This is a genomic window from Parabacteroides sp. AM08-6 (genome assembly GCF_003473295.1).
Lineage (GTDB): Bacteria > Bacteroidota > Bacteroidia > Bacteroidales > Tannerellaceae > Parabacteroides.
Window position 1 is genome coordinate 1 of record NZ_QRMP01000005.1, and the last position, 89,543, is coordinate 89,543.

General features: G+C 42.7%; 76 protein-coding genes, 5 tRNA genes and 1 rRNA gene. 44 read left to right on the forward strand and 38 right to left on the reverse strand.

Translation table 11 applies throughout. The features are described from left to right. Nucleotides 1-305: 305 nt before the first annotated feature. The 21 genes from mtnA to DW103_RS05580 all read left to right on the forward strand — a co-directional run bounded on the left by mtnA (nucleotide 306) and on the right by DW103_RS05580 (nucleotide 19,258). The gene (gene mtnA, locus DW103_RS05480) at nucleotides 306-1,358 is read left to right on the forward strand and encodes an S-methyl-5-thioribose-1-phosphate isomerase (RefSeq protein ID WP_122274667.1); all 1,053 of its coding nucleotides are present in this window, start codon (nucleotides 306-308) and stop codon (nucleotides 1,356-1,358) included. A gap of 122 nt (nucleotides 1,359-1,480) precedes the next feature. Then, complete coding sequence (gene rpsU / locus DW103_RS05485) at nucleotides 1,481-1,672, forward strand: 30S ribosomal protein S21 (protein WP_122274668.1); 192 nt, start codon at nucleotides 1,481-1,483, stop codon at nucleotides 1,670-1,672. A gap of 82 nt (nucleotides 1,673-1,754) precedes the next feature. After that, nucleotides 1,755-2,651 (forward strand): tyrosine-type recombinase/integrase, encoded by an 897-nt coding sequence (locus DW103_RS05490; RefSeq protein ID WP_122274669.1) that lies wholly within the window; start codon nucleotides 1,755-1,757, stop codon nucleotides 2,649-2,651. Between the two features lie 2 nt (nucleotides 2,652-2,653). Beyond that, the gene (hpf, locus tag DW103_RS05495; protein ID WP_122274670.1) at nucleotides 2,654-2,953 is read left to right on the forward strand and encodes a ribosome hibernation-promoting factor, HPF/YfiA family; all 300 of its coding nucleotides are present in this window, start codon (nucleotides 2,654-2,656) and stop codon (nucleotides 2,951-2,953) included. A gap of 96 nt (nucleotides 2,954-3,049) precedes the next feature. Next, nucleotides 3,050-3,123: transfer RNA gene (locus DW103_RS05500), tRNA-Thr, on the forward strand. A gap of 40 nt (nucleotides 3,124-3,163) precedes the next feature. Further along, nucleotides 3,164-3,246: transfer RNA gene (locus DW103_RS05505), tRNA-Tyr, on the forward strand. Nucleotides 3,247-3,288: 42 nt separating this feature from the next. Then, nucleotides 3,289-3,361: transfer RNA gene (locus DW103_RS05510), tRNA-Gly, on the forward strand. Between the two features lie 8 nt (nucleotides 3,362-3,369). Then, a tRNA-Thr gene (locus DW103_RS05515) sits at nucleotides 3,370-3,441 on the forward strand. A 52-nt stretch (nucleotides 3,442-3,493) separates the two neighbouring features. Then, entirely contained in the window at nucleotides 3,494-4,681 is a 1,188-nt protein-coding gene (gene tuf / locus DW103_RS05520) for an elongation factor Tu (RefSeq protein WP_122274671.1), read from the forward strand. A gap of 45 nt (nucleotides 4,682-4,726) precedes the next feature. Further along, a tRNA-Trp gene (locus DW103_RS05525) sits at nucleotides 4,727-4,799 on the forward strand. Between the two features lie 21 nt (nucleotides 4,800-4,820). Further along, a complete protein-coding gene (secE, locus tag DW103_RS05530; protein WP_122274672.1) occupies nucleotides 4,821-5,015 on the forward strand; it encodes a preprotein translocase subunit SecE in 195 nt (64 codons plus the stop codon). Between the two features lie 12 nt (nucleotides 5,016-5,027). Beyond that, nucleotides 5,028-5,570, forward strand: coding sequence for a transcription termination/antitermination protein NusG (gene nusG, locus DW103_RS05535; RefSeq protein WP_122274673.1), 543 nt, complete (start codon nucleotides 5,028-5,030; stop codon nucleotides 5,568-5,570). A 68-nt stretch (nucleotides 5,571-5,638) separates the two neighbouring features. After that, on the forward strand, nucleotides 5,639-6,082 hold the full coding sequence (gene rplK / locus DW103_RS05540; RefSeq protein ID WP_122274674.1) for a 50S ribosomal protein L11: 444 nt from the start codon (nucleotides 5,639-5,641) through the stop codon (nucleotides 6,080-6,082). 15 nt (nucleotides 6,083-6,097) lie between these two features. After that, nucleotides 6,098-6,796 (forward strand): 50S ribosomal protein L1, encoded by a 699-nt coding sequence (rplA, locus tag DW103_RS05545; protein WP_122274675.1) that lies wholly within the window; start codon nucleotides 6,098-6,100, stop codon nucleotides 6,794-6,796. Between the two features lie 16 nt (nucleotides 6,797-6,812). Beyond that, on the forward strand, nucleotides 6,813-7,343 hold the full coding sequence (gene rplJ / locus DW103_RS05550; protein WP_122274676.1) for a 50S ribosomal protein L10: 531 nt from the start codon (nucleotides 6,813-6,815) through the stop codon (nucleotides 7,341-7,343). 45 nt (nucleotides 7,344-7,388) lie between these two features. Further along, complete coding sequence (gene rplL / locus DW103_RS05555; protein ID WP_122274677.1) at nucleotides 7,389-7,766, forward strand: 50S ribosomal protein L7/L12; 378 nt, start codon at nucleotides 7,389-7,391, stop codon at nucleotides 7,764-7,766. Between the two features lie 107 nt (nucleotides 7,767-7,873). Next, nucleotides 7,874-11,686, forward strand: coding sequence for a DNA-directed RNA polymerase subunit beta (rpoB, locus tag DW103_RS05560; RefSeq protein WP_122274678.1), 3,813 nt, complete (start codon nucleotides 7,874-7,876; stop codon nucleotides 11,684-11,686). A gap of 75 nt (nucleotides 11,687-11,761) precedes the next feature. Beyond that, nucleotides 11,762-16,054: a DNA-directed RNA polymerase subunit beta' gene (rpoC, locus tag DW103_RS05565; RefSeq protein WP_122274679.1), complete on the forward strand. Its 4,293-nt coding sequence runs from the start codon at nucleotides 11,762-11,764 to the stop codon at nucleotides 16,052-16,054. A gap of 119 nt (nucleotides 16,055-16,173) precedes the next feature. After that, nucleotides 16,174-17,037 (forward strand): endonuclease/exonuclease/phosphatase family protein, encoded by an 864-nt coding sequence (locus DW103_RS05570; RefSeq protein ID WP_122274680.1) that lies wholly within the window; start codon nucleotides 16,174-16,176, stop codon nucleotides 17,035-17,037. 6 nt (nucleotides 17,038-17,043) lie between these two features. Then, on the forward strand, nucleotides 17,044-17,925 hold the full coding sequence (locus tag DW103_RS05575; protein ID WP_122274681.1) for an AraC family transcriptional regulator: 882 nt from the start codon (nucleotides 17,044-17,046) through the stop codon (nucleotides 17,923-17,925). Between the two features lie 412 nt (nucleotides 17,926-18,337). Further along, nucleotides 18,338-19,258, forward strand: a complete 921-nt coding sequence (locus DW103_RS05580) for a hypothetical protein (RefSeq protein ID WP_122274803.1) — start codon at nucleotides 18,338-18,340, stop codon at nucleotides 19,256-19,258. A 161-nt stretch (nucleotides 19,259-19,419) separates the two neighbouring features. Here the strand turns inward: DW103_RS05580 and DW103_RS05585 are convergent, their stop codons facing one another. Both DW103_RS05585 and DW103_RS18400 read right to left on the reverse strand, forming a co-directional pair. After that, on the reverse strand, nucleotides 19,420-20,160 hold the full coding sequence (locus DW103_RS05585) for a transposase (RefSeq protein ID WP_233545618.1): 741 nt from the start codon (nucleotides 20,158-20,160) through the stop codon (nucleotides 19,420-19,422). After that, on the reverse strand, nucleotides 20,142-20,300 hold the full coding sequence (locus DW103_RS18400) for an IS110 family transposase (protein WP_233545619.1): 159 nt from the start codon (nucleotides 20,298-20,300) through the stop codon (nucleotides 20,142-20,144). Before DW103_RS18400 ends, DW103_RS05585 begins: the two co-directional genes overlap by 19 nt. Before the next feature lie 172 nt (nucleotides 20,301-20,472). Between DW103_RS18400 and DW103_RS05590 the strand changes: the two genes are divergently transcribed. Then, nucleotides 20,473-20,781 carry a DUF3467 domain-containing protein gene (locus DW103_RS05590; RefSeq protein ID WP_122274682.1) on the forward strand — a complete coding sequence of 103 codons (309 nt, stop codon included), beginning with the start codon at nucleotides 20,473-20,475 and terminating at the stop codon, nucleotides 20,779-20,781. A gap of 74 nt (nucleotides 20,782-20,855) precedes the next feature. Here DW103_RS05590 and DW103_RS18235 read toward each other — a convergent pair whose 3' ends face one another. Continuing rightward, nucleotides 20,856-21,026: a hypothetical protein gene (locus DW103_RS18235; RefSeq protein ID WP_199652971.1), complete on the reverse strand. Its 171-nt coding sequence runs from the start codon at nucleotides 21,024-21,026 to the stop codon at nucleotides 20,856-20,858. A 136-nt stretch (nucleotides 21,027-21,162) separates the two neighbouring features. Here DW103_RS18235 and DW103_RS05595 point away from each other — a divergent pair, with 136 nt between their 5' ends. Then, on the forward strand, nucleotides 21,163-21,900 hold the full coding sequence (locus DW103_RS05595; protein WP_122274804.1) for a 1-acyl-sn-glycerol-3-phosphate acyltransferase: 738 nt from the start codon (nucleotides 21,163-21,165) through the stop codon (nucleotides 21,898-21,900). Between the two features lies 1 nt (nucleotide 21,901). Here the strand turns inward: DW103_RS05595 and DW103_RS05600 are convergent, their stop codons facing one another. The 7 genes from DW103_RS05600 to DW103_RS05630 all read right to left on the reverse strand — a co-directional run bounded on the left by DW103_RS05600 (nucleotide 21,902) and on the right by DW103_RS05630 (nucleotide 30,676). After that, entirely contained in the window at nucleotides 21,902-23,383 is a 1,482-nt protein-coding gene (locus tag DW103_RS05600; protein WP_122274683.1) for a capsule assembly Wzi family protein, read from the reverse strand. 109 nt (nucleotides 23,384-23,492) lie between these two features. After that, on the reverse strand, nucleotides 23,493-24,494 hold the full coding sequence (locus DW103_RS05605) for an alpha/beta hydrolase (protein ID WP_122274684.1): 1,002 nt from the start codon (nucleotides 24,492-24,494) through the stop codon (nucleotides 23,493-23,495). 93 nt (nucleotides 24,495-24,587) lie between these two features. Further along, entirely contained in the window at nucleotides 24,588-25,559 is a 972-nt protein-coding gene (locus tag DW103_RS05610) for a DUF4249 domain-containing protein (protein WP_122274685.1), read from the reverse strand. Nucleotides 25,560-25,570: 11 nt separating this feature from the next. Continuing rightward, the gene (locus tag DW103_RS05615; protein WP_370453463.1) at nucleotides 25,571-28,288 is read right to left on the reverse strand and encodes a carboxypeptidase-like regulatory domain-containing protein; all 2,718 of its coding nucleotides are present in this window, start codon (nucleotides 28,286-28,288) and stop codon (nucleotides 25,571-25,573) included. A 3-nt stretch (nucleotides 28,289-28,291) separates the two neighbouring features. Then, nucleotides 28,292-29,164: a FecR family protein gene (locus DW103_RS05620; protein ID WP_122274687.1), complete on the reverse strand. Its 873-nt coding sequence runs from the start codon at nucleotides 29,162-29,164 to the stop codon at nucleotides 28,292-28,294. A gap of 15 nt (nucleotides 29,165-29,179) precedes the next feature. Next, nucleotides 29,180-29,917, reverse strand: a complete 738-nt coding sequence (locus tag DW103_RS05625; protein ID WP_122274688.1) for a DUF5036 family protein — start codon at nucleotides 29,915-29,917, stop codon at nucleotides 29,180-29,182. A 207-nt stretch (nucleotides 29,918-30,124) separates the two neighbouring features. Beyond that, nucleotides 30,125-30,676, reverse strand: a complete 552-nt coding sequence (locus DW103_RS05630) for an RNA polymerase sigma-70 factor (protein ID WP_122274805.1) — start codon at nucleotides 30,674-30,676, stop codon at nucleotides 30,125-30,127. A 203-nt stretch (nucleotides 30,677-30,879) separates the two neighbouring features. Here DW103_RS05630 and DW103_RS05635 point away from each other — a divergent pair, with 203 nt between their 5' ends. The 9 genes from DW103_RS05635 (at nucleotide 30,880) to DW103_RS05675 (ending at nucleotide 43,206) form a co-directional block, all read left to right on the forward strand. Next, nucleotides 30,880-32,100 (forward strand): alkaline phosphatase family protein, encoded by a 1,221-nt coding sequence (locus tag DW103_RS05635; RefSeq protein WP_122274689.1) that lies wholly within the window; start codon nucleotides 30,880-30,882, stop codon nucleotides 32,098-32,100. A 370-nt stretch (nucleotides 32,101-32,470) separates the two neighbouring features. Further along, nucleotides 32,471-32,824 carry a 30S ribosomal protein S6 gene (rpsF, locus tag DW103_RS05640; RefSeq protein WP_122274690.1) on the forward strand — a complete coding sequence of 118 codons (354 nt, stop codon included), beginning with the start codon at nucleotides 32,471-32,473 and terminating at the stop codon, nucleotides 32,822-32,824. 2 nt (nucleotides 32,825-32,826) lie between these two features. Beyond that, nucleotides 32,827-33,096, forward strand: a complete 270-nt coding sequence (gene rpsR / locus DW103_RS05645) for a 30S ribosomal protein S18 (protein WP_005637107.1) — start codon at nucleotides 32,827-32,829, stop codon at nucleotides 33,094-33,096. Between the two features lie 21 nt (nucleotides 33,097-33,117). Then, nucleotides 33,118-33,561 (forward strand): 50S ribosomal protein L9, encoded by a 444-nt coding sequence (rplI, locus tag DW103_RS05650; RefSeq protein ID WP_122274691.1) that lies wholly within the window; start codon nucleotides 33,118-33,120, stop codon nucleotides 33,559-33,561. A 123-nt stretch (nucleotides 33,562-33,684) separates the two neighbouring features. Then, nucleotides 33,685-34,911 carry an N-acetylmuramoyl-L-alanine amidase gene (locus tag DW103_RS05655; protein WP_122274692.1) on the forward strand — a complete coding sequence of 409 codons (1,227 nt, stop codon included), beginning with the start codon at nucleotides 33,685-33,687 and terminating at the stop codon, nucleotides 34,909-34,911. Nucleotides 34,912-34,939: 28 nt separating this feature from the next. Then, the gene (locus tag DW103_RS05660; protein ID WP_122274693.1) at nucleotides 34,940-35,824 is read left to right on the forward strand and encodes an MlaD family protein; all 885 of its coding nucleotides are present in this window, start codon (nucleotides 34,940-34,942) and stop codon (nucleotides 35,822-35,824) included. Between the two features lie 378 nt (nucleotides 35,825-36,202). Next, nucleotides 36,203-37,600, forward strand: coding sequence for a chromosomal replication initiator protein DnaA (gene dnaA / locus DW103_RS05665; RefSeq protein ID WP_122274806.1), 1,398 nt, complete (start codon nucleotides 36,203-36,205; stop codon nucleotides 37,598-37,600). A gap of 256 nt (nucleotides 37,601-37,856) precedes the next feature. Beyond that, the gene (locus DW103_RS05670) at nucleotides 37,857-40,400 is read left to right on the forward strand and encodes an adenosylcobalamin-dependent ribonucleoside-diphosphate reductase (protein WP_122274694.1); all 2,544 of its coding nucleotides are present in this window, start codon (nucleotides 37,857-37,859) and stop codon (nucleotides 40,398-40,400) included. Nucleotides 40,401-40,521: 121 nt separating this feature from the next. Continuing rightward, entirely contained in the window at nucleotides 40,522-43,206 is a 2,685-nt protein-coding gene (locus tag DW103_RS05675; protein WP_122274695.1) for a 4-alpha-glucanotransferase, read from the forward strand. Between the two features lie 74 nt (nucleotides 43,207-43,280). Here the strand turns inward: DW103_RS05675 and DW103_RS05680 are convergent, their stop codons facing one another. Continuing rightward, nucleotides 43,281-43,658 (reverse strand): polymer-forming cytoskeletal protein, encoded by a 378-nt coding sequence (locus tag DW103_RS05680; RefSeq protein WP_122274696.1) that lies wholly within the window; start codon nucleotides 43,656-43,658, stop codon nucleotides 43,281-43,283. Nucleotides 43,659-43,748: 90 nt separating this feature from the next. Here DW103_RS05680 and folB point away from each other — a divergent pair, with 90 nt between their 5' ends. Continuing rightward, a complete protein-coding gene (folB, locus tag DW103_RS05685; RefSeq protein ID WP_122274697.1) occupies nucleotides 43,749-44,111 on the forward strand; it encodes a dihydroneopterin aldolase in 363 nt (120 codons plus the stop codon). Between the two features lie 61 nt (nucleotides 44,112-44,172). Next, nucleotides 44,173-45,636 (forward strand): monomeric [FeFe] hydrogenase, encoded by a 1,464-nt coding sequence (locus DW103_RS05690; protein ID WP_122274698.1) that lies wholly within the window; start codon nucleotides 44,173-44,175, stop codon nucleotides 45,634-45,636. Between the two features lie 49 nt (nucleotides 45,637-45,685). Here DW103_RS05690 and DW103_RS05695 read toward each other — a convergent pair whose 3' ends face one another. The 4 genes from DW103_RS05695 to mtaB are packed head-to-tail and all read right to left on the reverse strand — an operon-like array spanning nucleotide 45,686 to nucleotide 49,567. Next, nucleotides 45,686-46,279, reverse strand: coding sequence for a hypothetical protein (locus DW103_RS05695; protein ID WP_122274699.1), 594 nt, complete (start codon nucleotides 46,277-46,279; stop codon nucleotides 45,686-45,688). 22 nt (nucleotides 46,280-46,301) lie between these two features. Further along, on the reverse strand, nucleotides 46,302-47,324 hold the full coding sequence (locus DW103_RS05700; RefSeq protein ID WP_122274700.1) for a glycosyltransferase family 2 protein: 1,023 nt from the start codon (nucleotides 47,322-47,324) through the stop codon (nucleotides 46,302-46,304). Beyond that, on the reverse strand, nucleotides 47,314-48,246 hold the full coding sequence (locus DW103_RS05705) for a lysophospholipid acyltransferase family protein (protein WP_122274701.1): 933 nt from the start codon (nucleotides 48,244-48,246) through the stop codon (nucleotides 47,314-47,316). Before DW103_RS05705 ends, DW103_RS05700 begins: the two co-directional genes overlap by 11 nt. Then, the gene (gene mtaB / locus DW103_RS05710; protein ID WP_122274702.1) at nucleotides 48,236-49,567 is read right to left on the reverse strand and encodes a tRNA (N(6)-L-threonylcarbamoyladenosine(37)-C(2))-methylthiotransferase MtaB; all 1,332 of its coding nucleotides are present in this window, start codon (nucleotides 49,565-49,567) and stop codon (nucleotides 48,236-48,238) included. The genes DW103_RS05705 and mtaB overlap by 11 nt, the downstream gene beginning before the upstream one ends. Nucleotides 49,568-49,952: 385 nt before the next feature. On the opposite strand from mtaB, the gene DW103_RS05715 reads away from it, so the two are divergent. From DW103_RS05715 to DW103_RS05725, 3 genes are all read left to right on the forward strand, one after another. Next, entirely contained in the window at nucleotides 49,953-51,617 is a 1,665-nt protein-coding gene (locus DW103_RS05715; protein WP_122274703.1) for an AMP-binding protein, read from the forward strand. A 156-nt stretch (nucleotides 51,618-51,773) separates the two neighbouring features. Continuing rightward, nucleotides 51,774-52,004 carry a hypothetical protein gene (locus DW103_RS05720; protein WP_122274704.1) on the forward strand — a complete coding sequence of 77 codons (231 nt, stop codon included), beginning with the start codon at nucleotides 51,774-51,776 and terminating at the stop codon, nucleotides 52,002-52,004. Between the two features lie 87 nt (nucleotides 52,005-52,091). After that, nucleotides 52,092-54,155, forward strand: coding sequence for an outer membrane beta-barrel family protein (locus DW103_RS05725; RefSeq protein ID WP_122274705.1), 2,064 nt, complete (start codon nucleotides 52,092-52,094; stop codon nucleotides 54,153-54,155). A 1-nt stretch (nucleotide 54,156) separates the two neighbouring features. Here DW103_RS05725 and DW103_RS05730 read toward each other — a convergent pair whose 3' ends face one another. From DW103_RS05730 to DW103_RS05760, 7 genes are all read right to left on the reverse strand, one after another. Then, nucleotides 54,157-55,113: an acetylornithine carbamoyltransferase gene (locus DW103_RS05730; RefSeq protein WP_122274706.1), complete on the reverse strand. Its 957-nt coding sequence runs from the start codon at nucleotides 55,111-55,113 to the stop codon at nucleotides 54,157-54,159. Between the two features lie 92 nt (nucleotides 55,114-55,205). Further along, complete coding sequence (locus tag DW103_RS05735; protein WP_122274707.1) at nucleotides 55,206-56,450, reverse strand: glutamate-5-semialdehyde dehydrogenase; 1,245 nt, start codon at nucleotides 56,448-56,450, stop codon at nucleotides 55,206-55,208. Nucleotides 56,451-56,452: 2 nt separating this feature from the next. Beyond that, nucleotides 56,453-56,659: a hypothetical protein gene (locus DW103_RS05740; protein WP_122274708.1), complete on the reverse strand. Its 207-nt coding sequence runs from the start codon at nucleotides 56,657-56,659 to the stop codon at nucleotides 56,453-56,455. A gap of 18 nt (nucleotides 56,660-56,677) precedes the next feature. Then, nucleotides 56,678-57,751 (reverse strand): glutamate 5-kinase, encoded by a 1,074-nt coding sequence (proB, locus tag DW103_RS05745; protein WP_122274709.1) that lies wholly within the window; start codon nucleotides 57,749-57,751, stop codon nucleotides 56,678-56,680. Beyond that, complete coding sequence (locus tag DW103_RS05750) at nucleotides 57,748-59,403, reverse strand: AMP-binding protein (protein ID WP_122274710.1); 1,656 nt, start codon at nucleotides 59,401-59,403, stop codon at nucleotides 57,748-57,750. The genes proB and DW103_RS05750 overlap by 4 nt, the downstream gene beginning before the upstream one ends. Before the next feature lie 22 nt (nucleotides 59,404-59,425). After that, nucleotides 59,426-59,980 carry a helix-turn-helix domain-containing protein gene (locus DW103_RS05755; RefSeq protein WP_122274711.1) on the reverse strand — a complete coding sequence of 185 codons (555 nt, stop codon included), beginning with the start codon at nucleotides 59,978-59,980 and terminating at the stop codon, nucleotides 59,426-59,428. A gap of 311 nt (nucleotides 59,981-60,291) precedes the next feature. After that, on the reverse strand, nucleotides 60,292-62,469 hold the full coding sequence (locus DW103_RS05760; protein ID WP_122274712.1) for a trehalase family glycosidase: 2,178 nt from the start codon (nucleotides 62,467-62,469) through the stop codon (nucleotides 60,292-60,294). Between the two features lie 255 nt (nucleotides 62,470-62,724). Here DW103_RS05760 and mscL point away from each other — a divergent pair, with 255 nt between their 5' ends. Beyond that, nucleotides 62,725-63,153 (forward strand): large-conductance mechanosensitive channel protein MscL, encoded by a 429-nt coding sequence (gene mscL / locus DW103_RS05765; protein WP_122274713.1) that lies wholly within the window; start codon nucleotides 62,725-62,727, stop codon nucleotides 63,151-63,153. Between the two features lie 28 nt (nucleotides 63,154-63,181). Here mscL and DW103_RS05770 read toward each other — a convergent pair whose 3' ends face one another. The 3 genes from DW103_RS05770 to proC all read right to left on the reverse strand — a co-directional run bounded on the left by DW103_RS05770 (nucleotide 63,182) and on the right by proC (nucleotide 66,263). Next, on the reverse strand, nucleotides 63,182-64,189 hold the full coding sequence (locus tag DW103_RS05770) for an AI-2E family transporter (protein ID WP_122274714.1): 1,008 nt from the start codon (nucleotides 64,187-64,189) through the stop codon (nucleotides 63,182-63,184). Nucleotides 64,190-64,270: 81 nt separating this feature from the next. Further along, a complete protein-coding gene (locus DW103_RS05775; protein WP_122274715.1) occupies nucleotides 64,271-65,422 on the reverse strand; it encodes a hypothetical protein in 1,152 nt (383 codons plus the stop codon). Between the two features lie 34 nt (nucleotides 65,423-65,456). After that, nucleotides 65,457-66,263 carry a pyrroline-5-carboxylate reductase gene (gene proC, locus DW103_RS05780; protein WP_122274716.1) on the reverse strand — a complete coding sequence of 269 codons (807 nt, stop codon included), beginning with the start codon at nucleotides 66,261-66,263 and terminating at the stop codon, nucleotides 65,457-65,459. Between the two features lie 137 nt (nucleotides 66,264-66,400). On the opposite strand from proC, the gene DW103_RS05785 reads away from it, so the two are divergent. Next, complete coding sequence (locus DW103_RS05785; RefSeq protein ID WP_122274717.1) at nucleotides 66,401-67,588, forward strand: aminopeptidase C; 1,188 nt, start codon at nucleotides 66,401-66,403, stop codon at nucleotides 67,586-67,588. Between the two features lie 98 nt (nucleotides 67,589-67,686). Here DW103_RS05785 and DW103_RS05790 read toward each other — a convergent pair whose 3' ends face one another. The 7 genes from DW103_RS05790 to argR form a co-directional block, all read right to left on the reverse strand. Then, a complete protein-coding gene (locus tag DW103_RS05790) occupies nucleotides 67,687-68,253 on the reverse strand; it encodes a copper resistance protein NlpE (protein WP_122274718.1) in 567 nt (188 codons plus the stop codon). Nucleotides 68,254-68,388: 135 nt separating this feature from the next. Then, nucleotides 68,389-70,623, reverse strand: a complete 2,235-nt coding sequence (locus tag DW103_RS05795; RefSeq protein WP_122274719.1) for a S9 family peptidase — start codon at nucleotides 70,621-70,623, stop codon at nucleotides 68,389-68,391. Nucleotides 70,624-70,779: 156 nt separating this feature from the next. After that, the gene (locus DW103_RS05800; RefSeq protein ID WP_122274720.1) at nucleotides 70,780-71,907 is read right to left on the reverse strand and encodes an aspartate aminotransferase family protein; all 1,128 of its coding nucleotides are present in this window, start codon (nucleotides 71,905-71,907) and stop codon (nucleotides 70,780-70,782) included. Nucleotides 71,908-71,930: 23 nt separating this feature from the next. After that, nucleotides 71,931-72,899, reverse strand: a complete 969-nt coding sequence (argC, locus tag DW103_RS05805; RefSeq protein WP_122274721.1) for an N-acetyl-gamma-glutamyl-phosphate reductase — start codon at nucleotides 72,897-72,899, stop codon at nucleotides 71,931-71,933. A 5-nt stretch (nucleotides 72,900-72,904) separates the two neighbouring features. After that, a complete protein-coding gene (locus tag DW103_RS05810) occupies nucleotides 72,905-74,104 on the reverse strand; it encodes an argininosuccinate synthase (RefSeq protein WP_122274722.1) in 1,200 nt (399 codons plus the stop codon). Nucleotides 74,105-74,151: 47 nt separating this feature from the next. Further along, nucleotides 74,152-74,736 carry a GNAT family N-acetyltransferase gene (locus DW103_RS05815; protein ID WP_122274723.1) on the reverse strand — a complete coding sequence of 195 codons (585 nt, stop codon included), beginning with the start codon at nucleotides 74,734-74,736 and terminating at the stop codon, nucleotides 74,152-74,154. 57 nt (nucleotides 74,737-74,793) lie between these two features. Next, nucleotides 74,794-75,237, reverse strand: a complete 444-nt coding sequence (gene argR, locus DW103_RS05820) for an arginine repressor (RefSeq protein ID WP_122274724.1) — start codon at nucleotides 75,235-75,237, stop codon at nucleotides 74,794-74,796. Nucleotides 75,238-75,417: 180 nt separating this feature from the next. Between argR and DW103_RS05825 the strand changes: the two genes are divergently transcribed. Next, nucleotides 75,418-76,212 carry a M48 family metallopeptidase gene (locus DW103_RS05825; RefSeq protein WP_122274725.1) on the forward strand — a complete coding sequence of 265 codons (795 nt, stop codon included), beginning with the start codon at nucleotides 75,418-75,420 and terminating at the stop codon, nucleotides 76,210-76,212. A 268-nt stretch (nucleotides 76,213-76,480) separates the two neighbouring features. On the opposite strand, the gene DW103_RS05830 is transcribed toward DW103_RS05825, so the two are convergent. Then, the gene (locus DW103_RS05830) at nucleotides 76,481-78,274 is read right to left on the reverse strand and encodes a MutS family DNA mismatch repair protein (protein ID WP_122274726.1); all 1,794 of its coding nucleotides are present in this window, start codon (nucleotides 78,272-78,274) and stop codon (nucleotides 76,481-76,483) included. Between the two features lie 184 nt (nucleotides 78,275-78,458). Here DW103_RS05830 and DW103_RS05835 point away from each other — a divergent pair, with 184 nt between their 5' ends. Together DW103_RS05835 and DW103_RS05840 are read left to right on the forward strand one after the other, a co-directional pair. Further along, nucleotides 78,459-79,298 (forward strand): phospholipase A, encoded by an 840-nt coding sequence (locus tag DW103_RS05835; RefSeq protein ID WP_370453464.1) that lies wholly within the window; start codon nucleotides 78,459-78,461, stop codon nucleotides 79,296-79,298. A gap of 64 nt (nucleotides 79,299-79,362) precedes the next feature. After that, entirely contained in the window at nucleotides 79,363-80,142 is a 780-nt protein-coding gene (locus tag DW103_RS05840) for a transporter substrate-binding domain-containing protein (RefSeq protein WP_122274728.1), read from the forward strand. A 100-nt stretch (nucleotides 80,143-80,242) separates the two neighbouring features. On the opposite strand, the gene DW103_RS05845 is transcribed toward DW103_RS05840, so the two are convergent. The 3 genes from DW103_RS05845 to pruA all read right to left on the reverse strand — a co-directional run bounded on the left by DW103_RS05845 (nucleotide 80,243) and on the right by pruA (nucleotide 85,030). Further along, on the reverse strand, nucleotides 80,243-82,063 hold the full coding sequence (locus DW103_RS05845) for a thiol protease/hemagglutinin PrtT (RefSeq protein WP_122274729.1): 1,821 nt from the start codon (nucleotides 82,061-82,063) through the stop codon (nucleotides 80,243-80,245). Nucleotides 82,064-82,123: 60 nt separating this feature from the next. Then, nucleotides 82,124-83,293: a proline dehydrogenase family protein gene (locus DW103_RS05850; RefSeq protein ID WP_122274730.1), complete on the reverse strand. Its 1,170-nt coding sequence runs from the start codon at nucleotides 83,291-83,293 to the stop codon at nucleotides 82,124-82,126. A gap of 105 nt (nucleotides 83,294-83,398) precedes the next feature. Continuing rightward, on the reverse strand, nucleotides 83,399-85,030 hold the full coding sequence (gene pruA, locus DW103_RS05855) for an L-glutamate gamma-semialdehyde dehydrogenase (RefSeq protein ID WP_122274731.1): 1,632 nt from the start codon (nucleotides 85,028-85,030) through the stop codon (nucleotides 83,399-83,401). Nucleotides 85,031-85,216: 186 nt separating this feature from the next. Here pruA and DW103_RS05860 point away from each other — a divergent pair, with 186 nt between their 5' ends. Further along, nucleotides 85,217-85,405, forward strand: a complete 189-nt coding sequence (locus DW103_RS05860; RefSeq protein ID WP_122274732.1) for a ferredoxin — start codon at nucleotides 85,217-85,219, stop codon at nucleotides 85,403-85,405. 50 nt (nucleotides 85,406-85,455) lie between these two features. Here the strand turns inward: DW103_RS05860 and DW103_RS05865 are convergent, their stop codons facing one another. Together DW103_RS05865 and fucO are read right to left on the reverse strand one after the other, a co-directional pair. Then, entirely contained in the window at nucleotides 85,456-85,968 is a 513-nt protein-coding gene (locus tag DW103_RS05865; RefSeq protein WP_122274733.1) for a ferritin-like domain-containing protein, read from the reverse strand. A gap of 112 nt (nucleotides 85,969-86,080) precedes the next feature. Beyond that, a complete protein-coding gene (fucO, locus tag DW103_RS05870) occupies nucleotides 86,081-87,241 on the reverse strand; it encodes a lactaldehyde reductase (protein ID WP_122274734.1) in 1,161 nt (386 codons plus the stop codon). A gap of 619 nt (nucleotides 87,242-87,860) precedes the next feature. Here fucO and DW103_RS05875 point away from each other — a divergent pair. Further along, nucleotides 87,861-89,389: ribosomal RNA gene (locus DW103_RS05875) — 16S ribosomal RNA — on the forward strand. The last annotated feature ends 154 nt before the right edge of the window (nucleotides 89,390-89,543 follow it).

The following is an 89,543-nucleotide window of genomic DNA, read 5'->3' on the forward strand; positions in this document are numbered from 1 at the left end:
GAAGGGGCTTTTGATTTTTATTCCTAATGCGTTTGCCCTGTCGGTTGCTTTTCATTTTTGCAAAGTAGTAAATTGAAAAAAGGATGTAATGAACTTTTTTGTCGGATATAATAGGTTTTTGTGGAATGAACGGTTAAAACAGTTTGTTTGAATGAATTTATGCTTACATTTGCGGGTATAACAAATTCGTTTACCATGGAGAGGAGGATGATGTTTTTAGCAACAAGCTTGCTTTTATTGCTATTCCTATCGCTGTAGGAGCTTCACAATCGGATTTAGATCTCTCTTTTTGATTGATAAGAATAATGAACAATATAATTACAGATTTAAAAACAGTCCGTTTGAGTCCGGATACGAATGCGGTCGTCATTCTCGACCAGACCCGGTTGCCGGGAAAGGAAGAATATGTTTCTCTTTTTACTGCCGAAGAGATTTGGGAAGCTATATATAAATTAAAGGTACGCGGGGCGCCCGCCATCGGTATCGCTGCCGCTTATGGTATTTATGTCTGTAGCAAACAGATTCAGGCGGAAACCTACGATACGTTTTATCGGGAATTTGACAGGGTTAAGCAATATTTGGCCGGAGCACGTCCTACTGCGGTCAATTTGACCGCGGCATTGAACCGGATGGAAGATGTTGTCTGTGCTAACAGGGAAAAGTCACTTTCGGAAATTATCCGCTTGTTGCACGATGAGGCAAATGCTATCTGGAAAGAAGATGCGGTTGCCTGCCGTCAGATAGGTGAGAATTGTTTAACTCTTTTGCAGCCGGGAATGGGCATTTTGACGCATTGCAACGCCGGACACCTGGCTGTTTCCGAATATGGGACGGCGCTGGCTCCTGTTTATTTGGGGGAAGAACGGGGATATAAATTTAAGGTATTTGCCGATGAAACACGTCCGTTGTTGCAAGGTGCCCGTCTGACAGCTTATGAATTGTGTAAAGCAGGAGTCGATGTTACGCTGATTTGCGACAATATGGCATCGGCCGTGATGAAGAAAGGCTGGGTGCAGGCCGTTGTGGTAGGATGTGATCGCGTGGCGGCCAACGGGGATGTAGCCAATAAAATCGGAACCTCCGGTGTAGCTGTTTTGGCCCGTCATTATGGTATTCCTTTTTATGTATTGGGTCCCACCTCTACCATCGACTGCCAATGTTCGGATGGTGACGCCATAGAAATAGAAGAACGCAGTCCGGATGAAATTACCGAGATGTGGTATGCCCGGCGAATGGCTCCCGAAGGAATAAAAGCCTATAATCCGGCTTTCGATGTGACTTCGCATGAGCTTGTCACAGCTATTATTACGGAGAGAGGAATTTTTTATCCTCCCTTTCACTTTACAGCGGAAAGTTGAGTAATTTGTTGGTCCTCCATTAAAAAAATATTCCCCGAAAGTTTTGCCAATATCAAAACAATCAGTAATTTTGCTGCCCAATTTGTGGATATAGTAATTAAACAATATAATAAAATTAAATTATGATCGTAGTTCCATTAAAAGAAGGCGAAAACATTGAAAAAGCGCTGAAAAAATTTAAAAGAAAGTTTGAAAAGACAGGTATCGTAAAAGAATTGAGAAGTCGTCAGGCTTTTGAAAAACCGTCTATAACAAAGAGAAAACAGACTATGCGTGCTGTTTACGTTCAGCAATTGCAGCAGATAGAAGAATAAAAATACAAATTCTGTCTACCGGGCTTGTTTTATTGGATTCTTATTCCTATTTTCGTTGCATAAAAGTTGATGCAGCGTGAGTATGTTGATAGATTCGTTTTTAGAATATCTTCGGTATGAGAGGAACTATTCCGATTATACGGTCTGTGCTTATTCGAAAGATTTGAGCCAGTTTGAAGATTTTGTGAAAGAACGGAAGGAAGGCATATTTATTCCGGCTGAAATAGATACGGACATTGTGCGAAGTTGGATTGTGTCCCTGTTGGATGCTAAGGTTTCGCCGGTATCGGTCAATCGGAAATTAAGTTCTTTGAAATCTTTTTTTAAATTCCTTGTAAAGCAGGGACTCGTTCCTGTAAACCCATTACGGTTTGTAACCGGGCCGAAAACAAAAAAGCCGTTGCCTTATTTTGTAAAAGATAAGGATATGGAAGGTTTGTTGGACGGGGACGGGTTTGATGAGGATTTTGAAGGTGTGAGGAATCGTTTGATACTTGAAGTGCTTTATGACACAGGTATGCGGCGTTCGGAGTTGATAGGATTGCGAGATGCGGATATTGATTACGAGGCTATGCAGATGAAAGTGACAGGTAAGCGCAATAAGCAGCGGTTGATTCCTTTTGCGGAAAGATTAAAAAACTTGATGCTTGCATACACTGAAGTCCGAAATCGTGAAGTCGGTGCAGGAAGCGGGTGGTTCTTTGTCAGGCAAAACGGAGAACAGATGTCGGTAGGCATTCTTTATACGGTAGTAAAGAAGAAATTGTCGGATATTCCCACATTGGCAAAATGCAGCCCTCACGTATTAAGGCATTCGTTTGCGACAAGTATGTTGAATAACGGGGCGGAGTTGAACGCTGTGAAAGAATTACTCGGACATAGCAGTCTGGCTTCAACCAGTATTTACACACATACGACCTTTGAGGAATTAAAAAAAGTGTATCATGCTCATCCTAGAGCACAAAAAGAAGGAGGTTAATTATGGACATTAGAATTCAAGCAATCCATTTTGATGCAACAGCACAGTTAGAAGCATTCGTTCAAAAGAAAGTATCTAAGTTGGAGCAATATTTCGATGGAATTTTAACGGCAGAGGTATCGTTGAAGGTGATTAAACCGGAAACTGCAAAAAATAAAGAAGCCAGTATTCGTTTGTTGATAAAAAATGGTGACTGTTTTGCCGCAAAGGTGAATGATACGTTTGAAGAGGCAGTGGATGACTGTGTAGAAGCTCTGGAAAAACAATTAATTAAATTCAAGGAAAAAATCAGAGCCAAATAAAAAAAACGGTAGATAAATTTGGTATGTAAGAAATAATGCCTAAATTTGCAGCCGTTTCGCCTTGGTGACGAAACGGCTGCTTTTTAGAGTAGATATGCCTCTTTAGCTCAGTTGGCCAGAGCACGTGATTTGTAATCTCGGGGTCGTTGGTTCGAATCCGACAAGAGGCTCAAGGATGGGCAGAGGTCAATCCGATTTGAAATGAAATATGGGCAGTTACCAGAGTGGCCAAATGGGGCTGACTGTAACTCAGCTGGCTTTCGCCTTCGGTGGTTCGAATCCATCACTGCCCACGAAAATGAAGCAATACATGGCAAATTGGTTCATTTGAAATTGCGGAAGTAGCTCAGTCGATAGAGCATTAGCCTTCCAAGCTGAGGGTCGCGGGTTTGAGCCCCGTCTTCCGCTCTATTATTGCCTGTGTAGCTCAGCGGTAGAGCACTTCCTTGGTAAGGAAGAGGTCCCGAGTTCAAGTCTCGGCACCGGCTCAAGATGATATTTTAGAACATGATCATTAATCAAATAAAGAACAATTAAGTTATGGCAAAAGAGAAATTTGACAGATCGAAACCACATGTTAACATTGGTACGATTGGTCACGTAGACCACGGTAAAACTACTTTGACAGCTGCTATTACAACAGTATTGGCAAAGAGAGGTCTTTCAGAATTGCGTTCATTCGACTCTATCGATAACGCTCCTGAAGAAAAAGAAAGAGGTATCACTATCAACACTTCTCATGTTGAGTATCAGACTGCAAATCGTCACTATGCTCACGTAGACTGTCCGGGTCACGCCGACTACGTAAAGAACATGGTAACTGGTGCTGCTCAGATGGACGGTGCTATCATCGTAGTTGCTGCTACTGATGGTCCTATGCCTCAGACTCGTGAGCACATCTTGTTGGCTCGTCAGGTAAATGTTCCGAGATTGGTTGTTTTTATGAACAAATGTGACATGGTAGACGACGAAGAAATGTTGGAACTGGTAGAAATGGAAATGAGAGAATTGCTTTCTTTCTATGATTTCGATGGCGACAACACACCGATTATCCGTGGTTCTGCTCTGGGTGCTTTGAACGGCGACGCTAAATGGGAAGAAAAAGTAATGGAATTGATGGAAGCTTGTGATACATGGATTCCGCTGCCTCCGCGTGAGGTTGACAAACCTTTCTTGATGCCGGTTGAAGACGTGTTCTCTATCACAGGTCGCGGTACTGTAGCTACAGGTCGTATCGAAACTGGTATCATCCATGTAGGTGATGAAGTTCAGATTATCGGTTTAGGTGCAGAAGGTAAGAAATCTGTTGTAACAGGTGTTGAAATGTTCCGTAAGCTTTTGGACGAAGGTCAGGCTGGTGATAACGTTGGTTTGTTGTTGCGTGGTATCGACAAAAACGAAATCAAACGTGGTATGGTAATTTGCCATCCGGGACAGGTTAAACCTCACTCTCATTTCAAGGCTGAAGTTTATATCTTGAAAAAAGAAGAAGGTGGTCGTCACACTCCGTTCCACAACAAATACCGTCCTCAGTTCTATATCCGTACATTGGACGTAACAGGTGAAATCACTCTCCCGGAAGGAACTGAAATGGTAATGCCTGGTGATAACGTAACAATCGACGTTGAACTGATTTACCCGGTAGCTTGTAGCGTAGGTCTTCGTTTCGCTATCCGTGAAGGTGGACGTACAGTAGGTGCTGGTCAGATTACAGAATTAGAAAACTAATTCGAAATACAAACATAGCCAGTCTTTTATAGGACTGGCTATTTTACGGAACTAGCTCAGTTGGTAGAGCACTGGTCTCCAAAACCAGGTGTCGGGAGTTCGAGCCTCTCGTTCCGTGCTAAAAAAATCTATAGATTCGATGAAAAAGATAATTGCTTATATTAAGGAATCTTATAACGAACTTGTTTATAAAGTTTCTTGGCCTACTAGAACAGAGCTTTCCAATAGTGCTGTGGTTGTTATGTTTGCTTCCCTTATAATCGCAGCATTGATTTTTGTTATTGACTTAGGCTTTGAAGGTGTGATGCGTTTCTTCTACGAGAAAGTCTTTTAATCAGTTTAGAGTATGTCTGATATTCAAAAGAAATTTTATGTTCTACGCGCCATCAGTGGCAAGGAGAATAAGGTCAGAGAGTATCTCGAGGCTGAGCTGAAGAATACGGACTTGGGTGAGTATGTCAACCAGGTACTGATTCCTACAGAGAAGACTTTCACGGTACGTAATGGTAAGAAGGTGATGAAAGAAAGAGCTTACTTGCCGGGTTACGTATTAGTGGAGGCTGCATTGGTCGGAGAAGTCGCTCATCGATTAAGAAACATTCCTAACGTAATCGGATTTTTAGGCGGTTCGGATAATCCCGTACCTTTGCGTCCGGCAGAAGTTAGTCGTATCTTAGGTACGGTTGACGAACTGCAAGAGCAGCAAGAAGACCTGGATATCCAGTTTTATGTTGGTGAGAATGTGAAAATCACTTTTGGACCGTTCAGCGGTTTCACGGGTGTAATCGAAGAGGTCAACGCCGAGAAAAAGAAACTCAAAGTGATGGTAAAGGTCTTCGGACGTAAAACACCGCTTGAGTTGGGTTATATGCAAGTAGAGAAAGAATAGTGCTCTTGTTACGAAAAGTACTGTCTTTCTTGTTATCGATGTTATATATCTAAAAAAATTTAGAAACAATGGCTAAAGAAGTTGCTGGACAAATCAAATTGCAGATTAAAGGAGGAGCAGCAAACCCTTCTCCCCCAGTAGGACCTGCTTTAGGTTCTAAGGGTATTAATATTATGGAGTTTTGCAAGCAATTTAATGCCAAGACCCAAGACAAGGCCGGTAAGGTATTACCTGTTGTAATTACTTACTATGCCGATAAGTCTTTCGACTTTGTTGTAAAAACTCCTCCTGTTGCTATCCAGTTATTGGAAGCTACTAAACAAAAAGGTGGATCTGCTGAACCGAATCGTAAGAAGATTGCAGAAATCTCTTGGGAGCAGGTTAAAACTATAGCAGAAGACAAACTAGTCGACTTGAACTGCTTTACTGTTGAGTCTGCCATGAAAATGGTTGCCGGAACAGCTAGAAGTATGGGTATCACTGTTAAAGGGACATTCCCGGGTAATAATTAATAAACTTCAATTGAGATGAGTAAACTTACAAAAAATCAAAAGTTGGCTTTGGGCAAGATTGAAGCTGGGAAAGCATATACATTAAAAGAAGCTTCAGCTTTAGTAAAGGAAATTACTACTACTAAGTTTGATGCATCTGTAGATGTGGATGTCCGTTTAGGTGTTGACCCCCGTAAAGCTAATCAAATGGTAAGAGGCGTGGTTTCATTGCCTCACGGAACAGGTAAGCAAGTTAGGGTTCTCGCATTATGTACACCTGACAAGGAAGCTGAAGCTACTGCTGCTGGAGCTGACTATGTTGGATTGGATGAGTATATTGATAAGATTAAAGGCGGTTGGACTGATATTGACGTAATTATCACAATGCCTTCTATCATGGGTAAAATCGGTGCTCTGGGTCGTGTTTTAGGTCCGCGTGGCTTAATGCCTAACCCAAAGAGTGGTACGGTTACCAATGAAATAGGTAATGCTGTAAAAGAAGTTAAGCAAGGTAAAATCGACTTTAAGGTAGACAAATCCGGTATTGTTCACACATCAATCGGCAAGGTTTCTTTCAATGCCGAACAGATTCGCGACAATGCCAAGGAATTTATTTCAACTCTTCTGAAGTTGAAACCGTCTGCAGCTAAAGGTACATATATAAAGAGCATTTATCTTTCAAGTACAATGAGCGCGGGTATTAAAATTGACCCCAAATCAGTTGAAGAAAACTAATTAAAATTATTGGACAATGAAAAAGGAAGATAAAAGCGTAATTATAGGTCAACTGACAGAAATCGTTAAGGAATATCCTAACTTTTATTTGACTGATATCGAAGCATTGGATGCTGAGAAAACCAGCAAATTGAGACGGGAGTGTTTCAAACAGGAAATTAAGTTGGTTGTTGTAAAGAATAACTTGCTTAAGAAAGCATTGGAAAATGTGGAAGGTGATTTTTCTCCTCTGCATGTGGCAATGAAAGGTAATACAGCTGTGATGTTCTCACAGACTGCTAATGCTCCTGCTCGTCTGATTAAAGAATTTACCAAGGATGCTAAGAAGGATGTTGTAGCAAAACCTCAGTTGAAAGCTGCCTATGTACAGGAAAGCTTCTATGTAGGTGCTGAAAACCTCGAAGCATTGGTAAATATCAAGAGCAAAAACGAACTTATCGGGGATGTTATCATGTTGTTGCAATCTCCGGCGAAGAACGTTATCTCTGCTCTTCAGTCTTCAGGACAAACTATCCATGGTCTGTTGAAGACTTTGGAAGAAAGATAATTTTTTTAATTTACACAGATAAACAAACATTTAAATCATACAAAAATGGCAGATTTGAAAGCTTTTGCAGAACAATTAGTAAACCTGACCGTAAAAGAAGTTAGCGAATTGGCTACAATCCTGAAAGAAGAATATGGTATTGAACCTGCTGCTGCAGCTGTTGCTGTTGCTGGTCCTGCTGCTGGTGGCGCTGCCGCTGCTGCAGAAGAAAAAACTTCTTTTGATGTAGTATTGAAAGCAGCTGGTGCAAACAAACTGGCTATCGTTAAGTTAGTAAAAGAATTAACTGGTCTTGGCTTGAAAGAAGCAAAAGATTTAGTTGACGGTGCTCCTAGCAACGTTAAAGAAGGAATCGCTAAAGCTGACGCTGAAGCATTGAAGAAACAGTTGGAAGAAGCTGGAGCTGAAGTTGAGCTTAAATAGTATTTATAACCTGGTAATCAGGTGATTTGGTTAAGAGTCTCCCTCAAAGGAGATTCTTAACCTTTTTGTGTCTATAATTTCAATAAGTTCAATAAATTCCTTACTAGATGTCTTCAACAGCTGAAAACCAAAGAGTTAATTTTGCTTCGATTAAAAATCAGTTTCCGTATCCGGACTTTCTCGAAGTACAATTGAAGTCATTCCAAGACTTTCTTCAACTTGACACACCTCCTGAAAAGAGAAAGAAGGAGGGATTGTACAAGGTGTTTGCAGAGAATTTTCCGATAGCAGATACCCGCAACAATTTTGTGTTGGAGTTCTTAGATTACTATATCGATCCGCCCCGTTATACGATTGATGAATGTATTGCCCGCGGATTAACCTATAGTGTGCCTTTAAAAGCGAAGTTAAAACTGTATTGTACAGACCCGGATCACGAAGATTTCGACACCGTGATACAGGATGTGTACCTGGGGCCGATTCCGTATATGACGGAAAGAGGAACGTTCGTGATAAATGGTGCGGAGCGTGTTGTCGTTTCCCAGTTGCATCGTTCGCCCGGCGTATTCTTCGGGCAGAGCATACATGCTAATGGTACGAAATTGTATTCTGCACGTATCATTCCTTTTAAAGGTTCCTGGATCGAGTTTGCAACCGACATCAACAATGTGATGTATGCTTACATCGACCGTAAAAAGAAATTGCCCGTAACGACCCTTTTAAGAGCTATTGGTTTCGAAAGCGATAAAGATATTCTTGAAATCTTTAATCTGGCTGAGGAAGTAAAAGTTTCGAAAACAAACCTGAAGAAACTTGTTGGCCGTAAGCTGGCTGCCCGCGTGTTGAAAACCTGGGTGGAAGATTTCGTGGATGAAGATACCGGTGAGGTTGTTTCTATTGAACGTAACGATGTTATCATTGACCGTGAATCGGTTCTTGATAGCGATAATATAGAGGCTATACTCGAATCGGGAACGCAGAATGTATTGCTGCACCGTGAAGACCAGAATCTTTCGGATTATGCTATCATCTATAATACGCTTCAGAAAGACCCTAGTAACTCTGAAAAGGAAGCTGTATTGTATATTTATCGTCAGTTGCGTAACGCAGAACCTGCGGATGAAGCAAGTGCCCGTGAAGTTATACAGAACCTGTTCTTTTCTGAAAAACGTTATGATTTAGGTGAAGTAGGCCGTTACAGAATTAATAAAAAGTTAGGCCTTACCACGAGTGAAGATGTTAAGGTATTAACGAAAGAAGATATAATCGAAATCATCAAATATCTGATTGAGTTGATTAACTCGAAAGCGATAGTGGATGATATCGACCACTTGAGTAATCGTCGTGTACGTACGGTTGGCGAACAACTTTACAACCAGTTCGGTATCGGTCTGGCACGTATGTCACGTACCGTACGTGAGCGTATGAATGTACGCGATAATGAAGTGTTTACTCCGATTGATTTGATTAATGCAAAGACTATTTCGTCTGTTGTTAATTCTTTCTTCGGGACAAATGCTTTGTCTCAATTTATGGATCAGACAAACCCGTTGGCTGAAATTACGCATAAACGTCGTCTGTCTGCTCTTGGACCGGGTGGTTTGTCAAGAGAACGTGCCGGATTTGAGGTTCGTGACGTTCACTATACACATTATGGCCGTCTTTGTCCGATTGAAACGCCTGAAGGTCCGAATATCGGTTTGATTTCGTCTCTGTGTGTATATGCTAAAATCAATGAATTAGGTTTTATCTCTACCCCGTATCGTAAGGTTACGGATGGCGTGGTGGATATGTCTAATGATAATATGCAATATTATACGGCGGAGGAAGAGGAAGAATTGACGATTGCACAGGGAAATGCTTTGCTCGATGATAACGGCAAATTCGTCCGCGATCGGATTAAAGCCCGTTTCGAAGCCGATTTCCCGGTAGTACCGCCTTCTGAAATCGACCTGATGGACGTAGCTCCGCAACAGATTGCCTCTATTGCTGCCTCTTTGATTCCATTTTTGGAACATGACGATGCTAACCGTGCATTGATGGGATCTAACATGATGCGTCAGGCCGTTCCTTTGTTGCGTACGGATGCTCCTATCGTAGGTACAGGTATCGAGGCACAGGTTGCCCGTGACTCCCGTACGCAGATTATGGCTGAACGTGCCGGTGAAGTAATATTTGTGGATGCGACTTGTATCAAGATTAAATATGACCGTACAGAAGATGAAGAATTTGTCAGCTTCGAAGATGCGGTTGTTACTTATAACATACCGAAATGGCGTAAAACCAACCAAAGTACAACAGTCGATTTACGGCCGATTTGTCACCGTGGTCAGCGGGTTGTAGCAGGAGATATTCTGACTGAGGGTTATTCCACTCAGGATGGTGAACTGGCTTTGGGACGCAATGTGAAAGTGGCGTATATGCCGTGGAAAGGGTATAACTATGAGGATGCTATCGTGTTGAACGAACGTATGGTTCGTGAAGACTTCTTTACTTCGGTTCACGTGGATGAATATATCCTTGAAGTTCGTGAAACAAAACGCGGTATGGAAGAATTGACATCCGATATACCTAATGTAAGTGAAGAAGCAACCAAGGATTTGGATGAAAGGGGTATTGTTCGTGTAGGTGCACGCATCGAACCGGGCGACATCCTGATTGGTAAGATTACTCCGAAAGGAGAGTCTGATCCGTCTCCTGAAGAAAAGTTGCTTCGTGCAATCTTTGGCGATAAGGCCGGTGATGTAAAGGATGCCTCTTTGAAAGCGACTCCTTCACTCCGTGGTGTTGTTGTCGAAACTGCTTTATTCTCTAAGGCTGTCAAGAAACGTAAATCCAGACTTACCGACAAGGCTATTCTGCCTAAGTTGGATGAAGAATACGAAACGAAGATGGCTGACTTGAAAAATTTGCTGGTTGAAAAGTTATTGACTTTGACGGAAGGCAAGATTTCTCAGGGTGTTAAGGACTATATGAATACGGAGATTATTGCGAAAGGATCGAAATTCGTACGCGAAGCTCTGGAAGGATTGGATTATAATGCTATCCAGGTTAGTAAGTGGACTGCTGATGCTGATAAGAATGAACTTATCAAGCAGGTAATCCTGAACTATTTGAAGAAATATAAAGAACTGGATGCTGAATTGAGACGTAAGAAGTTCGATTTGACAATCGGTGATGAACTGCCTACAGGCATCGTTCAGATGGCTAAGGTTTATATCGCCAAGAAACGTAAGATACAGGTGGGTGATAAGATGGCCGGTCGTCACGGTAATAAAGGTATTGTCTCCAAGATTGTCCGTCAGGAAGATATGCCGTTCCTGGAAGATGGTACGCCGGTCGATATCTGTTTGAACCCGCTGGGTGTGCCTTCCCGTATGAACTTGGGACAGATTTTCGAAGCTGTTTTGGGTTGGGCAGGTCGTACAATGGGCGTTAAGTTTGCTACTCCGATTTTCGATGGTGCAACTATCGATAACTTGAATGAGTGGACTGATAAAGCAGGTCTTCCGCGTTATGGTAAATCTTACTTGTACGACGGTGGTACTGGCGAACGTTTTGACCAGCCGGCTACAGTGGGAGTGACTTACTTCCTGAAGCTGGGGCACATGGTCGATGATAAGATGCATGCACGTTCCATCGGTCCGTATTCTCTGATTACGCAACAGCCTCTGGGTGGTAAAGCACAGTTTGGTGGTCAGCGTTTCGGAGAAATGGAAGTTTGGGCACTGGAAGCTTTCGGTGCTGCGCATGTTCTGCAGGAAATCCTTACAATTAAGTCGGACGACGTTGTTGGACGTTCTAAAGCTTATGAAGCGATTGTGAAGGGTGATCCGATGCCACAGCCTGGTATTCCTGAGTCTCTGAATGTATTGCTCCACGAGCTGAGAGGTCTTGGTTTGAGCTTTACTCTGGATTAATTCAAAAAAACAATATAAGTAGATGAGCTTCGGCTCGTCTGCTTACTCATTGATAACTCTTTATAAATAAACAATATGGCTTTTAGAAAAGAAAACAAGATAAAGAGTAACTTTTCAAAAATAACTATCGGTCTGGCTTCACCTGAAGAAATCCTTGAGAACTCCAGTGGTGAAGTGCTGAAACCGGAAACGATTAACTATCGTACATACAAACCTGAACGTGACGGTCTTTTCTGTGAACGCATTTTCGGTCCTATCAAGGATTATGAATGCCATTGCGGAAAATATAAACGTATCCGTTACAAAGGGATTGTCTGCGACCGTTGTGGGGTGGAAGTTACGGAAAAGAAAGTGCGTCGCGAACGAATGGGACACATTCATTTGGTGGTTCCTGTTGCCCATATTTGGTACTTCCGTTCTCTTCCCAACAAAATCGGCTACTTGTTAGGCTTACCGACCAAGAAACTGGATTCTATCATTTATTACGAACGTTATGTCGTTGTTCAGCCGGGTTGTGTAGATACTGTTGCTGAATTAGACTTGCTTTCGGAAGAAGAATATCTGCAAATCCTGGATAACCTGCCAAAGGAAAATCAGATGCTGGAAGATACAGACCCGAACAAGTTTATTGCGAAAATCGGTGCTGAAGCTATCTATGATTTGCTGGCTCGCCTGGATTTGGATTCTTTGTCTTATGAATTGCGCCACCGTGCAAGTACTGACGGTTCGCAACAGCGTAAGAACGAAGCACTGAAACGCCTTCAGGTTGTAGAATCTTTCCGTGCGTCCAGAGGTCGTAATAAGCCGGAATGGATGATTGTAAAGGTTGTCCCTGTAATTCCTCCAGAACTGCGTCCGTTGGTTCCGCTGGATGGTGGACGTTTTGCTACATCCGATTTAAATGATTTGTATCGTCGTGTTATTATCCGTAATAACCGTTTGAAACGATTAATTGATATCAAGGCTCCCGAAGTAATTTTACGTAATGAAAAACGTATGCTTCAGGAAGCGGTGGACTCTCTGTTTGACAACTCTCGTAAATCGAGTGCGGTTAAAACAGATGCTAACCGTCCGTTGAAGTCACTTTCCGACAGTTTGAAGGGGAAACAAGGTCGTTTCCGTCAGAACTTGTTGGGTAAACGTGTTGACTATTCAGCTCGTTCGGTTATCGTGGTTGGTCCGGAATTGAAAATGCACGAATGTGGTCTGCCGAAGAATATGGCGGCCGAACTTTATAAGCCTTTCGTTATTCGTAAATTGATTGAACGCGGTATTGTAAAAACGGTTAAGTCTGCGAAGAAGATTGTTGACCGTAAGGAACCGGTTGTTTGGGATATTTTGGAATATGTAATGAAAGGTCATCCAGTATTGCTGAACCGTGCACCGACACTGCACCGTTTGGGTATCCAGGCATTCCAGCCGAAATTGATTGAAGGTAAAGCTATCCAGTTGCATCCGTTGGCTTGTACGGCATTCAACGCCGACTTCGACGGTGACCAGATGGCTGTTCACTTGCCTTTAGGAAACGAGGCTGTTCTGGAAGCGCAAATGCTGATGCTTGCTTCTCATAACATTCTGAATCCGGCTAATGGTGCGCCTATTACTGTTCCTTCTCAGGATATGGTTCTTGGTTTATATTATATCACTAAAATGCGTAAAGGAACTTTGGGTGAAGGTCTGAAGTTCTATGGTCCGGAAGAAGCAACGATTGCATATAATGAAAAGAAAGTGGATATCCATGCCCCGATTCATGTATATGTGAAAGATTTGGATGAGAATGGCAATACTGTTAGGAAAATGCTCGAAACATCTGTTGGCCGTTTGATGGTAAATGAATACGTTCCAGCAGAAGTGGGTTATATTAATGAAGTACTTGGTAAAAAGTCTCTTCGTGATATTATCGGTAAGGTTATTAAAACTTGCGGTGTAGCTCGTACAGCTCAGTTCCTTGATGATATCAAGAACTTGGGTTATTACATGGCCTTCAAAGGCGGTTTGTCTTTCAACTTGGCCGATGTGCTTATTCCGCCTGAAAAAGATGATTTGGTTAAGGAAGGTTACGATGAAGTGGAACAAATTCTGGCTAACTATAGCATGGGTTTCATTACCTACAACGAACGCTACAACCAGATTATCGATACTTGGACACACGTCAACAGCAAGTTGTCTAATATTTTGATGAAACAGTTGACTGAAGACAATGACGGTTTCAACTCAGTGTTCATGATGATGGATTCCGGAGCTCGTGGTTCCAAGGAACAGATTCGTCAGTTGTCCGGTATGCGTGGTTTGATGGCAAAACCGCAGAAGAGTGGTGCTGAAGGTGGTCAGATTATTGAAAACCCGATTCTTTCAAACTTTAAAGAAGGTTTGTCTGTGTTGGAGTACTTTATTTCTACTCACGGTGCTCGTAAAGGTTTGGCCGATACTGCTTTGAAGACTGCTGATGCAGGTTATTTGACCCGTCGTCTTGTTGACGTATCGCACGATGTGATTGTTAACGAAGAAGACTGTGGAACATTACGTGGTTTGATTTGTACGGAATTGAAGAATAATGAAGAAGTTATCGCTTCTCTGTATGAACGTATTCTGGGACGTGTTTCTGTGCATGATATCATTCACCCGATAACAGGCGAAGTTCTTGTGAAGTCCGGTGAAGAAATTCGTGAAGATGCCGCTCAGAAAATTCAGGAATCTCCGATTGAAAGCGTTGAAATCCGTTCTGTTTTGACCTGTGAATCCAAGAAAGGTGTTTGTGCTAAATGTTACGGTCGTAACTTGGCTACAAACCAGATGGTTCAGAAAGGTGAAGTTGTCGGGGTTATCGCGGCACAGTCTATCGGTGAGCCGGGTACACAGTTGACATTGCGTACATTCCACGTTGGTGGTATCGCTTCCAATATAGCAACGGAAAACAGTATTGTTTCTAAATATGACGGTATTTTGGAAATTGACGAACTACGCGCTGTAGACGCTGATGATGCTACTTCTGATAAGAAATATCAGGTTGTAGTAAGTCGTTTGGCTGAAATGCGTATCGTTGATCCGAATACGAAAATTGTATTGTTGACTCATAATATACCTTACGGTTCTAAATTGTTCTTTAGCAATGGCGACAAGATTTCGAAAGGTGATGTGATTATCGAATGGGACCCGTTCAATGCCGTTATTGTATCTGAAGTTTCCGGTAAGATTGAATTTGAAAGCTTGGTAGAAAACGTAACTTACAAAGTTGAAAGTGACGAAACTACAGGTTTGAAGGAAAAGATTATCGTGGAATCCAAAGATAAGACAAAGGCTCCGGCTGCTCATATCGTAGATAAGAACGGTAATTATCTGAAAAATTACTCTTTACCTTTAGGTGCCCATGTTGTTAAAGATAATGGGGACACTATTAAGGCGGGTGAAGTTTTGGTTAAGATACCGCGTGCGGTAGGTAAAGCCGGTGATATTACCGGTGGTCTTCCTCGTGTTACCGAATTGTTCGAAGCACGTAATCCGTCTAATCCGGCTGTCGTTTCTGAAATCGACGGTGAAGTTGGATTTGGAAAGATTAAACGTGGTAACCGTGAAATCACAGTAACCTCCAAACTGGGAGAAGTGAAGAAATATATGGTGCCTCTGTCCAAACAGTTATTGGTACAGGAAAATGACTATATTCGTGCCGGTATGCCATTATCCGATGGTGCTATTACTCCTTCTGATATTTTGGCTATCAAAGGTCCGACGGCTGTTCAGGAATATATCGTGAATGAAGTTCAAGACGTTTATCGTCTGCAGGGTGTGAAGATTAATGATAAACACTTTGAAGTAATTGTCCGTCAGATGATGCGTAAGGTTGAAGTGGTTGATCCGGGAGATACTCGCTTCCTTGAACAACAAGTTGTTGATAAACTGGAAGTAATGGATGAGAATGATCGTGTTTGGGGCAAGAAAGTTGTTACAGACCCGGGAGATTCCCAGACATTGCAGGCTGGTCAGATTGTAACTGCCCGTAAGTTGAGAGACGAAAACAGTATGTTGAAACGTCGCGACATGAAACTTGTAGAAGTTCGTGATGCTGTTCCGGCTACTGCAAACCAGATACTTCAGGGTATTACGCGTGCGGCTTTGCAGACAAATAGCTTTATGTCTGCCGCATCTTTCCAGGAAACGACGAAGGTGTTGAACGAAGCAGCTATCAATGGGAAAGTAGACCGTCTGGAAGGCTTGAAAGAAAATGTTATCTGCGGTCACTTGATACCAGCTGGTACGGGACAACGCGATTTTGATAAATTGGTTGTCGGTGCGAAAGATGAATTCGAACGTATTTTTGCCAATCGTAGAACTGTTGTAGATTTTAATGCTATGGACAAGGACGACGAATAAAAAATATGTTGCTTGAAATAAATAAAGGGCTATCGGATAAAATCCGGTGGCCCTTTTTGTTGTTTTGTCAATCAGAGTATTTATATTTGTATGCCTCTTGAATTTAAAAAAATACGGATATGAAAAAAGTTTTATTTTGTTTAATGGCAATATTGTTGTCTGTAAATGTGCTTTTTGCAAAACAAGGTGATAAAGAGATGAATGTTGTATCGTTCAACATTCGTTTGAATACGCCGGTCGACGGTGATAATCAATGGACGCACCGGAAAGACTTGGCTGCGAATGTCATTAAATTTTATGATGTGGATATTTTTGGCTCTCAGGAAGTATTGCATCTTCAGCTGACAGACTTACTGGAGCGTTTGCCCGGATACGATTATATCGGTGTAGGTCGTGAAGACGGGAAGACAAAAGGGGAATATACTCCGATTTTTTATAAGAAAGATCGATTCAAGGTTCTGAAATCCGGTAATTTCTGGCTTGCAGAGGATCTAAATGCAGTGGGGAAGAAAGGCTGGGATGCTGCTTGCGAACGAGTTGCTACCTGGGGTATCTTTTTGGATAAAACGTCTGGCAAGAAGTTTTTCTTCCTGAATACACATTTGGACCACATGGGGAAAGTTGCCCGCCATCAAGGAGCTTCACTGGTTCTTGAACAAGTTAAATTATTGTCCGAGGGATTACCGGTTATTGTTACCGGTGATTTTAATGCGACACCGGACGACGATCCTATCCAGGTATTAACAAATCCGAGTGATCCTCGTCATCTGACTCATACTCGTGAAATTGCTCCGTTGAAATATGGTCCGGAATGGACATTCCATAATTTCGGGCGTATTCCGAATGATGAACGCGCGTGGATTGATTATATTTTTGTGAAAGGGAAAATGAAAGTTTTTCGTCATGGTGTATTGGCCGAATATTTGAATTCTCTTTATCCTTCTGACCATTGTCCGGTTATATCCACTTTGCTTATCCAATAGGGGTTTATGGCGGTGACGAATGTATTAAGAGAACGCACTTCGCTATCGGAAGAAGATTGTTTCCTCGTTATGCAACGACCGAAACAGGGATTTTCTTTTCCTCTTCATATGCACCCGGAATTTGAATTGAATTATTTGGAGAACGCGGGTGGAGCAATACGCATAGTAGGGGATTCTGTTGAAGAAATGACCGATTTGGAACTGATATTGGTGGCTGGTGGTACTCCGCATGCTTATACGAATCATAAGTGCTCTTGTACTAATATTCTGGAGATTACAATACAATTCCATGCCTCTTTATTCGACAGCCTGATAAATAAATGGCATTTTAAGACGATTAAGGAGATGTTTAATAAAGCCTCATGCGGTCTTGTGTTCAGCAGGGAAATGGTAGAGCAGGTTCAACCGGAATTGAAGAAGTTGTCTAAAGAGGAGCCAGGCTCGTTTCAAAATTTGCTGCGTTTGATTGATATTCTGAAAACGTTATCGTTGGACGAGAAAGTACGTAAATTGAGTGCCGTTAATACTGTAGAAAATTTTAATGACAGCGATAATGACAGACTGGATAAAATCATGTTGTTTTTGCATGAAAATTATCAGCGGCAAATATCGTTGGAAGAACTTGCTTCGTTAATAAATATGAGTGAAGCTTCACTTACCCGCTTTCTGAAAAAATGGACAGGAAAAACATTTATTGACAATTTGAATGACATTCGTATAGCGGAAGCCGTTTACCGGTTAATTGATACAAGCGATACAATAGCAGAAATCTGCTATAAATCCGGTTTTAATAACTTATCTAATTTTAATCGGGCATTTAAGCGACGAAAAGACACTACTCCGACCGAATATCGTCAAAAATATGCGCGTTCCAGATTTAGGGTTTAAAACATGAATTTAAACTATTTTGCAGAATGCGGTTTTTATAACTGACGAAATAGTATCATATAATGATAAAATAGTATTTGGTGGTTTATTGTCAGGAGCATATCTTTGTGATGTTGAAATAACAACAAGATTGCTAAGACAACAGCCTTAGTTTAAGCGTTAAAAAAGAAGATTTAAAATATAAAACACAATAAGGTATTTTTTTTACATTGGTCTAAAGAATTGAGAATTAAAAACACAACTGAAAAAGGGCTGCCTGTGAAGGTAGCCCTTTTTATTTCTATTAATGTTGGAGCCCTTAGTCAATAGAGTATGGAAAGAATGCTCTCCCTGAAAAAATGTAACAAAAGATTTGAAAGGATGATTATTTGTTTTATATTTGTTATATAGTAATAGTACAATGTTTATTAATATGAATATACATAAACAAAGAATATCTTTTATCCTTCTTCTTCTTCTTTGTATGAGTTGTTCGCGAAAGCAGTCATTGAATTGGATTCCATTCGAGTGGGAAGGAGATACTATTTCCGGTAGATATGTGGAAAAGGCATATCTCAATATTCCTGTGAAAATAAAAGGTTTGCCGCATGACTTTACGATGCAATTTGATTTGGGGACACAAAAAACTGTTTTTTACGGGAATTCTATCAAACCTTATCTGGAGGAATATGTGTCATTGGCGAGTAAATTGGATTCAACTAAATCAATATTTGATAATGTCAGTTTGCAGATGGGTTCTGTTATGTTTCCAGCCATTGAGATGGTATATTATAAGGATTTTGGAGATGTAATTCCCAAGGATTCGATTCATACTAAAACACCGAAGCATATCGGAACAATTGCACCTGATATGTTCCGGGATAAAATTTTAGTAATTGATTATAAATTAAACAGGATGGCGGTTGCAGATAACTTACCAGCCGAATATGAGGGGTTGCCGGCTGAAAAATTTGAATTAAAAACTGGCAATATAATACTTCCGTTTCATATCGATGGTGAAACATGCAAATTAATGTTCGATACCGGCTCAAGTCCTTTCCAATTAATAACGTCGAAAGAGAGAGCATTGAATATATCCGATTCAGTGGTTATAGACTCTTTGAGTGGTCCTTTATGGTGGGGGCGGGAGATAACCTTTTATGGGCTTGAGGTAAACAAGCCTATAGAATTTGGAGGAAAAGTTCTTAAAAGTTCAAAAGTTTACTATGACAAAGAGATGCTTTGGAATGGAATTTATAATTCTTTCGATATCTGGGGAATAACAGGAAATGCTTATTTCTTCGATAACGTCGTGATTATTGATTATAAAAATAAATTATTTCGCATAGAGTAAACTTTTTATGAACAAGAATAAAAAATGTGTGAAGTGCATGTTTTTCAAAATACCTATGTCCCGGATTGTTAACGCGTAGGCTTTGCAAGCGTACCTTCCGGATAGAATGAATCGATATCTTCTTAAGATAATTAATCTCGTTTTTTTATTATATCTTTCCTCTAAAAAGTAAATCCACACCACCCCACAAGGTTTGCAGCTTTTTCAAATGGTTTCATGTCTGCCCCGGTTTCCGCAATTATAGCCGAAGCTGCGCGTTCATTAACACCGGGTATGCTCTGTAGCCGTTCGAATTGTTTAGGGAAATGTTCCTGACACATTGCAGTGAGGGCATTCTTGCATTCTTCGATTTGTCGCTCAATTACGCCTATAAGCTCTGCGTATTGCCTTAGTAAACAGATGTCAGCCTGTTGAAAATCACCCGTTACAGCATCCATTATGATATTATGTCCGAACTTTCGTAGAGTTCTTCCATGGATGAGTTTCACCAACTTCTCAGGATCTGTCACCCCGTCTATTATTGCTTTGATGCACTTCTGATAGCTTTTCCCCTTGACTCGTGAAACATAGTTACTTAAACGAAAGCCACAACGCTGTAAGGCAGCGTCAAGTTTATTGGTATTGTATGTCATGTCTTCATTCAGGTCGAAGATGCGACGGTTATACTTGCGCATATCCTGCACTGTCTTATCCTGCACAAAACTCCCTCGAATCAGATTTTTCAATAGGCATTCCGCTATCCATTGGGCATCTTTCACATCACTTTTGTGACCGGGTAATTGCTTTATAAAATAAGGATTTTCCAATTTGAGCGACATGCTGTCGCACAAGGCATTCCACACCGGAATCCAATAGGTCGCAGTGCTTTCCATTGCAGCTTCTGTCACTCCGTGAAAAACCATATCGAGCACATAAGTTGCAAATTAGGAGTCAATGTGCCATAAACATTTGCAAAAATAACGGTCTCGGTATTGTCCATCACACATAGATAAATCGTATCTTTGTGAACGTCGAGGCCAGCCACAATTCTGTCTTTGTCCATATTTGAGATTTTTTAGTTGCACTCCTTAAATATAGGACATTGGTACCAATTACACGAGGTATGAGGCGGGGTTTTAGTGCTGGTCTTGGCTTTTTATTCCGCCGGTGTAGAAAAACTCGATTTTTCTATATAATTTTGTTTAGAGAATTCAAATCATCAAAATAAAGATAATATGGAAAACAACAAACCGACAAATGAGATTCAGGTAGAGCTGACGGAAGAGATGGCTCAGGGTACTTATGCCAATCTGGCTATTATCTCTCACTCTTCTTCCGAATTTATTTTGGATTTCATTCGTGTAGTTCCCGGGGCTCCGAAAGCAAAGGTAAAGAGTCGCGTGATTTTAACTCCCGATAATGCCAAGCGTCTATTGTTTGCGTTGCAGGATAACTTGGCGAAGTTTGAAGAACAAGCCGGAGGCAAGACTGCTAAATTTGAAGACTTTGTTCCCCCTATAGGAGGTGTGAAAGGCGAAGCATAAAAATTATACAGCCGCTTGGAATAAAAAAGAGCTGTTTCCGTGAGGGAACAGCTCTTTTTTATTCTGTAGTGTAATCACTGGAGTTTCTTGTTAATTACGATATGACCGATATAACCAAGAATAATGACTATTAGGCCAGTCAACAAGACCGTATTGGAGACGCTTCCGCTGATGGCTGGTACAGCCAAAATGACCACACCGATAAGGAGTACGATTACCCCAAGATTTTTCAATAATTCGTTCATGGTGATAGATATTTTATATATTATTCTTTTCTACCGCAAATAAAGTAATAATAACCCGATTGCAAAAATATTTTGGAATAAAAATAATGAAACCATCAAATTTAGCTCCTATATTTGTAAAATAATGCAGTTATATATGGTACGAATATTTTACTTACTTTATTTATGGTTGTTTATGGTGCCCGTTTTTGTTGTGCTGACCATCCTTACGGCTGTCACAGTTATAGTAGGCTGTCTTTTAGGCGGAGAAAGAATATTTGCCTATTATCCCGGAAAGATATGGTCATGGTTAACCTGTTACCTTGCTCTATGTCCGGTGACTGTCAAGGGAAGGGAAAATATAGACAAGGAAAAATCTTACGTATTTGTTTCCAATCATCAAGGTGCTTTTGATATTTTTCTGATATATGGTTTTTTGGGTGTTCCTATTAAATGGGTGATGAAAGCCGGGATTGCTAAAATCCCCTTTGTTGGTGCGGCTTGCCGGGCAGCCGGTTTTATTTTTGTCGATAATTCAACGCCCAAAGCAGCCGCCCGCAGTGTGCGAGAAGCTGAACATTGCTTGAAAAACGGGGTTTCGGTTATTGTTTTTCCCGAAGGTTCCCGCACGTATGATGGGAAAATGATTCGTTTTAAAAAAGGAGCTTTTCAGATGGCAGTCGACCAACATTTGCCTATTGTTCCAATCACCTTGAACGGCCCGTTTGATGTCCTTCCGATAGGTTCCCTGAATATTCATCGTCATCGGATGGAAATGGTTATACATCCTCCGATACCAACCGAAGGGGTGGATGTTTCCCATAAAGGATTACAACAGATGGCAAATAAAACTCAAGAGATTATAGCGTCTGCCTTATGGGATAAATATAAATAGTTTATTTCCAGGATTTCAAGATACCCCGTTTGCAGACACTCAGGCTGAAACCTACATTCTTACTATACAATGAACCTGCATCAGCGGCAAGCGAACCGGTAAATTCCCATCCCTTCAGTTTGGGATGTTGGTATTTGATATCGACCAAACCGGTAGCCCCTTGTTTGTTCTTCAGGAACGGTTTGTATGCAGTTCCCCAGCTATTCGTCAAGGTAAACAATAGGCGATAAGAAACCTGTGTAGACAAATCTCCTTCGGCAGCAAAATGCCAACCACGTACGCGATTATTTTTGAAACCTAAGTCCCCATTTTCATTGTATTCCGGCGAAAAGATAAGCGGAGAACCCAAACCACGGTTGAAATAGGAGGAACCGGTGGTATATTCCCCGTTATTATAATAATTGTCGGCACCTCCCCCGGGACCTTTATATTTATCATGGTCGAAATCGATAAAATGGAACGGACCGCTTTGATTGCGGGTGACAAGATATTCCGATACCACTTTCCGTAACCAGGGAAATTTCGGCAAATCCAACTGTACTCCCCACAGTCCGTCTGTCCCGTTTCCGAACACCATTCCGGATTTATCTTCGAAGTAACGCTGATGGTAAGCTGCAACTGTCCACCCCGGTTGTGTATATTCGAGTTTGAAATCATACGAACCGAAATGGTTTCCCAATACATTGATTTGGTCGGACTGGCTGGCATCGCCTCCTCCTTCGCTACCGCAAACTACACGGATGAAGTCCTTTAATGAGTGAGGTTGCACTCCTATATCGGGATTACTGGATGTTCCTCCCCATTGGGCCCAGTGCTGCACGCCTATTATTCCGGAAAGCGGAGAACTGCTTTGTGTATCTTTGATTCGTACATAAAGCGATTTATGATGCCAGAGTGTATTTTTGACGTATGTCTGCTTTTCGTTTGTAAACTTTTCCAGATATTTTGTATCGAATGAGCGTCCGGCGGCAAAGTCTCCTTTTACCTGCATCCAACCTTTTGTAAGCGGTACAACTGTAAATTCCGGCATACTTAAATTAATTTCCGGAATGGGACGCGCATTGGCGGATAATACCATATCGCCGGAACTAAGCGAACGATCCCACAAAGATTTGTAGTTCTCCTTACTTCCGATACTCAGCAACAAACTTTTATATCCCAGCTCGGCATAAATCTGTTGTATATATATATTGCGATAACGAGGTACTGCGCCTGCCAGTTCCAATCCTGCATTCCAGCGGAATCCCTTTCCGAAATGCTGTTGATGAAATACGCCTGCACTCAGATAGCCGTTGTCCGCATCCAGCGGGACTATGCCGTACCGGTTGCTTACCATCCAGAAAGGTGTATTCGAACCACTGGCAACAGAACCGAATAAGTTCGTTTTGTAGGTTGTTGCATTCTGTATTTCGTCCGTTTGTGCATGGAGTATGTCGGTATATAAGAATGCAACGACTGTTAGGATTATATGTAAGATTTTCATTCAACTGTTATTTTTGCCGGACAAAGGTAAGGATTATAATTGTCATCCGGTCAGACTGCTTGGAAAAGAAGTCTTAACCATCTATAAAAATACAAAGTTTATACTTGCTTTATTTATCAATCAACCAGTCGAAAACAGTGTGATATACATGGTCGCGAGATGGTTTTTCCGATAGAATCAGGTCGTGGATTCCGTTTTGTATTGTATCGCGGGTCACCAGATTTCCCAGTTTTATGCCATATTTTTGTATATCCTGTACATTTAACACGATATCGGAAGTCAGATACTCATTATTCCACTTATTGGTTTCCGGAAAAGATTTGTCGGACGACATGACCAGAACCGGACAATCCAGTTGTACACCCTTTTGGACCGTCCGTTGTGCTTCTTGGATAGCCCGTATCCAACCAGCCTTTTTCGGATGGCCGTTTATCATTTTCCAGTCTGTATTATACTCCCATTCCCCTTTAAACTGTTTCAGTAAACTATGCGCGTACGAAGCATCTCCATATCCTTGAACTGTCAGATTCGGGAAAAATCTGCCGATGAAAGAGACTGTAGGTATGAGCACTTTCTCCATCAGCCAGCCGAAATTCCAATCCAAGAAAGGACTGTTCAGGATTAAGCCGTCGACGGGCAATCTCCCTTTTTTGCTGTTCAGGTAATAAGGTGTTATCAGTCCTCCTGTAGAATGGGCCATCAATACAATCTTCTCATTTCCCTCCTGGCGGATAATCGCTAATGCCGTATCGAGGTCAGCAAAATATTCCGTCAAACTTTTACAAAAGAAAGGGTTTTGGTTTGGTAGAATGGAACGGCCGTATTTCCGGAGATCCATCGCATAAAAATTGTATCCATGTGCATTTATGCTATCACCCAATTGCTTTTGGAAGAAATAATCGTTGTAGCCGTGAATATAGAGGACAGCCTGCCGGGTATCCGGCAATTGGGGCTTTTTGACAAGTGTACAAACCACTTTCCCTTCATAATCGTCCGGCATCCGGATAGTACGACGTAAATAGTCGTCTCCCAGAACGTCGGGAACATATTGGGCATACATTCCCGAAACAAGTAGGCAAAACAGACAAATAGCAAAAAATTTCCGCATCATACTCTTTTTCCACTTATAACCATTTTATGCAATAGATAGTTTGATGATGCAAATGTATGGAATACTTTCCTGCATAACAACGGTGTACCGTTTTTAGTGTCGCTTGTCTATGATTCTGATGATGATTTTACTGTCGGCACTGGCACCTACAAAACCCAGTCCTCCTTCTACATTATCGGGTATGATGACCGGTTCCATGAACGTTTCATCATAATCTTCCGATTGCAGGCAATTGAGGGCACGCAGGTATCGATACATCGGTTCGCTGATACTAAGTATACGGATGGCGTAATCCATCACGTATACATCCGGTTCGTAATACCGGGTATATACTTTTAACGTATAAGAGGCATCAGGGAAACGCCTGTCGGTAAATACGTTGTTGACATTCCGGATAGCCATGTCCATAAAATTATATTCGTCGTCGTCCGATGTTGTCATATGCCCGTCGGTGAGTACAACATCCTCCTGGTTGATAATCTCCACATAATTTGTAGGTTCCCAGTCGTCTGGCAATTCTTCACCGAAATAGATACCTTCTTGGATAACAAGCTGGTAGTAATTCTTCTCTCCGGGACGGTCGTTGATTTTGATTTTATACTGCATACATTCCGTCATGCCGTAATCTATCTTGAACAATGTGCGGCAAGTGTCGACTTCTATTTGGCTTACAGGGTAAGGCATTTCCGTTTCGGCCGAAGCGTGGAACTTCCCATTTTCTGCAGTTGCTTCCAGCCGGATATGGTCGCCCGGATTTAATGGAGTCTCTAATACACATGCTTTAAGAGAGTCCTTTAGACCGCTGTTTATCCAAAGAATTTTAGCTTCGGCCGTCTCTTTTTCTTCCCCGTTGATAAAAAGTTTGACAGAGCCATTGCCTACTTGCACCATTTCTGCATCCTTTGCGATACGGAGATATACTTTGTTCTCTTTTTTTCCGGCTTCCAAAAAAGCATTCATCAGTAATTGCGGTTCCTGATGCTCTTGTTGGAAAAAAATTTCATTCTCACAGGAAATCAGCGTAGTGAGGCAAAGTACGAATATATATAAGAATTGCTTTTTCATGCCAATGGTGTTTAAAATTTGAATGTATAGGTGATAGACGGAATACAAGGTAAAAGCGTTTGCTTGATTAGCTTTGTCTTTGTTTTCGTTTTGTATTGCATGGCTCCGCTTTCATCCGGATAACCGTTGTAATAGATTTTTTCCCGTTCCAGATGAATCAGGTTCGGATTCATTTCGTTGTATACATTATAGATGGAAATATTCCAGGTCTGTATGCCTCGTCGTACTTTTTTGTGGAAGTTTATACCGAAATTCAGCCGATGGCTACTGGGAAGGCGATAATTATTCCGTCGAGAAATGTAATTCTGTTCATCTATATAGCCTTCGTTACCGGGTAACATAATACCGGTCAGTCGTTCGGAAATGGTAGCTGTCCCACCGGTATTAAATATCCAAGTGGCGGCTATGTCTACCTTTTCGTTAAATGTGTGGTTCAGGCAAAGACTGATACTGTGGCGACGGTCGTATTTATAAGGAAAACGCTTGCCGTTGTTGATGCTCCCATCCTTGAATATACGGTCGCTTTTGGATAAGGTGTAAGCTAGCCATCCGGTTGTTTTTCCTAATGTCCTTTGTGCCAGTATCTCTATCCCCATGGAACGTCCCCGGCCCATTTCAACTTTTTCCTGCCAGCTGTTGGATGTACCGAAAAATGAAGCACCATCCTGATATTCCAATACATTGTGCATCTGCTTATAATAACTTTCAAGCGAGAATTCCCACCCTTTGAGTCCGGTGTAGTAACCGCCAAGTGCATACTGTTCGGAACGCATTGGACGGATGTTTTTGGTGACGGGGACCCAAAGGTCGGTGGGTAAAGAGATGGGCGAAGAAGACAACAGGTGAACATATTGTGCCATTTGCGTAAAAGAAGCTTTTACGGCAAACCCTTTATTCATACAGTAACGAGCCGACAAGCGGGGTTGTGCAGAAAGATAACTTTTTCCTTGCGTATGAAACAGGGCTAAATGGAGACCGGCATTTATACTTAAACGGCTGCCTATATTCAAATTGTCTTCCACATAGGCTGTTAATTCATGCCCGTAAATATTATCGTCATCCGCTATGCGATAGACAGTATCTTGTCCGGCAGTTCCGGTTTCCTGCTCTGATACGCGAGAGGTGGTGATTTCCGGATGGAAAGTATGAAATAGATAAGCCGCTCCGAATTTGAGGTGGTGGGAAGGAACGGGAGTATAGTCAAAGTCTGTCTGGAAACTCCAGTCTTGTATGCCGGAACGGTAGTTGGAGTTGTAAGTGTAAGATTGATTGGTATCTATTCCGTAGTTTTCTTTTCGATAGCCACCGGCCATTAGCATTTTATATTGATTGAATGCTACGGTTGTATTGCTGAATAATTTATTATTGAATACATAATTCCAGCGTGCTGCTGTAATCGTGTTTCCCCAGTCGAGTTTTATTTTGTTGTTATAGAAATAAGTATGAGGCTTCCCACTTTCCGTTCCGTCATACTCCTTTTCCTGGTCGAAATGATAATGGTCTTTTCCTTTATAAAAGCTGACGAACAACCTGCTGCGGTCCGAGAATTTATGGTTTACTTTCGCATTGATATCGTAGAAATAATAACTATATTTCTCATCATCGTCCATAAACGGTTTCGCCAGCAAATCCAGATAAGTACGCCGGGCTGTAAAACAGAATGAAGTGCGGTCTTTCAGGATTGGCCCTTCCAGATGCAGCTTGCTGGTTAGAAGACCGACGCTGATTGTTCCGTGAAACTTTTTCATATCTCCGTCGTTTGTCCGTATGTCGACAATAGAAGAGAGGCGACCTCCAAAACGGGCAGGGAAAGATCCTTTGAACAAGGTGACCTTTTTCACGGCTTCCGGCGTAAAGACGGAAAATACACCCAGCAAATGGTCGGCATTGTATATCGGTATTCCATCCAGTAAAATCAAATTCTGGTCGGGTCCTCCTCCGCGCACATATAGCCCGCTAAAGCCCTCCACACCGGCTTGTACACCGGGTAATAGTTGGATGGTCTTTAGTAAATCGGCCTCTCCGAGTACTGTCGGAGTATTACGTATTTGAGTGATAGGTACTTCGAGCGCTCCCATTGCCGTCGAGTGGATACCGGCTTCTCTACGGTCGGATAATACAATTACTTCTTCCAGTTGATTGTTTGCTTTTAACCGGATATTGAGTACCGTATCCCGACTTAATTGAAATTTGTATTGTTTTGTATCGTATCCGAGGTAAGAGAATGATAAATTTGTATCTCCTTCGGGCAGCGTAAGTGTATAGAACCCGAATGAGTTCGTGGATGTTCCGGTATGTCGCCGGTGTTCGAGGATATTAGCTCCAATCAGTGTTTCGGATGAGATGCTATCGTTGATATACCCGCTGATAGTATATTTTTGTCCGGAGCTTTTCCGAAGTTCCGGACGTTTCTGCAATAGGATGTGTTTTCCTGAAATTTCGAATGTTATCGCTTCATCTTTGAATGCTTTATCCAGTATTTGGCTGACAGTGAGCCGGCGGGCATCTATGGTGATTGGCGTTTTGAGTTTTACTTTTTCCCCATAGATGAAAGAGAAGCCGGATACAACCTCCATTTGTTTCACGAATTTATCTAAAGTCGCTTGTTGAATGCTGAAATCCAATTGTGCCTCTTTATCCTGTGCATAAAGGGATGTTACACAGAGAATCATCCACAACAACGTCGTCAGACAGGTGTGGAAAGGTGAACTGTACAAGAAATGCCTCATAATTTATTTAGAGCTGATGATTATCGTATCGTTTGTTTTTGTATAATTGAAGTTGCCTGCTTCTTGTAGCAGATGAAGTATTTCTTCCAAGCCCTCATTATGGGTGAAGTGGGCTCTTATCCGGAAACTTCTCAAATAGGTATTTGTTATTTTAATTTTTACTTGAAAAGCATGTGAAAGTTGCCGGGCAATTTCCTGTAGCGGAAGATTGTCGAAAATGAAATTACCGCCACACCAGTTTATTTCGGCTGAGCTTTCCGGTGTCATTTCGCGTTGAAGCTTTTTCTCCGTTCGGTTGTAGACGGCACTCTCATTGGGAGATAATACAACTTGCCGGCTTTCATCCCGGAGACTGACAGCTACAGAGCCTTCGAGAAGAGTTGTTTTCACTTCCGTATCACCGGGATAAGCTTCCACATTGAAATGAGTCCCTAAAACCCGGATATTGACCGGGTTTGTTTTTACGATAAAAGGATGCAGGGTATCTTTCTCTACCTCGAAATAGGCTTCTCCTTTTAGTTCGACAATTCTTTTTCTTCCTTTGAAACGGCTAGGATAGTATAATGTCGAGTATCGGTTCAGGGTTACCTGAGTCTGGTCTGGTAAAGTCACTGTGCGTATCTCAGCCAGCGTAGAGGCTGTCTGCATGGGAGCTGGCCATAGTTTGTCGTATGTATACCAACCTGCCAGACATAATAATATTGAAGCGGCGATACTACTGGCAATACGCCATAGTTGTCGCTTTTTATTTGAAGGATTAATCCGCTTTTCCAAAAGCTTCCAACTATTTGAGGCTGAAAAGCGTCCACGTGGCGAGCGGGTGGAACTTGTAAGTTCATCCAGTATTTTATCAATATCATCGTGTGTTGGTTCCATAATCTAGCGGATTTATTATTGTTGCATGCCTGCTTGGAATTTTATGTGAGTAAACGTAGTACCCGAACGGGCATATATCGTATAATCTCCATAAGGGCCATAAATTCGGTTAATACTTTTCAATAGTGTGACCTTTAATACCCCATCTTTGATTTGTATGTCAAAGGCATCTTTATCATCATCCAGATATGCACTAAAATATAATTCTGTATTTTTCGGCAATCTATATTCTATACAATCTCCTATATAGTCTATATTTCCTATGTTTTCCCCACATCCCGGCAAATCGTTTGTCTCCGGATAAGCTAATACATATTTCACAACGGTCCCGGTTGTGATACCCTCTTGGGTTATCGGAGCTACAACATAGGCCTTATAATAACCGGAACCAATCATTATAGCTCTAGTCCCTGAAGGAAAGTCTTGAATAACATCTTCGTCATAAATATGATATAAATGGTTGGAAATGACCGCTGTCTCTCGACTGAGATTGTTCAATAACATTTTTGTGGGGGTACCTAATCCTGACGTTTTTCCCATATCTGCAATAAAACAAGAAGATGTTTTGAAGTTGTTGGCTGTATTGATATATACATCGGATGAGCCTAATAAGGTTTTTCCGTTTTGTTCGTTTTTCATATTCAATGTTATATAACCCTCCGGCTCTTTGTTTTCTTCATTGTCACTACAGCTTACACAGTTGATTGTACAAAGGAATGAGAAGAGTATTCCAAATAAATGTTTTGTTTTCATTTTAACCTTTTGCTTAATTAATTCTTTTTAAATAAAGACAGGCTAAGAGAAAGAATTCACTACGCTTGTTTGGTTAATAAGTATTAATTCGTGGCGTTTGTTCGAGTAGATGTCAAATAGCTGTTTTTTTAGAAGATAAATTCCGGATTAGTGATTTTGAACTTTGAGAATGAAAATCTTTGTTTTTAAGTATCCTTTTGTCAGGATTTATTTGTTTATAAACCGGCTTAACATTTCACGTAACCGTTTGACTGCTTTCTGAAGCTGGACATCTACTGTATTAACGCTGGTGTTTAATTCTTTTGCGACCTGGGCATACGATTGCTTTTCTTCGCGTATGCGGATAAATACTTCCCGGCAACGTTCCGGCAGACGGTCGAGGGCCTTGACATAGTGGGCGAAAAGTTCTTCGCCAATTAAGATTTCTTCGGGAGATTTATCTGTTTTAACAACAGTGTCTTTTTCTATCGTCAACTCTTTTCGGTGCTGTTCCTTTTCGAGATAATTTAAAGCAGCATTTTTAATAGTAATAAAGAAATAATCTTCCGGATTGGCGATTTGATGTAAAGAAGCCCGGTGTTCCCATATTTTCAGGAATACGTCTAAAACAACTTCCTGAGCCCATTCTTCAGTGTGTAGATAGTAGTAAGCAATACGAAAGAAACGATCAAAATATAGAGCGTACAATTTACGTAGGGCTGTCTGGGAGTTTTCCTCCTGTATTTGCCGTAAATATTTTCTAACCTCCTGCTCTTCCATCGTCAATCTTTCATTTACAGCCATTTATCCTTGGGCTTATGTCTTTGATAACTTCAAATAAGTGCGCTAAGATAGTCAAATAAATATCCGGAGCAAATCAATTAAAATAATTTAGGTGGTCAAATTTGTATTATATGAAGAATAAACTGTAGTTTTACAATGTTTTCTCTTTTATTTAATGCGAATTTTAATATTGATTGAATATGAGATTATTATGGGTGTCTTTTTTCTTTTGTTTTTGTAGTATAAATTTGTTGGCTAAGACTCATAAAGCCTTATACATAATTATAGATGGAGTTCCGGCTGATCAGATAGAACGTTTGCATACGCCGGCTATTTTCGAAATTGCTTCTAAAGGTGCTTATGCTCGTGCCTATACCGGTGGAGAAGTAGGAGGTTATTCACAGACTCCGACTATTTCGGCAATCGGATATACCAGTCTGTTGACTTCTACGTGGATGAATAAACATAATGTAGGGGGTAATTCCGATTTGAAACCGAATTATAATTATTGGACGTTGTTCCGTATAGCAAAGGAACAGACTAAACCTTGTCGGACAGCAATCTATTCGAGTTGGACGGACAATCGTACGGTCCTTCTTGGTGAAGGCAAACCGGAGACTGGCTATTTGAAAATAGATTATGTAAAGGACGGGTATGACTTGGATACCCTTCATTTCCCGAAGAAAGAAAAAGAGTTGCATATTTTTGATATTGACGAACAGGTTTCCAAAGATGCAGCTGAAGGTATACGGAAGGACGCACCTGATTTGAGTTGGGTTTATTTGTGGTACACCGACGATGCCGGGCATATCGCTGGAAACGGAGCTTTCTTTGATGAATATGTCCGGAAAGCGGATGCTCAGGTTGCCCGTATATGGGAGGCTGTGAAATATCGTGAAGCTAATTTTGATGAAGAATGGATGGTGGTTGTGACTACCGACCACGGACGTACGGAAAGTGGCCATGGACATGGCGGCCAATCTCTTCGTGAACGAACTACGTGGATTTCGACGAATATCCCAGTCAACAAATACTTTAATGCCGGACAATTAGCGATAATCGACATCGCTCCGTCTATTTGTCGTTTTATGAATTTCGAAGTTCCGCAATCTGTCTTATGGGAACAGGATGGTATATCTTTTGTCGGCCAAACTGATATTTTCAATTTGCAGACATTGCCCTATGACGATACGGTCGAGTTGACTTGGGAATATTGCTCGAAAGGGACGCCTGTTACCATTTATGCTGCAGTCAGCAATCATTTTAAGGAAGGAGGAACGGACGAATGGATAAAATTGGCGACTGTACGCTCCGGTGAAGGAAAGTACCGGGTAGATTTGAGTTCATTGCCGGTTAGTAAGTTTTATAAATTTGTTTTGGTAACAATGAATAATCATTTGAACCGCTGGGTAATAAGGTGAAAAAGTTTATCTCCGCAGATTGACAGGATGTTCTCTATTTTGGAGTTTTGCTATCGGATTGATACGTTAAAAAGAGTTACATGTGCGGGTAATTTATTTTACTCGCTCTATTAATCCGATTTAGTCGCTATAGTGGTGACATTTTGATAATCAGGAAAACCCATCCCAAGCATAAGATTTGAATTTTTTAGCCCGAATTGGAGTTATAGTATAAACTCTTAATAAATCCTGGCATATCTGAATTCTTTATTTAATGCGTTGAAGATTTTAATTAACACATAAAAAATATGCGTATGGGTTTGTCGTTTAGAGAAAACTTTATACCTTTGCCCCGCAAATTTAATTATTAACAAATATAAAACAGTGTTTTATGAACAATTATGAAACCGTTTTCATTTTAACTCCCGTTTTGTCTGACGCACAGATGAAGGAAGCGGTAGAAAAATTCACGAACCTCCTGAAAGCGGAAGGTGCAGAAATCGTGAACGAAGAAAATTGGGGCTTGCGCAAGTTGGCTTATCCTATCGACAAGAAAACAACAGGCTTCTATCAGTTGGTTGAATTCAAGGCGAATCCGGAAACAATCGCAACGTTGGAAGTTAACTTCCGTCGTGACGAACGTGTTATCCGTTTCCTGACTTTCCGCCAGGACAAGTATGCAGCAGAATATGCAGCAAAGAGAAGAAATCTGAAATCATCTAAAGAAACAGTAAAGGAGAATTAATCATGGCAGCAACTCAATCAGAAATCAGATATTTAACTCCGCCTTCAGTAGACGTTAAAAAGAAAAAGTATTGCCGTTTCAAAAAGAACGGTATCAAGTATATCGATTACAAAGATCCTGAATTCTTGAAGAAATTCCTGAACGAACAGGGTAAAATTCTTCCGCGTCGTATCACCGGTACTTCTTTGAAGTTCCAACGTCGTGTCGCTCAGGCTGTTAAAAGAGCTCGTCACCTGGCGTTGCTTCCTTACGTAACCGATTTAATGAAATAATAAAAAGAGAGGAGACAGAATATGCAAGTTATTTTGAAAGAAGACGTAATCAATTTAGGTTACAAAGACGATATCGTAACAGTTAAAGACGGTTACGGACGTAACTTTCTAATCCCCAAGGGTAAAGCAGTTATCGCATCTGAATCTGCAAAGAAAGTATTAGCTGAAAACTTGAAACAACGTGCTCACAAGTTGGCTAAGGTGAAAGAAGATGCTCAGGCTTTGGCTGCTAAATTGGAAGGCGTTGCGCTGACAATCGGTGCAAAAACAAGTTCTACCGGAACTATTTTCGGTTCTGTTACGAATATTCAGGTGGCTGATGCTTTGGCTAAGGCTGGCTTTGAAGTTGAACGTAAGCTTATCTACATTAAGGAAGCAGTTAAGGAAGTTGGTAGTTATAAAGCTACTCTGAAACTTCATAAAGAAGTGTCAGTAGAGATTCCTTTTGAAGTAGTTTCTGAATAATTCAGGATATAGATAAAGTTAAAAGGGTGGTTCCTATCGGAATCACCCTTTTTTTGTTCGAAAAAAACTCTTTAGAGTCGGTAAAAAGCATTACATTTGCCCTAAATTTGCAGAAAATTTGAAGTGGCAAAAAGAACTTTTCTATATATAAATTTAATAATGGCTTTGTTTTTTGTTTTGCCTGTACTTCAGGCGAAGGAAAAAACATTTACGGTTGTCATTGATGCAGGTCACGGAGGTAAAGATCCTGGAGCTCGGGGTACGATTATTAATGAAAAGGTTATAAATTTGGCTGTCGCTCTTAAGCTGGGAAGTTTGATTTCGGAAAAACATCCCGACGTGAAGGTCGTGTACACACGCAAGACTGATGTGTTTATCGAACTGGACGAACGGGCAAATATCGCAAATCGAAATAAAGCGGACCTTTTTATATCCATCCATACAAATGCAGTGAAGAGAGGAAGTGCCGTAACCGGTACGGAGACTTATACGCTGGGATTGGCTCGTACGGATGAAAATCTGGAAGTCGCAATGCGTGAAAATTCGGCTATTTTGTTGGAGGATAATTATCTGCAAAAGTATGAAGGGTTCGATCCTAATTCATCGGAATCGTATATTATTTTTGAGTTTATGCAGAATAAGCATATGGAGCAAAGTATAAGCTTGGCTTCGGAAGTTCAAAAGAGCTTTTCGGCTGCAAAACGTGTCAACAGGGGGGTGCGCCAAGCTGGTTTTTTGGTGCTTCGTAAAACGAGTATGCCGAGTATTCTTGTGGAACTGGGATATATCTCGAATAGTACGGAAGAACGTTTTTTGGCTTCTTCGGCCGGGCAACAAAAATTAGCGACATCCATTTATAACGCTTTTACAAAATATAAATGGGAATATGACCGGAAGCGTGGTGCGCTTGCTAATTCGGGTACTGTAGCTCCGGGGTTGATGCCGGTTGATGATGGCGGAATATCTGTTTCGAAGCCCAAAGTCGAGCACCTGTCTGCTCCCGCCGGAAGTGAAGAGGATATCCGGCAACGTCGTGCTGCTGCAACAGAATCGGCAAGTCCGAAGCAAGCTGTTGCTGCGGAAAAAACAACTTCGGTTAGACAGCCTGCGAAAGGGCAAAGAATCTTTAAAGTTCAAATACTAACCTCTGATAAAAAACTTTCTCCGGGTTCAAAACTGTTTAAGGGATATAAGGATGTTGATTTCTATGTGGAAAAAGGAATTTATAAATATACATACGGCGAAACAACAAGTTTTGATGAAATAAAAAAAATACGTCGTAAGGTTGCAAAAGACTTTAAGGATGCATTTATTGTTGCATTTAGAGATGGCAAGAAAGTAAAATATTAATTGTAACAGAAAAAAATATTATAAAGAGATGAAAAGTATATTCACCAAAGAAGCGAAAATAGGACTTGTTTCTGTCATTAGTTTGGCTTTACTATATTTAGGAATTAATTACTTGAAAGGAATTAATTTGTTTCAACCTTCCAACCATTATATGGTAGCCTGTACAAATGTGAAAGGAGTGACCATTTCCAGTCCGGTCTTTGTAGAGGGTTTTAAGGTAGGGCTGGTCCGGGATATTATCTACGACTATAATGCAACGGATAAGATAACGGTTGAAATTAGCTTGGAAGACAATATGAAGATAAACAAAGGAAGCTATATTACGATTGTTAATAGCTTTCTAGGAGGTGGTGAGTTGCACATTCATCTGAATAAATATGTGTCCGATTATTTGAAGCCCGGTGCTACTATCGAAGGACGTATGGAATCGGACATGATGCAGTCTGTCCAGGAAAAGATACTTCCGCAGGTGGAGTTGTTATTGCCTAAAATTGATTCTATTTTAGGAGGATTGCAAACATTGGTGAATCATCCGGCTCTTGCGCAATCTTTGGATAATATAGAAAAAACAACCCAGAGTTTGGCAGCTTCGTCACGTCAGTTAAATCAGATGCTAAGTAAAGATGTCCCAGGTATTATGACAGATTTGAAAGTGATTACCGGTAACTTCTCGGACGTAAGTTCTGGTTTGAAAAAGCTGGATTTGGCTACGACAGTCAATACCGTAAATGCTACATTGGATAATATGGAAAAGATAACCTTGAAGCTGAACTCGAAGGATAATAGTATGGGGCTTTTACTTAATGATCGTGCATTGTACGACAATTTAAACAGTACAACGGAAAACGCATCTAAGCTTTTGTTGGATTTGAGACAAAACCCGAAAAGATATGTGCATTTTTCAGTGTTTTGATATAATGTAGTAAAATCTTTTACGTCTGGTTTATTTAGAATTGTTCCAATTAAACGAAAAAGAATATAACACTGTTTACTAACAAGTGTAAGGCCTTTAGATAGAGGCCTCTAAGTAAATATAGGGTACTTTTTTGAGGATATATTACGGTTGAAACAAGTCTGTAGAAATACCCGTAAATAAAGGCTTTTTGTTGACGGCTGTTTGTAATATTCAGCAAATCAGATTGTTACAATTAACTGTCTGACACTAAATGGAATATTAAACAATCAAAAGTTCCAAACAAAATCACACTTTTTTTTTCGGAATTAATTTCTAAACTTTGTAGTCACAAAAAAATATTGAAAGTTATAAGTATAGTTGGGAGAGAAAAAAATCATGCATATGGAATATCAAACTTTGTGGAATAAATGCCTCGCAGTCATTAAGGATATTGTACCTGAGGCCGCTTTTAACACATGGTTCATGCCTATTATACCATTATCATATGAAGACAACAAGTTTACCATTCAGGTACCGAGTCAGTTTTTTTATGAATATTTGGAAGAAAAATACGTAAATGTATTAAAGGTTACCTTATATCGTGTAATAGGGCAAGGTACGGTGCTGAACTACCGTATAATGGTCGATAAGACGACTGGTGGTACCGTTGATTATCCGGCGGAGAATGGCTCGGTTGCTGTTAAAAAGATTACTCCCAAAGATGCAAACAAAGCTCCGAATCCATTTTCCCAGGTTGCTCCCCAGGATTTGGACCCTCAGCTAAACCCCAAATATAATTTCGATAATTATTTTGAAGGAACCAGTAATAAGTTGGTACGTACAGCCGGTGAAGCTGTTGCTCAGAATCCCGGTAAGACAACATTTAATCCTTTGTTTATTTTCGGACCTTCGGGTGTTGGAAAGACTCATTTGTGTCATGCGATAGGAACACGTATCCGTGAACTTCATCCAGAGAAAAAGGTATTGTATGTCTCTTCGCATCTTTTCCGTGTTCAGTTTACAGATGCTATCCGTAAAAATACGACAAATGACTTTCTGAATTTCTATCAGAATATTGATGTCCTTCTGTTGGATGATATTCAGGAACTGATAGGAATGGATAAAACCCAAAATACTTTCTTTCATATTTTTAATCACCTTCATCAGCTAGGAAAGCAATTGATATTGACTTCCGATAAAGCACCTGTAGATTTGCAGGGGATGGAAGAGCGTTTGATTACGCGCTTGAAATGGGGGTTGACAGCCGAATTGAGCCGTCCGGATTTGGATTTGCGTAAAAAGATTCTGAAGAATAAAATAAACCATGACGGTATTGTGATTCCTGATGAAGTATTTAACTTCATTGCCAATAACGTTACAGAGAATGTGCGGGATTTGGAAGGGATTCTTGTCTCGTTAATGGCAAATGCTGTTATCAATAACAAGGAAATAGACCTGCCTCTTACTAAGCGTGTGATTAGTCAGGCTGTTCGTTTGGAAAAGAAACAAATATCTGTTCAGATGATTCAAGAAGTGGTATGTAATTACTTTAATCTTGAACAATCTGTCATTCAGACCCGCTCCCGTAAACGTGAAATTGTACAGGCCCGCCAAATTACGATGTATCTGGCAAAAAAATATACGGATTGCTCTTTCTCTCATATTGGAAAGATTGTGGGGAAAAAGGACCATGCTACGGTGTTGCATGCTTGTAAGACAATAAAAGACCAAATGGAAACCAGTAAGTCTTTCCGCTCTTCCGTAGAGGAAATAGAAGTGAAGCTGAAAAATTGAAGATAATGATAGTTTTCTATCTGAAAAGGATGCACCTTTTGGGTGTGTCCTTTTTTTGTTTTGGAAAACTATGTTGTGTGGCAGGTTTTGCTTTTGGGAAATTATTTTACTTCTGTGAAATTGTAATTTGTTGTAAATCAATAAGTGTTTGTGTGGTAATGGAAAACTTTTCAACAATTTGTGTTTTAATAGTTGGATAATTTGGCAAATACGTAAACAATGCTTAAACTTGCACCATCATAAAACTTAAATAATTGTGGACCTCAAAACTTACACCTTCGATGAAGCATTTAAAGCTTCGCTAGACTACTTTACAGGCGACGAATTGGCCGCTAAAGTATGGGTAAACAAGTATGCCTTGAAGGATGCATTCGGGAATATTTATGAAAAATCCCCCGTTGATATGCACCATCGTTTGGCAAGCGAGATTGCTCGCGTAGAAAAAAAGTATCCTAATCCTCTATCGGAAAGAGAACTTTTTGACCTTTTTGATCATTTCCGTTACATCGTCCCTCAAGGAAGTCCGATGACGGGAATTGGCAATAATTATCAAATTGCCTCACTCTCTAACTGTTTCGTAATCGGATTGGACGGAGAAGCCGATTCGTATGGTGCGATTATCAAAATTGATGAAGAACAAGTACAGTTGATGAAACGTCGCGGTGGGGTAGGACATGATTTGTCTCATATCCGCCCGAAAGGTTCGCCTGTGAAAAATTCGGCACTGACTTCAACCGGGTTGGTGCCTTTTATGGAACGTTACTCCAATTCTACCCGTGAGGTGGCTCAGGATGGACGTCGAGGGGCGTTGATGCTTAGTGTCTCTATAAAGCATCCGGATTCTGAATCTTTCATTGATGCGAAGATGACGGAAGGTAAGGTGACGGGAGCAAATGTTTCTGTTAAGCTTGATGATGATTTTATGAAGGCTGTCGTAAACGGAACTGTTTACAAACAGCAATATCCGATAGATTCGGCTAATCCTACAACTGTAAAAGAAATTGATGCGGCTGCCCTGTGGAAAAAGATTATCCATAATGCCTGGAAGTCTGCAGAACCCGGAGTACTTTTCTGGGATACTATTTTACGGGAATCTGTACCGGATTCGTATGCAGATCTCGGATTCCGGACTGTTTCTACAAATCCTTGTGGCGAAATACCTTTGTGTCCTTATGATAGCTGCCGTCTGTTGGCTATAAATCTTTATTCGTATGTGGTGAATCCTTTTACGAAAGATGCTTATTTCGATTATGATTTATTTAAGAAGCATGTAGGACTGGCACAGCGTATTATGGATGATATTATTGATTTGGAGTCTGAAAAGATTGCACAGATTCTGTCAAAAATAGATGCAGACCCGGAATCGTTGGAAGTAAAACAAAGTGAGCGGCATTTGTGGGAGAAGATTCAGAGAAAGACTTTGCAAGGGCGTCGTACAGGTGTCGGTATTACGGCTGAAGGCGATATGATTGCCGCGTTAGGATTGCGCTACGGAACGGAAGAAGCAACAGATTGTGCGGAAAATGTGCAGAAGACATTGGCATTGGCTGCTTATCGTTCTTCTGTTGATATGGCAAAGGAACGTGGCGCATTTGAAATCTATGATGCTAAGCGTGAAGAAAAAAATCCGTTTATCAACCGTTTGCGGGAAGCTGATGCACAGTTGTATGAAGATATGGTGAAATACGGCCGCCGTAATATTGCTTGTCTGACGATTGCTCCGACCGGGACAACGAGTTTAATGACCCAGACGACTTCTGGTATCGAACCGGTTTTCTTGCCTGTATACCGTCGCCGTCGTAAGGTGAATCCTAATGATGCGGAAGCCCGTGTGGATTTTGTGGATGAAACCGGGGACGCATTTGAAGAATATATTGTATTCCATCATAAATTTGTTACCTGGATGTTGGCTAACGGTTATTCTGCGTCCAAGAAATATACTCAGGAAGAGGTAGAGGAGCTCGTGGCTAAATCGCCGTATTATAAAGCTACTTCCAACGATGTTGACTGGTTGCAGAAAGTGCGTATGCAGGGGCGTATTCAAAAATGGGTAGACCATTCTATCAGTGTAACAATCAATTTACCGGCGGATGTGACTGAGGAACTTGTTGATACCCTGTATGTGGAAGCTTGGAGATGTGGCTGTAAAGGTTGTACCGTTTATCGTGACGGCTCTCGTTCAGGGGTGTTATTGTCTACAGATAACGGGAAGAAAAAGAAAGATGATTGTAATTGCATGGAGCCTCCTATTATTGTGGCAACGCGTCCCCGTGAGCTGGAAGCTGATGTTGTGAAGTTCCAGAATAATCGTGAGAAATGGATTGCATTTGTCGGTTTGTTGAATGGCCGTCCGTATGAAATCTTTACCGGTCTTGCCGATGATGATGAAGGTATCATGCTTCCCAAGAATGTATCAAAAGGGTCTATCATCAAAAGTTATGATGAAGACGGAAATAAACATTACGATTTTCAATTCAAGAATAAGCGTGGTTATAAAATGACTATCGAGGGTTTGGATGGAAAATTCGACCCGGAATTCTGGAATTATGCAAAATTGATATCCGGTGTGCTGCGTTACGGTATGCCTATTGACCAGGTTATTAAATTGGTTCAGGGAATGGAATTGAATAATGAATCTATTAATACTTGGAAAAATGGTGTGGAACGCGCATTAAAGAAATATTTGCCAAATGGTACGGAAGCAAAAGGACAGAAGTGTCCGAATTGTGGACAAGAAACGCTTGTTTATCAAGAAGGTTGTTTGATTTGTACGAATTGTGGCGCTTCCAGATGCGGATGATAAACCTGTAGAATTGTGAATTATAAATTTTGAATGTAAAATGCATGTTTTCCAACTATCATTCATCATTTATAATTCATAATTCTTTTTATCTTTGTGACCAGAACTAAAAGTAATACCCATGAAAGTCACCTTTAATATTAACTTCCATACCGTTTGGGGACAGAAGCTATGTATAGTAGGGTCGATACCGGAGTTAGGTTCCTGGGAACCGGCTTTAGCTAAAGAAATGAATTATGCGGGAGATGGTAACTGGCAATTGGAGCTGGAAATTACTTCTCCGGTTGAACAAATAGAATACCGATACTTCCTAAGTTCAAATGACGAGCAGATATTTGAAGAATGGGAGAGGAACCATCAAGTGTTTTTCATAGGTTCTGCTACTCGGTATACCCTTTATGACTATTGGCAGATACGTCCTGTAAATCTCGCATTTTATTCGTCGGCATTTACGAAAAGCTTATTCGCACATCCTTGTAACACGTATGAGCGTGCCGTTAAAAGCGGTAAACGGCTGACCATTAAAATATCTGTTCCCCGTGTAGAAAAAAATCAAAGTGTTGCCATTACCGGTAATCAGGATTGTTTGGGAAATTGGCATCCGGATAAGGCTCTGATATTAAGTTGCGATACTTTTCCTGTCTGGCATATCGATTTGGATGCAAACGAGATTACCTATCCGTTGGAATATAAATTCCTGATTTACGACGATAAGCGGCAACCCTTGTATTGGGAAGAAGATGAGAACCGCTTTTTGAATTTGCCGCAACAGTCGGTCGGCGAAACCGTGATTGTTTCCGGTCTTTATTTTCGGGATAACTTGCCTTTTTGGCGTTGTACCGGTTCGGTAATCCCGGTTTTTTCTTTGCGTTCGGAGCAAAGTTTTGGCGTGGGTGATTTGGGTGATTTGCAGCTGTTGGTAGATTGGGCGAAAAAAACGAACCAACGTATCATACAGGTATTGCCGATGAATGATACAACAATGACGCATACCTGGGTTGACTCCTATCCTTATAGTGCTATTTCGATTTATGCACTTCACCCGATGTATATAAACCTGCCTTTGCTGGGTGTATTGAAAGATAAAGAAAGAGCGGCTTTTTTTGCAGCCAAGCAGGTGGAGCTGAATGCAAAAGATACGGTCGATTACGAAGAAGTTGTTAAATATAAGCTTGCATATTGCCGCGAGTTTTTCAAGCAGGAAGGTGCTGCGGTTCTTGATTCGCAGGGGTTTAAGGAATTCCTGCTTCAAAATGAGACTTGGCTGCTTCCTTATGCTGCTTATTGCTATTTGCGGGATATGTATGGTACTTCCGATTTTACGAAATGGAAAGACTATTCGGTATTCGACAAATCTCGTGTACGCAAATTATGTACCGGAAATGGGAAAGCCTATCCGGATATATCTTTCTCCTATTTCCTGCAATACATGTTGCATACACAGTTTAAGTCTGTTTCAGACTATGCTCGTAAAAACGGTATTGTGCTGAAAGGTGACTTGCCGATAGGTGTCAGCCGTACCAGTATTGAGGCGTGGACAGAACCTCAATATTTCAATATGAACGGGCAGGCCGGTGCTCCTCCTGATGATTTTTCCGTCAATGGACAAAACTGGATGTTCCCGACTTATAATTGGGATGCCATGGAAAAAGATAATTTCATCTGGTGGAAAAACCGTTTCCGTAAATTGAGTGATTATTTCGATTGTTTCCGCATTGACCATATTTTAGGTTTCTTCCGTATCTGGGAAGTGCCGATGGACTATGTACAGGGACTTTGTGGCCATTTTAATCCAGCATTGCCGTTTACGGAAGAGGAAATCGAGCAGTATGGACTGATTTTCAATGAAGCCCGTCTGACGACTCCGCATATAAATCGTGAGTTTTTGCCGGAATTGTTTGGTGAGCAGGTGGAAATGGTGATTGGAACTTATCTGGCGCAGTCTTCTTCGAACCATTTTGTCTTGAAACCGTTTTGTGATACACAAAGAAAGATTGAAGCTTTGTTTGCCGGAAAAACGGACGAAGGTTCGATACGGATTAAAGAAGGATTGTTTGCCATAGCAAATGAGGTATTGTTCCTTCGTGATTCGCGTAATCCGGATAAATTCCATCCGCGTATTTCGGCAAATCAGTCTTACCTTTATCGTGAGTTAAGTACAACTGACCGGTATGCATTCGATCAATTGTATTGGCATTTCTTCTATCATCGTCATAATGACTTTTGGAAAGCGCAGGCTTTTAAACGTTTGACGCCATTGGTTGGTAGTACGGATATGTTGGTCTGTGGAGAAGATTTAGGCATGATACCGGATTCTGTACCCGATGTCATGAATAAATTGCAAATATTCAGTTTGGAAATAGAGCGAATGCCTAAGACTGCTCAGCGTGAATTTACCGATTTGCTTAATTTACCTTACCATTCGGTATGCACGACATCGACGCACGACATGTCTCCGCTTCGCAGTTGGTGGAAGGAAGATTATGCCAGAACGCAACGTTATTATAATCAGGTTTTAGGCAGGCAGGGGGAAGCAACGGAGGAATGTACTTCCGATATTGCCACCCAGATTGTCTCTAATCATTTGAATACCCATTCGATGTTGGCAATCATTCCGTTGCAGGATTGGTTTGCCATGGACGATAGTATCAAGCGGAAAGATGCCAGTGCCGAACGAATCAATATCCCATCCCATCCCAATCATTATTGGAGATACCGGATGCATATAACACTGGAGGAGCTATTACGGGCAGATAATCTGAATAATAAGATTATAGCATTGATAGAAAAGTCAGGAAGAAAATAGAGAAAACAAAAAGAGGATATTCTACTTTACGCTGAATATCCTCTTTTTGTTTATAATAAATTTATTCTCTGCTTTTATTTGCTAGTCTCTTTGGTAGCGACCTCTCCGGACATATTGCAAGCTCCGTTAAAACGTGCATTCGGTTCTATTTCAAGAGACTGTGCGGAAATGTCTCCTTTGATTACAGCTGTAGATTTCAGGATAAGCTTAGAACTTACACGGATGGAACCTTCTACATTACCTAGTATTTCCGCATTAGCCGCAACGATATTACCTGTAACATTTCCTTTGGGGCCGACAACGATTTTTCCATTGCAGTCTACATCTCCTTCCACTTTTCCATCTAAGCGGAAGTCTGTTTCTGTATGAATATCTCCTTTTACGTTCGTGCCGGTGGCGAGGGTGTTATGCAACCCACCAGTTGTATTTTCTTCTTTCAGTTTTATTCCCATCGTTTTTATACTTTGTTGCTTTCGCAAATATAAGACTATTTTTTTGCAGAAAGGTTTACTTTATCTACATTTACAGATAAAATAACGATTATGATAACAAAAATACAACTGGAGACAATGAAATTCTATGCCTACCATGGTGTAATGCCGCAAGAAAAACAGGTAGGAAATAATTTCGTTGTCGACCTTGTTTTGACAGCTCCTCTGGAAAAGGCCCTGATGAGCGATGAACTGGAAGATACCATTAATTACGCGGCTGTTTATGCTGTAGTGAAGCGAGAGATGGACATTCCTTCCAAGTTGCTCGAACATGCCGCAGGCCGTATCTTATATGCACTAAAAGAACAATTTCCCAGTTTGACGGAGATAGAATTGAAACTGTCCAAATTAAATCCGCCTTTCGGAGGAGATGTTTATAGCGCATCAATTCTTCTCAAAGAGAAATTCTGTTAGTATATTTTAATATTATTGACTATCTTTGTGCCCTTATTTAAGCACAAATAATAGATTTACCATGGCATTTACTAACAACGTAATGATTGTCCGCCACGGATTGTTGGCGAAGTTAATAAGACTCTGGAAAGAAAACCGTCTTCTTGATGAGATTGATCGTTTACCCATAGAGCTGAGTCCCCGTAAATCGAAAGTTATCGGTCGTTGCTGTGTACATAAGGAGCGGGCAGTGTGGAAATATAAGACACTTCCTCTTTTAGGCTTCGATATGCAAGATGAAGTGGACGAGCTGACTCCTCTTTCCGAATATGCCAAACGAGCATTACTCCGCTCGGAAAATAAGAAAGAGAATTTGATGTGTGTCGTAGATGAAGCCTGTTCGTCTTGTGTACAGGTGAATTATGAGATTACGAACCTTTGCCGTGGTTGTGTAGCCCGCAGTTGCTATATGAACTGTCCGAAAGATGCTATCCGTTTTAAGAAGAACGGGCAGGCAGAGATTGACCATGATACATGTATCAGTTGCGGTAAATGTCATCAGAATTGTCCTTACCATGCTATCGTATATATTCCGATTCCTTGTGAAGAAGTCTGTCCGGTGAAAGCCATCAGCAAAGATGAATATGGAGTGGAGCATATCGATGAAACAAAATGTATCTATTGCGGTAAATGTATAAATGCTTGCCCGTTTGGTGCTATTTTTGAAATTTCTCAGGTATTCGATATCCTGCAACGCCTACGGAATAAGGAACCGATGGTTGCAATTGTGGCCCCTTCTATTCTGGCACAATTCAGTGCTCCGGTAGAGAAAGTATACGGAGCCATCAAGTCGATGGGCTTCCTTGAAATAGTGGAAGTCGCCCAGGGAGCCATGAAGACTACCAGCCACGAAGCTGAAGAATTAAAAGAAAAATTGGCGGAAGGACAACCTTTTATGACGACCAGCTGCTGTCCTTCTTATGTTCAACTTGCCGAGAAACATATTCCGGATTTGAAGAAATATATCTCTTCGACCGGTTCACCGATGTATTATACGGCCCGGATTGTGAAAGAGAAATATCCGGATGCCCAAATAGTCTTTATCGGTCCGTGTGTGGCTAAACGCAAAGAAGTGAAAATGGACCCGTGTGTGGATTTCACGCTTACTTTCGAGGAGGTCGGTTCCATCATGGAAGGCCTTGGTATAAAGGTAGAAGATGCACAACCCTTCTCCGTCCTCTTTAATTCAGTTCGCGAGGCGCACGGATTTGCGCAAACGGGCGGTGTTATCAACGCAGTGAAAGTATATCTGAAAGAAGATAATCCGGACATCAACGCTATCCAAGTTGCCAACCTGACCAAAAAGAACGTAGCATTACTCCGTGCTTATGCCAAAACCGGAAAAGCACCTGCACAGTTTATCGAAGTAATGGCTTGCGAAGGTGGGTGTGTTACCGGTCCGTGCATTCATGGTGATAAGGCTTCCGGCCAGAAACAGCTACTGAAGGAACTTACTAAATTTTATACACAAGGCGGAAAATGGTAACTACATTCTCCGGGCAATAGCGTGATAATGTACCTGATGGGATAAGACCTTATTCCGGTAAGGTAGTCTTTGCATTCGGAAAGTCCAGCTTTTTGTATTTGCTTATCATGGTGTTATCGAGTGTTCCCTTTTCATCGGAGAAAGAAACAGGAGATTTTGAGAAATCCCAAGTCCCGAGATAATGTAGAGTATTTGGCGAAACGGTGAAGGAATACATTTCGAAATCTTCTTCTTTCAGTTCGCCTGTATCAACGCGCTCTTGTAGCTTATCATTTACTTCGATGCCTTTAAAGATAGGTTCAATATGGCTTTTACCCCCGTACCAAGTGCTTTTCGTCCACCAATAATTGACGATAGCGTATGTGCCGGGTTCGATTACATAGCAGAAAACATTTTCTTTAGCCGCTTTGAAAGTTGTCTTGACGCGGAAAGTATATGTCTCGTGTGTATCAATATTTACGATTCGTATATCTTGCGGATACCCACCGCTTTTGAAACCCAGTCGTTGGATAAATTTGCCGTAGAATATGGCCTTGCCTGCCGGAACAGCTTCATTCGACTTCGGTTCTTCGAGTCTGATAAGGTTTTCGCCCCGACTAAAAACGGAGAGACAAAGAAAAAGGATTGTAATTAGAGTTTTCATACAATTGTTAGGAATGGAATAATTATAAATCAGAAAATTTCTTTTTCCCTTGCAGATAGAACGCTGCGATAAGACTTCCTTTCCGTAGCTCCGGAATATCGGAAAGGACGGTTTTCGATAGATTCTCCTTCCGTTGGGCGGTATAAGCCGGTTGCAATTCGAAGAATGCTTTTCTTGCTTCGTACACCGCTTTGGCATTCGGGAAATGTCCACAGGCCAGGAATTTGGTAGCGGCAATGTAATCCAACCAGAAGCGAACACGCATGACATGTTTCAAATCCTTTTCCGGTAAGTTCTTATAAAGCATCAATAGATTATTGCGGAAGTTAAGGAAAGTCTTTCGTGGACTTTCCACATTCAATGTGGCCCCTCCGACATGATAGACTACCGATTGAGGCGTACAGATGAGGCGATACCCGCGTGAGCGTAGCCGCCAGCACATGTCGATTTCTTCCTGATGGGCGAAAAAACCGGTATCCAGCCCCCCCGCTTCTTTATAAATAGCCGTCCGCACAAACAGGCAAGCCCCGGTAGCCCATAACAAATCAGCGGGCGTATCGTATTGACCGTTATCTTTTTCCACAACGTGCAACACGCGTCCCCGGCAATACGGATAACCGTACCGGTCCATAAAGCCACCGGCTGCTCCGGCATATTCGAAATAGGCTTTGTTGCGTTCGGCAAGGATTTTAGGTTGGACGCAAGCGATTGTCTTGTCTTCATCCATAGCGGAGACCGGAGCATCCGCCCAGCCGGGAGTCACTTCCACATCGCTGTTGAGCAAGACGGTATATTCGCTGTCTATTTCTTTCAACGCTTGGTTGTATCCTTCGGCAAAGCCGTAATTCTTATCAAACCGGATGATGCCGACAGTCGGAAACTTCTCTTGTAGCATTGCGATAGAGTCGTCCGTCGAACCGTTGTCGGCCACAATGACTTCGCCCCATTCGGTCGGGGTATTCGCTACGACGGAAGGCAGGAACTTTTCCATCAAAGCTTTTCCGTTCCAATTCAGTATAACGACAGCCAGCTTCTTATTCTTCATCTTTGTTCAACGTTTCATTATCAACAATAGGAACGAGGCTGTCGGAACGTTTATATTTCCAGCGTTTATGCGTCCACAACCAATAAGCCGGATTGCGCAGGATACATTTCTCCATCATCCGGGCATACTGTTCGGTAATCCAGAACTCCGGTGTTTGTTTCGGGGTGGAGGTTATCAGTTTCATATCGACTGTATAATAGCCTCGTTTCACTTTCCGGGTATCTAAGAAGATAACAGGTAAATCCAGTTTGCGGGCAATCCGTTCAGAGCCGGTCAGGATAGACGAATCCTGATTGAGAAACGGTGTCCAGTAATGCAGGTTGGCGGCGCTGGGCGTCTGGTCGGCCAGGAAGATTACAACGGAACGCGTACCATCTTTCTTTAGCTGGATGATGTCGCGTATCGTGTCTTTCTTTTTTATTCCGTAAGAGCCGAAGCGTGTGCGGAGCCGGATAAACAACCGGTCGAAAGCCAGATTGTTGAGTGGACGGTAAATCTGATAGATGCGTGAGTCCTTGAAACGCGAAGTGGAGGCGGAGAACCATTCCCAATTACCGTAATGCCCCATCAGCAACACAAAGCAAGTATGTCCTTCTTCCATCAGCTTGTCCACCAATTCGGGATTGCGCAGGAAAGCACGCCGTTGCACCTCTTCGAGTGAGATATGCGCCAGCTTGATTGTTTCGACAATATAGTCGGCAAAGTGATGATAGAAGTCCCGTTCCATCTTGCGCAGCTCCTGTTCCGACTTGTCTGGGAAAGCCGCTTGCATATTCCGGCGAACTACCTTGATGCGGTATCCTGCTATCTTATAAATGAGAACATATAAGATGTCGGACAGTATATAAAGTACCCGCATCGGCAATAGGGCATGAACTTTTACCCAACTGTATATCAGTGCATATTGTATTTTACTCCACATGATGATTTGTTGTTAATAACGCCGTTTTGTCTTCGTTCCAACCACCCAGCACTACCCGGCGCGTTTCATTCACCAGCGAGCTGTCGTACGGAATTTCCACTTTGATGTAATTCTCGGTAAAACCGTGCATCATGCCTCCCTTCTTCGTATGTTCGAATAAAACATCCGCTTCGTTTCCGATGTGTGCTTCATAGAAAGCATGCAGTTTGCGCTCTGAAATATCCAGCAATTGCTGGCTGCGGAGATGTTTTGTCTTCGCATCAACCACATGCGCTATCTTCAACGCCTGCGTACCGGGACGTTCGGAATAGCTGAACACGTGCAACTGGCTGATGTCAAGACTTTCGATGAAAGAGCGTGCTGCCTCGAACCACTCGTCCGTTTCCCCGCGCGTTCCCACGATAACATCCACTCCGATAAAGGCATGGGGCATGATTTCTTTTATCTTCTCAATCTTATGGCGGAACAGGGCCGTGTCGTATCGGCGGCGCATCAGTTTAAGCACTTCGTCGCTGCCGCTTTGCAGCGGAATATGAAAATGCGGGGCAAAGCGTTTGCTGCCGGCAACAAAGTCGATGGCCTCATCTGTTATCAGGTTCGGCTCGATGGAAGAGATGCGGTAGCGGAGAATGCCTTCCACTTCGTCCAGCGCGCGAATTAGGTCGATAAATGTTTCCCCAGTACTTTTCCCGAAGTCTCCGATGTTGACACCTGTCAATACAATTTCCTTTCCTCCCTTGGCGGCAACCTCCTGTGCTTGCTTCACCATGCTGGCGATTGTCCCGTTGCGGCTACGTCCGCGGGCAAAAGGAATGGTGCAATAAGAACAGAAATAATCGCATCCGTCCTGCACTTTCAGGAAATGTCGCGTCCGGTCGTCGGCCGAGCAGGAAGGAGAGAATGTCCGGATATCTTTTGTCGGGGAAGCAATTACGGCGCCTCCTCCTTCTTCTTTCTTTTTGAGGTTGTCCAGATAGGTGAGGATGTCCAGCTTCTGTTCGGCTCCCAGTACAAGGTCCACTCCTTCGATATGGGAAACCTCTTCCGGTTTCAGTTGTGCGTAGCATCCCGTCACGACAATGAAAGCGCCCGGATGTTGTTTACCGATACGGCGGATAGCCTGCCGGCACTTTTTGTCGGCCAGTTCTGTCACGGAGCAGGTATTGACAACGCATATATCCGCCCTTTCGCCTGTACGGGCTTTGCGCACTCCTTGTTCGGCTAGCACTTTCCCTATTGTGGAAGTTTCGGCGAAGTTCAGTTTGCACCCTAAGGTGTAATAGGCGGCTATCTTATTCTCGAATACTGTTTTATCTATCATTGCTGTGTAATTATCGCGCAAATTTAGCGAAAATATTCGGAATAGGAGAGTTGCCGGCTGTTAACGTTCACTCATACCGGTTGTTCCTGGTAAGCCATAGGTCGGTATTGCTTAAGTATTTCCTTACTATCTATTAGCTGTTTTCATGGTAACCATAAGTCGTTCGCCAATTGGCGAACGATTGTCCGCCAACCAGTGAACGGTCGTTCGTCAGCAAGCGAACGTTCGTTCGCCAATTGGCGAACGATTAATGTCAAGGGAGCAAAGAGCTAATGGATAAGGATGAAAAATCTAAAAGCTCCTATCTTTTTCTGCTAAAGATTGTTGCTTAGTTGTGTATCTGCCCGATAGTCTTTATTTTTGCATACACGATAAGTTTTAAGCTATGATACAAGAGAATTTTATCAAGATATACGAAGAAAGTTTTAAGAAGAACTGGGAGTTGCCGGCACTTACGGATTATAGTAAGGGAACCGGCTTTACTTTCGGCGAGGTGGCTCAGGAGATTGCCCGTATCCACACCTTGTTTGAAGAGTGCCAGATACGGCGTGGCGATAAAATTGCTCTGATAGGGAAAGATAGCGCGCGCTGGTGTATCGTTTATATGGCGGCTGTTACCTATGGGGCGATTATCGTCCCTATTCTGCAAGACTTTAGTCCGAACGATGTACATCATATTATCAACCATTCCGGCTCCGTATTCTTATTTGTCAGCGACCGCATCTGGGATACGCTGGAAGAAGAGATGATAGAGGAGGTACGCGGTGTATTCTCCCTGTCGGATTTCCGATGCCTGCATCAGCGTGATGGCGAGAATATCCAGAAGCTGTTGAAAGGTATGGACGATAAGATGGCGGAGAAATATCCGAACGGATTCAGCAAGGAAGATATCAAATATGCCGAACTGGACAATGACAAGGTCGTTTTGTTGAACTATACTTCCGGTACGACCGGCTTTAGTAAAGGCGTCATGCTGACGGGAAACAATCTGGCCGGAAATGTGACGTACGGCCGCGAACTGGGTGTGCTGTACCGGGGCGAACGCGAACTCTGTTTTCTTCCGCTGGCTCATGCTTATAGTTGTGCTTTCAACTTCCTTGTGCCGATGGCGGTCGGTGCGCATGTGTACTTATTGGGAAAGGTCCCTTCGCCTAAGATTCTGCTGAAAGCGTTCGAAGAGGTGAAGCCGAACCTGATATTGACGGTTCCGCTTATCCTTGAGAAGATATATAAGAAGATGATACTTCCGCAACTGAGCAAAACGACGATGAAGCTGGCTTTGAACATTCCGTTGCTCGATTCCCGCATTTATGCCCAGATACGGAAACATCTGGTAGATGCGATGGGTGGCCGGTTCCGGGAAGTAATCGTTGGAGGAGCGGCTATGAACCAGGAGGTAACGGACTTCTTATATAAGATTAAGTTCCCCTTCACCATCGGCTACGGCATGACGGAATGTGGTCCGCTTATCAGTTACGACCATAACGACGAGTTCGTCCCCGGCTCCTGTGGACAGGCGTTGAAAGGTATTATGGAAGTTCGTATCGATTCGGATGATCCATATAATAAGGTAGGGGAAATCCAGGTGAGAGGCGAGAATGTGATGAAAGGATATTATAAAAATGAGGATGCGACGGCGAATGTCTTCACGGAAGACGGCTGGCTGCGTACCGGTGATTTGGGAACGATAGACCACGACAACCGCATCTATATCCGTGGACGTAGCAAGACGATGATACTGGGCGCAAGCGGACAGAATATCTATCCGGAGGAAATCGAGTCGAAATTGAACAACCAACCCTTTGTCATGGAAAGTCTTATCGTTGAGAAAAACGGGAAGCTGGTCGGATTGGTTTATCCGGATTATGATACGGTGGACAGCACAGGTATTTCGCATGAAGACCTGCCGGTGATTATGGAGCAGAACAGACTGGAGCTTAACAAACTTTTAGCACCTTACGAAGCTGTCTCGGAACTTCAACTATACCCGACAGAGTTTGAGAAGACACCGAAAAAAAGTATCAAACGTTACCTTTACAGTAACTACTGATAACTGGGAAAACATTGATATACAGCGGCTTATCGTACTAACGGGAAATATTTTGAAAAAAAGCGGATTATGTTGTACAACATATTTAATTAATACATACATTTGCATCGTTTTACAACAAAAAGATATTATAGACCGTTTAAATTTTAAAAGAAAATGAAAAAGTTAGTTGCTTTCGCTGCTGTAATTGCAGCTGTATCATTCGCATCCTGTGGCAACAAATCAGCTGAATCTACTGAAGTTGCAGAAACTGAAACAGAAGCTACCGTAGAAGAAGTTGCTCCTGTCGTAGAAGAAGAAGATACTGTTGCTGCTGAAGCTGACTCGACAGCTACCGAAGCTGCTCCTGCAGAAGAAGCTGCTCCTGAAGTTGCTCCCGCTGAATAATATCGGCAAACAGTTATGAGGACAGTCTGTATGCGTGTAACATACAGACTTTTTTGTTTATGAACATGATGTAATAATAGGAATAATATGAAACTAACTTTGCGTCTCTTTCCCGTTCTCGCTTTATTGAGTTATTCCGTTGCCGCACAAATACCGGCCGACGGAACAATCCATTTGCAGGATGTGGAAATTCAGGGAAAACGCTTCGGGGGCTTGACAGGCAGGGAAGTGAAACGCTTGGAGGTCGACAAAAACTTGAGCAGTGTAACCGGAACGACAGCTGATGTATTCCGCCAACTGCCTTCGGTCATAACGGACATTGAAGGTGGAATCACTTATCGCGGTTCCAGTAAACCGGGGCTGCTGATAAACGGTATTCCCTATGGGTTGATGGAGGAGAATAGCGGGGATATGCTTATCCAGCTTCCTGCCTTATTCTTTAACCGGGTATCGATGACGGCTGTTCCTTCCATTGAATTGGTGCCGGACGGGGATGCCGGTGTCCTGAACTTGTCCTCTGCTATTTTTACAAAGGAGGACTCTCCGCTGACACTAACGTTGGGGGCAGGATTGCAGGAACGTTATAATGCGGGTGCTGTTGTGAATCTGCATCCCGGAAAGTTTCATATTATCGGGAAATATAATTATCGCCGTGAATACCGCAAGCGTACTTTTAGCAAAACGACAACCAATAAGGCCGGAACGACAGTGATGAATAATAATGCGGATGCCCGTCCGGATGTACACTTGGCCGACCTGAGTATCGGATACGACCTGACGGCCCGCGACTTGTTGACGGTTTACGGTTTGTACAATCTGATGGATTACAGCCGTTACGGAAAGATACATAACAATAAGTTGGTGGAAGGTCATTTGCAGCCAGTCATGTTCCGCCACCGGTATAATGACCAGCGCCAGGAGGCTTATGCTGCCGAAGCCCGTTGGAATCATACATTCACTAATCCGCAGGAGCAATTGGAGGTTATCTTCAATTATAATAATTTCGGATATGATGAGGACAACGAGTATAAGAACGAAAAGCCGGAGACAGGAAGCATCATAGCGGAAGATAATTATTATGTTCGTCAGGATAAGCATAATTATTACATATCGGCAATCTACCGGAAAATGTTCGAGAACGACTGGATGTTCAGAGCCGGTTATATCGGGCGTTTCAAGAATGAGAATTATCGTGCCGAAGGAAATAAGCTGGCTGCCGGTGAATGGGTGCCTGATGAAACGAAAGAGAATGTTTTTGATTTCTATCGCCGTACCCAGTTGTTGTTTGCCTCTTTGGGCAAAAGGTGGGGAGCGTTTTATGCGGAAGCCGGTGTGCAGGGGGAATTGAATTGGCAGAAGCTGGAATATCAGTCTCAGACAAGTTCACGCTTCCATGCTTATCCTCGTCTGCGCTTGTCTTATCAAACGGAAGGTGCAGGGGAATTTGCTTTAAGCTATATCCAACGTGCTATTCGTCCGTATGGCAGTGACTTGAATCCGTTTGTGGATTATAGTGATGCGACACATATTAAGAAAGGAAATACTGGGTTGAAGGATGAATTCATTCATTCGTTGGAACTGTCTTATACTTATAACGGTACAAACTTCCGGCTCACTCCGGGTTTGTATTATAGGAATAAGGCAAACCGTGTGATGGATGTCGCTTTGCCGGATACCGGAAACGATGTGGTTTGGCAGAAAGAGAATGTTGGGCATAGTCAGGCTTTCGGTTTCGAACTGTCCGGTGGTTGGCGTCCGGTTCCAGTTTTGTCTGTTGGATTGTCCGGCGATATTTACCGGGATGAGATTGATGGCCGTACAATTGGTTACGATTCGAAGAAATCGATGGTTTGCGGTGATGTCAAAGGAAATGTCAATGTCGCAATTACTCCGACCACGGAACTGCAACTGGACGCCTTTTATATCTCCGACCAGCTCACTCCGCAGGGCAAAATCAAGCACCGTTCAAGTGTGAATGCCGGTATCTCCCAATACTTCATGCATCGTAAACTACGTGCCAACGTAAGTATCAACAATATATTCAACAGTCTTGAAGAAACAACAATAGTCGATACTCCGGACTTGCAAATGACGCAAGTCCGTAATCGTGATGCGCAAGTAACGTGGTTGACGTTGACGTATAATCTGTGACTTATTGCAGCCCCATTAATATCTTCTTCAATACCGTTTGTGCTGAAATCTCGCGGTTGGCAGCTTCGGGGATGACGATGCTTTGCGGGCTTTCAATCACGTCATCGGAAACTATCATGTTGCGGCGGACAGGGAGGCAGTGCATGAAATAGGCGTCATTGGTAAGCGCCATCTTTTCCGTGTCTACCGTCCAGCTACGGTCCATGTTGAGCACTTTGCCATAGTTCGGGTCGGCATAGGCAGCCCAGTTCTTGGCATAGATGAAATCGGCTCCTTCGAATGCTTTCTTTTGGTCGTATTCCACACGGGCTTTACCTACGAAGCGTGGGTCCAGTTCGTAACCTTCCGGATGAGTAATCACAAATTCATAATCGGTAGCATTCATCCATTCGGCAAAACTGTTGGGAACGGCTTGCGGAAGAGATTTAGGATGAGGAGCCCAAGTCATAACCACTTTAGGGCGGGCTGTCTTTTTGTATTCTTCAATCGTAATGAGGTCGGCAAAACTTTGTAGTGGGTGGCGGGTAGCAGCTTCCATGCTGAATACCGGACGACCGGAATATTGAATGAACTGGTTCAGTATTTTTTCGTTATAATCATCTTCTTTACTTTCGAAACGAGCGAAAGAACGTACGCCGATAATATCGCAATAACAACCCATTACCGGAACGGCTTCCAACAAATGTTCAGGTTTGTCGCCATCCATAATCACGCCACGTTCGGTCTCCAATTTCCAAGCTCCCTGATTTACATCGAGCACCATCGTATTCATACCGAGATTCATGGCAGCTTTCTGGGTGGAGAGCCGGGTGCGAAGGCTGGAGTTGAAGAATATCATCAATAACGTCTTGTTTTTGCCCAGTTCAGTGAACTGGTAACGGTCTTTCTTAATCTCGAACGCCTCGGCGAGCGCCAGCTTGAGGTCGCCCAAATCCTGTACACAAGTGAAGTTTCTCATATTATACTGTTTAATGTAGTGAGGCACAAATGTAGACATTTCCGGGGAGAATACAAAGGTGAAAAAGTCTGGCTTTTAAATTGAACGGATGATTATTTCCGTATCTGTCCTTCCCCTTCAATGATATATTTGTAAGTTGTCAGTTCCGGCAATGCCATCGGGCCGCGGGCATGGAGTTTCTGGGTGCTGATACCTATCTCTGCTCCAAAGCCGAACTGTGCACCATCGGTAAAGGCCGTGGATACATTGGCATAGACGCAGGCGGCATCGACCATTTGCTGAAAACGGCGGATGGCTTCGGCGGATTCGCTGACGATGCTTTCGCTGTGTTTTGAACTGTAGCGGGCGATATGCTCCAAGGCTTCGTCAAGAGAAGAAACGGTACGGATAGCCATTTTATAATCAAGGAATTCAGTTCCGAAACTGTCTGCTACGGCAGGTTGAAGCAAGCTTTCCGGATATTGTCCGGCAAGGGCGGCAAATGCCGGTTTGTCAGCATAAATCGTAACATTGCTGTCGGACAGTTTGTTGCATATAGACGGAAGGTCGGCTAGGCGGTCTCGGTGAATAATCAAGCAATCCAAAGCGTTGCAAACGCTGACACGGCGAGTCTTTGCATTGTTTACAATTTCGCGGCCTTTCCCTGTATCACCATCCTTGTCGAAATAGGTATGGCAGATACCGGCTCCGGTTTCAATAACCGGAACACGTGCATGGTCGCGGACAAAGTTTATCAACGAACTGCTGCCGCGTGGAATAATAAGGTCTACCAGACCGACCGCATTCAACAGTTCCGTTGTTGCTTCCCGGTCGGGTGGGAGGAGCGTACAAACGGCAGGTTGGATACCTTGTTTTGCGAGAACATCGTGAATGATGGCTACCAAAGCACGGTTGGAGGAGTCTGCATCCGAACCTCCCTTCAATACGCAGGCATTCCCACTCTTGAAACAGAGAGAGAAAACGTCGAAAGTAACGTTCGGACGGGCTTCGTAGATAACACCGATAACACCGAAAGGTACGGTCACTTTCCGTATCACCATACCATTGGGACGAGTTACTTCGCTCAACAGTCTGCCGAGAGGTGATGGAAGAGAAGCTACGTTTCTCATATCTCCGGCAATACCGGCCAAACGTTCTTCCGTTAGTTTCAGCCGGTCATATTTCGGGTTAGCCGGGTCCATGCGCTGCAAATCTTCCGCATTGGCAGCAAGAACTTCTTCCTGGCGGGCTATCAGTGCATCCGCCGTATCGAGGAGGATGCGGTTGATAATGGCATCATCCAATGTTATTAGTTGGCGCGAAGCGACTACGGCTTGTTGTAATAGTTCGTTTATCATGATTATTTCTCGTAACTTTGTATATACTTAGGATGTACCGCATCTTTTCCCAATACCAGACAAAGCCCTATAACGAAGCTGACGCCCCAGTTGATAAGCTGTCCGCTACCCAGCGGATGACCAAACAAAAGGGTGATACCTCCTACGCCTCTGAGCAGTCCTACTACAATCATCAGGACTGATGCGAATGATAACCAATACTTTTTCATACTCTTTTTTCTTATAGATTAATCCAGATACAAATAATCGTAATGTATCAACGGTTTCTTATCCCGGCTACCGATAAGTGAACGGGCTTTCGTACTGTCGTAACCCACGCAGCCGACACCTAACTGGACACCTGCCTCATTGATAATCTTGACAATGTCGTCTTTCTCGAAGTCGCCTACAATCCGGGTCACGCCGACCAACAGGATACTGGTTGCCTTCGGTGCCAGCAAAGCTTCTTCCGCTCCCCGGTTGATATGTATCTCTCCTTTGGCAAAGCCTTCGGAGTGGGCAATCCACTTCTTGACACTGCTGACAGGTTTGTCGGAAGGAATGAAACGCGTACAGACGGTTTGGCTGTCCTTCGCAAGCAAGTCCACAAGAATGTTGTCTTTCTTGCCGTTGGCGATGATAACCGTGATACCTTCGTCCGCCACTTTTTGGGCAATGCTGCATTTGGTCAGCATACCGCCGCGACCGAAAGAGGATTTGCTGGTTTGCACATATTCCGACAAATCTTCTTTACCTCCGTTTATCTCACGGATGACGACAGAGGAGGCATCGGAAGGATTACCGTTGTATATCCCGTCGATATTGCTCAGGATAATGAGGGCATCCATCCCCATCATTGTGGCGATGAGGCCGGATAGCTCGTCGTTGTCCGTGAACATTAATTCTGTAACCGATATTGTATCGTTTTCGTTCACGATAGGGATGACTTTATTTTCGAGCATCACCTCCATGCAATGTTTCTGGTTCAGATAATGTGTACGGCTGCCGAAGTTCTCCTTGGTGGTAAGAATCTGACCGCAAGTCATGCCATGTTCGCGAAACAACTCGTAATAGCGGTTTATCAGCTTGGCTTGTCCGACAGCGGAATAAAGCTGACGGGCGGAAACGGAGTCCAGCTTCCGTCCGGCTTTTATCTCGCTCCGTCCCGAAGCGACTGCTCCGGAGGATATTAGGACAACTTCCACACCTTTACGGTGCAGTTCGGCCACTTGGTCCACCAGGGCAGACATCCGGGTAATATCCAACGTGCCATCCTTGCGGGTGAGCACGTTGCTGCCTATTTTAACGGCGATGCGTTTCATTTTTTGTCTTTATCTCTAATCTCGACCCTGCGTATCTTACCGCTGATAGTCTTAGGCAATTCGTCTACAAACTCTACGACACGCGGATATTTATACGGGGCTGTAACCTTCTTTACGTGGTCTTGTAATTCCTTGATTAACTGGTCGCCGGCTTTGTCTTTATAATCCTTTGCCAACACGATAGTGGCTTTTACCACTTGACCGCGGATTTCATCGGGAACGCCGGTGATGGCACATTCCACGACTGCCGGGTGAGTCATCAAGGCACTTTCCACCTCGAACGGGCCGATACGGTAACCGGAACTTTTTATCACATCGTCGGCACGGCCTACGAACCAGAGATAACCGTCCTCATCGCGCCAAGCTACATCGCCGGTATAATAAATACCATCGTGCCAGGCTTCGTTTGTGAGTTCGGCGTCGCGATAATATTCCTTGAAAAGACCAATCGGCTTACCACCGGTCGTACGGACAACGATTTGTCCCTGTTCACCGTCTTCCGCACGGCTTCCGTCCGGACGCAACAAATCTACTTCGTATTGCGGATTGGGAACTCCCATTGAACCGGGCTTCGGTTCCATCCACGGGAAAGTAGCGACAGTCAATGTCGTTTCGGTCTGCCCGAAACCTTCCATCAGTTTGATGCCGGTTAGTTTATAGAATGTATCGAATACGGCTGGATTTAGAGCTTCGCCGGCTATCGTACAGTATTTGAGTGACGATAGGTCATATTTCGTCAAATCTTCACGTATCAGAAAACGGAAGATAGTAGGAGGTGCACAGAGCGAAGTGATGCGATAATCCTGTATCATCTGCAGCATGGCAGCCGGGGTGAATTTCTCATGGTCGTACACAAACACGGTTGCTCCGGCAATCCATTGTCCGTACAGTTTTCCCCATACGGCTTTTCCCCAACCTGTATCGGCAATTGTCAGGTGCAGACTATCCTCGTTCAGATTGTGCCAGAAGCTGCCGGTCACGATATGTCCCAACGGATAAGTGAAGTCGTGTGCTACCATCTTCGGGTTGCCGGTGGTCCCGGAAGTGAAATACATCAACGAAATATCGTCGTTGTTGTTTGGATGTTGCGGACGTACAAAAGGAGCTGCGTTTTGAATACCTTTGTGGAAATCCTCGAAACCTTCTGGTATTTCGGGACCGACCGAAACAACTGTTTTCACTGTCGGAGACTCAGGCAATGCGTCGATGATATGTTTCGTTATCACTTCTTCTCCGGCACAAACAATCATCTTGATATCGGCTGCGTTGGCACGATACACAATATCTTTCTTTGTCAGCAGGTGAGTGGCCGGAATAACTACCGCACCTAATTTGTGTAACGCAATGATGGAGAACCAGAACTCGTAGCGTCGTTTTAATATCAGCATCACCATGTCGCCATGCCCGATACCCAACGACTGGAAATAGGCAGCCGTCTGGTCTGTATATTTTTTCAACTCGGCAAAGGTGAAATCGATGTGTTCACCCTGGTCGTTAGTCCAGCATAACGCTTTTTTATCAGGCTCTTCTTCAGCCCATGCATCTACTACGTCGTATCCGAAGTTGAAGTTCTCCGGGACTTTTATCTTGAAATTCTGTATAAAATCTTCCTGCGACTCAAAGGTCGTCTTCTCTACGAATCTTTCTAACATGTTGGTAGAATTTTGAATAAAATCACAAAATGATGGCAAGGAAACTAACTTTTTCTCCGTCGAGTGCCTTCATGCCGTGTGGCAGTTCGGAATTGAAATAGATGCTGTCTCCCTCTTCTAATATCAGCTCTTTATTATTGATTTGTAAGAGCAAACGCCCTTTCAGTACCATGTTGTACTCTTGTCCGGGATGCGAGTTCAGGTAAATCGGCGTTCCTTCCGGAGTCGGGTGGACGGTCACCATAAACGGGTCTGCCTTACGTGCGGCAAAACCGGCGGCCAGCGACTGGTATTTATATGCTTTTGTACGTTCCACGGCAACCCCTTTTCCTTTACGGGTGATGAAATAGGTACTCATCTTTGGTTCGTCGCCGAACATCAGAGTAGTCAGTTCTACACCATAAGCCTGTGAAATCTGATGTAACACACTTACCGAAATATCTACCGTACCGCTTTCGAGCTCTAAATATTGCTCCGGGGTCAGATTGCAAACCCTAGCCATTTCCTCGGGTGTGATTTCCAAAGCATCCCGAAGTCCGGCCAGACGTTCTGCGATTTGTTTTATCTGTTCGTTCATCTCCGTTGATTATTATGTTTATGATGCGTCAAAGATAGGAATAAAAAGCAAAAAGATTACGAAAAGAGGGATAGAATGTTATTTCGTTATCATTATAGCCTGCATCCGGTATAAATTGTTTCGTTATCCCCATTGTTGTTTGTAAGTGGACTTTTCCCCCATCCCGGCAAATTGACAGGATGCTCTCTATTTTGGAGTTTCCCTATCGAATTGATATGTTAAAAAGAGTTACATGTGCGGGTAATTTATTTTACCCGCCATACTAATCCCATTTAGTTGCCTTACTAATGACATTTTGATATTCGTATGAATTACATATTAAATTCATATTTCTTCGCTTTTTTCAACACTAACGGTTTCTTACCTTTGGGCACATAGAGTCTTACAGTACAACCGGCAGGGATTTCTATCGTGGAAACTCCCTCTTTTTTCAGGTCAAGAACAATAAAGCCTTCTTTCACAGGGATGCGGCCACGTGCATAACCCAAGTGCAGCAAGTCCGGGCGCAGGGTGTATTCGTTTGTCTGTACGTCCGATTGTGTGAAACCGAAAATTCCATGAAGGGTCAATAGGATAGGAGGTGTACCGTTTGCCCCGTGGCAGAGACTCAGCCCGAAAGGACGTCCGTAGAAAGAGTTTTGTTTTGCAACGGATGCGCCGAGTGAAAAATTTTCAGGGAAACGGGTGTGCCCTTGAGCCAACCAATCACCCCAAACTTCGCTTAGCAGTGCGTATAATTCGCCGATGCGTCCTGTTTTCGCGTATGCCAGGCACTCGTAACCTTTCTCATAACTGATATTCTTCTTGTAATAAGATATGGAAGGAATGACTTCCGTATATAATTGGTCGTAGTATTTTTCCTGATAAAGCCCTGTCAGCACTCCCCAATACTGGGCGTGATGGGAGATACGCGTGTCTTTCTCTCCGTTTAGCCTATAACCGTTGATGAAGGCTTTCCGTTCTTCATCCCAGAAGTGGGCAACGATGTTTTTTCCCAATAATTGTGCTTTCTGTTCATAATGACGGGCCAACGAATTGTCTTTCCAAAGTCGGGAGAAGTAGGCTGCTATCCGGAAGTTTTCATAGAGCATCATTTGCGGATAAGTGGCTACACCGTAGTCGTCGGGACCTAAATCGCGTGACCATCCGGGAATGAAGCCACTCGAAGACGGTGTGGCAACAAGGAATCCGCGTTCATCTTGCGCCGTTTCATAGAGAGCCATTTGTTGCAGCACCCGCTCCTTGAACATGTTCAGAGTCGTGAGGTCGCCATAGCGCAGATAGTCCTGTTTCAATCCGATAAAGGCATGTAGGGGATAGTCCACAATACCCCAGTCGGATGTTTGGGGATTGGCAGGCATCAAGGCGATGGATATTCCATTTCGTGCCGTTTGACGGTCGCCGAATACATAATCTCCCCCTAAGGCACTGATGATGGCATCCATGGACCAAGGCAGATAGTCGCGTTTCACACCGTCGAGATAGAAATTGTGCATAGATGTATGCAAGGTTGCCACACCGGTATTCCAGAGGGCGTTTAGGCGACTGTCATCACTCTCGAACTGCATCAGCCGGTTCACCGGATATAGCCGGGTGTCGAACCGGATTGCGCTCAAAGTACAGTCGTCGTTGCATGAAAGAGCAATATAGCGTAAAGCGCGTTCGGGCAATGTGATACGTTGCTGGTTGCTTCCGTTTAGTAGGAACGGTTCAATCGGCCTTTGTTCGAAAAGCGATTGGTCGGCGTTCAAAGCCTCTTCAGGTGATTCACCCACGCGTGCTTCCAGCGAGCCGTTTCCGGAAGCGATGAATGTTACAGTTCCGATCTCTAACTCGTGGAAATCAATAAGTATACAACCGTTTTTGCCGATTTTTACTGTTGCTTTGTCGCTGCTATCTGCATTTTGCACGGGTATAAACCGATGAGGCTCTATGGAAATGACTTCATCTTGGTCTTCATCCGGATGCAAACCGGCAATATTGTATCGTGCATCTGTTTCAGGCAGTGTCCAGCTATTACCATCGAGGCTGACTTGCCAATCTGCGTTTTCTTCCACGCCATCGCCCTCTACTATCAAAGCAGGCAGATGTCGATTGGTCTGCACATCAAAGAGCAACGTATGCTTACCCGCAGTCAGGTTATATCTGTCGGTTTCCGGGGAGAGTGCTTTTCCGTCAAGTGTAAGACGTATGATACCTTTTCCTTGCCAGTGAATTTCAGTATCTTTCTCCAACTTTATTTTTTTACGGAAATAAGTTCGTTCCTCTGCCTGAGTAAATTTTCCGGGATAACCCACGTTTACACAGCGTGCAGCTGACTTTTCCTGTTGTATGCGTTGCAGATGTGCCGCCAATTGACCGGGATACCAGAGGTAAGAACTGCGGGAACGGACATCAGTAGGGTTACTAACGGCTGTTTTTTCTTTTCCCATTGTAAAAGCGGATAACAGCAGAAGAGGAATAAATACTAATAATAGTCTGGTTCTCATAATTTTATAGAGTTGTAAGTAGATGTTTTTATATATAATAAAAGAACAGTATGCTGTTATTATAATTTCACAAAGGAGATAAAAAGTTTTATTTATTCCAATCTCCTGTATTACATTTTGTGTTTCTTTAACTCTGTATGATTTCCGCTCCTGTTAATGTGATGATTGAAAAAAATATGCACGGATGTTGAAAATCCATCCTTTCTTTTCAACTAAATACATACATTTGCAGTTATTATATAAAAAAAGATAGTTATGGGGAATATTCTACAGGAATTTAAGAAGTTTGCCATGCGCGGAAACGTGATAGACATGGCTGTCGGTATCATTATCGGTGCCGCATTTGGTAAGATTGTCACTTCTGTCGTGGCAGATATCATTATGCCGGCCGTAGGCTTGCTGGTAGGTGGAGTAAACTTTACCGATTTGAAAATTGTATTGAAACATGCCGTAATGGAGGGAGACAAGGTGATTACTCCGGCTGTTTCCATTAATTATGGTAATTTTATACAAGTGACTTTCGATTTCATCATTGTCGCTTTTGCCGTATTCCTGCTTGTCAAGGCTGTAAACTCGCTCACAAAGAAAAAGGAAGAAGCTCCCGCTGCCCCGGCTCCTCCTCCTGCCGATGTACAATTGTTGACCGAAATTCGCGATTTGTTGAAGGCGAAAGAAACGGAATAATACATGGAAAGCGGATAGGAATATCCGCTTACTCTTTATCTAAAAGCTTATCTTTGAAAATTTTAAAACATAGGATAAAGATGGAAATCAGAAGTGGGCCGAAAATAATTCCCATAAAACCGAAAAGGGAGAGGCCGATGATGACCCCGAATATTGTGATGAGCGGATGTATATCCGCCATTTTCTTTTGCAGGATGAAACGTATCAGGTTGTCTATATTCGTGATGACAATGAGTGCATAGGCCGTTAATCCGATGGCATTTACCCAATCACCGGTCAAGGCCATATAGAGTGCCAGCGGTAGCCATACCAAAGCGGTTCCGACAACCGGTATGATAGTGGCGAAACATGTCAGGAAGCCGAAAAGAAAAGGGCTGGGAACGTTGAATATCCAGTATCCCAACAAGGCGATTAGTCCCTGTATGATGGCGAGTAGCGGAATACCGAGGGCATTGGAGGTGACAATCATATTGATTTCCTTCAACACATGTTTTTTATTCTCTTCGCTGAACGGTAAAATACTATAAACGTATCTTTCCATTTTACTTCCTCCTATCAGCATAAAATAAAGAATCAGTATCAATACCACTACATTGATGGCGAAACCGCTGATGCCGCCCATAAGTGCTTGGCCTATCTTCGGCAGGATGGAGACGACAGACATGATATTGGAGGTATCCAATACGTCGTACCCGGTACGTTGCTCAATCAGGTGGGCTATATGTTCGATTGATTTTACCAGAATGGTCGGGTCCAAGTTTATGTTTTGCAGTTTACTGACAAAGAGCCAGACTGCCAGTGATAAGGGTATCAGGAAGCATAAGATTGTTTCGAGCAACAGCAGGATGGCTACAAAACTTTTCCGTAAATGTTTCTTCTCTGTCAGGTAAAACAGTTGTTTTCGTACTAATATATAAATGGTAGAAGCTCCCAATATACCACCGAGAAAAGGTATGAATTCGATGAAAAGGGTGACTCCCAGTACGATAATAATGGTTATCAGAGAGAATTTCCAATATTGTTCTTTTAAGCTCATTTTGTCCTTTTAAATGATATGTGTCATCTGTTTATTGAATAACAAAATGAGTTTCCAGTATGTTTAAAATAAGGCTTCCGGCTATTTTCTTTTGTCTTTGTTCCCTTTTGTCCCAAGCATCTTTTCGGATGAAATGATTTCTCCTTTTAATATGTGCGGGGTACGGATACCTGGTTTTATTTCTCCGCTACCTACATAAAAAAGAGTTCCTTTTCTGGCAATATGGGTGGTGACGGCAATCGGGAAAGGGGCTGTTTCTATGTCTGTCAGCTTGTTTGTAATGGTATGATATAAGCGGACTGTATTGTCGAATCCCGGATGTTTGTCCGAACCCGGAATAAGTTCGGGTACTCCTCCCAGCAAAAGAATATGGTTTGTTCCGGAAGCCAATGCTGTCCCGGCCATGACCGGAAATTCCTGTTTCAGCTTTTTCCATGTATTCAGACGAGGATTATAAACATACCCGTCTGTCAGCACCTTTATGTATCCGTCAGCCTTATAATTGCGTCCGCTGAAAAGGTAAAAACAGGTATCATAGCCATCGTTTTGTGCTGTACTTACCGCATAACCACGGGAAACTCCCGGCCAAGAAGGTAATTCTTTCCATCCTTTTCGACGGTTGGCAAGGTCCAGTACAAAGAAATGACCGGTAGCTTCCTGCTCGTCCATCTTTTCCTGACCTCCGGCGATATATATTTTATTATTCAGCAAAGTGGCAGTTGCATTTGCCAAAGGAACCGGTAGGGCCGGCCAGTCCGTATCAATCTTTATTTGTCCGTTTTCCATTTGAATCTGGAATACATCCCGATAACATCGGGCGGAATCGCAACCTCCGATGCATAATATGCCGGAAGCCAATTCGATGGAATTGCCATATGCCAAAGGATATGGTAAACCTTCCGGCAGTATGGTCCATTTTGCATCCGGCTGGGTGGTATTTATATAATATAAGGTACTCCACCATGTCTTATGCCCACCGTTCCAAGGGGGAGCATCCGGAAAATTGGCTCCTCCGGCTATCACCAGATTATCTCCGATAAAACCGGAAAAAGCACCGGCTATCCCAATGTTGGCTTTTCCGCCAAGCGCAGGTAGCATCAGTGTATTGTCCCATGTTACTTGTTCCGTTCCGAGATTATCTGCACCTGTTTGGGGTTCGATGGCTGTCGTTCCGAAGATATTCAGAAAGCCTACGAACAGGATGATTCCTCCGATTTTTAATTTCTTAGACATACCCTTATTGAAAGGATTGTTGTTTATCTTTTTATTATTTGCTTGCTTTCAACCCCCGGATAACGGAAGAGGTGAAGCCGGAAAGTTCCATCTCGTTCAATCCTTTGATGGTGATACCCCCCGGAGTTGTAACTTTATCGATTTCCATTTCCGGATTACTTTTGTTTTCGAGGAGCAAATCGACCGCACCTTTTACTGTGTGGACTACAATTTCCTGTGCCTGTTTCGGATAGAACCCCAGTTCGACACCTCCTTCTATGGCTGCACGAATGTAACGGAGGGCGAAAGCGATACCGCTGGAAGCCAATGCTGTTCCGGCTGTCATCAGCCGTTCTTCTACCAACATGGCATTTCCCAGTTCATTGAAAATACGGATGATTAAATCGGTCTGTTCCGGGGTCGCATTGCGGGCGGCAACGAAAGTCATGCTACTTAGCACTTCGATAGCCGTATTAGGCATGATACGGAAAATAGTCGGGGTCGCGAGACAATCGTCGAAACCGCTGTTTTTAGTCAGATAAGTGTTCAAAAGGTCGAATGTGATACCGGCAGCTACGGAAACAATCATTTGTTTGTCGTAGTTCACAACTCCTTTAATTTGGTCGATAATCTCTTCCACACGCCAGGGTTTTACCGCAATGATAATGATGTCAGCACCTTTTACTGCTTCCACATTGTTCAGCGAAAGGACGAAATCCGGATTTGTATTTTTTATGTTGTCCAATGTAGCCTGCGACAGGGCAGTGCAAGTAATATCCGATGCTTTGAATATATTCCCTTTTGCCAGGCCTCGTGCGATGGCTCCACCGATGTTTCCGGCTCCGATAATCGTGATTTTCATAAGAAATCTCCTTTGTTTTTATGTCTTTTATTCTATAAATGTATGCAATAAGGCAACAAATGTAAATAAAATAATCGTATCTCTGAATTGCTTATTGTATCTTTGCTGTCAAATTGCTAAACTAAAAAATATATAGAATGAAGAAATTTTGGCTTGCCGGCTTGGTGCTGGCTTTTTCGCTCTCAACTGTGGGAGCTCAGGAAGCGGGGGAGTATGTGTTTACTCCGGTGAAAGAGTTGAAGATAACTCCGGTAAAAAATCAAAATCGTACGGGGACTTGTTGGTGTTTTTCTACGATAGGCTTCTTGGAATCTGAGTTGCTACGCCAAGGGAAAGGTGAATATGATTTGTCGGAAATGTATATTGTCAATCATTCTTATAAAGATAAGGCTGATAAATATGTACGTTTACATGGAAAACTGAATTTTGGACAAGGTGGTTCCTTCGAAGATGTTTTGGTAGCATGGAAGGAATATGGCATTGTTCCGGAATCGGTAATGAAAGGTTTGGAATATGGTGAAGATATGCACGTGCACAATGAATTGAGTGAATTGGCTGAGGCTTACCTGAAAACAATTATCCGTAATCCGAACGGAAAACTATCTCCGGTATGGCGTGAGGGATATGATGGTATTATCGATTCTTATTTAGGTAAATTGCCTGAAAAGTTCACTTACAACGGTAAGGAATATACCCCGATGAGCTTTGCTAAGGAGCTGGGTTTGAATATAGACGATTATGTTTCGCTGACCTCATATACCCACCATCCTTTCTATACAACTTTCCCGATTGAAGTGGAAGATAATTGGCGTTGGGCTGATTCTTATAATTTGCCGTTGGATGAACTGATGGAAGTTTTCGATAATGCCATTAACACCGGCTATACGATTGCATGGGGAGCCGATGTAAGTGAAAAAGGATTCACCCGCAACGGTATTGCTGTTGTTCCTGATATCAAGTCGATGGAAACATCCGGTTCCGATCAGGACAGATGGGTCGGCTTGAGCAAAAAGGAAAAAGATGATGAAATCAATAAGATGATTGAAAAACCGGGTTGCAAAGAGTTGACAATCACCCAGGAAATGCGTCAGAAAGATTACGATAATTATCAGACTACCGACGATCATGGCATGCAGATTTACGGTATTGCCAAAGATCAGACCGGTAAGAAATTCTACATGGTGAAAAACTCATGGGGTACGGACAACAAATACAAAGGAACTTGGTATGTATCGGAACCGTTTGTCGCTTATAAAACGATGAATATTGTAGTTCACAAAGATGCGCTGCCTAAAGCTATCAAAGCTAAACTCGGAATTAAATAACGAATAATTCAATTCTTATTGAATAAAAAAAGAGGCCTTCAACAAATGTTGAGGAGCCTCTTTTTCAATGTACAAAGATGTGCTGTGAAGATGTATTTTTATTGAACGAGTGTTAGCGTGTAATTAAGGTCGGAAGCTGCTTTCTGAAGTTCCTGGTTCAGCATTGTGAGACTGTCGCCTTCTGCTTGGAAATAGAAAACCATGCTGCCGTCGCTTGGAATAAGTTCGTAAACGACTGCACTTGCATCAGTCGGTACGCCTTTTTTAACTTTACGTTTACCGGTAGAGGAGAACGTCTGGTCTTTCCCGTCTTCTGCTTCCAGATAAGTAGCATCTAATTCGTAAACACCGTCGTCACTATCTTGCTGATAATATAAAGTCAGGTCGTAAACGATACCGGGTCCGTCGGCTGCAGGAACGGTTCCTTTATATTTTTTCTGTACGACAGCGCCCTTTTTCGGATCTACCTTTAGGGAATCGCGCATGTTGATAGCTTTTACCGGTTTTTCTTTTACGACAGGTAATACAGGTGTTGCCGGCTGTACGGGGACGGTTTCAAGGGATACACTTTCCTCTTCCACTTCTACGGGAATATTTTTGTTGGCTTTCCCGCTACATGCAGCTAAAAATCCCAGAGCTGCTACTGCAATCAAATACTTTTTCATTATTTCTGCTTTTATTTAGTTATTTGAGAACTTTGGACATATAACAAAAGTCCCCCCGCATTTTGTTTTGCAGAGGGACTTTTTTAACTAATTGCGAAAGGAATGTGTATGTGATTGTTTGGTGATTGACAGTGGTTATTTTCCTCCGGCCGGTAAATGTTCCAACCAGTATTTTGCCATCGACTTGCGGAGGTGAAGAGTGGTTCCCGGACGTTCGTAAATACCATGGCTACGCATCGGATAGCTGAGTTGGCTGAACATTTTGCCTGCTTTTACCAATTCATTTACCAGCATTTCGCAATTCTGGTAATGGACATTATCATCCCCAGTTCCATGTATAAGCAGCAGATTCCCTTTCAAGCCTCCGGCATAGGTGATAGGAGAGCCTTTACGGTATCCGTCGGGATTGTTTTGCGGAGTATTCATATACCGTTCCTGATAGATTGTATCATAAGTGCGTTGGTCTGCTACGGCGGCGATGGCTATACCGGTACTGAATACCTCAGGATAACGAAACATACAGTTTAGTGTCTGGCTGCCACCTCCGCTCCAACCGGTAATGCCGATACGTGAAAGGTCGATAAATGGATACCGGCGTGCCATATCCTGTATGCCGCGTGCCTGGTCTTCGGAAGCAAATGTCCCAACTTCCCCATAAATACATTTACGCCATTTGCGGCCTCTCGGAGCGTTAGCTCCACGGTTTTCAATGCTTACGACAATATATCCCTGGTTGGCCATGTATTGATTCCAAAGGTCACCACCGCCCCATACGTCTTGTACGGTAGAGCCGGCCGGCTCACCATAAACTTCGATGATGACCGGATATTTTTTTGAAGCATCGAAATTTACCGGTCTAATCATATAAGCATCCAGTTCCAGTTCTCCGGAAGTGACTTTGACAAACTCTTTCGGATTCAGCCCGAGTGCTGCATATTGTTCTTTTGCTTTTGTGTTTTCTTCAAGCATACGAACCGACTGATGCTTTGGGAATGAAACCATGTCGATAATAGGCGGAGTAGACGCATTACTATAGGTATGTACGGCCCATTTGCCCGTAGGCGACATGTTATACCGGTGCTGACCCGGTTCTGTTTCCGGACTTAAACGTTTTGCTTCACCTTTACCGGATAAATTGGCACAATACAAATAGCGTTGTGTGAAATTATCCGGTGAAGCGATGAAGTAGACCAATCCTTTCTGTATATCCGTCCCTACCGGTTCGATGTAGTCGAAATCACCTTTCGTAATCGGTTGAATATCTTTTCCATCACGGCTTATACGGTACAGATGGCGCCATCCGCTACGTTCACTTTCCCAAGTGAAATAACGGTTCTTATCCAGCCATTGTATATGCTCGTTAACATCCAGCCAGGCAGCATCCGTATCTGTGAAAATGTTGACAGGGGTTGCATTGCCAATCGTCGCAATCCATACTCTATTTGTATTTTGGGTACGGTTGAGTTGTTGAATAAACAATTCGTTGCTTTCCGGGATGAAATCCATGCGGGGAATGTAGTTGTTTCTCGGATCTCCGGGAATCTTAATCCAGGTCGTTGTTCCTCCGGAAGCCGGGAGATACCCCACCTTTACGGCTGAATTTGTTGTACCAGCCTTTGGATAAGGGAAATGTAAAATAGTCGGATAAATAGAGTCGACATTGTTTATTATATCGAACACACCGGTTCCTTCCGTATCACTCTGCCAATATGCAATATAATTGCCGTCCGGACTCCAGCGGAAACCATCGCGGCAATTGAATTCTTCTTCATATACCCAGTCGAATGTTCCGTTCACGATAGTCCGGCTACCGTCGTGTGTCAATTGGGTAATTTGACCGATGTTGATATCTTCTACATATATATTATTATTGGATACATAGCCGACCCGTGTACCGTCCGGAGAGAACTTGGCAAACATCAGGGAGGATTCGGGCAATTCTTTACCCAATTGATGAAGCGTACCGCTTTTTAAGGAGAGTACCCAGTAATCCCCTCTTGTGTCGTATCGCCAGACGCGTTTTGTGTTTGTGTAAATCAGTACTTTCTCATTGTCTGCGCTCCATGAAATAGAACGGATGGGGATTGGTTTGCCGGTTTCTTTGTTGATAAACAGGGTTGAAGGGATAATCACCTCACGTTTATTATCTTTGGCCCGGTAAGCAACGACATCTGTTCCTCCTGTTTCGGTATTCCGTTCCAAGCGGCTGTAGCGTTCTCCATCTTTCAGCCAAGTCATAGCACCGATACCCTGGGTTTGAATAAGTTGTCCGGTAATGACTTCTTCTAAATCCAGTGTTTTTTGTGCTGAACATACACCGCTCCACATCAGAAAAAAAGCGGTGGCAATGATGAGTTTGTTTAGTTTCATTATCGTAATAGCATTATTTATGATACAACAAAGAACGGAATGTTTCCTGAAACGGCAAAGTAAAAGGATTGAAAATAAAATAAAAAGAGAGCATTTCAAACGAGTTGAAAACTCTTTGAAACACTCTTTTTTATTAATCAAGAACAACTAAGCGAATTAAGCATTCAGCACTTTACGGAAACGCGCGATAAATTCTTTGGCTTCGTCGATGCTGAGGCAAAGTGGGGGAAGCAGACGGATTGTATTGGTTCCGGCCACTCCGGTAAATACTTTCTCTTCAAAAAGCAGTTTGCTTCGAACTTCTTTTATCGATTCTTCAAATTCTATACCAATCATCAGACCACGCCCGCGGATTTCTTTGATACCCGGCAGTTTGTGAAGTTCTTCCAACAGATAAGCACCAACTTTAGCCGCATTATCTATCAGTTTTTCATCTTCCATAATGTCCAATACGGCAATTGCCGCGGCACAAGCCAGATGGTTACCGCCGAATGTGGTTCCCAGCATGCCGTAAACAGGCTTGAACATCGGACTAATAAGCAGACCGCTCATCGGAAAACCGTTGCCGATACCTTTTGCCACCGTGATTAAATCCGGTTTGATACCGGCATATTGATGTGCGAAGAATTTACCGCTACGTCCATATCCGGACTGGATTTCATCTAAAATCAGGCAAGCTCCGTATTGCGTACATAAAGTACGAAGCTCCTGCATGAACTTGTCTGACGGAAGCTGGATACCGCCTACTCCCTGAATACCTTCGATGATAACGGAAGACACATCCCCTTTTTTCAGTTCGGTCTCTACGGCTACCGTATCATTCAGAGGCAAGTAGGTTACTGCCAGGTCTTCATTTACCGGAGCAATGATTTTCGGATTATCCGTTACTCGAACGGCAGCAGAAGTACGTCCGTGAAACGCATGTTTGAAAGCGATAACACGTTTTTTCCCATTGTGGAAAGAAGCCAGTTTCAAGGCATTTTCGTTTGCCTCGGCTCCGGAATTTATCAGGAACAGGGAATAATCGTCATAGCCACTGGCTTTTCCCAATTTGTCTGCCAACTTTTGTTGCAGGCTGTTGATAACGGAGTTGGAATAGAAACCTAATTTGTTTACCTGCTCCGTGATTGCTTTTACATAGGTCGGATGACTGTGCCCGACAGAGATAACGGCATGTCCACCGTATAGGTCGAGGTACTCGTTTCCCTCTTTGTCCCATACCTGGCATCCTTTGCCTTTTACAATCTCTATATTAAATAATGGATAGACGTCAAATAAATTCATACTAAATCATCTTTTTGTTAATGTTAAAAAGCCGATGGTTTCAAATGCAGTCCGACCGTTTCTTCCAGTCCGAACAACAGATTCATGTTGTGGACTGCCTGGCCGCTGGCTCCTTTTAGCAGGTTGTCTATCATAGATATGATAAGCAACTTATCTTCATATTTTTGTAGATAGATGAGACATTTATTTGTATTCACCACCTGTTTAAGGTCCGGATTTTTATCCGTGATGAATGTGAACGAATGGTCCTCGTAATATTCTTCGTAAATACGCTTGATTTCATCCAGGCCGATTTTGCAGTCGATATAAGTAGTTGCAAAAATACCGCGGGAGAAATTACCTCGTACCGGGATAAAGTTGATTGCACTGGTGAAACTATTCTGCAACTGGCGTAAACTCTGTCCGATTTCAGCAAGATGTTGATGGGTGAACGGCTTGTAGATAGAGATATTGTCGTTTCGCCAACTGAAATGAGAAGTAGCCGACGGTTTCACACCTGCTCCTGTCGAACCGGTGATTGCATTGACATGCAACTCGGAGTTCAGCATTAAATGTTTAGCTAACGGTAAAACGCCCAACTGGATACAGGTGGCAAAACATCCCGGGTTTGCAATATGTCGTGCCTGACAAATGCGGCGACGATTCAGTTCCGGCAGTCCGTAAACGAAATCGTGTTCCGGGCTTTCGATACGGTAATCCATACTGAGGTCGATAATCTTTACATTTTCGGGTACGGTATGACTTTCCATAAATTTTTTCGTATCGCCGTGAGCGGTACAAAAGAAGAGCAAATCAATCTGTTCCAACGGTAATTGGTCCGTGAAGACCAAATCTGTTTCACCGTATAAACCGCTATGTACGTCTGTTATCTTGTTGCCGGCATTACTGGTACTGTTCACAAATGTAATCTCGGCGTCCGGGTGATTAATCAGCAGGCGAATAAGTTCGCCTGCCGTATATCCCGCACCACCTATAATTCCAATCTTTATCATAATTATTAAATCTCTTCGTCTTTGTGGTTAGTATAATACACACGCAGCGGGGTAGAGGTCACCTTGATGAAGCCTTTCGCATCTTCGGCAGTCCAACCCTTTTGCATTTCGCCGTATTCGCCGAACTTGGTTTTTACCAGGTCGTCTTCCGATTCCACACCAACGGTAGAGAAGGAGAGCGGGCGGAGTTCAAGGATTGCCGTTCCGTTCACATTCCGTTGTGATTCCTGAAGCATTGCTTCTATATCCCGCATAACCGGTTCCAGATACTGACTTTCGTGTAGAAACATACCATACCAATTAGCCACCTGGTCTTTCCAGTACTGTTGCCATTTGCTCAACGTGTATTTTTCAAGGAAACGGTGGGCACCGATAATCAACATCGGAGCTGCAGCTTCGAAACCTACACGGCCTTTGATACCGATAATTGTGTCGCCCACATGCATATCGCGACCGATACCATAAGCTGCACCGATTTCTTCCACTTTCTGGATTGCCTTGATTTTATCTTCGAATACTTCTCCGTTGACAGCATGTATTTCACCTTTTTTGAATTCGATGCGAAGTTGTTCGCTGCCTGTTTTTTCCACTTGTTTCAGATACGCGCTTTCGGGTAGTCCCTGTGCGGAGTCGAGGATTTCGCCGCCACAAATGGAGGTTCCCCACAGACCTACATTGTAGGAATATTTCAGTTTGGTGAAGTCGGCTTCAAAACCATGTTCTTTCAGATAATTGATTTCGTAGTCGCGGGTCAATGCCATATCGCGGGTCAATGTGATGATTTCCACTTTCGGAGCCAACACGAGGAAAGTCATATCGAAACGAATCTGGTCGTTGCCTGCTCCCGTCGAACCATGTGCGATAGCGTCCGCGCCGATTTCGTTGGCATAGCGGGAAATCGCCAATGCCTGGAAAATACGTTCGGAACTGACGGAGATGGGATAAGTGCCGTTACGCAGTACATTACCGAACACCATATATTTCAAACTCTTTTCGTAATATTCTTTGGTTACGTCTATCGTAACATATTTGACAGCACCCAGTTTGTAGGCATTCTCTTCATTTTGTTTCAATTGTTCCGGACTGAAACCTCCGGTGTTGGCACAAGCTGCATATACATCGTATCCTTTTTCCTTAGCCAGATACATGACAGTAAACGAGGTGTCCAAACCTCCGCTGAATGCAACTACTACTTTCTTTTTCATCTTATCTTGTTTTTATATTATATATCGTTTCTAAATAATTTCCCGGCTTATAGTTTGTTCCGTTTTTCCTCTTCCCGTTTGATGTTATGCGGGTCGCTGGGGTCGTAAAGCATAGCCGTACAAATACAGAACTTGCGTTTCTTCTCTACCAATATACCATGGTTGATGCAACCTTCGCAACCACGCCAGAAAGCTTCGTCATCGGTCAGTTCGTTGAACGTAACGGGTACGTATCCCAGTTCCGTATTCATCTTCATTACGGCAGCGCCCGATGTCAGACTGAATATTTTGGCTTTCGGCCATCGTAAACGTGCCAGGGTGAACGAGGCATCCTTGATACGTTTCGCCAACCCCAATCCCCGGAATTTTTCAACTACAATCAAACCGGAAGTGGCCACGAATTGTTTGTTTCCCCACGATTCGATATAACTGAATCCTGCAAATTCGTCTCCGGCAAGGGCGATAATCGCTTTCCCTTCTTTCATTTTCTGTGCCACGTATTCGTGTGTACGTTTGGCAATACCGGTTCCGCGTACTTTTGCGGCAGCTTCGATAGTATCCAGAATGGTGTCTACATAGACTTCGTGTGAAGCATCGGCTACCATTACGTCAATTTCTATTTCTTGTCCCATTTTATGTTTGTTCTTTGTCTTTTGTTTTTATCGGGCGAAATACTTTTCGCCCTTACCTTATATGAAATGCGATAGCGCTTTTACTATTTTGTCGCGACTGATACCTTCGCGGGGAATAATCAGTATGGTGTCATCGCCGGCAATTGTTCCCAGTATTTCGTGGGGCGAATGGGTATCGATGTCCGAAGCTATTCCCATTGCATATCCGGGACGGGTTTTGACGACAGCCAGATTACCTGAAAATTCGATGTTCGGATGGTGTTGCGTCTGTTCCTTCCTGGGCTGCATAAGAGTCGAATAATCGGGTAGGCGATATACATAATTGCCGTCCCCGTCGTGTACTTTGATAACTTTCAGCTGCTTGATGTCGCGCGACAGCGTAGCCTGGGTCACCTGAAAGCCTTCTGCTTCAAGTTTTCGAAGCAACTCTTCCTGGTTCCCTATCGTTTCCGTCTGTATGGTACGGCATATAGCATCCAATCGTTCTTTTTTTGTACTCATGTTGTATATTTATGCAAAACGGTTGCAAATATAAAGAGTATAATTGAATAATTATACATTGTTCGTCTCTTTTTTTCAATTATCCTGCATATTTTATTTCTTTCGTGGAAAAGATATTTTCAAATTGTTATATTATTAAAAGAAATGATATTTTTGCATCCGTAAAAAATAGATAGAACAATGAAGAAGATTGTAGGATTATTTGTCGCAATGTTATTGCTGTTAAGTAGTTGTGGAAGTGTTCCCCTGACCGGAAGAAAACAAATGTTGATTGTCTCGGACCAGGAAGTGCTTTCTTCCAGCCTGACTCAATATAGTGATTATATCAAATCGGCTCAGAAATCGGCAGATAAGGCAAAAACCGAGATGGTTGTTCGTGTCGGGAAGCGGATTGCCGCCGCAACGGAGGAATATCTGAAGGCAAATGGCATGGAGAGTGAAGTGAAGAGTTTCTCCTGGGAATTTAATTTGGTGAAAGACCCGCAAGTAAACGCTTTTTGTATGCCGGGTGGAAAGATTGTTGTATATGAAGGTTTGTTGCCCTTAGTTGCTTCAGACGATGAACTGGCTGTTGTAGTCGGTCACGAAGTTGCGCATGCCGTGGCCAAACATAGCAACGAACGTATGAGCCAGCAGTTGATGGCCCAATACGGAGCTGCTATCGTAGGACAAGCGTTAAGTAATAAGTCGGCAGCTGTCCAGCAAGTGGGAAACACGGTGTATGGACTGGGTGCACAATATGGCGTCATGCTTCCTTTCTCCCGCAAACATGAGTCGGAGGCCGATTATATGGGGTTGGTCTTTATGGCTATGGCCGGTTATAATCCGGAAGTTGCCGTCAATTTCTGGCAGAAAATGTCGGCCGGTAAAGAAGGCTCCACTCCTGAGTTTATGAGTACGCATCCGAGTGATGCTACCCGTATCAATGATATTAAGCAATATTTGCCGGAAGTGGAAAAGTACCGGAAGAAATAAGTTTTACTATTCATGGTATGCAACAGATATTTTATCCGGCCCTATTCCAAATTCGGTCGCATGCTTTTTCAAATTTATATAGCAGCAAATTTTATGTTGATAACTGTCAGCCAGCTGGCCGATAACCGTCAGCCAGTTGGCTCATAATTATCAACCAGCTGGCTGATAATTATCGGCCAGTAAAAATGTCGGCAACAATTTCTGAAAAGGATGGGTACAATTATTTAAAGGATAGAGACTTATGTTTCTCTTTCTAGTGATTGCCGGATTAAATTGTTATGCCCATTTTTTTCATCAGGAAACAGGCATTCATATTTTGCGCAACACCTTCACGTAATTGATAGGAGAAAGTGAGTTCGTTATTCGTGATGTCTGCCTCAAAGCGGTAGTTCTTGATTTGATTCGGAAACTCCTGCTCCAATTCGCCCAATGCCAAATCGTGTGTGGCAATGATGCCGCAGGCTTGGTAGGCTACTAATTGTTTCATTAATGCAAGCGAACCTTTTTGTTTATCGATGGAATTGGTTCCTTTCAGGATTTCATCTAAGATGATAAATAACTTTTCCCCTTGCTGCAAACGGTTGATAATCATTTTAAGGCGTTTCAATTCCGCAAAGAAATAAGATTCATTGCTCATCAGTGAGTCTGCAGTTCGCAGGCTTGTCACCATTTTTGCCGGATATACAGTGAGCGAATCGGCACAGACCGGAGCACCGATACAGGCTAACAGATAGTTGACGCCGATTGTGCGCAGGTAGGTACTTTTCCCGGCCATATTAGCCCCGGTGATAATCAGGAACCAGGGACTTTTCTCAATTGCAATGTTATTTTTTACACATATATCCCGCCGGAGTAGTGGATGTCCGAGCGCTTTCCCTTCCATTTTAAAATAAGTGTCTGCTATTTCAGGGTAAATATAATCCGGATGATTGAAGGCAAAGCCACCCAGTGAACAAAAGGCATCGAATTTAGCTAAGGCATTAAACCAATGGATTGTATCATGGGCGTATGTTTCATTCCATTTTTCTATTTTCATAGCCATGCGTGTGTCTCGTAACGTAAAAATATTCAGGACCACTCCGATAGCGCTGAAACGCTGGTCTAAGGCTCCGATATACATGGAAAGCTGTTTGATGATTTGTGAAGCTGTTTTACCGTTTTCCACTAACTGGTTGCTGATGTCGGCAAGCTGGCGGGAGTGGAAGTTTTCTCCCTCTATGCTTTTCATCTGGTCGGCATACGTATATAAAATCTTTTCCATTTTGTTGACGGAATTATGTAGGTCGACAATCTGTTTGGAGCGTATATAGGAAAGTACAAAGGAGAAAGCAAAGAATAGACCGGCAAAAACGCCCGGAATCAGGTTTAGAAGATAACCTGTGAAAATGAGCACCCAGATACCGGGTATTAGCCAGATAAGCAATTTCCATAGAATGCGTTTGATAAAATAAGGTTTGGTTTCAGCCAGTGAAGTAAGTAAGCGTAAATCATTTCGCCCTCCCGGTTGCAGCATACCGGTTACGTAAAAATGTTGCCTTAAATATGAAAATGAGCTGAGTTCTCGAATAGCTTCCTGCCGTTCCAATATCTCTTTTTTATCGGTCAAAGGGTGGATAAACCAGTCGGACAGCATTTCTTTTCCGAGGTAAGTAACGGTTCGATTGACCGACTGGAAAAGAGACTGTTCGCCGAAGATGTCTAAATCCAAGCTGAAAGAGTGGTCGGCAGAACTTTTTTCAGATGCTCCGTCGAAAGCCTCAAAGTCATAATCCAGCCCTTTCAGTTCGTTGCGGCAGAGTTCGACCAAAACCTCCGCATAACTTTTCCGGGCGGATAGTTTGGTATGCCAGACCATTAGGGCAATAAAAGGAACGATACAACCGAAGATTGCTCCACTCAGAATAGTCCAGTCTTGTGCTTTGAGCAGCCATATCAAAGCAATCATGCCTGCTGCAATAAACAACCGGATACTGCCGAGCAAATGTATTTTTCGTTTCAAACTTTCGACTTGACGGCTATAAGCTTCTATGTTTTCCTGATAATATTGATATATTTTTTCCATGCCGGCAAAGGTATGAAAAATGAACTAACCCGTATATAATTGGTTTTAATAAAAAAGGATACTTGAATTGACTAATATTCATTTCGTACGGGCTAATTACCCACTTTTTTATCCTTTATATTTGTGAGCGTTTTGTGATTGATAAAAGTCGCGCGTGCGAAACTTGAATAATAGATGAATGTTTATGAAAAAAGTGGTTGTTTTTCTGTCGGCTTTGCTGGCTGTGAACGGTATTCAGGCCCAAAATAAATTGGAACAGAAAATTATAACGAATACTTATAATGCCGATAGTGTACGTGCCGTTTTGGATAAGATGTCCTATTTCACACTGTTTAAGGACAATTATTTTATCGGAGGAACAACGATAGGGCATAAGCCGACTGCAGCCAATTCGGACGTTAAGTTTCAGTTGAGTATTGCTCAACGTCTGACGAAGAGTAAACTTCCATTTGATACATATCTGTTTATTCAATATACGCAGAAGGCTTTCTGGAATGTCTTTCAAAAGTCGTTGCCTATGAAAGATTTGAATTTCAATCCTGGTATCGGTTTGGGACATTTGATTATCCGCCATAATAAATATATAGGGAAAGGTTATCTAATGCTGGAGCACGAATCGAATGGAAAAGACAGTACGGCTTCCCGCAGTTGGAACAAAGTAACTCTCGCAGCAACTGTCGTCCTGACCAACAATTGGGAAGCACAATTTAAGACTTGGATTCCGATTGTCGACGGGAAGTACAACAAAGATTTGTTGAAATATAATGGAATATTCCAAGTGGCGGCCAATTATCGCACAAACAATCGCCGTTTTAATTGTGGTGTGATTTTGACAAAAAGGAAAACTTGGCTCAGTTTTAATACGCAAGTCGAACTCAGTTATAAATTTAATAACAACGAGAATCAGTATTTCTTTCTCCAATACTATAATGGCTATGGCGAAAACCTGTTGGAATACAATCGGTTTAAGAGCATGTTACGCATAGGCTTCGTGATTAAACCGACAGATTTCAGCCTTTATTAATGTAATTGAAAATATAAACTATTAATTGTGTATATTTGCCACTGTCTAAATTTGTGGTAGTATCATGGATAAACTGAAAATCGGTTTGTTAGGGAAAACACTATTGGGATTCTTCTTGATAGGCTGCACAACAGTTGGAAAAGGACCTATAGAAAGCCTTTCTGATTTGAAAGGGTTGAATGTCGGAGTTCCGCGGGGAACTACACATGAGATTTATATGGCCGAACATACCGAAGCTAATCTTAAAAGCTATGATGGAACAATGGAGGCTATTGCAGCTTTGCGCCAAGGGCGCGTTGTAGCTGCCGTGACGAATAAGGCTGTAGCTACTGTTGTCGCCAGGCAGGATTCTTCTTTAAGGATTGTTCCTGTCGAAATGGGAGAAGACCCGGTTGCCATTGCTATCGGTAAAGGAAACATTTCACTGAGAGATTCGATTGATGCTATTATTTTGTCATTGACATCGGAAGGTGTTTTGGATGAGATGGCGAACCGCTGGTTAAACGCGTCCGGTGAATATTTGCCTGTCCCTGTGGTGATTCCTCAAGAGGGTACTCCTTTGCGCGTGGCTGTTTCTGCCAGTCGAGAACCATTCTGCTTTAAAGATGCCGATGGCAAAATCTGTGGTTTTGATGCGGAATTGGCTTATCGGATTGCCGGATGCCTGAACCGGCCTCTGCAATTTCAGGATATGCCGTTTTCTACGTTAATAACAGCCGTGCAGACTGGCAAGGCGGATGTTATCATTTCTTTGATGGACTATACGGCTGAACGGTCGAAAGTTGTCGATTTTTCTGTCCCTTATTTTAAAAGTCAGCGTGCGATGCTTCAACGAAAAAAATAAGGTCTTAAACTTATGCCTTGACTGGTACTTATGTTTTCCGGCAAAAATGCCCAAAGTGTCATCCGGTACTTTGGGCATTTTTGGAATTGTTTGAAAAAACTTATTTGTTTTTTATGACTTTATGAGTGCTTGTCCCTTTTGCCGTAGATACTTCAATGATATATACGCCTTTGCCGGATGTCCCGATTGGCAGGGAAATCGTGAAATCGTTATTAGCCTGCTGTTTTTTCAGTAGACGGCCGTCCATATCATAAATAGAGATTGCCAGGATTTCGACAGGTGAAGATATTTCTACATTTCCGGTTGCTGTATAAATCACAGAAACAGCTTTCTCTTGTTCTATTGTTTCGTTTGTTGTCGGGTCACTAACCTCGATTTCTCCAGCTGTATCGCTTCCATTTCTGATTTTTTGCCAGTCGGTAGCATCTGAACTGCGGAAAACAGCGCATAATTTGTCATCCGGTGATAGGGGGCCGGAGATCAAGCAGGGAATGGAGCCGGCTATTCCGTAATAAATCGGGATGGAAGTCGATTCTATGTCGGAAATGATTTCTTTGATATTGTCATTGTTGTCGACTAAAGCCACTGCTATGTCTCCATTAAATTCGCGGATGCTGAAATTGAATATGATACCGAAAGATACAGTAAAATTGGAATTGGCAACAATCGGATCATCTGTAGATATACCATTGTATTGCACTCCGCCATCCTCGCCGGCCTGGTAACCCAGAATATCTTGGTACAAAGAACTACTTTCCGCTTTCTTTAGTCCGATTATGGCATTTTGTCCGATAGAGAAACCTCCGCCACTGTTACCTCCCGTACCTTGTTGTTCAGGATTAAGAACATCTAGCAGGAAGTATCCGTTAGCCAGTCCGCCCCATCCCCAGTTGATATGATAGTAATTATCTGCATTGTAACCGTCGAGTACGAATTGGTGGCCTTCTTTTTGGTCATTCTCTCCGCCATACACGACCGGACGATTGTTGTCTATTTCGTTTTTCATAATCTCATCCCATTCGTCTTCCGTATAGAGTTCTCGTAGTAGAACTTGGAGCGATTTATCATATTTCATGTAATTAACCAAACCTTGTGCTGCGGTTATTGTCAGAGCACCGCTATTATCGGGGGCATAATCCATATCCGACATGACACCGCAATCGTACATCAGGGTCGCTACATTTGATGCTTCCTGGTCGGTATATTGTCCGGAAACATAACTCAGGGGCATGTTTATCCAATCATAATTGGTATTGAAAGTTGCCGATAAAGGTAATTGATAGGTTTGCGTAGTATAAGAATGGCTACCTTCTCCTACATCCGGCCATTCGTGGTAACGCATTACTATAGCTAATGCCGTTGCTACACATCCGGTTGGTGTTTTTTCCCCACTGACGGTCGGACAGAGATTATTGTAAGGAGCCGTTTGGTTCCATAGTGCCGTATTCAATAAGTTCGACTGGGATTTTAACAATAAATCTCCTCTTTCCAAGGCTGTCCAAGCATCTTTTGTGGCTGGGGAAACGGCTGGTTTTGCCTCTCTTATCCAATTGATTTGCTGTTGATATCCTTCAAACCAGGCTTTTACATTGGATGGGATGGAGGTCGTCTGGAATGATTGCCGGGTACTGTATCCGAGAATAGGATATACGTCATCATCACCGGAAACAACAATAAAACCGTTTCCTTCGGACACGTTGAATACGTAGAAGGTTGCCTCTTTTATGACTGTCCCTGATTTGGTTTCCATTCCGGCATCCGACCACACTAAATTCAATTGACTGGCCGGAGCTTTAGTTCGACTGAAATTGCTGTTTAGAAAACGGGTCGCTGCATTTTGTGCCTGTTGTACGCTGATAGGTGCTGCACCTAACGATGTTGCTAATAAGAGCAAGAATAAAGCGGTAGAAAATCTTTTCATAAACTTCTTTTTAATAGTTTGAACTTCATTTTTTTATTGAATGAAACAAACTATTGGTGGTTAAAGTTTTTTCCGTCGCCTCATTTCAGCTTTTATCATACGAAGTTCCCGCCCGGTCTGTCCGGCAACGGAAGTGTTCTCCTCCGCGCGACGTATCAGATAGGGTAAAACATCTCTGACAGGTGCATAGGGAACATATTTGGTTACATTGTAACCTTCATGGGCAAGATTGAAAGAAATATTATCGCTCATTCCCAGCAATTGGGCGAAAAAGATGCGTTGGTCGTTTCTCTTGAGTCCTTTTTCGTCCATCAATTTGGCCAGCATGTAATTGCTCTCTTCGTTATGTGTTCCCATGAAAATTTCGAAAGATTCGAGATGCTCCATGGCAAAACGTACGGCTTCATTATAATTTTCGTCGGTAGCCTTTTTATCTTTGCAGATGGGGTCGGGGTATCCGAGCGCGGCTGCACGCAGCCGTTCCGCTTCCATATAAGCACCACGTACGAATTTAACACCGGCAATATATCCTTTTTCTTTGGCATCATCCAAGATACGACGTAGGTAGGGCATACGGTCATGGCGATACATCTGTAAGGTTGCAAAGATAATGGCGCGTTTTTTGTTGAATTTGCGCGTTGCTTCATCGGTCAGTTCATCCAAAGCGTCCTGGAAACAATAATCTTCAGCGTCCACAATTAGACGAACATCGTTTTCGTAAGCCCGTTGGCAGAAAGCCATGAAACGTTCCTTAAATTCCCGGAAAGCTTTTATTTCTTCAATTGTCAGTTCTTCTCGTTTTTCGGATACTTTGGCTAATAATTCGTCGGTGGTGATGGTGGAAGGTTTAAATACGGCGTATGCCAGATTATCATTTCCTTTCGCAAAATCAATGGAACGTATTGTTTCTTCGAAAGTCACCTGTATGCCTTTCGGGGTTTGTTCGCCTTCGGCAGAAAAGTCCAGAGTGGAACGTACGTTATAACGCATTAAATGGTTTATTATTTTGTTGCAGTCTTGCAGCGTCTCTCCGCCTACGAATTGTTTGTATAAAGTCGGCTTAACAGCCCATGCTAACGGGAAATGTATTTTTAGCGCGATATTGCTTCCTATGCTGGCACATTTTACCAACCACGGATATTTAATCGTGTTGAACAGTAAATAAGCGTTTTTCAACTCAGACTGCGATTTGGCTGAAAAAGCGATTTCGGTATTATTGAAGTCTAACATAGTATTGATTTGAAAGTCGTTTGATTTATGCTTTGTACTAATGAATGATATTTATTTGTGCATATATCTATAAATCATCATTTATTAGTACAAAGCATTTTGTTGTTATTTTTCTCCAAGAAATGGATATCCGTAGTTTGTGGGCGGAACGAGTGCTTCCTTGATACAACGTGGATTTGTCCAGCGTATCAGATTTAACGGACCACCGGCCTTGTCGTTTGTACCGGATGCACGTGAACCTCCGAATGGCTGTTGCGCGATAACTGCACCTGTCGGTTTGTCGTTGATATAGAAGTTGCCGGCCGCGTAACGTAATTTATTGAATGCAGCTTCTATAGCGTAACGGTCGCGTGCAAAAATAGAGCCTGTCAGCGCATAGGGAGAAGTACGGTCGCAAAGTTCCAGTGTCTCTTCGTATTTGTTGTCGTCATAGACATAAATTGTAATAACCGGACCGAAGATTTCCTCTACCATACTTTTGAACATCGGATTTGTTGTTTGGATAACAGTCGGTTCTACAAAATATCCCACTGATTTATCCCCGTTACCGCCAAATATAATTTCAGCATCCGGCGATTGTTTCGCATAATTGATATAATTCATGATATTATCGAACGAAGCTTCATCGATAACTGCATTGATGAAATTGGTAAAATCTTGGACATCACCCATTTTGATTTCTTTCAGCATATCACCGACCATCTCTTTTACCTCTTTCCACAGAGAAGCCGGGATATAAGCACGTGAACCTGCAGAGCATTTTTGTCCTTGGTATTCGAATGCACCACGTACGATAGCAGTCGCGATGTCGGCAGCCGGAGCCGATGGGTGAGCGAAAATGAAGTTCTTTCCTCCTGTCTCACCGACAATTTTCGGATAAGATTTGTAGTTACCCAGATTTTCACCCATCTGACGCCATAAAGTGTTGAATGTAGCTGTAGAACCAGTGAAATGGAAACCGCCCAAGTCGCGGCTGGCTGTGATGACTTTACCGATAACACTGCCTTGTCCGGGAATAAAGTTTACAACTCCATCCGGCAATCCTGCCTCTTGAAATACTTTCATCAGCAGATAATTGGAATGGATAGCTGTTGTCGAAGGTTTCCATACGGCGACATTCCCCATCATAGCCGGAGCCATGTTCAGATTGGAGGCAATTGAGGTGAAATTAAACGGAGTCAGGGAGAATACGAACCCTTCAAGTGCCCGATACTCCATACGGTTCAGGATTCCTGTTTCCGAATAGGGCTGGTCTGCATAGACCTGGCTGGCATAGAATGTGCTGAAGCGTAGGAAGTCTATTAATTCGCAAGGGGCATCGATTTCAGCTTGAAATGGATTTTTACTTTGTCCCAACATCACGGAAGCGTTTAGCAGATAGCGATATTTTGTAGCAAACAATTCTGCTATACGTAACATTACGGATGCGCGTTCAACCCAAGGCAACTCGGACCATTCTTTATGTGCTTTCATTGCAGCATCGATTGCCATTTGTACTTCCTTTTCGCCGGCTTTGTGATAAGTAGCCAGTACATGGTGGTGGTCATGAGGCATTACAACTTTTCCTGTATTGCCGGTTCGGATTTCTTTGCCTCCGATGATTAGCGGAATATCCCATTCTTCTGAAGAAAGTTGGGCTAACATCTTTTTTAAGGCAGATTTTTCACTTGAACCTGGGGCATAAGCTTTTACCGGTTCGTTGATGGGTTTAGGAAACCTAAAGATTGCATTATCCATGGTGTTCTTTATTTATTTAGAGATATTTAGTATGCTGTAAACATAGTAATTAAATTTTAAATGAAAGATAGAGAATCGTTAAATTAATTTTAAAGAGAATATCTTTGTTAATTTGTCTGAGGATAAAACAATTAGGTCTGCGACGCTGTTGTTTCCATATATTAATCATCTTAATAAAATAAAACTATGGCTATAAAAAGTGTTTGGATTGAAGAGGATTGCATTGCTTGTGGTACTTGTGAAGGAATTTGTCCGGAAGTTTTTCAGGTAACGGATCGTTCTCACGTTAATGAAGGGGTTGATTTCAACGATTATGAAGATGAAATAAAAGAAGCAGCCGAAAGTTGTCCGGTGAGTGTCATTAAATATGATTGAAAAAGAAGGGAGATACGTTGCCGCATCTCCCTTCTTTTTTCGTGTTTGAGTTATTTGCCTAATAGGGACTGTCTCATTTTTTCAATATCTCTCAGGTAATCTTGTAAATCCTGTTCGTGTTCTTCTTCCATCGCTAGAATATGTTTTGCGATATCGCAAGTTGTGAAATCTTTGCCATCGGTATATTGAGCGATTTCCTGATACCTGATGATTGCACAACGTTCGGAAGAAACATTTTGATTTAACAAACTGACAACATCGAAATCTGTTGGTATGTCGTACTTACATCTGGCCAGTTCAGACCATTTTTTCGGGTCTAATACCGGAGTTCCTTCCAACTCGATAATTCGGTCGGCAAGTAGTTTGGCATGTCCAAGTTCCTCTCCGGCATGTTCTTCGAATTCTGCCTGAACGTTTGCACGCATAGCTCCTTCTGCAACTAATGCTCCAATCCAATACTGATAATAAGCTAACCATTCTTCCGATAATGCTGCATTCAGCTGTGTTAACAGGTTGTCTACATCTAATTTTCCCTTTAAAATCTTGACACTTTCTTTTGCCATAACTGTAAAATTTAGTTTTGTATAACGCTTAATTCTATTGTAGAAACAACTGGTGCAAGCGATTGTTCAAGCTAAATTTACATCCGGCAATTATTTATTCTTTTTTAGTCTCTTACTTGTATGCTTTTTTATAAAGGGCAAATAAATCGTCAATCGTTACATCTCTGGGATTTCCCGGTGTACATACATCTGCAAAAGCTGATTCAGCCAATTGGAGGAGATCTTCTTCTTTTACTCCGATTTCATTCAGCTTTTGAGGGATTCCTATTTTTAAGGAAAGTGCTTTTACTGCATTGACTGCAGCCTGTGCTGCCTCTTCGGTATTCATGTTTGCTGTGTCGCAGCCCATCGCTTCGGCTATATGACGATACTTTTCTAATGCTGCAGGCATATTATATTCCATCACATAAGGCAATAATAATGCGTTGGCTACTCCGTGTGGAATATTATAAAAAGCCCCTAAGGGATGGGCCATTCCGTGTACTGCCCCAAGTCCTACATTACTGAAGCCCATACCGGCTATATATTGAGCTGTAGCCATTCCATTGCGAGCTTCCAAATTTTTTCCGTTTTCCACCGCATTAGGAAGATGGCGGGCTATCATTTCAATGGCTTTTAGTTCGAACATATCGGACATTTCCCAAGCTCCTTTCGTTATATATCCTTCTATCGCATGTGTCAGAGCATCCATTCCTGTTGCTGCCGTGAGCGATTTGGGCATGGAACTCATAAGTTCTGCATCAATAATAGCCAAGACTGGGATATCGTTCGGATCTACACATACCATTTTTTTTACATGCTCTTCGTCTGTAATAACATAGTTGATTGTGACTTCGGCAGCAGTACCGGCTGTTGTAGGCAAGGCTATAACTGGAACGGATTTATTCCGGGTATTGGCTACTCCTTCCAATGATACAACATCGGAAAATTCCGGGTTGTTGGTAATGATGCCAATTGCCTTTGCTGTGTCAGTAGGAGAACCACCCCCTATAGCAATCATAAAGTCGGCGCCGGAAGCGGCATAGGCAGTAACTCCTGCTTTTACATTAGTGACTGTCGGATTTTGTTTTACCTCAGGAAAAACAGAGTAAGGTATTGAGGCTGCATCTAGCACGTCTGTTACTTGTTTGACAACCCCAAATTTAACAAGATCATTGTCTGTAACAATGAAGGCCTTGTGAAAATTTCTTTTTTTTACTTCTTCCGGAATTATGTTCCGTGTACCTACTCCAAAATAGGAGGTTTCATTTAGTATAATTCTATTCGTTTTCATTGTAATTTTAAATATGTGGGCAAAGGTAGAGTAGAACATAAAGTGGATAATTTATAAATCTGATAATTATAGTTTGCTTTTTGAGAAATATGCTGGTGAAAGTTTTTTGATTTAATTGATGGATGGTAAATGATGCAGACAGAAAGATTAAATCGACAAGTAACGGTTTCTATACATTATTATATGGGTGTATATTCAACGAGCTTAATTGCCGGAGAAACACGTTTCTCTCTAATTTTTATGCCGGATATTTTTTTTATTCCTTAACCGTCAGTACGTCAGGTCTTAGCAAATAGTTTTGGGGAGTGTGTATGAAAAAACTTTGAAAAACATTTGGAGCTTATGTTTTATAACACTACTTTTGCACCCGCATTCAAGCGAGAGTGTGTGGCAAATGATGGAGTAAAAACTTTTCAAAAAAAGTTCCGAAAACATTTGGAAGGAAAGGGATAAAACATTTATCTTTGCACCCACGTTCGCAAAATAAAAATGCGCCAAGTTCTTTGAAAGAATTACATATCAACTAAAGTAGTACAAGAGACGTAGAAATACGAAACATACCGTCAAGGTAGAACTACGATAAGAAGGAAGATGTCCTGAGCAAGAAAAAACAATTTAAACAACGAAGAGTTTGATCCTGGCTCAGGATGAACGCTAGCGACAGGCTTAACACATGCAAGTCGAGGGGCAGCGGGGAGTAGCAATACTCCGCCGGCGACCGGCGCACGGGTGAGTAACGCGTATGCAACCTACCTACCAGAGGAGGATAGCCCGGCGAAAGTCGGATTAATACTCCATAAAACAGGGGTCCCGCATGGGAATATTTGTTAAAGAAGCAATTTGCTGGTAGATGGGCATGCGTTCCATTAGGCAGTTGGCGGGGTAACGGCCCACCAAACCGACGATGGATAGGGGTTCTGAGAGGAAGGTCCCCCACATTGGTACTGAGACACGGACCAAACTCCTACGGGAGGCAGCAGTGAGGAATATTGGTCAATGGGCGCGAGCCTGAACCAGCCAAGTCGCGTGAAGGATGAAGGTTCTATGGATTGTAAACTTCTTTTATAGGGGAATAAAGTGCGGGACGTGTCCCGTTTTGTATGTACCCTATGAATAAGCATCGGCTAACTCCGTGCCAGCAGCCGCGGTAATACGGAGGATGCGAGCGTTATCCGGATTTATTGGGTTTAAAGGGTGCGTAGGTGGTAAATTAAGTCAGCGGTGAAAGTTTGTGGCTCAACCATAAAATTGCCGTTGAAACTGGTTAACTAGAGTGTGTTTGAGGTAGGCGGAATGCGTGGTGTAGCGGTGAAATGCATAGATATCACGCAGAACTCCGATTGCGAAGGCAGCTTACTAAACCATAACTGACACTGAAGCACGAAAGCGTGGGTATCAAACAGGATTAGATACCCTGGTAGTCCACGCAGTAAACGATGATTACTAGGAGTTTGCGATACACGGTAAGCTCTACAGCGAAAGCGTTAAGTAATCCACCTGGGGAGTACGCCGGCAACGGTGAAACTCAAAGGAATTGACGGGGGCCCGCACAAGCGGAGGAACATGTGGTTTAATTCGATGATACGCGAGGAACCTTACCCGGGATTGAACGCATTTGGACCGGGGTGGAAACACCCTTTCTAGCAATAGCCATTTGCGAGGTGCTGCATGGTTGTCGTCAGCTCGTGCCGTGAGGTGTCGGCTTAAGTGCCATAACGAGCGCAACCCTTATCACTAGTTACTAACAGGTCGTGCTGAGGACTCTGGTGAGACTGCCAGCGTAAGCTGTGAGGAAGGTGGGGATGACGTCAAATCAGCACGGCCCTTACATCCGGGGCGACACACGTGTTACAATGGTGGGGACAAAGGGCAGCTACCTGGCGACAGGATGCCAATCTCCAAACCCCATCTCAGTTCGGATCGGAGTCTGCAACTCGACTCCGTGAAGCTGGATTCGCTAGTAATCGCGCATCAGCCATGGCGCGGTGAATACGTTCCCGGGCCTTGTACACACCGCCCGTCAAGCCATGGGAGCCGGGGGTACCTGAAGTCCGTAACCGCAAGGATCGGCCTAGGGTAAAACTGGTGACTGGGGCTAAGTCGTAACAAGGTAGCCGTACCGGAAGGTGCGGCTGGAACACCTCCTTTCTGGAGCAAAGGATATCGTCCAAAGTGGTGAGGCCTATAGGTATGTGCTTGTACTACGGTTGAATATGTATAAAAATATGATCTTGAAACTGGAATGGCCGGTAAAGAGAAAGATGAAGCTGGGAGCGTAGCTCCCGGGCAACAAACAGTTGAC

Bases quoted from the DNA above. Each gene is read 5' to 3' on its own strand.
- rpsR (WP_005637107.1), top strand. From the start codon at position 32,827: ATGGCAGCAACTCAATCAGAAATCAGATATTTAACTCCGCCTTCAGTA.
- proB (WP_122274709.1), bottom strand. From the start codon at position 57,751: ATGAAACGCATCGCCGTTAAAATAGGCAGCAACGTGCTCACCCGCAAG.
- DW103_RS05490 (WP_122274669.1), top strand. From the start codon at position 1,755: ATGTTGATAGATTCGTTTTTAGAATATCTTCGGTATGAGAGGAACTAT.
- pruA (WP_122274731.1), bottom strand. From the start codon at position 85,030: ATGGATAATGCAATCTTTAGGTTTCCTAAACCCATCAACGAACCGGTA.
- DW103_RS05740 (WP_122274708.1), bottom strand. From the start codon at position 56,659: ATGAAAAAGTATTGGTTATCATTCGCATCAGTCCTGATGATTGTAGTA.
- DW103_RS05700 (WP_122274700.1), bottom strand. From the start codon at position 47,324: ATGAAGAATAAGAAGCTGGCTGTCGTTATACTGAATTGGAACGGAAAA.
- folB (WP_122274697.1), top strand. From the start codon at position 43,749: ATGATAACAAAAATACAACTGGAGACAATGAAATTCTATGCCTACCAT.
- rpoC (WP_122274679.1), top strand. From the start codon at position 11,762: ATGGCTTTTAGAAAAGAAAACAAGATAAAGAGTAACTTTTCAAAAATA.
- rplJ (WP_122274676.1), top strand. From the start codon at position 6,813: ATGAAAAAGGAAGATAAAAGCGTAATTATAGGTCAACTGACAGAAATC.
- DW103_RS05600 (WP_122274683.1), bottom strand. From the start codon at position 23,383: ATGAAAATCTTACATATAATCCTAACAGTCGTTGCATTCTTATATACC.
- DW103_RS05590 (WP_122274682.1), top strand. From the start codon at position 20,473: ATGGAAAACAACAAACCGACAAATGAGATTCAGGTAGAGCTGACGGAA.
- DW103_RS05595 (WP_122274804.1), top strand. From the start codon at position 21,163: ATGGTACGAATATTTTACTTACTTTATTTATGGTTGTTTATGGTGCCC.
- argR (WP_122274724.1), bottom strand. From the start codon at position 75,237: ATGAGTACAAAAAAAGAACGATTGGATGCTATATGCCGTACCATACAG.
- DW103_RS05570 (WP_122274680.1), top strand. From the start codon at position 16,174: ATGAAAAAAGTTTTATTTTGTTTAATGGCAATATTGTTGTCTGTAAAT.
- DW103_RS05825 (WP_122274725.1), top strand. From the start codon at position 75,418: ATGAAGAAGATTGTAGGATTATTTGTCGCAATGTTATTGCTGTTAAGT.
- hpf (WP_122274670.1), top strand. From the start codon at position 2,654: ATGGACATTAGAATTCAAGCAATCCATTTTGATGCAACAGCACAGTTA.
- rplA (WP_122274675.1), top strand. From the start codon at position 6,098: ATGAGTAAACTTACAAAAAATCAAAAGTTGGCTTTGGGCAAGATTGAA.
- nusG (WP_122274673.1), top strand. From the start codon at position 5,028: ATGTCTGATATTCAAAAGAAATTTTATGTTCTACGCGCCATCAGTGGC.
- argC (WP_122274721.1), bottom strand. From the start codon at position 72,899: ATGATAAAGATTGGAATTATAGGTGGTGCGGGATATACGGCAGGCGAA.
- DW103_RS05575 (WP_122274681.1), top strand. From the start codon at position 17,044: ATGGCGGTGACGAATGTATTAAGAGAACGCACTTCGCTATCGGAAGAA.
- DW103_RS05800 (WP_122274720.1), bottom strand. From the start codon at position 71,907: ATGAATTTATTTGACGTCTATCCATTATTTAATATAGAGATTGTAAAA.
- DW103_RS05675 (WP_122274695.1), top strand. From the start codon at position 40,522: ATGAAAGTCACCTTTAATATTAACTTCCATACCGTTTGGGGACAGAAG.
- rpsF (WP_122274690.1), top strand. From the start codon at position 32,471: ATGAACAATTATGAAACCGTTTTCATTTTAACTCCCGTTTTGTCTGAC.
- fucO (WP_122274734.1), bottom strand. From the start codon at position 87,241: ATGAAAACGAATAGAATTATACTAAATGAAACCTCCTATTTTGGAGTA.
- DW103_RS18235 (WP_199652971.1), bottom strand. From the start codon at position 21,026: ATGAACGAATTATTGAAAAATCTTGGGGTAATCGTACTCCTTATCGGT.
- DW103_RS05835 (WP_370453464.1), top strand. From the start codon at position 78,459: ATGAAAAAAGTGGTTGTTTTTCTGTCGGCTTTGCTGGCTGTGAACGGT.
- rpoB (WP_122274678.1), top strand. From the start codon at position 7,874: ATGTCTTCAACAGCTGAAAACCAAAGAGTTAATTTTGCTTCGATTAAA.
- DW103_RS05865 (WP_122274733.1), bottom strand. From the start codon at position 85,968: ATGGCAAAAGAAAGTGTCAAGATTTTAAAGGGAAAATTAGATGTAGAC.
- DW103_RS05760 (WP_122274712.1), bottom strand. From the start codon at position 62,469: ATGAGAACCAGACTATTATTAGTATTTATTCCTCTTCTGCTGTTATCC.
- proC (WP_122274716.1), bottom strand. From the start codon at position 66,263: ATGAAAATCACGATTATCGGAGCCGGAAACATCGGTGGAGCCATCGCA.
- DW103_RS05770 (WP_122274714.1), bottom strand. From the start codon at position 64,189: ATGAGCTTAAAAGAACAATATTGGAAATTCTCTCTGATAACCATTATT.
- DW103_RS05750 (WP_122274710.1), bottom strand. From the start codon at position 59,403: ATGTTAGAAAGATTCGTAGAGAAGACGACCTTTGAGTCGCAGGAAGAT.
- rplK (WP_122274674.1), top strand. From the start codon at position 5,639: ATGGCTAAAGAAGTTGCTGGACAAATCAAATTGCAGATTAAAGGAGGA.
- DW103_RS05615 (WP_370453463.1), bottom strand. From the start codon at position 28,288: ATGAGGCATTTCTTGTACAGTTCACCTTTCCACACCTGTCTGACGACG.
- DW103_RS05840 (WP_122274728.1), top strand. From the start codon at position 79,363: ATGGATAAACTGAAAATCGGTTTGTTAGGGAAAACACTATTGGGATTC.
- DW103_RS05850 (WP_122274730.1), bottom strand. From the start codon at position 83,293: ATGTTAGACTTCAATAATACCGAAATCGCTTTTTCAGCCAAATCGCAG.
- DW103_RS05680 (WP_122274696.1), bottom strand. From the start codon at position 43,658: ATGGGAATAAAACTGAAAGAAGAAAATACAACTGGTGGGTTGCATAAC.
- DW103_RS05690 (WP_122274698.1), top strand. From the start codon at position 44,173: ATGGCATTTACTAACAACGTAATGATTGTCCGCCACGGATTGTTGGCG.
- DW103_RS05860 (WP_122274732.1), top strand. From the start codon at position 85,217: ATGGCTATAAAAAGTGTTTGGATTGAAGAGGATTGCATTGCTTGTGGT.
- tuf (WP_122274671.1), top strand. From the start codon at position 3,494: ATGGCAAAAGAGAAATTTGACAGATCGAAACCACATGTTAACATTGGT.
- DW103_RS05660 (WP_122274693.1), top strand. From the start codon at position 34,940: ATGAAAAGTATATTCACCAAAGAAGCGAAAATAGGACTTGTTTCTGTC.
- DW103_RS05625 (WP_122274688.1), bottom strand. From the start codon at position 29,917: ATGAAAACAAAACATTTATTTGGAATACTCTTCTCATTCCTTTGTACA.
- mtnA (WP_122274667.1), top strand. From the start codon at position 306: ATGAACAATATAATTACAGATTTAAAAACAGTCCGTTTGAGTCCGGAT.
- DW103_RS05795 (WP_122274719.1), bottom strand. From the start codon at position 70,623: ATGAAACTAAACAAACTCATCATTGCCACCGCTTTTTTTCTGATGTGG.
- DW103_RS05830 (WP_122274726.1), bottom strand. From the start codon at position 78,274: ATGGAAAAAATATATCAATATTATCAGGAAAACATAGAAGCTTATAGC.
- DW103_RS05585 (WP_233545618.1), bottom strand. From the start codon at position 20,160: ATGGTTTTTCACGGAGTGACAGAAGCTGCAATGGAAAGCACTGCGACC.
- secE (WP_122274672.1), top strand. From the start codon at position 4,821: ATGAAAAAGATAATTGCTTATATTAAGGAATCTTATAACGAACTTGTT.
- DW103_RS05775 (WP_122274715.1), bottom strand. From the start codon at position 65,422: ATGTCTAAGAAATTAAAAATCGGAGGAATCATCCTGTTCGTAGGCTTT.
- DW103_RS05785 (WP_122274717.1), top strand. From the start codon at position 66,401: ATGAAGAAATTTTGGCTTGCCGGCTTGGTGCTGGCTTTTTCGCTCTCA.
- DW103_RS05630 (WP_122274805.1), bottom strand. From the start codon at position 30,676: ATGGAAGAGCAGGAGGTTAGAAAATATTTACGGCAAATACAGGAGGAA.
- rpsU (WP_122274668.1), top strand. From the start codon at position 1,481: ATGATCGTAGTTCCATTAAAAGAAGGCGAAAACATTGAAAAAGCGCTG.
- DW103_RS05735 (WP_122274707.1), bottom strand. From the start codon at position 56,450: ATGATAAACGAACTATTACAACAAGCCGTAGTCGCTTCGCGCCAACTA.
- DW103_RS05705 (WP_122274701.1), bottom strand. From the start codon at position 48,246: ATGTGGAGTAAAATACAATATGCACTGATATACAGTTGGGTAAAAGTT.
- DW103_RS05755 (WP_122274711.1), bottom strand. From the start codon at position 59,980: ATGAACGAACAGATAAAACAAATCGCAGAACGTCTGGCCGGACTTCGG.
- DW103_RS05605 (WP_122274684.1), bottom strand. From the start codon at position 24,494: ATGATGCGGAAATTTTTTGCTATTTGTCTGTTTTGCCTACTTGTTTCG.
- DW103_RS18400 (WP_233545619.1), bottom strand. From the start codon at position 20,300: ATGGACAAAGACAGAATTGTGGCTGGCCTCGACGTTCACAAAGATACG.
- DW103_RS05815 (WP_122274723.1), bottom strand. From the start codon at position 74,736: ATGGGACAAGAAATAGAAATTGACGTAATGGTAGCCGATGCTTCACAC.
- mtaB (WP_122274702.1), bottom strand. From the start codon at position 49,567: ATGATAGATAAAACAGTATTCGAGAATAAGATAGCCGCCTATTACACC.
- DW103_RS05845 (WP_122274729.1), bottom strand. From the start codon at position 82,063: ATGAAAAGATTTTCTACCGCTTTATTCTTGCTCTTATTAGCAACATCG.
- DW103_RS05580 (WP_122274803.1), top strand. From the start codon at position 18,338: ATGAATATACATAAACAAAGAATATCTTTTATCCTTCTTCTTCTTCTT.
- DW103_RS05635 (WP_122274689.1), top strand. From the start codon at position 30,880: ATGAGATTATTATGGGTGTCTTTTTTCTTTTGTTTTTGTAGTATAAAT.
- rplI (WP_122274691.1), top strand. From the start codon at position 33,118: ATGCAAGTTATTTTGAAAGAAGACGTAATCAATTTAGGTTACAAAGAC.
- DW103_RS05810 (WP_122274722.1), bottom strand. From the start codon at position 74,104: ATGAAAAAGAAAGTAGTAGTTGCATTCAGCGGAGGTTTGGACACCTCG.
- DW103_RS05620 (WP_122274687.1), bottom strand. From the start codon at position 29,164: ATGGAACCAACACACGATGATATTGATAAAATACTGGATGAACTTACA.
- DW103_RS05730 (WP_122274706.1), bottom strand. From the start codon at position 55,113: ATGAGAAACTTCACTTGTGTACAGGATTTGGGCGACCTCAAGCTGGCG.
- DW103_RS05695 (WP_122274699.1), bottom strand. From the start codon at position 46,279: ATGAAAACTCTAATTACAATCCTTTTTCTTTGTCTCTCCGTTTTTAGT.
- DW103_RS05715 (WP_122274703.1), top strand. From the start codon at position 49,953: ATGATACAAGAGAATTTTATCAAGATATACGAAGAAAGTTTTAAGAAG.
- DW103_RS05790 (WP_122274718.1), bottom strand. From the start codon at position 68,253: ATGAAAAAGTATTTGATTGCAGTAGCAGCTCTGGGATTTTTAGCTGCA.
- dnaA (WP_122274806.1), top strand. From the start codon at position 36,203: ATGCATATGGAATATCAAACTTTGTGGAATAAATGCCTCGCAGTCATT.
- mscL (WP_122274713.1), top strand. From the start codon at position 62,725: ATGGGGAATATTCTACAGGAATTTAAGAAGTTTGCCATGCGCGGAAAC.
- DW103_RS05610 (WP_122274685.1), bottom strand. From the start codon at position 25,559: ATGAAAAAGCAATTCTTATATATATTCGTACTTTGCCTCACTACGCTG.
- DW103_RS05725 (WP_122274705.1), top strand. From the start codon at position 52,092: ATGAAACTAACTTTGCGTCTCTTTCCCGTTCTCGCTTTATTGAGTTAT.
- rplL (WP_122274677.1), top strand. From the start codon at position 7,389: ATGGCAGATTTGAAAGCTTTTGCAGAACAATTAGTAAACCTGACCGTA.
- DW103_RS05720 (WP_122274704.1), top strand. From the start codon at position 51,774: ATGAAAAAGTTAGTTGCTTTCGCTGCTGTAATTGCAGCTGTATCATTC.